The organism is [Bacteroides] pectinophilus (genome assembly GCA_025146925.1).
Lineage (GTDB): Bacteria > Bacillota > Clostridia > Lachnospirales > Lachnospiraceae > Bacteroides_F > Bacteroides_F pectinophilus.
The window spans coordinates 130,344-245,686 of record CP102260.1; the positions used below are offsets into that span (position 1 = coordinate 130,344).

General features: G+C 42.1%; 89 protein-coding genes and 3 pseudogenes (2 of these 92 cut by a window edge). 72 read left to right on the top strand and 20 right to left on the bottom strand.

Going from position 1 to position 115,343, the window contains the following annotated elements:
• The 36 genes from NQ488_00565 to NQ488_00740 all read left to right on the top strand — a co-directional run.
• Window positions 1-372 carry the 3' portion of a glycosyltransferase family 2 protein gene (locus NQ488_00565; protein ID UWN95838.1) on the top strand. Its footprint begins 495 nt before the window's first position, so only the last 372 of its 867 coding nucleotides appear in the window; its start codon lies off the left edge, out of view; its stop codon occupies window positions 370-372.
• Window positions 369-1,820, top strand: coding sequence for a flippase (locus tag NQ488_00570; protein UWN95839.1), 1,452 nt, complete (start codon window positions 369-371; stop codon window positions 1,818-1,820). Before NQ488_00565 ends, NQ488_00570 begins: the two co-directional genes overlap by 4 nt.
• 49 nt (window positions 1,821-1,869) lie before the next feature.
• Entirely contained in the window at window positions 1,870-2,910 is a 1,041-nt protein-coding gene (locus NQ488_00575; GenBank protein UWN97071.1) for a polysaccharide biosynthesis protein, read from the top strand.
• Window positions 2,911-2,923: 13 nt separating this feature from the next.
• Complete coding sequence (locus NQ488_00580; protein ID UWN95840.1) at window positions 2,924-4,051, top strand: EpsG family protein; 1,128 nt, start codon at window positions 2,924-2,926, stop codon at window positions 4,049-4,051.
• 12 nt (window positions 4,052-4,063) lie between these two features.
• Window positions 4,064-5,284, top strand: coding sequence for an NAD-dependent epimerase/dehydratase family protein (locus NQ488_00585; GenBank protein ID UWN95841.1), 1,221 nt, complete (start codon window positions 4,064-4,066; stop codon window positions 5,282-5,284).
• 16 nt (window positions 5,285-5,300) lie between these two features.
• Window positions 5,301-6,485 (top strand): UDP-N-acetylglucosamine 2-epimerase (non-hydrolyzing), encoded by a 1,185-nt coding sequence (wecB, locus tag NQ488_00590; protein UWN95842.1) that lies wholly within the window; start codon window positions 5,301-5,303, stop codon window positions 6,483-6,485.
• A 15-nt stretch (window positions 6,486-6,500) separates the two neighbouring features.
• Window positions 6,501-7,583: a DUF6077 domain-containing protein gene (locus tag NQ488_00595; GenBank protein UWN95843.1), complete on the top strand. Its 1,083-nt coding sequence runs from the start codon at window positions 6,501-6,503 to the stop codon at window positions 7,581-7,583.
• 29 nt (window positions 7,584-7,612) lie between these two features.
• Entirely contained in the window at window positions 7,613-8,443 is an 831-nt protein-coding gene (locus NQ488_00600; protein ID UWN95844.1) for a hypothetical protein, read from the top strand.
• Window positions 8,443-10,389, top strand: coding sequence for a DUF6077 domain-containing protein (locus NQ488_00605; protein UWN95845.1), 1,947 nt, complete (start codon window positions 8,443-8,445; stop codon window positions 10,387-10,389). Before NQ488_00600 ends, NQ488_00605 begins: the two co-directional genes overlap by 1 nt.
• A 51-nt stretch (window positions 10,390-10,440) precedes the next feature.
• The gene (locus NQ488_00610) at window positions 10,441-11,598 is read left to right on the top strand and encodes an acyltransferase (protein UWN95846.1); all 1,158 of its coding nucleotides are present in this window, start codon (window positions 10,441-10,443) and stop codon (window positions 11,596-11,598) included.
• Between the two features lie 84 nt (window positions 11,599-11,682).
• Window positions 11,683-12,879: a UDP-4-amino-4,6-dideoxy-N-acetyl-beta-L-altrosamine transaminase gene (gene pseC, locus NQ488_00615; GenBank protein UWN95847.1), complete on the top strand. Its 1,197-nt coding sequence runs from the start codon at window positions 11,683-11,685 to the stop codon at window positions 12,877-12,879.
• Between the two features lie 24 nt (window positions 12,880-12,903).
• The gene (locus tag NQ488_00620) at window positions 12,904-14,826 is read left to right on the top strand and encodes a hypothetical protein (protein UWN95848.1); all 1,923 of its coding nucleotides are present in this window, start codon (window positions 12,904-12,906) and stop codon (window positions 14,824-14,826) included.
• Entirely contained in the window at window positions 14,810-16,399 is a 1,590-nt protein-coding gene (locus tag NQ488_00625; GenBank protein ID UWN95849.1) for a hypothetical protein, read from the top strand. Before NQ488_00620 ends, NQ488_00625 begins: the two co-directional genes overlap by 17 nt.
• A 56-nt stretch (window positions 16,400-16,455) precedes the next feature.
• Complete coding sequence (locus NQ488_00630; protein UWN95850.1) at window positions 16,456-17,511, top strand: glycosyltransferase; 1,056 nt, start codon at window positions 16,456-16,458, stop codon at window positions 17,509-17,511.
• Between the two features lie 39 nt (window positions 17,512-17,550).
• Window positions 17,551-18,600 carry a glycosyltransferase gene (locus NQ488_00635; GenBank protein UWN95851.1) on the top strand — a complete coding sequence of 350 codons (1,050 nt, stop codon included), beginning with the start codon at window positions 17,551-17,553 and terminating at the stop codon, window positions 18,598-18,600.
• Window positions 18,601-18,603: 3 nt separating this feature from the next.
• The gene (locus NQ488_00640) at window positions 18,604-20,052 is read left to right on the top strand and encodes an MBOAT family protein (protein UWN95852.1); all 1,449 of its coding nucleotides are present in this window, start codon (window positions 18,604-18,606) and stop codon (window positions 20,050-20,052) included.
• A 48-nt stretch (window positions 20,053-20,100) separates the two neighbouring features.
• Window positions 20,101-21,165, top strand: a complete 1,065-nt coding sequence (locus NQ488_00645) for a hypothetical protein (protein UWN95853.1) — start codon at window positions 20,101-20,103, stop codon at window positions 21,163-21,165.
• Entirely contained in the window at window positions 21,158-22,714 is a 1,557-nt protein-coding gene (locus tag NQ488_00650; protein ID UWN95854.1) for a hypothetical protein, read from the top strand. Before NQ488_00645 ends, NQ488_00650 begins: the two co-directional genes overlap by 8 nt.
• Complete coding sequence (locus tag NQ488_00655) at window positions 22,707-22,949, top strand: hypothetical protein (protein ID UWN95855.1); 243 nt, start codon at window positions 22,707-22,709, stop codon at window positions 22,947-22,949. Before NQ488_00650 ends, NQ488_00655 begins: the two co-directional genes overlap by 8 nt.
• Window positions 22,950-22,954: 5 nt before the next feature.
• Window positions 22,955-23,815, top strand: a complete 861-nt coding sequence (locus tag NQ488_00660; protein ID UWN95856.1) for a hypothetical protein — start codon at window positions 22,955-22,957, stop codon at window positions 23,813-23,815.
• Window positions 23,799-26,000: a YfhO family protein gene (locus NQ488_00665; GenBank protein ID UWN95857.1), complete on the top strand. Its 2,202-nt coding sequence runs from the start codon at window positions 23,799-23,801 to the stop codon at window positions 25,998-26,000. The genes NQ488_00660 and NQ488_00665 overlap by 17 nt, the downstream gene beginning before the upstream one ends.
• The gene (locus NQ488_00670; GenBank protein UWN95858.1) at window positions 25,994-27,076 is read left to right on the top strand and encodes a DUF6077 domain-containing protein; all 1,083 of its coding nucleotides are present in this window, start codon (window positions 25,994-25,996) and stop codon (window positions 27,074-27,076) included. Before NQ488_00665 ends, NQ488_00670 begins: the two co-directional genes overlap by 7 nt.
• A 3-nt stretch (window positions 27,077-27,079) precedes the next feature.
• On the top strand, window positions 27,080-27,889 hold the full coding sequence (locus tag NQ488_00675; GenBank protein ID UWN95859.1) for a hypothetical protein: 810 nt from the start codon (window positions 27,080-27,082) through the stop codon (window positions 27,887-27,889).
• Between the two features lie 75 nt (window positions 27,890-27,964).
• The gene (locus NQ488_00680; GenBank protein ID UWN95860.1) at window positions 27,965-29,908 is read left to right on the top strand and encodes a DUF6077 domain-containing protein; all 1,944 of its coding nucleotides are present in this window, start codon (window positions 27,965-27,967) and stop codon (window positions 29,906-29,908) included.
• Window positions 29,909-30,061: 153 nt separating this feature from the next.
• A complete protein-coding gene (rfaE2, locus tag NQ488_00685) occupies window positions 30,062-31,516 on the top strand; it encodes a D-glycero-beta-D-manno-heptose 1-phosphate adenylyltransferase (GenBank protein ID UWN95861.1) in 1,455 nt (484 codons plus the stop codon).
• Window positions 31,517-31,590: 74 nt separating this feature from the next.
• Window positions 31,591-32,841, top strand: a complete 1,251-nt coding sequence (locus NQ488_00690; GenBank protein ID UWN95862.1) for a glycosyltransferase family 9 protein — start codon at window positions 31,591-31,593, stop codon at window positions 32,839-32,841.
• Window positions 32,842-32,891: 50 nt separating this feature from the next.
• The gene (gene rfaD, locus NQ488_00695; GenBank protein UWN95863.1) at window positions 32,892-33,869 is read left to right on the top strand and encodes an ADP-glyceromanno-heptose 6-epimerase; all 978 of its coding nucleotides are present in this window, start codon (window positions 32,892-32,894) and stop codon (window positions 33,867-33,869) included.
• A 2-nt stretch (window positions 33,870-33,871) separates the two neighbouring features.
• A complete protein-coding gene (locus NQ488_00700; GenBank protein UWN95864.1) occupies window positions 33,872-34,774 on the top strand; it encodes a hypothetical protein in 903 nt (300 codons plus the stop codon).
• An 88-nt stretch (window positions 34,775-34,862) separates the two neighbouring features.
• The gene (locus NQ488_00705) at window positions 34,863-35,969 is read left to right on the top strand and encodes a DegT/DnrJ/EryC1/StrS family aminotransferase (protein UWN95865.1); all 1,107 of its coding nucleotides are present in this window, start codon (window positions 34,863-34,865) and stop codon (window positions 35,967-35,969) included.
• 29 nt (window positions 35,970-35,998) lie between these two features.
• On the top strand, window positions 35,999-37,093 hold the full coding sequence (locus tag NQ488_00710; protein UWN95866.1) for a GDSL-type esterase/lipase family protein: 1,095 nt from the start codon (window positions 35,999-36,001) through the stop codon (window positions 37,091-37,093).
• 111 nt (window positions 37,094-37,204) lie between these two features.
• Window positions 37,205-38,065: a sporulation transcription factor Spo0A gene (spo0A, locus tag NQ488_00715; GenBank protein ID UWN95867.1), complete on the top strand. Its 861-nt coding sequence runs from the start codon at window positions 37,205-37,207 to the stop codon at window positions 38,063-38,065.
• Window positions 38,052-39,032, top strand: a complete 981-nt coding sequence (locus tag NQ488_00720) for an acyltransferase (protein ID UWN95868.1) — start codon at window positions 38,052-38,054, stop codon at window positions 39,030-39,032. The genes spo0A and NQ488_00720 overlap by 14 nt, the downstream gene beginning before the upstream one ends.
• Window positions 39,029-40,324 carry a hypothetical protein gene (locus tag NQ488_00725; protein UWN95869.1) on the top strand — a complete coding sequence of 432 codons (1,296 nt, stop codon included), beginning with the start codon at window positions 39,029-39,031 and terminating at the stop codon, window positions 40,322-40,324. Before NQ488_00720 ends, NQ488_00725 begins: the two co-directional genes overlap by 4 nt.
• Window positions 40,288-41,166, top strand: a complete 879-nt coding sequence (locus NQ488_00730; GenBank protein UWN95870.1) for a hypothetical protein — start codon at window positions 40,288-40,290, stop codon at window positions 41,164-41,166. Before NQ488_00725 ends, NQ488_00730 begins: the two co-directional genes overlap by 37 nt.
• 2 nt (window positions 41,167-41,168) lie before the next feature.
• Entirely contained in the window at window positions 41,169-41,996 is an 828-nt protein-coding gene (locus NQ488_00735; protein ID UWN95871.1) for a glycosyltransferase family 2 protein, read from the top strand.
• A gap of 17 nt (window positions 41,997-42,013) precedes the next feature.
• Entirely contained in the window at window positions 42,014-42,934 is a 921-nt protein-coding gene (locus NQ488_00740; protein ID UWN95872.1) for a glycosyltransferase family 2 protein, read from the top strand.
• A gap of 86 nt (window positions 42,935-43,020) precedes the next feature.
• Here NQ488_00740 and NQ488_00745 read toward each other — a convergent pair whose 3' ends face one another.
• Window positions 43,021-43,932 carry an MBL fold metallo-hydrolase gene (locus NQ488_00745; protein ID UWN95873.1) on the bottom strand — a complete coding sequence of 304 codons (912 nt, stop codon included), beginning with the start codon at window positions 43,930-43,932 and terminating at the stop codon, window positions 43,021-43,023.
• 125 nt (window positions 43,933-44,057) lie between these two features.
• On the opposite strand from NQ488_00745, the gene NQ488_00750 reads away from it, so the two are divergent.
• The 3 genes from NQ488_00750 to NQ488_00760 are packed head-to-tail and all read left to right on the top strand — an operon-like array spanning window position 44,058 to window position 47,200.
• Complete coding sequence (locus NQ488_00750; protein ID UWN95874.1) at window positions 44,058-45,017, top strand: hypothetical protein; 960 nt, start codon at window positions 44,058-44,060, stop codon at window positions 45,015-45,017.
• Window positions 45,018-45,044: 27 nt separating this feature from the next.
• Window positions 45,045-46,070, top strand: coding sequence for an ATP-grasp domain-containing protein (locus NQ488_00755; protein UWN95875.1), 1,026 nt, complete (start codon window positions 45,045-45,047; stop codon window positions 46,068-46,070).
• Window positions 46,070-47,200, top strand: a complete 1,131-nt coding sequence (locus NQ488_00760; protein UWN95876.1) for a diaminopimelate decarboxylase — start codon at window positions 46,070-46,072, stop codon at window positions 47,198-47,200. Before NQ488_00755 ends, NQ488_00760 begins: the two co-directional genes overlap by 1 nt.
• Here the strand turns inward: NQ488_00760 and NQ488_00765 are convergent.
• Window positions 47,169-48,074, bottom strand: a complete 906-nt coding sequence (locus NQ488_00765; protein ID UWN95877.1) for an AraC family transcriptional regulator — start codon at window positions 48,072-48,074, stop codon at window positions 47,169-47,171. The two genes, NQ488_00760 and NQ488_00765, sit on opposite strands and share 32 nt — an antisense overlap.
• 176 nt (window positions 48,075-48,250) lie before the next feature.
• Here NQ488_00765 and NQ488_00770 point away from each other — a divergent pair, with 176 nt between their 5' ends.
• Window positions 48,251-49,192, top strand: a complete 942-nt coding sequence (locus NQ488_00770; GenBank protein UWN95878.1) for a GDP-L-fucose synthase — start codon at window positions 48,251-48,253, stop codon at window positions 49,190-49,192.
• Window positions 49,193-49,295: 103 nt separating this feature from the next.
• On the opposite strand, the gene NQ488_00775 is transcribed toward NQ488_00770, so the two are convergent.
• Together NQ488_00775 and NQ488_00780 are read right to left on the bottom strand one after the other, a co-directional pair.
• Window positions 49,296-50,741 (bottom strand): hypothetical protein, encoded by a 1,446-nt coding sequence (locus NQ488_00775; GenBank protein ID UWN95879.1) that lies wholly within the window; start codon window positions 50,739-50,741, stop codon window positions 49,296-49,298.
• Window positions 50,738-51,580 (bottom strand): hypothetical protein, encoded by an 843-nt coding sequence (locus NQ488_00780; GenBank protein ID UWN95880.1) that lies wholly within the window; start codon window positions 51,578-51,580, stop codon window positions 50,738-50,740. The genes NQ488_00775 and NQ488_00780 overlap by 4 nt, the downstream gene beginning before the upstream one ends.
• A gap of 210 nt (window positions 51,581-51,790) precedes the next feature.
• Here NQ488_00780 and NQ488_00785 point away from each other — a divergent pair.
• From NQ488_00785 to NQ488_00850, 14 genes and pseudogenes are all read left to right on the top strand, one after another.
• Window positions 51,791-51,970 (top strand): annotated as a pseudogene (locus tag NQ488_00785) (NTP transferase domain-containing protein).
• Between the two features lie 81 nt (window positions 51,971-52,051).
• Window positions 52,052-52,225 (top strand): annotated as a pseudogene (locus NQ488_00790) (transposase).
• Between the two features lie 285 nt (window positions 52,226-52,510).
• Window positions 52,511-58,825 (top strand): carbohydrate-binding domain-containing protein, encoded by a 6,315-nt coding sequence (locus tag NQ488_00795; protein ID UWN95881.1) that lies wholly within the window; start codon window positions 52,511-52,513, stop codon window positions 58,823-58,825.
• Between the two features lie 302 nt (window positions 58,826-59,127).
• The gene (gene rfbF / locus NQ488_00800; GenBank protein ID UWN95882.1) at window positions 59,128-59,907 is read left to right on the top strand and encodes a glucose-1-phosphate cytidylyltransferase; all 780 of its coding nucleotides are present in this window, start codon (window positions 59,128-59,130) and stop codon (window positions 59,905-59,907) included.
• A gap of 53 nt (window positions 59,908-59,960) precedes the next feature.
• Entirely contained in the window at window positions 59,961-61,028 is a 1,068-nt protein-coding gene (gene rfbG, locus NQ488_00805) for a CDP-glucose 4,6-dehydratase (GenBank protein UWN97072.1), read from the top strand.
• Window positions 61,029-61,037: 9 nt separating this feature from the next.
• Complete coding sequence (rfbH, locus tag NQ488_00810; protein ID UWN95883.1) at window positions 61,038-62,384, top strand: lipopolysaccharide biosynthesis protein RfbH; 1,347 nt, start codon at window positions 61,038-61,040, stop codon at window positions 62,382-62,384.
• Complete coding sequence (locus NQ488_00815; GenBank protein ID UWN95884.1) at window positions 62,384-64,291, top strand: thiamine pyrophosphate-binding protein; 1,908 nt, start codon at window positions 62,384-62,386, stop codon at window positions 64,289-64,291. The genes rfbH and NQ488_00815 overlap by 1 nt, the downstream gene beginning before the upstream one ends.
• 52 nt (window positions 64,292-64,343) lie before the next feature.
• Window positions 64,344-65,321 carry an NAD(P)-dependent oxidoreductase gene (locus NQ488_00820; protein ID UWN95885.1) on the top strand — a complete coding sequence of 326 codons (978 nt, stop codon included), beginning with the start codon at window positions 64,344-64,346 and terminating at the stop codon, window positions 65,319-65,321.
• Window positions 65,308-66,300: a glycosyltransferase family 2 protein gene (locus NQ488_00825; GenBank protein UWN95886.1), complete on the top strand. Its 993-nt coding sequence runs from the start codon at window positions 65,308-65,310 to the stop codon at window positions 66,298-66,300. The genes NQ488_00820 and NQ488_00825 overlap by 14 nt, the downstream gene beginning before the upstream one ends.
• Window positions 66,284-67,126: a LicD family protein gene (locus NQ488_00830; GenBank protein ID UWN95887.1), complete on the top strand. Its 843-nt coding sequence runs from the start codon at window positions 66,284-66,286 to the stop codon at window positions 67,124-67,126. The genes NQ488_00825 and NQ488_00830 overlap by 17 nt, the downstream gene beginning before the upstream one ends.
• Window positions 67,127-67,133: 7 nt before the next feature.
• Entirely contained in the window at window positions 67,134-68,354 is a 1,221-nt protein-coding gene (locus NQ488_00835) for a hypothetical protein (protein ID UWN95888.1), read from the top strand.
• 61 nt (window positions 68,355-68,415) lie between these two features.
• A complete protein-coding gene (locus NQ488_00840; GenBank protein ID UWN95889.1) occupies window positions 68,416-70,254 on the top strand; it encodes an aminotransferase class I/II-fold pyridoxal phosphate-dependent enzyme in 1,839 nt (612 codons plus the stop codon).
• Window positions 70,254-72,596 carry a sugar phosphate nucleotidyltransferase gene (locus tag NQ488_00845; protein UWN95890.1) on the top strand — a complete coding sequence of 781 codons (2,343 nt, stop codon included), beginning with the start codon at window positions 70,254-70,256 and terminating at the stop codon, window positions 72,594-72,596. Before NQ488_00840 ends, NQ488_00845 begins: the two co-directional genes overlap by 1 nt.
• Complete coding sequence (locus tag NQ488_00850; protein ID UWN95891.1) at window positions 72,589-75,330, top strand: YfhO family protein; 2,742 nt, start codon at window positions 72,589-72,591, stop codon at window positions 75,328-75,330. Before NQ488_00845 ends, NQ488_00850 begins: the two co-directional genes overlap by 8 nt.
• 131 nt (window positions 75,331-75,461) lie before the next feature.
• Here NQ488_00850 and NQ488_00855 read toward each other — a convergent pair whose 3' ends face one another.
• The 4 genes from NQ488_00855 to murC all read right to left on the bottom strand — a co-directional run bounded on the left by NQ488_00855 (window position 75,462) and on the right by murC (window position 80,709).
• Window positions 75,462-76,643: a ribose-phosphate pyrophosphokinase gene (locus NQ488_00855; protein ID UWN95892.1), complete on the bottom strand. Its 1,182-nt coding sequence runs from the start codon at window positions 76,641-76,643 to the stop codon at window positions 75,462-75,464.
• 141 nt (window positions 76,644-76,784) lie between these two features.
• Window positions 76,785-77,780, bottom strand: coding sequence for an ATP-binding protein (locus tag NQ488_00860; GenBank protein ID UWN95893.1), 996 nt, complete (start codon window positions 77,778-77,780; stop codon window positions 76,785-76,787).
• Window positions 77,781-77,803: 23 nt separating this feature from the next.
• Entirely contained in the window at window positions 77,804-79,009 is a 1,206-nt protein-coding gene (locus NQ488_00865; GenBank protein UWN95894.1) for a DnaD domain protein, read from the bottom strand.
• Window positions 79,010-79,314: 305 nt separating this feature from the next.
• Window positions 79,315-80,709 carry a UDP-N-acetylmuramate--L-alanine ligase gene (gene murC / locus NQ488_00870; protein ID UWN95895.1) on the bottom strand — a complete coding sequence of 465 codons (1,395 nt, stop codon included), beginning with the start codon at window positions 80,707-80,709 and terminating at the stop codon, window positions 79,315-79,317.
• Window positions 80,710-81,103: 394 nt separating this feature from the next.
• On the opposite strand from murC, the gene NQ488_00875 reads away from it, so the two are divergent.
• The 7 genes from NQ488_00875 to mfd all read left to right on the top strand — a co-directional run bounded on the left by NQ488_00875 (window position 81,104) and on the right by mfd (window position 90,491).
• Window positions 81,104-82,378 (top strand): glucose-1-phosphate adenylyltransferase, encoded by a 1,275-nt coding sequence (locus tag NQ488_00875; GenBank protein UWN95896.1) that lies wholly within the window; start codon window positions 81,104-81,106, stop codon window positions 82,376-82,378.
• The gene (glgD, locus tag NQ488_00880; protein ID UWN95897.1) at window positions 82,375-83,496 is read left to right on the top strand and encodes a glucose-1-phosphate adenylyltransferase subunit GlgD; all 1,122 of its coding nucleotides are present in this window, start codon (window positions 82,375-82,377) and stop codon (window positions 83,494-83,496) included. The genes NQ488_00875 and glgD overlap by 4 nt, the downstream gene beginning before the upstream one ends.
• Window positions 83,497-83,517: 21 nt before the next feature.
• Entirely contained in the window at window positions 83,518-83,793 is a 276-nt protein-coding gene (gene spoVG / locus NQ488_00885) for a septation regulator SpoVG (protein ID UWN95898.1), read from the top strand.
• 376 nt (window positions 83,794-84,169) lie between these two features.
• Window positions 84,170-84,826 (top strand): HAD family hydrolase, encoded by a 657-nt coding sequence (locus NQ488_00890; protein ID UWN95899.1) that lies wholly within the window; start codon window positions 84,170-84,172, stop codon window positions 84,824-84,826.
• 25 nt (window positions 84,827-84,851) lie between these two features.
• Complete coding sequence (locus tag NQ488_00895; GenBank protein UWN95900.1) at window positions 84,852-86,396, top strand: PIG-L family deacetylase; 1,545 nt, start codon at window positions 84,852-84,854, stop codon at window positions 86,394-86,396.
• 8 nt (window positions 86,397-86,404) lie between these two features.
• Window positions 86,405-86,968, top strand: a complete 564-nt coding sequence (pth, locus tag NQ488_00900) for an aminoacyl-tRNA hydrolase (protein ID UWN95901.1) — start codon at window positions 86,405-86,407, stop codon at window positions 86,966-86,968.
• Entirely contained in the window at window positions 86,949-90,491 is a 3,543-nt protein-coding gene (gene mfd, locus NQ488_00905; protein UWN95902.1) for a transcription-repair coupling factor, read from the top strand. Before pth ends, mfd begins: the two co-directional genes overlap by 20 nt.
• A gap of 273 nt (window positions 90,492-90,764) precedes the next feature.
• Here the strand turns inward: mfd and NQ488_00910 are convergent, their stop codons facing one another.
• The 3 genes from NQ488_00910 to NQ488_00920 all read right to left on the bottom strand — a co-directional run bounded on the left by NQ488_00910 (window position 90,765) and on the right by NQ488_00920 (window position 93,310).
• Entirely contained in the window at window positions 90,765-91,550 is a 786-nt protein-coding gene (locus tag NQ488_00910) for a zinc ribbon domain-containing protein (protein ID UWN95903.1), read from the bottom strand.
• A 118-nt stretch (window positions 91,551-91,668) separates the two neighbouring features.
• Window positions 91,669-92,103 (bottom strand): N-acetyltransferase, encoded by a 435-nt coding sequence (locus tag NQ488_00915; protein ID UWN95904.1) that lies wholly within the window; start codon window positions 92,101-92,103, stop codon window positions 91,669-91,671.
• A 37-nt stretch (window positions 92,104-92,140) separates the two neighbouring features.
• Window positions 92,141-93,310 carry a glycerate kinase gene (locus NQ488_00920; GenBank protein ID UWN95905.1) on the bottom strand — a complete coding sequence of 390 codons (1,170 nt, stop codon included), beginning with the start codon at window positions 93,308-93,310 and terminating at the stop codon, window positions 92,141-92,143.
• A gap of 255 nt (window positions 93,311-93,565) precedes the next feature.
• Between NQ488_00920 and NQ488_00925 the strand changes: the two genes are divergently transcribed.
• On the top strand, window positions 93,566-94,039 hold the full coding sequence (locus tag NQ488_00925) for a YbaK/EbsC family protein (protein ID UWN95906.1): 474 nt from the start codon (window positions 93,566-93,568) through the stop codon (window positions 94,037-94,039).
• An 8-nt stretch (window positions 94,040-94,047) separates the two neighbouring features.
• Window positions 94,048-96,720, top strand: a complete 2,673-nt coding sequence (locus NQ488_00930) for a TetM/TetW/TetO/TetS family tetracycline resistance ribosomal protection protein (protein UWN95907.1) — start codon at window positions 94,048-94,050, stop codon at window positions 96,718-96,720.
• Here NQ488_00930 and NQ488_00935 read toward each other — a convergent pair.
• The 4 genes from NQ488_00935 to NQ488_00950 form a co-directional block, all read right to left on the bottom strand.
• Window positions 96,701-97,219 (bottom strand): GNAT family N-acetyltransferase, encoded by a 519-nt coding sequence (locus NQ488_00935; GenBank protein UWN95908.1) that lies wholly within the window; start codon window positions 97,217-97,219, stop codon window positions 96,701-96,703. The genes NQ488_00930 and NQ488_00935 overlap by 20 nt on opposite strands.
• 65 nt (window positions 97,220-97,284) lie before the next feature.
• Window positions 97,285-98,094 carry an AAC(3) family N-acetyltransferase gene (locus tag NQ488_00940; GenBank protein UWN95909.1) on the bottom strand — a complete coding sequence of 270 codons (810 nt, stop codon included), beginning with the start codon at window positions 98,092-98,094 and terminating at the stop codon, window positions 97,285-97,287.
• A 55-nt stretch (window positions 98,095-98,149) separates the two neighbouring features.
• On the bottom strand, window positions 98,150-98,917 hold the full coding sequence (locus tag NQ488_00945; protein UWN95910.1) for a sulfite exporter TauE/SafE family protein: 768 nt from the start codon (window positions 98,915-98,917) through the stop codon (window positions 98,150-98,152).
• Complete coding sequence (locus NQ488_00950; GenBank protein UWN97073.1) at window positions 98,910-99,311, bottom strand: MarR family transcriptional regulator; 402 nt, start codon at window positions 99,309-99,311, stop codon at window positions 98,910-98,912. Before NQ488_00950 ends, NQ488_00945 begins: the two co-directional genes overlap by 8 nt.
• Window positions 99,312-99,614: 303 nt before the next feature.
• Between NQ488_00950 and NQ488_00955 the strand changes: the two genes are divergently transcribed.
• The 8 genes from NQ488_00955 (at window position 99,615) to NQ488_00990 (ending at window position 110,200) form a co-directional block, all read left to right on the top strand.
• Window positions 99,615-103,220: a DUF4474 domain-containing protein gene (locus NQ488_00955; GenBank protein ID UWN95911.1), complete on the top strand. Its 3,606-nt coding sequence runs from the start codon at window positions 99,615-99,617 to the stop codon at window positions 103,218-103,220.
• Window positions 103,221-103,324: 104 nt separating this feature from the next.
• Window positions 103,325-104,206 (top strand): DUF5104 domain-containing protein, encoded by an 882-nt coding sequence (locus tag NQ488_00960; protein UWN95912.1) that lies wholly within the window; start codon window positions 103,325-103,327, stop codon window positions 104,204-104,206.
• Window positions 104,207-104,523: 317 nt separating this feature from the next.
• Window positions 104,524-105,411: a DUF5104 domain-containing protein gene (locus NQ488_00965; protein UWN95913.1), complete on the top strand. Its 888-nt coding sequence runs from the start codon at window positions 104,524-104,526 to the stop codon at window positions 105,409-105,411.
• 37 nt (window positions 105,412-105,448) lie between these two features.
• A complete protein-coding gene (locus NQ488_00970; GenBank protein ID UWN95914.1) occupies window positions 105,449-105,673 on the top strand; it encodes a hypothetical protein in 225 nt (74 codons plus the stop codon).
• 93 nt (window positions 105,674-105,766) lie between these two features.
• Window positions 105,767-106,648 carry a DUF5104 domain-containing protein gene (locus NQ488_00975; protein UWN95915.1) on the top strand — a complete coding sequence of 294 codons (882 nt, stop codon included), beginning with the start codon at window positions 105,767-105,769 and terminating at the stop codon, window positions 106,646-106,648.
• 397 nt (window positions 106,649-107,045) lie between these two features.
• On the top strand, window positions 107,046-107,921 hold the full coding sequence (locus NQ488_00980) for a DUF5104 domain-containing protein (protein UWN95916.1): 876 nt from the start codon (window positions 107,046-107,048) through the stop codon (window positions 107,919-107,921).
• Between the two features lie 307 nt (window positions 107,922-108,228).
• A complete protein-coding gene (locus NQ488_00985) occupies window positions 108,229-109,122 on the top strand; it encodes a DUF5104 domain-containing protein (protein ID UWN95917.1) in 894 nt (297 codons plus the stop codon).
• A gap of 181 nt (window positions 109,123-109,303) precedes the next feature.
• Window positions 109,304-110,200, top strand: coding sequence for a DUF5104 domain-containing protein (locus tag NQ488_00990; GenBank protein UWN95918.1), 897 nt, complete (start codon window positions 109,304-109,306; stop codon window positions 110,198-110,200).
• Window positions 110,201-110,415: 215 nt separating this feature from the next.
• Here NQ488_00990 and NQ488_00995 read toward each other — a convergent pair.
• The 4 genes and pseudogenes from NQ488_00995 to NQ488_01010 form a co-directional block, all read right to left on the bottom strand.
• A pseudogene (locus NQ488_00995) lies at window positions 110,416-110,652 on the bottom strand (transposase).
• Between the two features lie 164 nt (window positions 110,653-110,816).
• Complete coding sequence (locus tag NQ488_01000; GenBank protein ID UWN95919.1) at window positions 110,817-111,770, bottom strand: alpha/beta hydrolase; 954 nt, start codon at window positions 111,768-111,770, stop codon at window positions 110,817-110,819.
• A 2-nt stretch (window positions 111,771-111,772) separates the two neighbouring features.
• Window positions 111,773-112,168 (bottom strand): hypothetical protein, encoded by a 396-nt coding sequence (locus NQ488_01005; GenBank protein UWN95920.1) that lies wholly within the window; start codon window positions 112,166-112,168, stop codon window positions 111,773-111,775.
• Between the two features lie 346 nt (window positions 112,169-112,514).
• A complete protein-coding gene (locus NQ488_01010; protein ID UWN97074.1) occupies window positions 112,515-112,586 on the bottom strand; it encodes a hypothetical protein in 72 nt (23 codons plus the stop codon).
• A 474-nt stretch (window positions 112,587-113,060) separates the two neighbouring features.
• On the opposite strand from NQ488_01010, the gene NQ488_01015 reads away from it, so the two are divergent.
• Window positions 113,061-114,032, top strand: a complete 972-nt coding sequence (locus tag NQ488_01015) for a GTP-binding protein (protein UWN95921.1) — start codon at window positions 113,061-113,063, stop codon at window positions 114,030-114,032.
• Here NQ488_01015 and NQ488_01020 read toward each other — a convergent pair whose 3' ends face one another.
• A protein-coding gene (locus NQ488_01020) for an acyl-CoA dehydratase activase (GenBank protein UWN95922.1) crosses the window boundary here: on the bottom strand, window positions 114,033-115,343 show its 3' portion. The gene runs 2,700 nt beyond the window's last position; 1,311 of the gene's 4,011 nt are visible here — the last part of the coding sequence; its start codon lies off the right edge, out of view — the gene reads right to left on this strand; its stop codon occupies window positions 114,033-114,035. It lies immediately after the preceding gene.

Genomic DNA, 115,343 nt, shown 5'->3' on the forward strand with positions numbered 1-115,343 from the left:
TTCATAGACCACGTTGATAACGAGATATGCACTCACCTTATAAAGGAAGGTTATTCAGTAGTGCGTGTCAGAGGAGCTAAGCTTTACCAGAGAGCCGGAGAGATGAAGTATAAAAAGCTGCTTTCCGGCAAAAAGATACTTCTGCCATATTACTCCAAGTTTCGGAATTACTATATATGCAGAAATTCAGTATTTTACATAAGAAAATATAAAAAAGAGATAAATGTAAGACACGAGAGCTGCGTACTGATATACTCACAGTTGGTAAAGCTGCTTTTTGAACGCAAAAGATGGGATACTCTTACGAGTACGGTAAAAGGAATTGTAGATGGTTTTAGAGCTCCGATTGTGGATACAGAGGGTGAAAAATGACTGGAACAAGTACAATAAAGAAGTCGATGTATAATGTTGCTTATAAAGGTGTCAATATCCTGTATCCACTCATTACATCAGCATATATATCAAGAATTCTTATGGCAAAGGGTGTCGGTGATGTTGCCTTTGCCATTAATATCGTAAGTTATTTTATAATTGCGGCATCTCTTGGTATTCCTAATTATGCTATAAAGGCAATAGCGGGAATCAGGGATGACATGAATAAGAGGAACAGAGTATTCAGTGAACTTGCAAGTATAGTATCAGTTTCTTCAGTTGCTGCCACGATGCTGTATTTTATGGCGGTAACTAATGTAAGCAGTATAAAAAGCGACAACATCCTTATTAACATAATACTGGGATTTGCACTGATATCTAATGCGGTCAACTATGACTGGCTGTTTGAGGCTATGGAAGATTACAGATATATAGCTGTCAGGACAACAGTCATCAAACTGATTTCACTATTATTTCTTATTCTTTTTGTTAAAAAGACGGATGATATAATCATATATATTGCCATATATTCATTCACACTGACGGCAAGTAACATATGTAACGGAATAGCTTCAAGAAAATATGTCCGCTTCAGTCTTAAGAATCTGAATGTAAAGCAGCACCTTAAGGCAGTATTCATCCTGTTTGCGGCATCATGTGCAACAGACGTCTATACGCTGCTTGATTCAACAATGCTCGGGATTATGTGTCCATCAGAATATCTTGGCTATTATTCCAATTCAACAAAGATTGTAAGAGCTGTATATGGTATGATAATTGCAGCTACGACGATATATTTTCCAAGGCTCAGCAACTTATATGCCACAGGTAAGAAGCAGGAATATGACAGCTGTCTCAAAAGGTGCTACAATATATCCATGCTTCTTGCAATACCGACAGCAGTAGGAATGATAATGACGGCGGGCTGGTTCATACCGATTATATTCGGCAGTGATTTCAAGGCAGCAGCGTTTACAACACAGCTGTTGTCAGTTCTTGTTATAGTATTTTCGATAGCAACCGTATTTGGACATATATCACTGATAATATATGGAAAAGAAAAAAATATTCTTATAGCAACGATTGTGGGAGCTGTGATTAACTTTACATTGAATTACATTCTTATTCCGGTATGTGCGCAGAATGGCGCGGCAATAGCATCACTTATAGGGGAACTCGCGGTTACGGTAATACTTGTTGTCTCTAGTCTCAGGTCAGTCTATGTGAACCTTCTGAATAAAGACATACTGAAAGTAATATTTGCGGCAATGCTTATGCTGGGATTTTTATCTGCAGTAAAACTGCTTGCCGATAGCGGTAATATTATTACACTTATTATTGCTGTAGCAGGTGGAATTGCTGTATATGCGGCTGCTATACTTGCTGTAAAGAATAGTGAGGCAATGTTGTTGATTGATATTATCCGGAGACGGATAAAAAGGCAATAACCAATTATATACATTTTCTATGATGGAGGAAAGCATGAACACAACTGAATTGTTTAAAGGAAAGACATTGATGATTACCGGTGGAACGGGTTCGTTTGGTTCTACTGTGCTGAAGCATTTTCTTGATTCGGATCTGGAGGAAATCAGAATATTTTCAAGAGATGAGAAGAAGCAGGATGATATGCGACATGAACTGCAGGCCAAGCATCCTGAACATGCCGGCAAGGTTAAGTTCTACATTGGAGATGTCAGAAATATCAGGTCTGTTGAAGACGCTGTGCAGGGAGTTGATTATATATTCCATGCCGCAGCCCTTAAGCAGGTACCATCATGTGAATTCTTCCCTATGGAGGCTGTAAGAACTAATATTGAAGGTACTGACAATGTGCTTCATGCAGCTGTGGCAGCAGGAGTTAAGAAGATAGTATGCCTTTCTACAGATAAGGCTGCGTACCCTATTAATGCAATGGGCATATCCAAGGCAATGATGGAAAAGGTAATCGGTGCCAATGCAAGAGTGGCAGCAGGCAAGACTACAATATGCTGTACGAGATACGGCAATGTTATGTGCAGCAGAGGTTCGGTAATTCCGCTGTTTATTGACCAGATAAAGGCCGGTAATCCTATAACAATAACCAATCCTGATATGACAAGATTCCTTATGAATCTCGATGAGGCTGTGGATCTTGTAATGTTCGCATTTGCAAATGGAGAGCCGGGAGACCTGTTTGTACAGAAGTCGGATGCAAGTACTATAGGAGATCTTGCAAAGGCAGTGCAGGCATTGTTTGGAGATACGGGCACAAGAATTATAGGTACAAGACATGGCGAGAAGTTATACGAGACGCTGATGACTAACGAAGAGTGCGTAAGAAGTCAGGATATGGGTAACTATTACAGGGTTTTTGCTGACGGAAGAGACCTGAATTACGACAAGTTCTTTGTTGACGGCAAAGTACAGACAATGGCAAGTGAGGCATATACATCACATAATACAAAGAGACTTGATGTTCAGGGAACCATCGATAAGATACTTACAACAGATTATGTTCAGCAGGAACTTGAGAAATTAAAAAACGGGGACAGGTAATAGATATACACTTATGAATATTTACTTATTTGCGGCACTTTTTCTTACAGGTGCAGCCGGGACTATTTATGAATTCAGACATAAGAAGACTAATTACTGCATTGCCGGCATATTCTGCATATTGTTTGTTGCAACAGCAGTATCGAGGGTATATCGTGTTAATGAGCTGAGAGCTTACAGCGATATGGCATATTATCTTAAGTGCTACAGCGAGGGTAACAGCTCATATTTCGCATTGGGGTATAGAGCCCTGTCCAAGGCATTATATATGCTGCATTGCAACGAGTATGTCCTTATAGGTGTGATTGCTTCACTTAATATCCTGTGTATCTGGCTTGCATATGACAGGCTTGTACGCTACAGAAGGAAGCATGCCAAAGAGACAGGAGCATTTTTGTGTGCCGTGCTGTTTACATATTCAATGTATTGGGGATTTCTGTTTGCAACAGAGGGAATAAGACAGGGAATGGCTATAACGATATGCATATTATCAATAGCATTTATGCTTAACGAAGAAGTGGCTGCATCGCTTATAACATTTGTAATAGCATGTCTGTTTCATAAGTCAATATTACTTGCAGCAGCGATACTTATACTTATCAGATTCCGTAAGAAAAAGCTTGCCCGGAAAAATTATCTTATATGGATGATTTCGTTAATAGTAATTGATTTTATATTTGCGGTTATAAGAGTTAACGTTGGTGATCCTGTTACCAGCCTGATGTCCGTTATCGTTCAGGGGATATCATCATTGTATGCTCCTGCCAGCAGAATACTTGCATATTTTGCAAATCAGCAGACACAGAATACACTGTTTGGATATATGACAACACAGTATATTTTCTACAATATGGTTGCAATATGGCTTGTGTCAGGTGATATTGAGGACGAACTTCTGAACCGTTCAGTCCTTATATATTTTATCGGTCTGACTATAGGAACATTTTTCAGGGGCTTTATAGCTGTGATAAGGCTGCAGTGGGTATTCATGGGAATTACGACTATAGCAATATATGCATATCTGAGTGCAAAGGCAGTATCATGGTGGAACAATAAATACATAAAATATACATCTGTGATATTATATTGCGGATGGCAGTCGGTTATGATTTTGAGATATTTTGGAATGTATTTTATTTAAGGAGATATATAGATGAAGATTTTGGTTACGGGAGCTTCCGGATTTGTAGGGAGAAATCTTGTCTCAGCATTGGAAAATATCAGAGATAAAAAAGATACAACAAGAAATATTCAGGTTGAATGTGTGTACCAATATGACAGAAAGTCAACATCAGGGGAATTGATGGATTATTGTAAGGATGCTGATTTCGTATTTAATCTCGCAGGAGTTAACAGACCTAAGAAGCAGTCTGAATTCATGGAAGGTAATTATGAATTTGCAGATACATTGCTTGATGCACTCAGGAAGAATAATAACAGATGTCCTGTGATGCTGGCATCATCAATTCAGGCAGCCCTGACGGGAAGATTTGCAGGAAGTGATTACGGAAAAAGCAAGCTCGCCGGAGAAGAACTTTTCTTTAAGTATGGACGCAGTAATGGTGTAAATGTTCTTGTATACAGATTCCCTAACCTGTTCGGCAAATGGTGCAGGCCTAATTATAATTCTGCTGTTGCAACATTCTGTCATAACATAGCTAACGGTCTTCCGATTCAGGTTAATGACCGCAATACTGAACTGGAGCTTCTTTATATTGATGATCTGATAGATGAGATGATAGCAGCTCTTGAAGGAAGAGAGCACCGATGTGAATTTGAGGACACAACGGCTGTACCTGATGTTAACGGAAGATACTGCTACGCACCTGTCACGCATCATGTGACACTTGGAGAGATAGCTGATCTGCTTGATAGCTTTTCAGAGCAGAGCAGCACGCTTGTTATGCCTGAGATACCGCACGGTTCATTTGCAAAGAAGCTGTATTCAACGTATCTGTCATATCTTCCTGAAGACAGGATTATGTATCCGTTGACAATGAACAGCGATGAGAGGGGCAGCTTTACGGAGCTTCTTAAGACGCGGGCATGCGGACAGATATCTGTAAACATAAGCAAACCGGGAATTACCAAGGGACAGCACTGGCACAACAGCAAATGGGAGATATTCTACGTCGTATCAGGACACGGACTTATTCAGGAGAGAAAGATTGGACGAGATAAAGACGGCAATCTGTACCCTGTAAAAAATTATGAAGTCAGCGGGGACAAGATTGAAGCAATACAGATGCTTCCGGGGTATACGCATAATATTATAAATTTATCAGAGACAGAAGATCTTGTTACGGTTATGTGGGCTAACGAGTCATTCGACAGACTGCATCCCGATACATTTTATGAGAATGTTGATGATTAAGTGAGGAGACAGAATTATGGATATTAAGATTGATTACAGCGATGTGCATTTTAAAAATGACGGAAGAATAAAGCTTCTTATTCTTGTTGGTACAAGACCTGAGGTTATAAGGCTGAGCGCCGTGATAAAAAAGTGCAGGAAGTATTTTGATGTGCTGCTTGCACATACAGGACAGAATTACGACTATAATCTCAATGGAGTATTCTTTAAGGACCTTAAGCTTGATAATCCTGATGTATATCTGAATGCAGTCGGAGCTGACCTCGGTGAGACTGTTGGCAATATTATCAACTGTTCATACAAGCTTATGAATGAGACAAAGCCGGATGCAATACTTATCCTTGGTGATACTAACTCATGTCTGTCTGCGATAGCGGCAAAGAGATTGCATATTCCTATATTCCATATGGAAGCAGGAAACAGATGTAAAGATGAGTGCCTTCCGGAGGAGACAAACCGCAGAATTGTTGACATTATTTCAGATGTCAATCTTGCATATTCTGAGCATGCAAGAAAGTATCTTCATGAATGTGGTCTCCCAAAGGAGAGAGTATATGTTACAGGTTCACCTATGGCAGAAGTATTACATGAGAATCTTGAGCAGATAAAAAAGTCTGATATATTGGAGCGCCTTGGACTTGAGACAGGAAAGTATATATTGTTATCAGCTCACAGAGAAGAGAATATAGACACAGAGAAGAATTTTGAGTCGTTATTCAATGCAGTTAATAAGATGGCTGAGAAATATGATATGCCTATTCTGTACTCATGCCATCCACGTTCACGCAAGAGAATTGAGAATTCGGGATTCAAGCTGGATTCAAGGGTAATTCAGCATGAGCCGATGGGATTTCATGATTATAATAATCTTCAGATGAATGCATTTGCGGTTGTGTCTGATTCGGGAACATTGCCGGAGGAGAGCAGCTTCTTTACAAGCGTAGGACATCCGTTCCCTGCAATATGCATAAGAACATCAACAGAAAGACCGGAAGCATTGGACAAAGGCTGCTTTATTCTTGCCGGTATTGATGAAAAAGGTCTGCTGCAGGCAGTTGATACGGCGGTTAAGATGAATCAGAATGGTGATTATGGAATACCTGTTCCTGATTATATTGAAGAGAATGTAAGTACTAAGGTGGTTAAGATAATACAGAGCTATACGGGCGTTGTTGACAAGATGGTATGGCGCAAACAGTAAATTAAGGATAGTGATATGTGGCTTACAATACTCAAAATATTGATTGCTCTGTTAGCAATATCCGGCATCTGTATATTGTGCGGACAGGTTTTGTATACGCTGATGCCGGTTAAAAAGAGCACGCTTGTACAAAAGTTCATAGCAGGGCTTCTGTTTGAGATGGCTGTATATGAAGTACTTTATATATTTATGGTATTCAGGTATGTGAGTCTTGGCAAGCTCACTTTCTGCTGGATGCTGGTAACGGCGGTTACAGCGGCGGCAGGTCTGTGGATTAGCGTTAAGAAAAATATCCAAAGACCATATGCAGTCAAAAAGAAGTTCAAAAAGTATTTGTCTGATATTAATATATATACAATTGTAATGCTTATATTAATCTGTGCATATACGATTATGACATTATTATATCAGCAGGAATTTCAGGATGATGCATTTTTTGCGGGAATTGCGTCAACATCATATACTACTGACACTATTATAAGATACAGCCCATATACCGGTGGAGAGATTACGGTGCTCAGGTATGCAAAATATGTGTTCTCGGGATATCCTGTAATGATAGCTTCGCTTGCCAGGGTTACATTACTCAGACCAATTGTTGTTATGCACATAGTTATTCCGGTGCTTATGATTGGTGCTCACTATATATTGTGTTACATGTTTGCACAGATGGTATTCAGAAGCCGTCACAAATCAGAGATAGCAATGATTATATTATGCATTATTAATATGAATTCACTGTATGTGATAAATGAGATGTCAACATCGGCATGGATGTTTGTGGGTGCATGGTATGGCAAATCAATACTGTCAAATGTATGCATAATATCATTGTGGTACTATCTCATAAAGACTAATGATTCGTCAGTATCAGGTTATCTTGGCCCAAAAGGCTGGATTATTATATTTATAGCTGATATGGCGGCAGTACTGTCAAGTACATTTGCGTGTATCGCAGTACTGGCTGTATCATTTGTTATTACATTATTCTACTTTGTTAAGAAGAGAAGCTGGTTTAATATTTGTGGATGGGCAATAACCATAATGCCTATGATGATAATTATGCTTATGACATACTTACTGAGATATAAAGCATGATTTTAAAGTGAGTGGTTGGGATAGGAATAATGATTACAGAATTTGCTGAGGCCTTCAGAACGGCTTTTTATCAATATTTTTCAAGCATATATTTTTACCCTTTTACTGCGGTTGTATGCATGATGCTGACCTTAAGGACGGGTTCGTGGCTGCAAAAAAGGGTATTGGTATATATACCGGTTTGTATTTTTGCAATTACTTTGTGTAATCCGGTATACTGGAAGCTTGCGGGAGTGACGGCGGATTATACATATAGCAGGTCATATTGGCTTATTCCGATTTTTCCGGTAATTGCATGCGCACTTGCTTCATATATAAGTAGGTTTAATATAAGGAAAGTTGCTGCATTATTGGTTATATTTACGGTTGTATGTGTCGTGTGGGGCGGAAACATCAGGAGTCTTTGTACTAATAAAAATGCGCATACATCTGAAAATATATATAAACTTCCACAGGACGTTGTGGATATAGCAGATGCTGTTATTGCCAATTCTGATGGAAATATCAGAATGCTTGCTCCGAATGAGATAAACATGTATATAAGGCAATATGATGCAAGAATCGGGCTGGTATATCACGCATGGAATGAAGAAATAACCTTTGAGGAAAAATCTTTTGTTCTTAACGGAGAATCAAGACTGATTACATTTAAAAGTCTCACGGAAGAGATGAATCGGGATTGGGCTGATATTTATTATCTTATAGCCGCACAGCCATACACTGATTGGAATTATCTTGTACTTAAGAACAGTCAGTATGCGACAGAAGAAATTACAGACAGTGGTTTGAAGATAATATATAAAAACGGAAACTACACAGTTTTTGTAAAGAGCAATAGTATATTGGAGAGCGGCTTGTAATGACTTTAATTTTATTTATCGCTATATTAATAACAGTGCCTTATATATGCGGATGTGCTTTCAAATGTTTCTTAAGAGATATGGCAATAGACGTAATACATACATATACAGTCGGATTCGTATTTATGTGGCTGACGTTTTCAGTAATACAGGTCCCATTGGTCTTGAAAGATGCACCAATTACAGTGATTACAATTATGTATCCTGTGCTTATAGCCCTGTTTATCGTGGTTGCTGCAGCAAAGGAAGGAATTAAGAGATTCAGGCATGAATTAACAAGACATCTTAGCTTTAAAAGGCAGGATATATTAGTATATGTAATGACGGCGGTTATATTTATTGCAATAATTGCCCAGATATATGTTGCTGCAGGAATTCAGGAGAGTGGCGTATATAATAATGAGTACACCATAGCACGTGCAGTACAGATATATTCTGACGGAACGCTTGGCAGACGGGTTAATGCGTTCACAGGTGCAGATATATCAGGAATTTCGTTTGATATGATAATGTCATCTCAGGCTGTATTTATTGCAATGATATCTTATATATTCAGGCAGCCGCCTCTTATAGCTGCCAATCTTTATATTCCGGTGATTATCATTCCTATGATATACATGTCATATTATATGGCTGCAAGGGTGCTGTTCCGCAATAAAAACAACAGATGTATATTTCTTATTGTGATAGCTATGCTTTCTTTGTACAGTAACTATTCGCTGCATCCGGCAGAGTCAATATGGAATCTGCTCTTTATTAATTGTTGGAATCCCAATGTCATTGCATGTCATATATTAATCCCATTAGGAACTTATTACGCTTTGACAGCGATAAATGCGGAATTCCGATGGGACAGGGCAGCTGTACAGCTCAGGGATGAAAAATCAGACAAGCTGTACAGGTCGGTAATAAAAAACAGAAGAATATTTCTGTGTAAAAGAACATACCTGGTGATGACAGCAGCTGCATTATGTTTTACAACAGCTTATGGCATTATTATGGGAACTATATTATATGCCTGCATATTTATGTATTACTATGTTTCTAACTATGGTGGGGTAGATATTAACATAAAGCGATATGCTGCAGTAATCATGCCGGCTGTAATTTATCTGGTGCTGCTGATTATCACATCAGCCGTGTCGCATACTGCCGGGAGCATATCCGGATTCTGGCAGGATTATACAACATGCTATAAGGAGATATTCAGTAACGACTTTAAAAATAATATGTATCTGCTTATTTTTATATCAGCAGTGATGTACCAGTATCTAAAGAAAGAAAGTTCAGGAAAAGCGGCATGCGTGTATATTCCAATGCTTGTTTTTGGAATCGGGGTAATTAATCCGCTTATATATATGCTTTTCAGACTTTTTGCACCGTCATATTGTAAAGTTATCTTTTGGATTCTCCCTATTAATGCAATTATAGCATATACGGTGGTTGATATGATTAATGCAGTCTGTAATACGGATACAAATAGGAATATTAATATTGCAGGCGTATGTCTGATTACAGTTATAAGTATAATCAGTTTTATGCCAAGATACGGATATAACTTTGCATGGGAAGGGGCTGCTACACCTGATAAGATATCGGACGAGACAAGACAGATATGCGATATAATAGATAATGACGGGCAGGATAAGAATGTTATAGCACTTAACGAACTGTGTTCACAGATTAGGTTATGTGATACGGACATAAAGCTTTATTATTACACAGACAATCAGTATGCATGCAATGACGACAAAGACATGTATGCATATCTTAATCAGGATGAGCCATACCTTCAGGGAATCGTGCAGAATGCAAAACGTGAAGGATATAATTATATTATATTCAGGAAAGGGATTCTGGATCCGAACTGGTCATCAGTTCAGTATCATATATGGCCGGCAGGTTCTACAGAGAATTATGATGTATACAGTATAGGATATTTTTAATCATAACGTAAGGCTTATACCGGAATCAAGTTGCAAAATGAGGAATAGTTTATGAATAATAGTTCTAAGATTAGACAGTCTAATATCGAACTTCTCAGAATAGCTGCAATGCTGATGATAGTGGGACATCATATGGCAGTACATGGAATATATCATGTAATGGCAGGTGAGAATGCATACAGTGTATACAGTATGGGAACGCAGCTGAATAAAGCATTTACAAGCCTTTTTGCTCCCGGCGGAGAGATAGGTGTTGCGATATTCTTTATGATAACAGGGTATTTTCAGATAAAGAAAAATACATTTTCACTTAAGAAAATTATATTGCAGAGTTTCTTTTACGGAGCTTTTTGTACAATTGCATTTGGAATCATTGAGCTGTTGGGCGGGATGGCTCCGTTGTATGTGGTTAAAAATATTGGAAAATTTGCGATGAAGGCTGTATTTACGCCGATAACAGGTAATGTATGGTGGTTCGTGACATCATATATAATAATTATGCTGCTGTCGCCATTTATAAACAGATATCTTAATAAATTGAACAAAAAAGGCTATATAATTACGATTTTATTTATATGGATATTATGGTATTGCGCGCCATATCTCAATGGAGCGGCATACTATCCACTTCTCCGCGGAATGCTGTTTTACGTTTTGGGCGCATATTGCACATGTAATGCAGGAAAATTATCTGGTACAGCGGAAAAGACAGGCAGGGAAAGAGCATGGTATCTGATATTGTTTGTATTTACATGGGTTATCAGTGCAGCTTTGTTTTATAAAATTGCTGAATACAATATTATTGCAAAAGTATCGCCTGAGGTATCAATGTTATCTTCCATATATTCACTTATTAATACAATTGCAGTTGTCCCTGTATGTGCATATGCAATTTTCAGATTTTTTGAATCGCTTCGTCTGGGACAGGTTAACATGATTAACACAATTGCGCGTGCAACATTGGGAGTATACCTCATACATGATTCGGATGTTGGAAGGCAATGTATATGGAAGCTGCTTGCAAGGCCTGATATGTATTATCAGTCTGCTATATTCCCGGTGATGGCAGTCCTGACAGTGCTGGCAGTGTATATATCATGTACGGCTGTTGATCTGTTACGGATAAGGTATATAGAGCCAAAGCTTATGAACCTGCTGGATAAGCTGGAAGGTATATTCAGAAAAAAGTATTGCAGATCTGAAATGTAGAGATTTTAGAGTTAATCATATGTCTGATATTGCCGATAATTATAATATAGTGATATGTGTACATTTACAAGGAGGCAAATGCGCATGGAAAAGTTAGCGATTAATGGTGGAAGTCCTGTAAGGACTCAAAAGATATTTTATGGCAGACAGTGGGTAGATGAAAAGGATGTAGAAGCGGTCTCAAAGGTGCTGACAGGTGACCTGATTACGTGTGGACCTAAAGTAGAGGAGATGGAGAGAACGCTTGAAAAATATACAGGAGCTAAGCATGCAGTTGCGGTATCTAACGGAACTGCTGCATTACATTGTGCATGTATAGCTGCCGGAGTAGGTCCGGGGGATGAGGTTATAACTACGCCGATAACATTTGCTGCCAGTGCCAACTGCGCGTTATATTGTGGCGCAACACCGGTGTTTGCGGATATCAATCCTGAGACATATGCAATCGATCCTGATAGTATAAGGTCTCATATAACTGACAGGACGAAGGCCATTGTGGCAGTGGATTTTACCGGACAGGCTGTGCAGATTGATGAGATAAGGCAGATATGTGACGAATACAATCTTATATTTATAGAGGATGCCGCTCATTCAATAGCAACTAAGTATAAGGGGAAGCAGGTTGGCTCTCTTGCAGACATGACATGCTTCAGTTTCCATCCCGTTAAGACGGTTACAGGCGGAGAAGGAGGAGCAATACTTACGAATGATGATGAGCTTTATAAGAAGCTCGTTCTGGCACATACACACGGAATTACAAGAGATGAAGAGCTTATGGAGTATGCACCGCATGAGGGTCCATGGTGCTATGAACAGATATCCTTAGGATATAATTACAGACTTACGGATTTTCAGGCTGCGCTTATTATAAGCCAGATGTCAAAGCTGGATGCTTTCGCGGAACGCCGTAAGGAAATCGTAAAAAGGTATGATGAGGCATTTGCTGATATGCCGGAGATTATTGAACAGAAGGAGATTCCAGAATCAGATACATGCCGCCATTTATACATAATCAGGCTTAATCTTGAAAAGCTCTCATGTACAAGACGTGAATTCTTTGATGCAATGAGTGCTGAGAACGTACAGTGTCAGGTTCATTATGTCCCTGTATACTGGTTTCCGTATTATCAGCATCTTGGATATACGAAGGGTCTGTGTCCTAATGCTGAGAAGGTATATAGCGAGATTATGAGTATACCTCTTTATCCGAAGTTAAGTGATGCGGATGTTGAGGATGTAATACATGCAGTTAAGAAAGTTGTAGAGAATTACAGAAAGTAATTCTGTAGTGCAACAGAGGTGCCAATGACATACACGATAGACAGAATGAAGGATATATTTGCTGCTGCGGACGATATAATTGCAGAGCGTCCGCAGCTGTTAGAGAAGAAAACGGATGACATATTCAATATTCTTGATGACGGAACAGGGAATATGACAGTAACACGCTGGGCTGTTATGACACGCGCACTGATGAGAGGCTTAACGTCATACGCTATTGATGATATAATCAGCTTTCTGGCGGATATAAGTGACAATTCGCTTATCTGTGAGTTCACAGGGTATGTATTGCAGAATGAGAAGGATATAGATATGCTGGATTTGTTAATGACAGCATATGCCGGAGGCAGGGCTGAGAAAGTCCTGCCTTTTGTAATACCATGTGTCAGCAGTGGAAATGAATGCCATGCTGCGGAATATATTACTATGGTACGTCTGCTGAACGATATTAAGAATGTGGGTGACAGAAGCCGGCTTGTATGTGAATATGCGGCGCTTATAGAGAAGCATTGTCAGGAGGATGTGATTCTGTCAGGCTATACGGAGGAGTACTGCAGTAATACGGAGATGCAGCAGCTTGTATGGCAGCTTGGCTGTGCATTATACAAGAACAGGCATGATGACGCAATTAAGTGGACAGATATGTATGTGTATTCAGATGACCGCAGCCGGCAGCTTATGGGAGCTGATTTTATATACAGGGGTCTGATGTACAATACGGAATATTTTGAACATAATTTTCAATATATAGATGATATTGTAGTTAAAGACGAAGAGATGTGGGAAAAGCTTATTCCTGCATATACACAATACCTGCTGTATGATAAAGCACAATGCCGGCCGGAGATAAGAAGCTGTGTAAATATCCGGATTGTATCGCTTAAGGCAGCCGGAACCGCAAAAAGATTAATATGTCTTGAACAGCTTAATTACAGAGCGGAGAGCAGCGCAGAATGCATGGAAATCATGAGAAACCTTATATTTGACAGAACCTTGGATCCTGCCACAGATGCCGGTTATGCGGAAGATGAAGAAAAAAGACTGTTACATTGTGCTGATTATTATATGTCGGAGCTTGCGCAGGAAGCTGCTGTTACTGCTGGTAATTGTGTGTATGATCTGTATGCGGGTTGTCGATATACGGCACCGTATGAATTTATAAGAAATATTCCACGGACAAGACACGGTCTTGCTGATAAACAGAAAGAATTTGTGTCTGTGTGGTATGAAAGATTTATGTACGGAACAGATACGGATTTCCTGCTGTCGGCAGATTTATTTACACATCTTGTCAGGATTGACAGCCTTGTGGAATATATCAGTGACGTAAGACCTGATAAACAGACAATAAGTTCTTTGATGCAGGGTCTTGTGTTATATGCCGTCGATGTTCATAAGGGCATAATAAGGCTTGCAATTAAGCTTGCAGAATATATTGCCGATACGGATTATTGGACTAAGTTCTGCATTGACAATATATATTGCGATTATCCCGATACTCTTACCGGTGAGGCACAAAAGCAGCTTGTAAATGATAATGTTTATATTGCAGAGCTGGCAGACAGAATAACTGCTTATGATAAGGAGTACAGGGAGAAGGTAAACATATGCAGCAATGACGGAGATTTTGCCGCAGATAACGAAAGGCAGAGGGCTTATTGGATTGCATGGCGTGAAAGGCAGAGCGAATGGAACAAGGAATCGCAGAAGCAGTCATTTGCTTTTGCAATGTTTCCGGGCCGCAGTATGAAATACGGCAGGAGAATAGGATATATACAAAGTATGGGCAATGACATTACGTATCATGTCAGTAGTTACGCCGAACTGAATTATTCATCTGAACTGCCGAGGCGATATATTGAAATTCCTGTTGAATACATGTATATGAGAGAGGATTACATGAGACACAGAAGAGCGAGAGGTACGGATAATGAGGCTTATAGTTAAGGAATATATAGCACAGCTAAGGGAGAAGGACGAGCTGGATATACTTCTGAGCAGAATATATGAACAGAAGGGATTCGTTGCAGACAGCCAGCCAAAGACCGGAAATCGTCAGTTTGGTGTTGATATACAGATGCATAACTCAAAGGAACTTGTATTCTTTGTCGTAAAGCAGGGCAATATTGACCGGAAGGTATGGTCCTCAGACGCTAATGCTGTGCGTCAGAGTCTCGATGAGATTAAGGATGTTGCAATTAACCAGCTTACAGCTTCGGAGCGTAAAAAGAAAATAAAGATACGTGTTGCGAGCAACGGATATATCGAAGAAGCGGTAATGATGAACTGGAAAGGATATATACGGAGTAATACCATATGGAGCGGAATTTCTGTAGATATAGATTTTATCGGAATTGATGATATCGTGGATATGGTCATTACATATTTCTTCAATGAAAATCTGTTTGCTGACGAGCTTAAGAGTGATTTGAGAAAGGCAATGTATTTTGTTGGAGAGGGCAATTATAAACAAAAATATTATGAGCGGATTATAGATACACTGATTGAAGGTATAAAAGCAGGAGAAAGCTCTAAAAAGAAGTTTGACAAGGCGTGTGCTACGTTGTATCTTTCAAGCCAGATGATATGCAGCTATGCGCACGAAGAGAGGCATGACAAAACTGCTATTATGGTATCTGAATACGTAATAATAAGATATTGGAAATATCTGCTGGAGGCAAAGCATCTGGGGAAAGAGAGATATATTGACTGGCTGATAAAGTTCTGCAAATGCTATGAACGCTGGAATGAGTCATATTGCAGCAAACTGAAGAGCGTTGCAGACTCAGAGTCATCACTGCCGGCTTACAATATACTGGAAAACAGAGTGCAGATATATGAACATCTGGGCTTTCTTGCATCATATGCATGCTATCTGATGAATACAAAGCCTGAACATTCAAAGTGGGTGCAGAATATCATAATCGGAATAATTAACAGGTATCCGCAGTATGAGTATGCTCCGTACGATTCGGATGTGAGAGTGATTATAATGATATACAGATTACTTAAGCATAACGGCAATGTTAAAGATATCAGTGCTATTATGCAATGGCAGGCGAGGATTCTTGCAGAATATTACAGGCGTGAGGGCAAATATCCGGCACAATCTGACAGCTTTGAGGAGGCTGTTGCAATAGAAATGAAGCAGGCTAAGGAGCCGTATGTTACTTCTGCATTCTGGGGGTATTATCTGCTGCTTATATGTATAATGGATGACAGAAAGCTGTATGAGCTGCTTTTTGATTTCCTGAGAAATGACATTAAGGATGTTACCAAATGTGTATGGTTTATGAGAAGCAATGAAGAATTGCAGTTTTATGACAGATATGCAATGAATGCCGGAGGAGAGGGAGTTGAGGTTCAACTTGCGGAGAATTATGATACTTTCAGGGAGAGAACCCAATATATACTTCAGCAGTATGATAAAGAAAAGATGTCATTTGATGAATATTGCTTTGAGGGACTTGAGATGATTGTATGCCGGTATTATGGTTATATACCAAGAGTGAAGTTTTAGTTGTTGAGGCATTTCCAACATAATGTTATACTTCTGAATATAGATTGATAGATTTAATGGAAGAGGAAAACACAATGCTTGTCGAAGACAGATCAGTATCAATAGTAGTTCCGATATATAAGACACCGCAATATCTGCCGCAATGTATAGAATCTGTGCTGGCACAGACATATACACACTGGCAGCTTATTCTTGTTGATGACGGTTCGCCTGATGAATGTGGAGAGATAGCGGACAGATATGCACAGCAGCACAGTGCAATTCAGCACAGTGCAATTCAGCACGATGCAATTCGTGTTATACACAAGCCTAACGGAGGGCTCAGTTCGGCACGTAATGCGGGGCTTGAAGCGGCGGAAGGTGAATATGTGATGTTTCTTGACAGTGATGATTTCCTTGAGAAGGATTTCCTTGAGAAGACTATTGGGGCTGCAGTTAAGGATAACCTTGACATGGTTGTTACTCCTACAAGGAATGTATCTGCCAGAGGAGAATTTATCGAAGACCTTAAGCGGGATGAATATTGGAGAACCTTTGACGGAAAAGAGCAGCTTATCAGATATAATGTGACTCCAAGAATATACAGGACGGAGTTCCTACGGGAGAACGGATTGCGATTCAGCGAGGGAGAACTTATGGAGGATGTGGTATTCTGTCTTGCTGCCAATATGCTTACACACAGGTGGAGGCTGCTTGATTACAGCGGGTACTGTTACCGTCTTAATCCTGAGGGAATAGTTGGGAGTTTTAAAAAGAGTGGAATACCGGATAACAGGATACCGTACAGAGGATTACGTGAGGCAGTGCGTCTGGTTAAGGGTAAAAACGGGCGGAGAGATGACAGAATCCTTGAGTACTGCACGGTCCGTATCCTTGTGACGATTCTTTTTGTATTCTGCAGGAAGTCGGATATAAAGACAGTCAGACATATGTGCTCATATACAAGAAAGCTGCTTGAGGAGTATTTCCCTGATTTTGTGCATAATCCGTACTTTGATGTGCGTGGGGAAGAGAATGTGCCGCGATTCCAGAGCCTTGCCGTGTGGCTGTTTAAGATATTATACAGAACAAGGCTGCTTACGCCATTTGCAATTGTGTACACAAGATTGTAAATGCAGCCAAAATAAAGTATAATAAATTGTTTGGAGATAATGATGAAGTTTTCAGTGATTATGCCGGCATACAACGGAATGCATTACATAGACGCTGCGGTGGCGAGTGTATTAAGCCAGTCATATGCAGACTTTGAATATATAATAACGGATGATGGTTCCACAGACGGTACAAGGGATTATCTTGAGAAGCTCAGTAAAAATGATGCACGTGTTAAGGTAATATTTCTTGAGAAGAACGGCGGAATAGGCAATGCCCGTAATACTGCAATACGTGAGGCGGATGGAGAATATCTTTTATTCATAGATCAGGATGATTTTTTTGTGGACGGAGCATTTGACATGCTTGCAGCAAGACTGGGGGCTGAAGCTGACTGTGGGACGAATTTTGCTGATCCTGCGGAGGATGTGTATGGTGCCGCAAATTGTACGGATGTATTGTGCTTTGGCATGAACCGTGTCAGAGAAGACGGAAGCCTTATACAGGCGTTTCCACCGGAGCTTTCGGGAAGTGCATTGAGATGGGATCTGTGTACAGTGTGGACATATGCAGTAAGAAGAAGCATTATTGTGGATAACGGAATAGAATTTCCGGTAGATTCAATGAATGAGGATATGATATTCAGCCTGAGGCTTGCCAGATACACAGACAGAATAGAGCGCATGGATGAATGTCTGTACAGCCACAGGATTAATGAATTGAGTACATCTAATAATATGTCTGCTAAGTTTGACAGATATCCGGACAGCAGAAGACTTGTGTTCGAGGAGTGCAGGAATGCCTACGATGCATCAGGCAGTGCTTCAGACAGGAAGCTTATATTCCTGACGGCTCTTGCATACTACTACTCGATTCAGTTTGGAATATTCAGAAAAGACGCGCCGGACACAAAGCTTAAGGAGTACAGGCTTCACAGGCAGGCGCTGGAAGAATGCTTCGGAGATTATCTGCACGGACACAGCGTTACGCTATTCAGACCGAAGTGCAGAAGGTTTATATACAGGCTTGTTGTGTGGGTGTCATACAGAATGGAAAAGTACCTTGGACAGGCATTCTTTGAAAAGTTTATTTTACTAATGGGGAGATAACAGATGCTGTTTAATTCATATATATTTATTTTTCTGTTCCTGCCGCTGGCACTTATCGGATATTTTGTGCTTAACAGGCTCGGACGTAATATGTATGCAAAAGTATTTCTGCTTGTAATGTCTTTGTGGTTTTACGGATATTTCAACTATACTTATCTTGCGGTCATAATATCAAGCATTGCCGTGAATTATGCAGTGGTTTATCTTATGCGCAGATATCCCGGCAGGAAAAAGCTCTGCCTTGCAGCAGGACTTGTATTCGACATAGGGATGCTGTTCTATTTCAAATATTTTGATTTTTTCTTAACCAATGTAAATGCTGTATTCAATCTCAGCTTTACCATGCGTAACATAGTCCTTCCGCTTGGAATCAGTTTCTTTACGTTCCAGCAGATATCATATGTCGTTGATGCGTATCATGGTGAGACTGATGATGAGAGCTTTTTGGACTATGCGGTGTTTGTAACATTCTTTCCACAGCTTATTGCAGGACCGATTGTGACACATGATGAGCTCATTCCGCAGATTAAGGATGAAAATCGTCAGAGACCGGACTACGGGAATCTGTCAAAGGGACTTATGATATTTGCCGCAGGTATGTTTAAAAAAGTAATAATTGCGGATACATTCGGCGGAATTGCAGATTGGGGCTTTGAAGATATTGCGGCAATGTCATCAATAGATGCGTTTCTGGTAATGTTTTCATATACTATGCAGATTTATTTTGACTTCAGTGCGTATTCGGATATGGCTATAGGAATAGGAAGAATGTTCAACTTTGAGCTTCCGGTGAATTTTAATTCCCCGTACAAATCCTATTCAATAATAGAATTCTGGAGACGCTGGCACATGACGCTTACGCGCTTCCTCACAAAGTATATATATTTCCCGCTTGGTGGCAGCCGTAAGGGCAATATAAGAACATATGTGAATATAATGATTGTTTTCCTTGTGTCGGGTCTGTGGCACGGGGCTGCGTGGACATTCGTGATATGGGGAGCACTGCACGGAGCTGCGCAATGCATTAACCGTGCATTTAAGACACAGTATGAAAGACTTCACAAGGCGTTTCAGTGGGTGCTTACATTTGGATTTATAAATGTGACATGGATTATTTTCAGGGCATCATCAATAAGTGATGTGAAGCTGTTTATAAACCGCCTGCTGCGTGGCGGAATGAGCATATCATTAGAGATTGGAGGAGCATTCGGGCTTAAGGAGCTTAATCTCTTCGAGGATATGCTTCATATATCACAATATACGGATAAGATAAAGGGCTTTAATATGCTGTTGTTTTTTGCGGTGACTTTTTTTGCGGTGCTGAACTGCCGTAATGTTCAGGAGCAGGAGCATAAGCTTGGCATATTTAATGCAGTTATTACGGTTGTGGCACTTGTATGGTGTATATGTTCATTGAGCGGTGTTGCGACATTTTTGTATTTTAATTTTTAAATGGTGCTTAGAATTTGACTTTTAGAAAGGCTGTAACAGGTATCCGGAATGAAGGCGAAAAAATGGCTATTAATGACGCTTGGAATAACTATGGCAGTACTTGTGGCAATGACAGCGGTTATGGTATATATTGATCCGTATTTTCATTATCACGGACCGGTTGAAGGCAGGCCATATATGCTGTATGGCAGCGGGGCATATGAAAAATATTACAACGACGGAATCGGGAAGCATTTTAAGTATGACGCTATGATAACCGGAAGTTCGGTGACGGAGAACTTTATGGCATCGCAGGTTGAAAACTTATGGCAATGCAGGACTGTCAAGACGTGTTTTGCAGGCGGTACGCTGCGGGAGGTTGATGAGCATGTTAAGCGCTCGCTTGCCGCTAATGCCGGTGTCTCAATGATAATAAGGGGAATTGATGAAGATAAGCTGCTTAATGACAAAGATGCAATGCCGTCTGATCCTCCGGAATATCTTTATGATAATAATCTGTTTAATGATGTTAATTACATATTTAATAAGGATACATGGCTGATACCATTAAGATATAATCTGCAGTACATGAGAGAAAATCATGCATCGACAAGCTTTGACAATTACTCAAGCTGGTCCGTTAAAGCAACATTTTCAAAGAAAAGGACATTATCACAGTACGAACGTCCGCAAAAACAGGAAGAAGCTGCCTATACACAGGAAATTCACGACAGTATACAGGCGAATATAGACCAGAATATAGTGGCGACTGTAAGGGATAACCCTGATGTGGCATTTTATTATTTCCTGCCACCATCTTCGATATGTCAGTGGGATGAGTGGAATCAGAAGGGTGTACTTAAGATTCAGATAGAAGCGGAGAGGATGATGATTGAGTCACTGCTGGCATATTCCAATGTCAGGATATACGGATTCTCAGACAGATTTGACATGATAACCGATCTTGATAATTATATGGACAAAGAACATTTCAGTGATGAGATTAATGATAAGATTATAGACTGGATTCATCAGGATGCAGGAAGGCTTACTAAGGATAATTATATTCAATACATTAATGCAATATCGCAATTTTATACAAGCTATGATTACGAGGAAATATTTAATGGGTGACGGGTTTACTGGTAAAGTTGAACATGGCGTGAAGATGCTTATAATGGTTCTGTGGTCGGTGATAATGCTGGGGCTGTTCTTTGTATGCATAATAGAAACGGTAGACCTTGTTGGTGACATGGATGTATCATTCAATTCAGACTCTCCGGTTATTAATATATTATGTATACTGGTCTTTATGCTGATAGCAGCAGCGATAACATTAATGGTTAAAAGATTTATACCTGACAGAGTGATAAACAGTATTAGAAAAAACAGGAATATAATTGGAATTATTATAACAGCTGCAGTTGGAATATTCCTTGTATGGTGGATTTCGATAACGCATTATGAACCGGTATCAGACCAGATACTGTGCTTTGAGATGGCCAGGCAGTTCATTGATGGTAATTACAGTAACTGGAGTACAGGATATATGTCAGTATATCCATTCCAGAATGGAATAGTTATGTTTGATGTAATGCTTCTTGGAATGTTTGGGGACAGTGCATATATAGCTTTTCAGTATGTCAATGTCGCATTCTTTATAAATGCAGTAGTTTCAATGTATGTTATCAGCAGATATATTTTTAAAGAAAATTCAAGCATATGGACGTGGCTTGTAACAGTGACATTTTATCCGTTTGCAATGTATGTTGTATTCTGTTACGGAACAATGACAGGCTTTTCGCTTGCGATGACAGCAGCAATGTTTATGTTTATATATTTTGACAGGCGTAAGCTTGTGTATATGATTCCATGTGGAATTGCAATGACGCTGTCACTTATAATGAAATCTAACTATGCAATTGTCCTTGTAGGAATAGCACTGTATCTTCTTTTTGATTCGGTTATGACAAAGAAGCTTAAGAGTACAATTGGCCTGGTTATCGTACTTGCCATATATATAGCAGGGAGCAGGAGCTTTAATATTGCCGTGGAAAAGCTGACGGACACGCCGCTTGCGCAGGGAATCCCTAAGATTGCGTGGGTTGCAATGGGAATGAACGAATCAGTTAATACTCCGGGATGGTTTGATAATTATAACGGATATGTGTATGAAAAGAACAACAGGGATCAGGATGCCACGGTAGCGGAGGCAATAAGCCATATAAAGCAGCGTGGAAAAGCTATTCTTACAACTAATCCATTAAGATTTTACTATAAAAAGATAACAAGCCAGTGGAATAATCCCACATGGGAGTGTTTTGATATGCAGGAACGCGAGTCACATACGCCGGATTATGCGATAAAGGCAGCAGTCAGGGATGGCAATAATACAGTCTGGAAAGAGCTTATGAATATAGTACAGACTCTTATTAACTTTGGTGTGCTCATATATATTGCAGGGTGCTGGAAAAGATTTGACAGCCTGACGGTGTATGAATTGTTTAATGCAGTGCTCATGATAGGCGGCTTCGTATTCTTTACATTCTGGGAGGCAAAGAGCCAGTATGTGGCACCATATTATTTTGTTATTATTCCATATGCGGTCATAGGATGGAAAAGTATGATAAATAAGATATCTGATATGGCATCAGAATTGGCGGGTAGAAAGAAAAATGAATGACACATTTCCAATTAATATAGAAAATTTTTTAAAAGTTATAATAATGGCAGTATGGACTGCTATAATGTTTTTATACAGATATTTTACCGGGATAGAATTGGGCAGGGGCATGCCAAAGGTAACATGGGTTGCAAGGGGGCTTAATGATTATGGCAAAAGGCCGGTATACAGTCCCATACTACTATCTGCTCATTCCATATGCAGTTATGGGGTGGCAGCAGCTGATAAGAGGTAAGAATAATGGAAAAACATCATGACAGGGCAGTCTGCGTTATGAGCGTCGGAGGCGGTAAGTATCTGGAGCAGTACAGGATAGTCGAAAGGCAGATGCAGCAGTATGCTGCGAGATGCAATGCAGATTTTGTATTTATTAATGACTGGATAGATAAAAGCAGAAAAAGGGATATATATTCACAGAAGCTCCTTATAGCGGATTATCTGCGTCAGTATGAGCTTGCTGCATTCTTTGATCTGGATATAATTATAAATCCCGTCTGTCCGGACATATTTGCAGATATTCCTGATGAGTGCGGACTTGCGGCGGTTGTTAACCCGCGCGGTGAGGACAAGTTCAGGAAGATATATGCAGGTAATGAGCGTATACTTAATGAGACAGTGCAGGATTATTTTACGTCAAGAGGATTTGCACCGGATAACAGGCTTGTCGGTAATATTAATGGCGGTGTGCTTGTGTTCAGGCCATCACTGGTAGCGGATGCATTTAAGGAATATTATTATTCCGGGCATACACAGGGTGGCCATACGGCATATGAGGAAGCACCTATGGCATATTATGCGCAGACACACAACATGTTTTATGCACTTGATGACAGGTATAATAAGATGCTTCCGTTTGAATCGGGAAGAGAAGAATTCTCGTGGATTTATAATATACATCACAACAGATTGTATATGATTGCGGATAAACTTATCACAAAGATATTTCATAAGAGGAACGCGATTGTTACCGGAAAGCATGTCAGGTTTGTAACTGCACTCATCAGCGAAGGTGCATACATGGTTCATATGAGCGGCGGCTTCTACAGCATGGCGGCTGCCAAAAGACTTATGAAGGATTTGGGTTATGAAGGACAGAATTAAAAATATGAGCGACATTGCCAGAACAAGGATGATGCTTGTTATTGCGGTAACGGTAATGTTTGTCATTGTGTATTGGGGATATATATTCGGCGGAAGGTATCTGTTGTTCAAAGATGCAGGAATGGATACGATATGCCAGTTTTATCCAATGTATATACATGTGATAGATTCCATAAAAGAAGGAACATTGTCACTGTGGAACTTTGAGTGGGGGCTTGGATGTGACACTCTTACACGCCAGGAGTGGATAATGGATCCGTGCGCATGGGTAATCATAGGTACCGGTGTGGTATTTGGAGTTGAAACGGTAAAGAACATGCTTCTTGTGATGCAGTTTGTAAAGATTATGGCATGCGCTCTTATATGCTTTGAGTTCCTTAAATATTATGGAGCATCGGTAAGAGCACGTTTTATTGCATCATGCCTGTTTGCATTCAACGGCTGGATTATGCTGTGGGGGCAGCACTATTATTTCGGAATGGCATGCGTGTATCTCATTCTGCTGCTGTTATTGGTCGAGAAGCTGATAGCGGCGTATCAGGAGCAGCGTGCAATGAAGCGGTATTATCTTGCAGTCGGTATTACTGTTGCGCTTATATTTATATACAGTGTTTATTTTGGATACATGATTGCCATATTTACATCTGTATATACAATACTGAGAATGATATATGTTGATGGAGTTAAGACGCTGTGGCACAGGCTTTGGCCGGTTATTGTGACTGTAGTACTCGGAATGCTATGTGCTGCATGCATGATAGTGCCATATGCGGATATTGTACTTAATGTAAGTACAAGAGTTGAAGGAAGTCTGTGGCACCGACTTTCGCAGTATCTTTCGCTGACATACGGAATGAATTATTACAAGGTGCTCGCCGGGAGGATAATATCCGATAATACATTCGGAATACTCGGGATAGACCAGAAATATTACGAATTTCCACAGCTGTCATTCTCTGTGCTGGGAGCAATAGTTCTTCCGCAGGCTGTGTGGTATGGAATTATCAAAGACAGGAACAACGTGGAGCGCAGAAAATGGATACTCAGGATTGTCATGCTTATACTTATGGTGGCAGCTGTAACAGTTCCGATGGTTGGGGCAATATTCAATATAGGCTGTGAGTCACTTGTTGAAGGAATTCCCGCCATGAGATTCACATATGTGCTTATGCCGCTTATGGCTGTGATATATGCATTGTTTATTGACAGATGTGTTGAACGTAACGATATTAACAGATGGCTGGCATCAGCCGGCGTGCTTTTTGTTATCCTGATTAACTACTATGCATTCAGACATTACAGACTTCAGTACAAATGGATTAACATAGCTATAATAGTGCTGAATATTGCTGTCATAGGAATACATTACACAACAGGAAAAGTCAGGATTATGCTGGGGCTTCTTATAGCCGGGGCGTGCTTTGAAGGATATGTTACCAACAATGTAAGATATACATACGACCGCACAACGGAATGTATTAACAGTACAGATTTTCACGGCAGGGATACTACACATATTCTGGAATATCTGAAAGAACATGATGACAGTTTTTATCGTGTTGAAAAGACATACCATGATTTTTCGGCAACGGGAGATTCGCTTCTGCAGAATTATGCACCGGTAAGCATGTACTGTTCAACTATGAGCGGAAGCCTTAAGACATTTTATGAAAAAATGTATCCGACAGAAGAATACCGGTATATTAAACATGACCTGGACGGTGCGCTTTATGATGATGCATTTGCAATCACCAATACAAAATACATTCTTTCATGGACAAAGCTTGACTGGGATTATCTTGAAGAAATATATGAATATGACGGGACATATGTATATCGCAATCTGCATGCAGGCTCAATTGCAAGTCTGTATTATGATGGGAAAGAAGCTGACAGAACTTCGCATTTTGTCAGAAAGACGGATGCATGTGTTGAAGGAAGTGTAGATGCAAAAGAGGATGGTACGTTAATGCTGGCTATTCCATACAGAAAAGGATGGAATGTGTATGTTGACGGAGTCCGTCAGCAGATTCGGGAATATGATTATGCATTTATAGCAACTGATATAGAGGCAGGACAGCATACTGTAGTCGCAAAGTATGAGAACAGGCTTTATGTAATCGGAGCTTTACTCAGTCTTGCCGGAGTGGTTATGTTTGCAGGATGGGTAGTGAAGTTATGTTAATATTAAAGATGGTGTTATTAGTGCTGTGCAGTGTGCTTGCGGCAGTGCCTTTGGGCAATATGATATTCAGACTGGCCGGAATTAAGAATGAATCTGTGGCGTCAATGTATGTTGCGGGCATAATATCCAGCATGGCTATATATGAAGTAGTATACTTATTCCTTGTGTTCAGATACGAATCCCTTTCAAAGACAACTTTTATATGGGGAGCAGTAATGTTGCTTTTTATAGTAGCAGGAATAGTTACAGGGATTGCTTACGGAAAAAAGAATAAAAATCTGCATGACGGATTTACGGGTTATTTTACGGATATAAGAGTACACCATGTTATTGCTGTATGTGTATGTGTGGCATACATTATATTTACGCTGGTGTATCAGCGGGAATATACGGATGATTCGCTGTTCGTAGGAATGGCATCTACGGCATATTCAACAGACACACTTATAAGATTCAGTCCGTTTACAGGCAGACAGATAGAGCTTAGTTATGTAGCCAAATATATTTTGTCAGGATACCATGCATACATGGCGTCAGTAAGTGCAATATTCGGGATGCAGCCTGTAGTTATGATGCACAATGTGCTGCCCGTAATTATAATAGCTATGCATTATATAGTTTGTTACGGGCTTGCCAGTGTGATCCTTAAAGATAAAAAATCGGCAGACTATGCAATTATTTTTCTTACAATAATTGATTTATTTTCTATGTACAACAGATTTGAACTTACAACCTCTGCATGGCTTTTTACAGGTCCCTGGTATGGCAAGTCAATTATAGGCAATGTTATCATACCGGTATTGTGGTATTATCTTATACGCATTATGGATGAAGATGGCAATGCAAAGTCAACTAAGAGAATGTGGGGGCTTGTTGCGGTTGTGCACACTGCAGCAGCACTCATAAGCACGTATGGCAGTATAGCTTCAGCAACGGTAACTCTTTGTATAACAGTTTATTATATGATAAAGAACAGGCGTCTGTCGTATGCATTGGGGTTTGTAATTTCCTCAGTACCATCAATCGCGCTTATGTCGTTCATGTTATATATGCAGTATATGGGGGTTAAATGGTAATAAATGATGCATGAATTTTTCAGCCAGCTGGGAATAACTTACGGATATTATTTTGGATACGGATTCCTCGCACTGCTTCTGGTGGCCGGTGCTATGTGGATAATATATGCGGGAACAGATGTACAGAAAAGAATACTGGTGGCACTGCCTGTATGCGTTATAGTGCTTACGCTGCTGAATCCGGTATACTATAAGCTTGCAGGTCTGACAGCTGATTATACATATGCAAGATCGTACTGGAATGTACCGTTTTTTTTGATACTTGCATGTATGTGGGCTGCACTTGTAAGAAAGACCGGTAAGAGTAAGGGAATAGGGATTTCAGCTGTAATGGTGCTTATGATTCTCTTATGGGGATATGGGTTAGGCTCTGTTAACAGAGAACATAATCTGTTTTATGTAAGAGATAATATTTACAGAGTGCCGCAGAACACTGTAGATATTGCAGATATGATAACAAATGATTGTGACGGTGAACCGGTTGTATATGCTCCTGCGGATATATGCAGATTTATGAGAACATACGATGCGGATATAAAACTTGTATACCATGACTGGTGGAAGGAACTGTCAATAGATTACGGAACATATTCGGTAGATGATGAAGAATTAATTATAAATTACCAGACGGTATATGATTTTATAAACTCTGACGAGATTAACTACAAGGCAATAATGCAGCTTCAGAAGCTTACAGGCTGGAATTACGTTGTACTTAAAGAAGATGGCAGCCGGTCTGTTATGCAGACGGAATACGGGCTTGTCAGACTTGGGACGGTTGATGGTTACAATATATACAAAAATGCTTACTAGCTGGTTTACATGCAGGATTTGTGCCTGCGCACAAACCTGGGATGCCCTGAAAAACGGGCAGGAATGGAGATTAGTATGATATCGGTGTGTGTATTTATATTAGTTGCGGCAATATTGCCATATTTTTGCGGCTGTATGCTGAAGTGTCTTATTAAAGACAAAAGTATTGGTCTGATACATACTTATATGGTCGGATTTGTCGGACTGTGGATGCTGTTTGCAATTGTGCAGATACCATTAAAGATATTTAATGCAGGACTGAATATAATGGCTGTAGCATACCTGTTTGTGCTTGCTGTATTAATAGCAGCCGGTTGTGTCTTTGCGGATAAAAAGCGCCTGAGACATCTGCTTGAAAAAAATATACGGTTTGAACGACAGAATGCTGGTACATATGCGCTTATGGCGGTTATGATTGCCGGAATAGCGGCGCAGATAGCTGTGGCGGTAATAATCCATGAAAATGTCGTATATGAGAATGACTATGTAACAGCGCGTGCCATGCAGATATATACGGATGGCAGATATAATGGAGGGATTAATCCATTTACCGGACAGAATACGGACGGAATGCCGTTTGGAATGATTATGTCATGTTCAGCGGAATTTGTAGCCGTGATATCATATATTTTCCGCACAACACCTTTGACAGTGGCTAATCTGTATATTCCGCTGGTTATTATTCCGGTGGTATACATGTCATATTATATTATGTCATTTGTGCTTTTTAAAAATAAAAATCACAGGTATATGTTTCTGACAGCGCTGTCACTTCTGTCAGTATTCAGTAATTATTCACTCAGACCGAAGGAGTCTCTGTGGAACCTGATGCTTATAAACAGCTGGAACCCTGATGTTATGGCTTGCAGCATACTTGCGGTACTTGCATTGTATTACGCTATTACAACAATACGTGCAGAGATAAAGTGGCATGATGCAGAGCTTGAAGCCGGTTCTGAAAAAGCAGATGCCGCATACAGGAATGTTGTTAGAAACAAAAGTATCTTCAGATCAAAAAGAGTATATCTTACAGCAACATTATGCGCACTCTGTTTTACGTCTGTATATGGAATCATAATAAGTACGATTATGTGTGCGGGAGTATTCGGATGCTATTACGTTGCTAATTACGGCAGGAATGGGATGCATATCAGAAGTTATGCGGCATCATTTGTTCCGTGTATTGTATACATTGCTGCATGTGTTATATACAGTGCGGCTACGCATAATATGAGCTCAGCTGCCGGTTTCTGGAATAAGTATGCCGGATACATAAGCGGAATGTTTGTTAATGATTTCATGACAAATATGTATCTTGTGATAACCATCCTTGCTATTGTATATATTGCAATGAAGAAGAATAATTCCGGAAAAATTCTGTTTGTCTATATAACTGCAATTACTTTTTTAATAGTGGTGCTTAATCCGTTAACGTATTTAATATTGGGAGTTATTGCACCTGAATATTGCAGCGTAACATTTTGGATCATACCGTTTAATGCAGCGGTAGCTTATGCGGCTGTGGATATAATATGCGGCATTTCCGGGAACAGGCCGCGGATTACCGTATGCTGCATATGTGCGCTGATGGTTGTGATGATAGTGGTGTTTATGCCGGTATACGGAAATAATTTTGCATGGCAGAGGACAAGAAAACCTGATAAGATATCTGATGAGACAAAACAGATATGCAGGATAATCGGGGATGACGGTCAGGATAAGAATGTTATAGCACTCAATGAGCTGTGCTCATCACTTAGAATGTCTGACCAGGGTATAAAACTTTATTATTACACAGATAACAGATATGCTGTCGATGATGACAGGGATATGTATGTATATCTTAATCAGGACGAGCCATATCTTCAGGGAATAGTGCAGAATGCAAAACGTGCCGGATATAATTATGTTATATTCAGAAAGGGAGTGTTAGACCCTAACTGGTCGTCTGTGCAGTATCATATATGGCCTGTGGGTTCCACGGATAATTATGATGTTTACAGTATAGGATATTTTTAGAAGTTAGCTTTATCAGTATGCTTAAGGTATGCTGATAAAGCTATTTGTGTAATTATATGTTATATGGTAAAATAAAAAGATAATATGTACGCGGCAATCTGTCTGAGTGCAGCCCGCGTAGTGCGATTAACTTTGTGCAGGAACGGAGAATATATGGAGAATCTGATAAAGCAGTTAAAACTTTGCAATAAAAAATTCCTCGTGGTTGGAGATGCAATGCTTGATGTGTATCTTCACGGTCAGGTCTCAAGAATATCACCGGAGGCACCGGTCCCGGTATTCAAATATGAGAGCAGGGAGAATGTGCTTGGTGGTGCAGCCAATGTGGCAGCCAATGTGGCGGCAATGGAAGTGGATGTGGCACTTCTTGCGGTTACGGGCAATGATGATGCCGGACGGCAGATAATAGAACTCCTTGGGAACAAAGGCGTGAAGACAGATCTTGTGCTTGCATGTGATAACAGAATTACAACTATGAAAGCAAGACTTGTATCATCAGGCCAGCAGATAACAAGAATTGATAACGAGGATACCTCTGATATAGATGACACATGTGAGAATAAGCTTGCAGACATGCTTGAGGCAGCAATCGACAGTTATGATATCGTGCTTATGTCAGATTACCAGAAAGGCTTGCTGTCAGACTCATTTGCGGCAAGGGTTATAGATATTGCGCGTAAGCATGGGCGTAAGGTCATAGTTGATGTCAAGTCCAGGAATCCTGCCAAGTATGCAGGTGCATATCTTCTTAAGCCTAACCGCAGAGAGCTTGCATATATGACAGATATGCCGGTCGGGACGCATGATGAGGTAGTAGCTGCTATGAAAAAGCTTCGCGAACTTGCGGGATGCGAAGCTGTTATAGCAACCTTAAGCGGTGACGGAATGATGTATCTTGACAGGGATGGCAGTGTATACGAGTCTAATGTTGAGGCAAGGCAGGTTCGTGATGTTGTAGGTGCCGGAGACACTGCATTTTCATATATAGGACTTGGAATTGCCGAGAACTTAAGACCGCAGACAGTAATCACACTTGCTAATGCAGCATCATCGATCAAGGTTACTAAATTCGGTACATCGGTGGTTACGCTTGATGAACTTGAGGATATGTTTGGCAGCAGGCCGGCTAAGATCCAGACACTTGACGGACTGCTTGAGCAGCTTGCCAGATTCCGTGAAAGAAAGCCGGGGGCTAAGATTGTATTTACAAACGGATGCTTTGATATTCTTCATCTTGGACATGCAAGGTATCTCAAGGAAGCAAGAAAGCTTGGAGATATGCTTATTGTCGGGGTTAATTCCGATGCTTCGGTTAAGAGACTTAAGGGCGAGGACAGACCGATTAACCATGAGGATGTAAGAATGGCAATGCTTGCAGAGCTTGATTTTATAGATTATGTTGTAAAGTTTGAGGATGACACGCCATATGACCTGATAAAGGCTGTACAGCCGGATATTCTTGTCAAGGGCGGGGACTATAAGATTGAAGATATAGTGGGACATGACATAGTTGAAGCTAAGGGTGGACTTGTCACAACAATACAGCTTGTTGACGGTATGTCCACAACTAACATTATCAATGCCGTTAACGCGGCTCACCACGAATAGCCGGACGGTAGTGCAAAGCTGTAGAGACAGCTGTAGAGGGATACCGTATAATAAGTATTGCAGGATGTGGAACAATGGGAAGTATCTTAAGAAAAGCAGTCATAAGAATGACACCTGTGCTGTGTAAAGCAGATATATGGCAGCTCAGACACAATAATAACAGAATAGAGACAGATGAACAGAGAGCCGCAGCTAAGGGCAGGGTGGCACTTGTAAGGCTTGATGCAATCGGTGACTTTGTAATATGGCTGGACAGTGCGGCAGAATTCAGAAGACAGTTTGCAGGAAGGCATATAATACTTATATGTAACAAGGCATGTAAGGGGATAGCCGAGGCAAGCGGACTGTTTGATGAGATAGTTCCGGTAGATACAGGCAGACTTAATTACGCCGGCAATTTCCGCTTCAGAAAGGAACTTTCGCATGAACTGGAACGTATTAATGTTGAGCTGCTGATACAGACTGCATTTTCGAGGCGGGTGTATACTGATGTGGTATCTGCGGCAGTAAGGGCAGAGAAAAAGCTGACAATACGTGACAGGTCATTTGATAATGCCTCACAGGGTGCGCTTAAAGCAACAGATACGATATATGACAGTGTTATAGATGCCGGAGACGGACATGTTATGGAGCTGGTGCGCAATGCCGAATTCGTGCGTAAGGTGACAGGAAGCACATTCCGTGCATCCGTTCCGGTGCTCAGGGCTACAGAAGTTCCTGACGGCATGATTCCAGAGGGAGATTATTTTGTTGTATTTCCGGGAGGAAGCTTCAGGGCAAAGATGTGGCCGATAGAAAGATTTGCGCAGGCAGCGCAGTTTATACATGATACTACAGGCTGGAAATGCTGTGTCTGCGGTTCACCTGATGAGAAATATCTTGCCAATGGTCTTACATCGCATTACAATGGTGATGTCATTGACATGACGGGTAAGACAACGCTTCTGCAGTCGATAGAGGTAATAAGGCATGCAAAGCTGCTCATAGGCAATGATACGAGCGGAATACATTTTGCTGCGGCAACAGGAACCAAAGCAGTCTGTGTATTCGGCGGATGGCATTACGGGAGATTCCTTCCGTATAAGATTGAGAACGGGCAGTTATCCGGTGGAAATGACAATGACATCAATAACAATGATATCAATAAATGCATGCCGGCAGTCTGTGTTCATGACATGGAATGCTTTAACTGCAGAATAGTTGACAGAACTTCCCAATGTCAAAAACATATGAAAGATACAGGGCTGTTTACATGTGTCGACATGGTGAGTGTGAAGGATGTAACAGATGTTCTTAAGAATGTGCTAAGAGAGCTGCAGATATAGAACGTGGTTATAAATGCAGCTTTTAACAGTATAATATTGGAGGTACAGACATGATAATAGTAACAGGTGGAGCAGGATTTATAGGAAGCTGTGTAGTGAGAAGCCTTAATGACAGGGGAATTGACGACATTATTATAGTTGATAATATTGCCGAGACTGATAAATGGCGCAACATGGCCAACAAAAGATACATAAAGTATTACAACAGGGATGAGTTCCTTGAGCATCTTCCTGAGTATGCAGGCAGGGTTACCAATGTATTTCATCTTGGTGCGTGCAGCGCAACAACAGAGCGTAACTTTGATTACCTTTACAAGAATAATCTTGAGTACACCAAGACATTGTGGAAGTTCTGCGCAGACAATAATGCAAGCTTCGTATACGCAAGCAGCGCTGCAACATATGGTGACGGTTCACAGGGATTTGACGATAAGGCAGATATAGATAACTATCTTCCGCTTAACGGATATGGATATTCAAAGCAGCTGTTTGATATATGGGTAAAGAAGGAGCTTGCGGCAGGTAATAAAGCACCACGCCAGCATGCGGGACTTAAGTTCTTCAATGTATATGGTCCTAACGAATATTTCAAGGGCAGCATGGCGAGCGTTATCATGCATGGCTTTAACCAGATTAAGGAAAGAGGATATATAGGGCTATTCAAGTCTTATAAGGAAGGCTATGAGGATGGCGGACAGTTAAGGGATTTTGTCTATGTAAAGGATGTATGCAATGTCATGATGTTCCTTATGGATAATCCTGACGTAAGCGGGCTTTTCAATGTCGGAACAGGTAAGGCAAGATCATTCTATGACCTCGCAGCTTCTGTATTTGCGGCACTCGGAATTGATAAGGATATAAGGTTTATAGATATGCCTGAGACTCTTCGCCCAAAATATCAGTATTTTACAGAGGCTAAGATGGACAAGCTCAGAGAGGCAGGATATGATAAGCCGTTCTACTCACTTGAGGAGGGCGCAAAGGACTATGTTCAGAATTATCTGGACAAGGATATGCGTATCTGGTAATTATGAAGAATAAAAATGCAGCTAATGCAATAGCCGTGCTGATACCGTATTTAAGGGCGGCAGCATTTATAGTGCTTGTTATTATGCTTGAGATAGTGCATGCAAAGGCATGGAGCTATGATGAAAACGGACTTGCAGAAGACCAGTTCAGACTTATAGAGCAGTCTAAGCAGACACGCAGTGAGGAGAAGCTTATAATAGGCGACAGTGTGGCATCACAGCTATTCGGCAATGATAAAAGGTTTCAGAATGCATATACAATGACAGGCAACTGCTCGGCGACAATGGGAGGCTATTATCTGCTTCTGCGTAATTACATAGAGGCTAATCCACAGACCAAAAGGATAATTATGGTAATATCTCCGGATCTGATGGCTAATGCGGCAGACAAGGATTACTCATACCAGTATTATGTTGTTCCGTATTATACGCAGGAGAATATGCAGTATATAACGGAGGATGTCCAGGAGTATATTGATTATAAGTATGGAGCTGCCGCAACCAGGTGTGAGCCTCTCAAAAAGATAATATACAATGATATGTTTGTGTTGTCACAATACAGGGATTACATAACAGCAACGCGTCCGAAAGAGCGTGAAAATATGCGTATAAGCGCATTGTCTGCCACATATCTGAGGCAGATAAAGCAGCTTTGTGATGATAACTCAATTAATCTTAAGGTAATGTGCTGTCCATTGCAGAGCAACAGAATAATGCGTACATGGAAGGGCTTTGAGGAAGATATAGAAAGATACGGTTTGCAGGATATCCTCAACGGTTACAGTAAGAATGCTACTTATTATGACGAAAAGAATTTTCAGGATGAATATCATTTTAAGGACAGTTTCCTGAAAAAGGGACGGCCGGTTATTCTGAAGAATCTTCTTGAAAGGAATGGAGAATAGTGTGAAAAATAAGATTTTTCACACGCAAGATTTGTGCTTGCGCACAAACTTGATATGCGCAAAAGGCAGCGCAGGAATGGAGAATAGTATGGAAAAAATTCTTGTTACAAGGTCATCTATGCCGCCAATGGAAGAATATATAGAGGAAATAGCTTCGATATGGGACAATCACTGGCTGACCAATATGGGAGAGAAGCATGTAAGGCTTGAAAAGGAACTTAAGGAGTATCTGGGAGTTGATGACATCACGCTTTTCTCTAACGGGCATATGGCACTTGAACTTACGCTTCAGGCGATGCATCTTAAAGGGGAAGTAATTACCACTCCGTACACATTTGCGTCAACAACACATGCTATAGTAAGAAACGGACTTAAGCCGGTGTTCTGTGATATTAATCCGGATGACTATACTATAGATGCTGATAAGATTGAGCGGCTTATAACAAAGGATACATGTGCTATTGTTCCTGTACATGTATACGGCAATATATGTGATGTCGACAGGATTCAGGAGATAGCTGACAGACACGGACTTAAGGTTATATATGATGCAGCACATGCATTTGGGGAGACATACAACGGACGGGGTGCCGGAAGCTTTGGCGATGCATCAATGTTCAGCTTCCATGCCACCAAGGTATATAATACAATCGAGGGCGGCGCTGTATGTTATTCGGATGAAGAGCTGGGAAGGAGACTGTACCGCCTTAAGAATTTTGGCATTATGGATGAGGAGACGGTTGATTATGTCGGAGCCAATGCCAAGATGAATGAATTTCAGGCTGCAATGGGGCTTTGCAATCTTAAGCATGTTGATGGTGAGATTGCCAGGAGAAAGGCTGTTGTAGACAGATACAGAGCCAATCTCGATGGTGTCAGAGGTGTGCAGCTTTCAAAGGTTCAGGATGGCGTAAAGTACAATTATGCCTATTTCCCTGTAGTATTCAATGAAGAAGAATTTGGTGTGACAAGGGATGTGGTATTTGAGAAGCTTGCAGAGAATGATATATTTGCAAGGAAGTACTTTTATCCGATTACGAATACATTTGAATGTTACAATGGAATGTTTGATCCGAATGATACGCCGGTTGCACTTAAGATTTCAAAAAGAGTGCTTACACTTCCGTTATTTGCTGACCTGCCATTATCAGATGTTGACAGGATATGTGATATAATAAAAGACTGTGCAGAGTAATGAATGGAACGAAATGGAGATTGGAATTAATGAGGAATTGGAATTATTACATTAAAAAAACGACAGCAATTATGATTGCCTTAGGAATGGTTGTCATGACAGGATGTGCAGATAAGGGGCAGGGCGCTGATGCAGATGCATCAGGTCAGGCAGAAACTGTAGTGCAGGCCAATTCCCAAGGTCAGGATAACAGGCAGAGTCAGGATGTTTCTTCTGCACCGGATCAGACAGAGACAGAAGCCCGGACAGAGTCAGATAAAACAGAAAAAGCTGTTGAAGAGAAGTCTGAAGCAAAACAGGCAGAGACTGAAGCTGCAGAACAAAATACAGAGAAGGAAACAGATTCTGAAACAGAGACCGAGGCAGCAAAGGCTCCGGTTGAAGTGAAACCTGTATACAGAGTGACACCTGAGACGGAAGCCGATACAGAGGCACCTGCCCGGACGGAGGCTGTCACGGTGGCAGCACCTGTACAGACAGAAGCCCAGACTGAAGCTGCTTTTGTATCAGCAGGTAAGCTTACAGCACCTTTTGGAATAGCATTCCTTGGAGACAGCATAACGGTAGGATATAAGAGTGGTTACAGCTATGCGGATGTTGTCTGCGAAGATCTTGGATGTGTACAGTTCAACTATGGAATATCGGGTAATACGCTTGCAAGCAATGGCGGAGAAGGCTTTGTTGAGAGATATAAGTCTATTAATCCTGACTGCAGGGTTATAGTTGTATATGGCGGTTCTAACGATTACTACAATAATGTTGCACTTGGAAGTCCGGATTCAACCAGAAAAGACGAATTCTACGGCGGACTTAAGAAGCTGTGTTCAGGCCTTAAAGAGAGTTATCCGGATGCCAATATAGTATTTCTTACGCCGCTTCCGGGTGAATTTGGCGGTATGCATAATTCGAGCAACAATGAGACAGGAAGTTCGATGTGGGATTATGTAGATGCAATGCAGAAGGTATGCGCAAAGTATGATATTCCGGTCATAGATTTGTATCACAATTTCAACATCAATGCGGATAATTATGATTCATACACATCAGACGGCCTTCATCCTAACGAAGAAGGACACAGCCTGATTGCAAAGGCAGTTGAGAAGTATATAAAAAGTCTGATGTAATTAAGCATCGGTAAAATATGTGTCGAATAATGCGACAGCATACTATAGTTTTGTTTTTTGAAAAATGAGATTATTATAGTAGGCACATATATAACAGGAGGGATGCAAAGTATGGATGACGATAAGATAAGGGTTGCATGTGCAGATGACAATATGGCGGTACGCAGGGTATTCAGGGATATAATTAACGATGAACCTGATATGGAACTTGTCGGAGAGGCGATAAATGGCTCAGAGCTCATATCTGTTATAAAGAATTACAAGCCGCATGCGGTTGTACTTGACCTTATTATGCCTAAGCTTGATGGGCTTGAGGTGATAAGAAAGATAAAGGCTGATGACACTATTAAGAATAAGCCGGTATTTATAGTTGTCAGCGCAATAGGGGAAGACAGGATAATAAGAGAGGCATTTGAGTCAGGCGTTGAGTATTATATTATGAAGCCGGTGGATGGCCCACTGCTTACAGACAGGATACGGTGGGCACTGAATAACGAAGAGCAGCGCCGCAGAAGTGAGGAGCTTAAGAGACGCAATTCATATACTGATATAGAGATAAAAGTTGCAGACATGCTTCTTAAGCTCGGAATGCCGGTTCATATAATCGGTCAGCGTTTTATGAGGGAAGCACTTATAATGACGATGAATGACAGAGAATGTGTAAGTTCAATTACGAAGCTGCTCTATCCTGATATTGCAAGAAAGAATAAGACCACGCCCACAAGGGTTGAGAGAGCTATGAGACACGCGATTGAAGTAGTATGGACCAAGGGCGATATGAAGTGGCTTGAAGAGATATTTTGCAGACCGGCAGGCAATATAGAGGACAGGCCTACTAATTCAGAATTTATAGCAAGAATGGCAGAATATATTTCAATAAGACTTTCTGTTGCGGATAACAGGAATATGGTTATTGAAAGTATTGAAGATGTTAGAGAATTAGAGAGAATGAAGCAGAATGAAATATTTTAAAAATCTCAGTTATCTGAGGGTAATTGCATGTATTGCAATTGTGTGTACACACATAAGCCAGAGGCTTATGCTTGAGGGCAGGATTTATGAGCTCACGCATTACATGCAGCATGGTGTTTATCTTTTTTTTATAATAAGCGGTTTCCTGGCGTTGTATACATATTCGGAGAATAACTACAGCCCTGTAAGATACTGGATTAAAAGGCTGGCAAGAATATTGCCGGTATATTATGCGGTAGTTATATATGATATAATAGTACACGGTTTGATATTAAAAGATATGCCGCATGATTGGGCGGGACTTGGCTGGCTGAGATATATATTTATAATCGGACAGTACATACCCGGAGAGAATCAGTGGCGTAATCTGAGCTTTACATGGACGATTGGCATATTTGTCTTATTTTATATAATGACACCGATTCTTGCCAGAATAATGAAGACATACCGGTCATCACTTGTTGGACTTGCGGTTACATACCTGTGCATGATAGGCCTTGATATCCTGTATGCACGTCTTGAGATTACAAGAGACTGGTTCACACCGCTGTTTTATGTGTTATATTTTATGTTCGGAGCGGTTGCATGCAGGGCAGTTCAGGAGCACAAAGCTGACAGGGCATCACTTTTATTGGCATGTATAATGCTGTATTTTTTTGCAATGTCCAAGTTCAACAGTCCATACACATTGTCATGCCTGTTTACTATAATTGTCCTTGCGTCAATGAATGTGGAATTTAAGAATTCATATGTAAATAAAATGTTTGACGTGCTTGACAGATTTTCCTATGAAATATATCTTGGACATGCGGTGGTAATGGAGATAATAGACATGCTTATGGCATCATACATATTGCCTGAGGCTGCGATAACCGGCATTGCTGTTGTTGGTACGACGATAGTAAGTGTTGTGCTGTACTATGGGGTTGACAGACCTGTCAATGCATTTATCAGAAGGAGAACATGATGTTAAAGAAACTGTTTGGAGAACAGAATATGGGAAGCAAGCAGAAGAATATCTGGCTGAGGATTATCTCGATATTCTGTATTATGATTATAGCCTTTGTGCTGATGCTTACGCTGGTTATGTGCATTCCCAATTCTGCAATAAAGCAGAATTATGACCGCTCAATGGAGGTGTTCGAGCAGGAGGGAGACGGCTGGAACAGAGTATATACATATGCATCGGGAAGCATGATTGATAATCTGACTGACAGCATAATTATAAGCGGGACAATGGTTAATGATAACTGCAGCCCGTTGAGTAATGCCTTAAGCGGCAACGGATACAGCAGATACTGGCACGGATATCTTGTCTGGGTAAGACCGCTCCTCGTATTATTCTCATATCTTGATATAAGGTATATCCTTATGGTTGTATTAATGTTCCTTCTTACAGCATGTACACTTGGGCTTAATGACAGGCTTGGACGCGGTACGGCATGGATATTCACACTCTGCATGGTACTTGCATATTTTATAATGGTGCCATGGAGCCTTCAGTTCTGTGAGGTATTTCTCGTAACGATGACGGCCCTTGTATATATAACAAAGCGTTACAGTGCGTCGAAGACTGTGGCATTCACGGGCGAGATGTTTCTTATAATCGGAATGGTTACGCAGTATCTCGATTTTCTCACGGCACCGCTTGTGACACTTGGACTTCCGCTTTGTGCAGTGCTTCTGATAAATGCGAAGGAGCTTGGCAGGGATTCAATAATAAAAAACTGGGCTGTACTTATTCATTCATGCATAACATGGGCAGTCGGATGGGCAGCAGGCTGGGCAGCCAAGTGGATTGTCGGAACGGCAATTCTCAGACGCAATATAATTGAAGATGCGCTGAATCAGGCATCATTCAGGGTAAGCGGCAATGATACAAGCAAGGTAAGCAGAATTACGGCACTTGCCAAGAATATCTATTCCGCAATGCCATTTTCGAATGTAATCGGCAAAGGAGAAAAGGGCGCTATGATTCTTGTCGCAGTGTTGTATATTGCAGTGTTTGTGCTTATGGCTGTGCTTTGGATTAAGTACCGTAAAAAGACTGAATCAGCGGTATATCTGCCAATAGCAGCAACGGCGTTGCTGCCTGTAGCCTGGGTTATTGTAATGGGTCAGCATTCGCAGATACATTTCTTCTATACATACAGAATGTTTATTATTTCGTGGTTTGCACTTCTGACAGCATATGCAGGGTGCATTGACTGGAGGGCATTAAAATGTTCAATATCTGGAATGAAGAAGAACCGCTCATAAAGGAGCAGTATTCGAGAGATAATTACATTATTGCGGACTACAACGGTGAGGATGCCAAGCCATACTGTGTTATATACTTTTCAAGCAATGGGCTCTATTATCCTAATACAGAAGAGAATTTTGCAAAGTTCATGGCGGATGACAGATTTGAATGGCGCAGATATCATTTTCACAAAGCAAGACGTGAGATATATGTAAGGGATATATACAAACAGTGGTATATAAAGGGGATTAATTCGGAGATTTCATCGATAGATAAGCTGATTGCATGGATTTCACAGAATGTTCCCAAAGGCTGTGATATAATAACGGTCGGTAATTCTGCCGGAGGTTATATGGCGGTTCTTGCGGCGTGTCTTCTCGGTGCAAGATATGCATATGATTTTTCGGGACAGTTCAATATAGAGGATGCGCTCGAAGGCGGTGAAGATAAGAATTCACTTTTTAAAAGAGAATTCCGGACATCAGACATATCTGCCGGAAGAGTATTCAATAACAGGGATTATCTTGATTTGAAAAAATATATCTATGCTTCTCCCGATCTGGATATTTTTTACTTCTATCCGGCTCTTTGTGAAGACGATAAAAAGCAGGCAGAACACATAGCTGACTGTGGTAATATACATCCATTTTTATTCAGGGATGACAAACACGGCGAAACAATGTATAATTTCAACCTGGACGATGTGTTTGCCATGGAACCGGAACAGATAATGGAGCTTTCGCGCAGGATACAAGGGAAGATTATCGGACGGACTGCTTTTTCATTGTATGTCAGAGGTGCAGCAGGAACATTTGCGGCACTTTTTACCCAATTTCAAAAGAAGCTCTTTAAGAGGTAGTAATGAAGAAACTTACTGTTATAATGACATGTTTTAATAGAAAAGATTATACACTGCGCTGCATTAATTCGCTTAATGAGACTGCCGGGCTTTTGGCAGACTGGCGGTTTAATTATGTGGTGGTTGATGATAACAGCACGGACGGAACAGAAGATGCGCTTGTGGAATTATCCGCGGCTGCGGGGACGGATATCTGCGTCCTCAAAGGAAACGGTAATCTGTTTTACACCGGAGGAATGCGCAAGGGAATAGAATATGCCAAGGTACATTGTGCAGACTCAGACGGGTATCTCCTTGCCAATGATGATGTAAGGTTTGACAGCGCCGGTGTCAGCCATATGATTGCAGATATGGATGCTGCGGTACTTGTAGGTGCAACAAAAGATGACGATGGCAGATTCAGTTACGGTGGAATACGTTATGTAAAAGGGATAAAATATATTCCGGTAAAGCCGGAGGATGATGACAGGACATGTGATACTTTTAATGCTAACTGTGTCCTTGTGCCGGGAGATATCTTCAGGGCTTCACCTAATATGGATGAGGCATATAATCACAGCCTTGGAGATTTTGATTATGGTCTTCAGATAAAGAGGCTCGGTTACAGAGCAGAAGTCTACAGGATATATGCAGGTGTATGTAACAAGAACGATGTCAGAGGCACATGGAATGATACCACACTGCCGAGAAAGCTAAGACTTGCGAAAAAGGAAGGAATCAAAGGGCTTCCGCGAAGGGAATGGTATCATTTTCTTAGGAAGAACTTTGGGGTTGCAACGGCATTTACAAGATCGTTGACACCATATATCAGAATATTACTCGGCAGATAAGCCGTATGGAGGAAATAATGTCAGAACAACGTATTGCAGTTTTAATACCATGTTACAATGAAAGCGTAACTATTAAGAAAGTAGTAGAAGATTACAAAAAGGTGCTTCCGGAGGCAGTTATCTATGTGTACGATAATAACTCAACAGATAACACGGCTGAACTTGCGAAAGAGGCAGGCGCTGAAGTAAGATATGAGCGCAGGCAGGGCAAGGGTAATGTAATAAGAACAATGTTCAGGGATATAGATGCAGACTGCTATGTTATGATAGACGGTGACGATACTTATCCGGCTGATAACGCAAGAGAGCTTGTGGATGCCGTACTTAACGGTGAGGCGGATATGGTAATCGGTGACAGACTGTCATCAACATACTTTACAGAGAATAAGAGACCTTTCCACAATTCAGGCAATAAGATTGTAAGATGGTCGATTAATAAGCTTTTCCACAGCGATGTAACAGATATCATGACAGGCTACAGAGCATTCAGCAGGCAGTTCGTTAAGAGCTATCCTGTATTGTCAAAGGGATTTGAGATTGAGACGGAGATGACTATACATTGTCTTGATAAGAACTTTAAGATTGTTGAGATACCTGTTTCATACCGTGACAGGCCTGAGGGAAGTGTATCAAAGCTTAACACTTTCAGTGATGGTGCAAAAGTGCTTAAGACAATCGGTACCTTGTTCAGAGATTACAAACCGCTTACATTCTTTTCAATAATAGCGCTTATATTTGCAGTTATCGGAATGATATTCTTTGTGCCGGTTCTCATTGATTATGCACAGACAGGAATGGTAGACAGATTTCCTACACTTTTTGTTGCCTGCATGTTGTTTATCGTTGCAGTCCTTATGTACGTTACGGGGCTTCTTCTTCATGTTATTAACAAGAAGCACAGACAGCTTTATGAGCTTTACCTGAATACTATAAAGTAAGATAATAAAGATATGTTGCCCGAAAGTAATAAAGTCATAAGCAGTGCAAGCGTGCCTGCGTTGATTTGTTACTTTCGGGCAAATGTTTAATATAACTGATATACATTAGGTGTGGTTGTGAAGTCTTTCACGGTCACACCTTTTTCTTTGAGATGTTCTGCAAGTTCATAGGCAGGATATTCGGAATCCTGCATTATCCATGCAGGAGAATCAATGAATACGGTCGAAGCGCCTGTGTTATCATAGAATTCATCTGAGAATGACCAGTTGCCGTGATGCCCGGCCTGAATACAGCCGCATCTGAGCTCACTGCCATACAGTTCTGTAAGAATATCTTCCATCTGGTATTTGATGTCTCCGCAGAATATCATGCTGCTGCTGCCATAGCTTGCTTTGAATACGAGAGAGCTGTCATTGGTTATGTCGTTGGAGTTATCAAGAACATAACGGTCATATGCGTTGTATACCTTAATATGAAGACCGTACAGGTCAAGCTCCTCTCCACGGTTCAGGTGAGTTACATTGTCTGCATCCTTAGTGAGCTTTCGGTATTCCTCAAATACCGCCAGATCGTCCCATTTTTCACCGCGGTCTTTAACAACATCATAATCAACAGGGGAGTCATATATGCGGTCTATGGTGATACCATCAGGATTAGCATAAATGGCATTGAAAGCCCCGATGTGGTCCTGATGAGGATGTGTGAGAATCCATGCATCAACGTGGTTATTGTGCATCTTTATGGCATCACGGACGCGCGCCTCGTTGCCTGCCCATCCGCCGTCAACTATGAGAAAATGTCCGGCACCGTCTTCAAGAGTATAGAAGCCTGCCTGGCCGCCCGTAAGGTCAGAGTACTGTGTGACCGTCCATCCGCTGTCCTTAGCTGCATTATGCATGACATATGCTGCGACACATGCAAAAATAATCATCATTACAAATATTGGCACTAAAAATATAATTCGTATTGCATTAATACTGAGCTTTTTTTCTTTCATAAACTTGACCTCTTTTCCATTGAATAGTATCATAAATAGATAGCGCGAAACAAGTAGCAATAACTTAAATTATAATAAAATATTGTCCGGCAATATAAGCCGGATCCGGATATATGGAGGTCCTGATGGGGAAGACACAATGGCTTGCTGACTTTGCAAGGTCAAGCTGGCAGACTAAGGTTATGAGAAAAATGCTGGATGCAGAAAAGTACGATGCACTCAGGCACAGCTTCTATGAGAAATCATACGGAAAGTCGATTCTCGACAGCGCAACGGTGAACAGACAGCTTCGTGAAAAGCTTAAGAATGGTGAACCGTTTGCAGTTACACGCAATGGCATGTGGGAGACGGGGATACTTGCCAAGATACAGCGGGATATTATGTGGAATAAGGACACGGCAGCAGGGATGGATGATGTATTCACTGACAGGCGGGAGAGAGTGCGTTATTATAACATGACCTGTGAGCTGATGCAGTATGCAGACTATGTAGTTAACTGGTTCAGTATTAACATGGAGTCATATTTTAACAAGCAGTTTCTGAAGAAGAATCCCGGCATGCAGTTCTGTGAAGATAACGGAGTTTCCAACTTCCTTCTTAAAGATCCGGATTCATGGATATATGGCATTGAGGGTAAGAAAGTGCTTGTTGTCAGCCCGTTTGTCGAGTATATGGCGAAGCAGTATGAGAAGAGAAACCTGCTCTGGAATGGTATAAGAATACCCGAATTCGAGCTTCACACTGTTAAGGCATTATTCTGGTATGACGGCTATAAAGATCCAAGCTTCAAAAGCTGGTTTGAGGCGTTTGACTATCTGTATCTGGAATCCATGAAGCAGGATTTTGATATTGCACTTCTTGGATGTTCGACATTCTCGACACCGCTGGCACTTAAGTTCAGAGCGAGGGGAAAGCAGGCAGTACATGTCGGCGGGCCTTTGCAGCTTATGTTTGGAATTAAAGGTAAGCGCTGGGATGCATATTTTACGGATACTTATAATGAACATTGGATAGATCTGCCCGATGAGACCAAGGTTGGTAATGTCGACTCACTTGATATGACAGGCGGAAGCTACTGGTCGTAGCAGAATGCCTGCGGAATGGAGATTAGTATGAATATATTGCTTACATCAGCCGGAAGGCGAGGATATCTTGTTGAATTTTTTAAAAAGGCACTCGGTGGAAACGGGCTTGTGCATGCCGGCAACAGCTCACCGGTATCGCCTGCATTTTACTATGCGGACAGACATGTGGTTACGCCGCTGATATATGATGATGATTACATACCGTTTCTTAAGAGATACTGCAAAGAGAATGATATAAAGCTTATTGTTTCATTGTTTGATGTTGATCTTATGGTGCTTGCAAAGCATCGTGAAGAGTTTGCAGCGCAGGGCGTTACTGTTGTTGTGTCTGCACCTGAGGTAATAGACATATGCAATGACAAGTGGAATACATATGTATTCTGCAGGGATAACGGATTTAACGTGCCTGCTACATACAGGTCGCTTGAAGATGTTAAGAAAGCTCTTGCTGACGGTACAATCAATTATCCGGTAATGATAAAGCCCAGATGGGGCATGGGCTCTATTGCAGTGTTTGAGGCGGATAATGAGCAGGAGCTTGATGTATTTGCAGAGAAGGTGCGCAGGGATATTTTTAATTCGTATTTAAAATATGAGTCGGCAGTTGATGAAGCTTCATGCGTGCTTTTTCAGGAGAAGCTCTGCGGACAGGAATACGGGCTTGATGTAATACATGACCTTAATGGAACACAGAAGCTTACGGTTGTGCGTAAGAAGCTTGCAATGCGTTCGGGAGAGACGGACTGCGCATCAGTTGTAAGATATCCGGAGGTTGAAGAGACAGGAACAAGGCTTGGAGAAGCACTTGGACATATCGGTAATCTTGACATGGATGTATTTGTGGTTGACAAAGTACCATATGTGCTTGAACTTAATGCGAGATTTGGCGGCGGTTATCCGTTCAGCCATTTTGCGGGAGTTGACCTTCCTAAGGCAATCGTAAAGTGGATAGATGGCGAAGATGCCTCAGAAGAGCTTACAATTAAGCAGTATGACAGGATTGCACAGAAAGATATAAGACTTATTGATATAACATTTGACGGGAGAGACTGATGAACACACCTTGCTATACGATTCACCTTGACATATTTGAGAAGAACTGCCGTGAGGTCATGGATGCATTTGAAGAGGCCTGGGGCGGCAGGGTCGAGTATGGGTATTCTGTTAAGACTAACCATGATGCCGGACTTATGAAGTATGCACATGCCAAGCTGGGGTGGTTTATTGAGACAGTATCGCCGGATGAGCTTGAACTGGCATTTAATCTTGGCTTTGATGCGGAGAATATTATATTTAACGGTCCATGCAAATGCAGCAGGCAGGATGCACTTATTAATGCAATCCGTGGTGGGGCGTATGTCAATCTTGACAACCTTGATGATGTGAGCTTTGTCTGCAGACATGTGTCGGATGTAAGAGATGCATCAAGAATCGGAATACGTGTGAATTATAACCTTGAGGCGGAATGTCCGGGAGAGACAACGGCTGGAGAGAGTGTAAGCCGTTTTGGAATAGATGTGGAGAACAAAGACTTTGCGAGGGCTGTGGACATGCTCCGCAGTGCGGGTATAGAGCCTGCCGGACTTCATATGCATACAAGCACAAGGAGCCGCAGTGCAGCTGTATTTACTTCACTTGCACGCAAGGCTGCGCAGCTTGTTAATGATTACGGACTTAAGCTTCATTTTGTAGATATGGGCGGCGGATATTTTGGCGGACAGAAGGTTGAAGGTAAGCCGTCAATGGAGCAGTACGCTCAGGTCATAACGCGGGAACTTAAAAAGGCACTGAACCCGGAGATGACAACGCTTATTCTGGAGCCGGGTGCTTCGGTCATTGCAACCTCCGTAACATATGAGACATCAGTGCTTTCTGTGCGTGATATACGCGGAACAAAGATAGTTACGATGGACGGTACACTGCTTCACGTTAATCCGTTTATGGCACACCGTAACCAGCCTTACAGTACATCGCTTATTGCGGATTATGATGCAAGACCTGTAGACGAGCATCAGATAATATGCGGCTGCACATGTATGGAGAATGACAGGTTCGCAGATGAGCACAGTGTGCGCAGATTAGAGCCGGGGGATGTGCTTTCGTTCAGATTTGCCGGAGCATATACGATGGCATTTAACAGTAATTTTATAGTTAATCCTGCTGAGGTAAATTACGAGTTTTGATGCCGCCTTTCCACATACTTCTGTACTGTGAAGCGGTCATACCCTCAATTCTGCGGAATACTTTGTTGAAATAGCTGGCATCGGCAATTCCACATTCTGAGGCAATCTCTTCAATGGAGCTGTCGGAGAATCTCAGTTTTTCTTTGGCGGCGGATATGCGCCGTGTAAGAATATACTGGACTATAGTCATCTTGTATTCCTTTTTGAATGCATGTGACAGATAATATTTACTTATAAAGAACATAGAGGCAAGGTCATCAAGTGACAGCTTTTCGGTGTAATGATTGTCAATGTAGCTGATAACGGCGGCTAATTTGGCAGCAACGAAGGAGCTGTCATTTTCTTTTGCACTTATTCCCAGGGTTATGGAGTCGGTGAGCAGATCGGTTATAATACGTGCAATCATTATAGCGGAATCGGCGGTGTGTGTCTCACCAAGCTCAATCAGGCGAAGTATGCGGTCAGTTACGGCTGTGGTGTCATTAAGGCGGAACACACAGCTTTTGCGTTCAGCAAAATATCTGTAATAGTAACTGGCAAGAGGCCCGTTATAGTGAATCCACATAAGCTCCCACGGGTCGCTGTCACTGCTCATGTGTGAGTACTCGCCGTGACAGTCTATAAGTATGCAGTCACCCGAATGGACATCGTGCGTCTCTCCGTTATATCGTATGACACCGCTTCCTGACAATATTATCATAAAAAGGTAGGAGTCAAGTCCGCGGCGTCTGCTCTCATGCGGCTTAAGGCTCTGAAGATAGCCTGCCTCCTGTGCATAGAACATGTTGCGCTTGGCAAAATCGTCGGGTGTTGTTATGACACGCCGCGTATTGGTTACTTCTGATTTGGTATATTTTTCAAAAAATGTTGCCATAATGCCCTCCGTATGGTGGCGTAATTATATGGAATACGTGTTGTATGTGCATAGCAAGATAATACTATTTTGCGGCAATATAGTCAATTGATTTTAGAGATATAATGGTCTATTCTAATACACGGCGCAGCAAAATGTGGCTATAATAATGAATCTGATTAATTATGGAGGATATAATGGAAAAGGATGCTAAGATATACGTTGCAGGACATCACGGAATGGTAGGTTCTGCTATATTAAGAACACTTAAGGCACAGGGATATACTAATTTTGTATTAAGAACATCTAAGGAGCTTGACCTTAGAAGACAGGCCGATGTTGAGGAATTCTTCAGAACAGAGAAGCCTGATTATGTATTTTTTGCAGCATCAAAGGTAGGCGGAATTATGGCTAACAGCCTTTATCCTGCTGACTTCATGTATGACAATATGATCATGGAGATGAACATGATTAAGAATGCATACGATAATGGTGTTAAGAAGCTTCTTTTCCTTGGAAGCTCATGCATATATCCAAGAATGGCACCACAGCCTATGAAGGAGGACTGCCTGCTTACAAGTGCGCTTGAGCAGACTAATGAGGCATATGCACTTGCCAAGATTTCGGGACTCCGTTACTGCCAGTACATGAACCGCCAGTACGGAACACATTACATCAGCGTAATGCCTACTAACCTCTATGGACCTAATGACAATTATCATCCACAGAATTCACATGTGCTTCCTGCAATGATCCGCCGCTTCCATGAAGCAAAGGAGAACAATGCGCCTACAGTTACAATCTGGGGAACAGGTAAGCCTCTTCGTGAGTTCCTTTATGTAGATGACCTTGCAGAGGCGTGTGTATATCTTATGAATACATATGACGGAGATGAGACAGTCAACCTTGGTACAGGCAAGGAGATCTCAATCGGAGAGCTTGCAGAGCTTGTTAAGAAGGTTGTAGGCTATGAGGGTAAGATTGAGTACGATACGTCAAAGCCTGACGGAACACCAAGAAAGCTTCTTGATGTAAGCAAGCTTGAGTCGCTCGGCTGGAAGTATCATACGGAGCTTGAAGAAGGTATTGCTCTTGCATACCATGACTTCCTTACAAGTGATGTGAGAGTGGAGAGATAAAAGTAAAATAACATATAACGACCGGCAGCAGCCGCGTTATAATAACAGAAAAGCCATACTGTGAGTGTAAGTTGTACATTCACAATATGGCTTTTTTGTATCTTTACGGCTGCATATTTTTAAGAACTCCTGATGTGACACCTATGTAATAGATGTCAGGAATTAACAGAATCAGAAGGGATATTGCAAGCCTTATGCGCATGAGGACAGGATTCTGTGTATATGTCAGTGCGCTGTCACCGGAATCGCCGGCTTCTTTTGGACGGTTGAGCAGTATCAGTGCAAACCCGGCTGCAGTGAATACAGTTGACAGCATAACAGGAATGTGCCATGTCGGGAACTTCTCTATCCAGTAGTTTATATATCTGCCAATGTCAGGCGCTCCGACAGCTTTGTTAGGGCAGAGCTTATACAGAAGCATGTTGCCGTATGTAACACGGCTGTAACACCATGGATACCATGTGTAGTGCTTTATTAAAAGCGCAGACTCAAACATTATCGTAAGCCATGTGTTAAGTCCATAGAGACTTCCGCTTGTGTGAAGCATGATTGTCATGAAAGGAATAAGCAGCACTACCCAGTACGGATAGGCCGGGGTTGCAGTATATAGCAGCATATAAGTTACAAAGCCTGCAAATATAACTTCATGGTAATGCCTTGCCTGTGACATGTCTTTGCGCTTATAGCAGTGGATTACAAGCGCAAGATAAGATACCCAGAATATGGAAACACCGCTGAATACCTGATAATCGGTCAGCATGCTTATAAGACCATCATTGTTGGACAGTACGGCGGTTCCGTATGTGCCGAGTGAGAAAAATATTTTCCAGAACACGCTGAGTGACATGCTCAGGGCAAGCTTCCCGGCAAGCTTAAGCGGATTCTTTTCTTTAAGGCAAAGAAGCGGAAGCAGGTACAGTAGCCCGAAATATTTCATACTGTTGGCGATTATAAAGCATATGAAAAAATATTTCTGGCTGTCATTAACATAAAAATATACACCGGCAAGAATAAATATAAGAGCAAGTACGTCATACTGCCCGATGATAAGCAGGCTTGCAAGCAGAGTACAGGACGAAAGGTATGAAAGAACAAGCCCCGGAGTACTCTGTGTGTTACCAGTGATTTTTGCGCTTATCATAATGATAAGACGGCCCGTCACTGCAACAGCAGCCAGAAGCATTGACTTGGCATACAGCATGGCGATAAAGGAATTCTGTATATTGCCGCCGCCAAAATGTTCAATAAGCCACAAAGGAAAGTTCCATATTGCAAATATCACATAGATAGTAAAGTCATATCTTGCATCCATATATGTGCCGAGCGTGTCGCTTCCGCAGTAGATGCCGCCATTATTACCGCCGCAGTATGCATAAAAATCAATAAGCTTTCCGTCAAAAAGCGCATCCCACACAGTGAGACCGTGCCGCATTGTCTCGCAGAAATCCTGATAGGCGTGTGAAGAGAATATAAAGATGCCTATTGCACCAAGGATTATGAATTCAATTAAAAATGCATGGCTTATTTTTTTATCTGTAATTTTACTCATTGTAAAATGTTCTCCTTTATTGAAGAGGTATCGTTTTTCAGTATCCCGGATATAGAATAGATTATTGAGATAAAAGTAGCTGCGCCGATAATTGAACCGATTCCCAGCTTAGCAAACATATTAAGAACTTTTGTCACAACAACGCTCAGTATTCCGAAATTATAATCGGACGAGTACAGGCACATAAGCACCGGCCCCGCTATCAATATAATTTTGAGCACGGTATCGGCTGTATCTGAAGCTGCAGTTCCACAATTACCGGTTCTTATCATAAGAAATGCAAACGGCAGAAACATAAGTACAAAATCAGGCGTGATGCTTGAGGAAAATATCATTATTCCGTAAACAGCCGTCCCACATACCGCCGCGGTTTTTGACCGCGTCATGCCGGGGTAACCGCTGATCAGCGGGCATACGGCAATGAAAAGTATATATGCGAGCCAGAACCAGTAGAAGCCGTCAAGGCAATGCTTTTCAAAAAGCAGGTTCCAGTATTGGAAATCAGGGAGCCAGAAGCACACCGGCTGTCCTGCGAATATATAATGTTCCGTGACATATACTATATTCACCGGAATCAGGCCCGCGATAATCATCAGCAGCCTGCGCAATAATAATCTGACAGATATCCAGGAAAGTATGGGACTGCCGGCAGAATCTGAGGCGACGGCATTATCTGCCACAATAAGCGCCAGCATTGCAAATGCCGCAAAGTAATTGATCGCAGCCGCAATTCCGAACATCACAACATATAAAGGCCTCTGCCGTGAATTCTCCATTCCATAAAAATACAGTCCCGCACATATAAAAGGAACTGCAAAGACAGCATAAGTAAAAGTCATTGTAATCTCCGTTCCTGCCCGTGTCTTGGGCATTATAAGGGCAAATGAACCCTTTATCTAGTATTTTAAACATATAGGCATATTATGGCAATAGGCAAGACTGCATATTTTGTCTGAATATGGTATATATAACCTTTATAATTAGTCTTAATATGGGTTAACCAGATTCAATCTAATAAAAAGCGCCCAGTGTGCGGAAATGAGGAAAGTATGAAAGTCGTAATTCTTGCCGGAGGATTCGGAACGAGAATAAGTGAAGAAAGTCATCTTAAACCAAAGCCAATGATAGAGATTGGCGGTAAGCCTATTTTGTGGCATATTATGAAGGAGTATGCACATTACGGATTTGATGAATTTATCATATGCTGTGGATATAAGCAGTACGTGATGTAGATATAAACAAGCTTCTTGAGTTCCACAGAAGCCACGGGAAGATTGCCACAATGACGGCAGTATCAGTAGGACAGAGATATAGATACATTTTATGCCAGCAGTCAGTTATGTTCTGTTTGTGGGTATCAGAATTCAGATACAAAAGATTTGTCAGTGAGGACATGGATATGTCCGAAATGCGGAGCAGGACATGATAGGGATATCAATGCTGCAAAAAATATACTTGCAGAAGGACTAAGACAAATAGCATAAGAAAAAATAATAAATAGGGCAGGGACTGCCCGAATTAACGCCTGTGGAGATATTAGGTTACGAGGTCGATTGAAGCAGGAAGCCCATTGGCTTAAGACAATGGGTAGTTCACAGTTGTTTATAGCAGAGCCTGTGAAAGCGGGGGAGTGTGGATAAAAGTACGAAAACTCAAAGGGAATTGCTATTGACAAAACAAGCCGTTACATGGCAAGATTAAATTGGTAATTAATATATAAATTCCGCACTAAAACTGCGGCAAAAGAGAAAAAATAGGGGGGTAACAAAATGAAACAAAAGCATGGTAGAAAATCCAAGATTGCGGCATTGCTCGCAGCTTGCGCCCTTACTGTTTCGGCAATGATAGCAGGCGGAACCCTGTCCGTCAGCGCAGACGCTGGAGAAGCTAAAGAAAATGTAGGTGGCATATTTCTTATAAGCGGAGGAACCGCTGCGAACGGAGATTACAGCTATGACGAAAATAATAGCTTGCTGACCATTCTGAAAAGCACACCAATAACAATAAAGAGCGTAAACAATCAATTTGTCAACGCAAAAATCTTTATTAAAAACGGCGTTGATGCGAATATTACGCTTGACACTCTGCGCATCAGACCGACCGACGGCGCCGCTATATCTATGGGCGACAGCTCTGCGAGCGTAACCATAACCATTAAAGGTGGGACTTCCAACTATCTGAACGGCGTGAACGCGGCAGGCATTGAAAAGCTGTCCGAAAACGGAAGGCTTACAATCACCTGCGAACACGCAGACGAAGAAAACCATCAGTGCGACATGAACTGCGGTATGCTTGACGCAAGGTGCAGCGCGGGACACGGCGCGGGCATAGGCGCTTCAGGATGTAATTATGGAACCGAAACCGGCGGCATATACATAAAAGGCGGCGTGATCTTAGCTGTAGGCCATGACGGCGCAGGCATCGGCGGCAGCAATTTAGCCGATGTATCCGACATCAATATTTCGGGCGGCATAATCGAAGCATGGGGAGATAATGGCGCCGCAGGCATCGGCAGCGCCACTAACGGCGGCATTGGCTCTATAAACATAAGCGGCGGCATAATTTCGGCATACGGCAGTGCATTCAGAAATTCCAGCGGCAGCCACTTTTACGGCGCGGCAATAGGCGCTGCTTACTGCAGCAGATTTGACAGCATAAACATAAGCGGCGGCACTATCTACGCAAATACCGCTTATGACAGCAATGGCACAGGCGGAGTCGCTGTCGGCGCAGGAAACAACTGCAACTCGGACAGGACAGGTATAATCAGAATTTCCGACGGCGTTGTTTACGCAGTTGGCAGCGGCAGCACTGACGCAATCGGCGTTACCGACAGCGTGGCAGACCCTGCCGACATCGTAATAGACGGCGGCTCGGTATATCCGAAGTGCGGCGACGACTGTACCGTACATTCCGACAAAATAGGTATGTCCTCCCTGCCGAAGGACTCAAGCGGCAGAGAGCTGATTTTACTGGAAATAGACAATTCGGGCAATGAAAGCATTACCGTAAACGGAAAAGCATATCCGTCAAACAGCACATACAACACCGATTTTGATAATTCGACAGAGGTTAAAAAGTCCTACGTTTTCATGCCGAAAACCGGCAGAAACAGCGTAACGGTAGGCAATACAACCACCGACTATATTTACACCGAAAACGGTCTGGTAAACGCTGAAGATATGAAGCTTGACTTCTACGCAACAGACAGCAATAAACCACTTGTCTACGGAACAGACTATAAAATTGACGGCTCCACGCTGAAAATTTTATCGGACAAGGGCATTACCGTAAAAAATGTTGACCCGACGCAGCCGTGCAGCAACGACATTTACATTGAGAGCGGCGTTTCCGCAAACATTACTTTTGCGGGAATAAATATCCAAAGAGGTCTGAATGAACTCAGCGCTGTTGAAATTGCCGAAAACAGCAGCGGAAATGTAAACATAATCCTTGCCGACAACACGGACAATATTATTTCTACAACCTATAATTACGCCGCACTGTCCAAGAACTCAGACAGTGCCGAATGCGGAACGCTCACCATATCCTGCCAACACAGCGGAGAAGCCGGCCATATCTGCGGCAGCAGCTGCGGCGGACTTAATGCGGCAAGCTCTAACTACCCTGCGGCTATCGGCGGCGATGATAACAGATCCGCAAGCAACATTGTCATAAACGGCGGCAGAATCAATGCAAAAGGCAGCAAGGGCGCAGGCATCGGCGGCGGTTATAACGCTAAGGCAAACAATATTACTGTCAACGGCGGTATAATCAACGCAGAAAGCGTCTTTGGCGCAGCCATCGGCGGCGGGCAGGGCGGCAGCGCTGACGGCATTTACATTAACGGCGGTATTGTCAACGCTGTTATAACCTACTTTAACAATAATAACGCTTACGGCTGCGCGATCGGTTCAGGCGCAACCGGTCAGGCAGACAACATTATTATAAACGACGGTATCGTAACCGCCCAGGGCGGCTACAACAGCTACGCGCTCGGCGGCTGGTCAAATTCCGAAAACACCCGTAACTACCAAATAAACGGCGGTATGGTTTATCTGGTAAATGACAAGACTAAGAACCTGAAGCCGTTCAGCAGCGACGCTAAACTCAAAAACAATAACGGCGAGTACGTCTATCTTGCCGCAATCAGCAACCCGAACGGCGAGGAAATCACTATAAACGGCGACCCTCAGCAGTACAGATTCCTCAGCAGCTCCGATATGACCTTTTATGCTTACGTTCCCAAGGATATAGCAGGCACTGCAAGCGTAAAGGTAGGCGACAAGCAGTATTCCTACGGTCTTAACGAAGGAATATTCGAGGAAATGGGATCCGACCTTGTTATTAGAGGCGACAACGAAATCCTTGAATACGGATTAGAATACACTTACCCTGCCAAAACGGGCATACTTACAGTAAACAACTGCGCCGGCAGCGTAACCATAAAGAACGCCGATGAAAGCGTTCCCACAAACAACCGTATCTATATCGGCAGCGATGAAGCGCCGTCAACCGTCAACGTTACCCTTAACGGCGTAAACATTTACGCCCCTTGCGACAGCGACAGCGGTACGTACCACCCTGCAATCGAGTGCAATGAATATGTAGCCTGCAATCTTATAATCGACGGCGGCAGCACAAACAAGCTGGTAGCAATAGACAGCGAAACAACAATCTCAGTAGGACGCAGCCTGACTGTAAGCTGCTATGCAGGCTCTGCCGAATACGGTCACATCTGCGATGAAACCTGCGGCACTCTTTATGTCGAGCAGGAAGACATAGCTCCCGCTATCGGCATACTTGATTCCGAGCCGGATAAGTTCATCGAATTCAAAAGCGGCAGGATAACCGTTATTTCCGGCGATGAAAACGCAATAGACGGCTATCAGGAGGGAAAAATAATCCTCTCAGGCGGATTTATCTACGCAAAGAGCGAGGGTGCCTCCGCTCTCGGAAACGCAAAATATTTCTCCCTTTCAAAGGGCGTTTACACCCTTGAAAGCAATCAGAGATATTACGCTTTAGCTACAACAAACAACACTGACGGCGAGGTTCATATAGACAGCTCCGCTTCCGTATATATCCGCGGCAAAAACGGGGCATACGGCGAACAGACCTACGGCATAAACGCAATCAGCAAAGCTCCCGTTTCCTGTAGCGAAAATGCGGATGGCAGCTATCCTGAGGTTGCTCTTATTACAATAGCCAACCCACAGAATGAGGACGTTTACTTTAACGGAAAGCTTCTGCCATTCAAAACCCACAGCGATTCCGACACTAACCTCTACATTTACGCCGACCGCTCGGCAAAGCATACCGTTAAGGTCGGCGGCAGCGAAAAAACATACGAATACATTGCTGCCATGCGCGCCTTTGCAGCCATAGGAAGCGACCTTGTTATCACTGCGGCTGACGGCTCGGCGCTTACCCCGGGCGTTGATTACGACTATTATATCTCCTCTGTAACGAACCCGGTTACGCAGGTATCCGCCGATATAGGAACGCTGAACGTTTACACAAATACTCCTGTTGTAATCAAGAACGCAGACGGCGTTTCCTCAACACAGGACATAATCGTAATCAATGCGTCCTATGCGGACGTTACCCTTGCGGGAGTAAATATCAGCTACCCGTCAATGTGGACCGACAGCTCAGCGCTCTGCATAGCCAATGACAACACCGCGTCAATCACGCTTGCAGACGGAACTACCAACACTCTTATCTCTGACAGTATGTACGGCTGCGGCATTGCAAAAGACGGAACAGGCACATTGACAATAACTTGCGAAAAGGCTAAAAACGATTTTTCTCACAAGTGTGACGAAAACTGCGGCACGCTCAGCGCAAAGGCGAATATGTACGGCTCCGCAATCGGCTCAACCAGCGGTCAGTACAACGGAAAAACTGCTCAAAAGATTACGATATTGGGCGGCAATATCACCGCGGCTTCTAAGCACGGCGCAGCAATCGGCGGCGGTATTTACACAGGCGCAGAGAATATCACTGTTTCAGGCGGCAATATCAACGCCACCGGCGGCGGCTCTTCAGCGGCAATCGGAAGCGGCGAAAAAAATTCAAGCTCCTCCGAAGCTGTAACCGCTGAAAATATAAAGATTTTAGGCGGCAACATCAACGCAGTCGGCGGCTTCGGCGCGGCGGCAATCGGCGGCGGTAAGGAAAGCAGCGCCTCGGACATTACAATTGCGAACGCCAATGTAAAAGCCGTAACAGACGATTACAGCGCAGCAATCGGCGGCGGTCAGAACGCAAACGGCAAAAACATCAGAATAGAAAACTCGACCCTTTACGCAGCAAGCCAATCCGGCGCAGCGATTATCGGCGGCGGCGTCGACGGAACAGGCGACAAAATCTATATCGAAAACAGCGTTGTTTCGCTGGTTCAGAAAGGCTCCTGCGGACCTGATATGATAGGAAACGGCGTTGACGGCGTTGCAAGCGAAATTTATATCGACAACAGCTCGGTAGCTATGTACTCGACAAACACATTCAGCCCCGATATTTCTCAGAACAGCCAGATAAAGAACAGCGCAGGCGAACCTGTTTACCTGCTGACAGTTGACAATCCTAACGGCGATGATGTCATCGTTGACGGCGTTATGGCAATTGCCGCCAACAATATTGCCGCCGACCCGAGCGACACAGGACTTCACTTATGGCTTGCAGACCGCGACCATTCGTTAGTATTCACAGACGCAGACGGCGCGACAACCCAGATTGATTACCACTTCAACGACTTATTTAAAGTGTTCAAGCTTTGCGAGGCGGATATTGACGACGGCTATCGCTACAACGAAACCGCGCACTGGTATGTCTGCAAAAACAGCGACCTCTGCACCGTAAAGTTTAACTATCAAAAACACCTTGGCGGTAATGCGACCTGCACGGATAAGGCTGTTTGCGAAGCCTGCGGCTACGAATACGGAGAACCTCTCGGTCACAATATGCAGTATTTCGATTATGTCCCTGAAACCTGCACAACCGACGGAAACATTGAATACTACAAATGCGGTAACTGCAGCAAGCTGTTCACAGACGCTGACGGCAAAAACGAAATAACTTACGCCGATACGGTGATTGCGGCAAAGGGACACCGCTACCTCACGTCATGGACATTCGACAGCGACTCGCATTGGCATAAATGTGATGTCTGTGGCTCTGTGGATAAAATAGAGCCGCACGTTTCAAGCGGTCATGCAACCGAAACTGCCGCTGAAACCTGCACAATCTGCGGATACGAAATCGCTCCGGTGCTGGGACACATTCATGCCAACAACCTTATGCCGGTTTATGCTGTTAAGCCTACCTGCACAAAGGGCGGCAATATTGGCTACTATGTATGCTCCTGCGGCAAGATGTTTGCCGACAGCAACGCTGCAACGGCGCTGACAGAAGCTGACATTGTTATTCCTGCGGCAGGACACGGAGCAACCGAAATCAGAAACAGAGTTGAGCCGACCGAAACAGCCAACGGCTACACAGGCGATGAATACTGCACGGTATGCAATGAACTTGTCAAGCGAGGCACGGTTATTCCTGCAACAGCTTCGTCGGGAACAACAACAACTCCGTCCGAACCTACTTCGGCTCCGTCGGGAACAACAACAACTCCGTCCGAACCTACTTCGGCTCCGTCGGGAACAACAACAACTCCGTCCGAACCTACTTCGGCTCCGTCGGGAACAACCACAACTCCGTCCGAACCTACTTCGGCTCTGACGGGAACAACAACTCTGTCCGAACCTACTTCGGCTCTGACGGGAACAACCACAACTCCGTCCGAAACCACTTCGGCTCAGTCGGGAACAACTACAACTCCGTCCGAAACCTCAGCCACAACCACGCTTCCGCCTGAGGACGCTGAGCTTCCGTTCATCAAGGACGAGTGCGGCAGGGTAATAGTTGACGAAAACGACCACGCCGCAGACAACGAAAGCGGTGATGCTGAAAAGTCCGAAAACGACGAAACCAACCCCGTCACAGGCGCTGCGGTAGCCGGACTAATAGCATTAATAATTCTGGCTGCGGCAGTAGCAGTTGTTTTAAGTAGAAAGAAAAAGTAAAAGAACAATAATCAGGCTCCCCAACTTATGTTGGAGAGCCTTTTTTCAGCTTTGAAACCATCAGGCTTTACAATGCCGCTGTCATCGGTGTGTATGACAGCTTCTTGCGTAGTCCGTTACGGATGGCCGTAAGATAAGATTTAAGTGCGGGGGAGTGTGGATAAAAGTACGAAAACTCAAAGAATAGGCAAGATTGCATATTTTGTCTGAATATGGTATATTAATTTTTATAATTAGTCTTAATATGGGTTAACCAGATTTAATCTAATAAAAAGCGCCCAGTGTGCGGAAATGAGGAAAGTATGAAAGTCGTAATTCTTGCCGGAGGATTCGGAACGAGAATAAGTGAAGAAAGTCATCTTAAACCAAAGCCAATGATAGAGATTGGCGGTAAGCCTATTTTGTGGCATATTATGAAGGAGTATGCACATTACGGATTTGATGAATTTATCATATGCTGTGGATATAAGCAGTACGTGATAAAGGAGTGGTTTGCAGACTACTATCTTCATAACAGCGACATTACATTTGACTTTACAAAGGGCGGCGAGATGACCGTGCATAATAATAAGACGGAACCCTGGAAGGTTACGCTTATTGACACAGGCCTGAACACCATGACAGGCGGACGTGTAAAGAGAATACAGCAGTATGTCGGTGATGAGACATTTATGCTGACATATGGTGACGGAGTATGTGATGTAGATATAAACAAGCTTCTTGAGTTCCACAGAAGCCACGGGAAGATTGCCACAATGACGGCAGTATCAGTAGGACAGAGATTCGGTGTGCTTGATATAGATTCATCCAATACCATTAATTCCTTCAGAGAGAAGGATGATGTTGACGGCAGCAGAATTAATGCAGGTTATATGGTACTCGAGCCGGCAATATTTGATTATATAGCAGGAGATGACACCGTATTTGAGCAGGAGCCTCTCCGCAGGATGGCACAGATGGGTGAACTTAAGGCATATATGCATAACGGTTTCTGGCAGTGCATGGATACAAAGCGCGAGATGGAGAAGCTTGAAGAGTTATGGCAGAGCGGTAAGGCACCATGGAAGTCATGGAATGATTAATGGCTGCACACAGACCTGATATGCCATGAAAAACGCGCAGAAATGGAGTAATGATGAATCGCACAGATTTAAGCTTTTATAGAGGAAAAAGAGTTCTTATAACGGGACATACAGGTTTTAAGGGCTCATGGCTTTGCAGAATCCTTGTGAATGCAGGGGCTGTTGTTACAGGATATTCCCTTGAACCGCCAACGAATCCGGCACTTTTTGATATGTGCGGACTTGAAGGTAAGATGAATTCTGTCATAGGAGACATAAGAGATTCTGAACACCTTAAGGAGGCATTTGCAAAGGCGCAGCCTGAGATAGTACTGCATCTGGCAGCACAGCCGATAGTAAGGGATTCATATAAGAATCCTGTATACACATATGAGACGAATGTAATGGGAACGGTTAACATATGTGAATGTGTAAGGCAGAATGCCTGCGTAAAGTCATTTCTTAACGTGACGACTGATAAGGTGTATGAGAATAAGGAATGGGTATGGGGCTACAGAGAGGACGAGCCGCTTGACGGATATGACCCATACTCTAACAGCAAGTCATGTTCGGAGCTTGTTACACACAGCTACAAGAACTCATTTTTTAATGATATGGATGTTGCCGTATCAACAGCAAGGGCAGGTAATGTCATAGGCGGCGGAGATTTTGCCAATGACAGAATAGTACCTGACTGCGCAAGGGCGTCATTTGCGGGAACGCCTATTGTTGTGCGTAATCCTCATTCAACAAGACCTTACCAGCATGTGCTTGAGCCGCTTGCAGCATATCTTATGATTGCAAAGGCACAGTATGAAGATAAGAAGTATCAGGGATACTATAATGTAGGACCGGATGAATCTGACTGTGTTACAACTGGAAGACTTGTTGATACGTTCTGTGAGGCATGGAATAAGGTTTCAGACAAGAAGGCATCATGGATCAACAAGTATGACGGAGGCCCTCACGAAGCGAATTTCCTTAAGCTCGACTGTTCAAAGCTTAAGAGCACATTTGGCTGGAAGCCGCGCTGGAACTTTGATGAGGCGATAAACAGAAGTGTTGAATGGTACAATGTATATGACAACAACGGTGATGTTGCAGCATGCATGGACAGACAGATTAATGAATTTTTTGGATAGGAGACAGATATGTTTGAGAATAAGACTGAGAAGGAAGCAAGAGAAGATATACTTGGCTTAGTTAAGGAGTACTGTGATAAGTACCATGCTAAGAAGCCATATGAGGAAGGCGACAGAATTTCATATGCATCAAGAGTATATGACAGCGCAGAGATGGTCAATCTGGTAGACAGTTCACTTGAGTTCTGGCTTACATCAGGAAGATATACTAACGAATTTGAGAAGAAGTTTGCAGAGTACCTCGGAGTACGTTACTGCTCACTCGTTAATTCAGGTTCATCAGCCAACCTTGTTGCGTTTATGACACTTACATCACCTCTTCTTGGTGACAAGAGGATTAAGAGAGGCGATGAAGTAATTACGGTTGCATGCGGATTCCCTACAACTGTAACACCGATGATCCAGTATGGTGCAGTCCCTGTATTTGTTGATGTTACGATACCTCAGTACAATATTGATGTTAATATGCTTGAGGAGGCACTTTCAGATAAGACTAAAGCGGTCATGATTGCACATACACTCGGTAATCCATTTGACCTTGCAGCAGTTAAGGCATTCTGTGAGAAACATGAGCTGTGGCTTGTGGAAGATAACTGTGATGCGCTCGGTTCAGTGTATACAATAGACGGGGAGGACAAGCTTACAGGTACTGTAGGTGATATAGGTACATCAAGCTTCTATCCGCCACACCATATGACAATGGGAGAGGGTGGTGCAGTATATACAGATAATCCGCTCCTTAACAGAATAATCCGTTCAATGCGCGACTGGGGACGTGACTGTGTATGCCCTTCAGGTCATGACAATGTATGCGGACACCGTTTTGACAGACAGTATGGTGAACTTCCTCTGGGATTTGACCATAAGTATGTATATTCACATTTTGGATATAACCTTAAGGCAACAGACATGCAGGCAGCAATCGGATGTGCGCAGCTTGAGAAGTTCCCTTCATTTGTTGAGAGAAGAAGACATAACTTTGACAGACTTAAGGCTGCACTTGAAGATGTATCTGATAAGCTTATTCTTCCTGAGGCATGTCCTAATTCTAATCCGAGCTGGTTCGGTTTCCTTATGACATGCCGCGAAGGAATTGACAGAAGAGCAGTTGTTGAATATATAGAGAATCATAAGGTTCAGACAAGAGCACTCTTTGCGGGTAATCTTACAAAGCATCCGTGCTTTGATATTATGAGAATGTCAGGAGAAGGCTTCCGCGTAGTGGGTGACCTTTCTGTTACAGACAGAATTATGAATGACACGTTCTGGGTAGGCGTATATCCGGGAATGACTGATGAGATGATTGATTATATGGCAAAGACAATTAAGGAAGCAGTAAACGGAGGCGCTAATTAATGAAGATAAGGCTTGCTGATTATGTATCGCAGTTTCTTGTTGACAATGGAATAACTCATGGCTTTACTGTAACAGGTGGAGGAGCCATGCACCTTAATGATGCTCTCGGACATCAGGCAGGGCTTACTATGGTGTACAACCACCATGAGCAGGCGTGTGCAATAGCAGCGGAGAGCTATGCAAGAATCAATAATAAGATTGCGGTTCTCTGTGTTACAACCGGACCGGGTGGAACTAATGCACTTACGGGAGTTGTCGGAGGCTGGCTTGATTCAATCCCTATGCTTGTTATATCAGGACAGGTACGTTACGATACAACGGCAAGAAGCACAGGGCTTAATATACGTGCAATGGGAGATCAGGAATTCGATATCACCAGAGCAGTTGCTTCAATGACTAAGTATTGTGAGATGATTGAGGATCCAAGGCGTATTGCATATGCCCTTGAGAAGTCGATGTATCTTGCCAATACAGGGCGTCCGGGTCCATGCTGGATAGATATTCCGGTTAATTATCAGGGAACTATAATAGATACGGACGAGCTGATACATTTTGATGTAACTGAATATGAGCGCGAGAATGCATATACTATTGCACCGAAGGTTACTGATGAGACAGCAGATGCGATTCTTGACAGAATAGCAGCAGCCAGAAGACCTGTATTCTATGCCGGCAACGGTATAAGGATATCAGGCGGATATGAGGAATTCAAAAAGCTTACAGACAGGCTTAACATACCTGTTGTCACATGCTGGGACAGCATAGATGCAATATATGATGAACACCCTCTGTATGTCGGCCGCGGCGGAATCATGGGAGACCGTGCCGGCAACTTTGCGGTGCAGAACAGTGATCTTGTGTTTGCATCCGGCAACAGGCTGAGCATCCGTCAGGTAGGATATACATGGAAGACATGGGCAAGAGAAGCTTATGTAATAGTTAACGATGTTGACCGTGATGAGATGAGAAAGCCTACGCTTCATGTTGATATGCCTGTATGGGCAGACGCAAAGGATCTTCTTGCCAAGCTTAACGAGAGACTTGATGCAAGAGGAATAACACAGGGAAAGACATTCTGGAACGGAGAAGAGTGGCTTTCAAGATGTGCAGACTGGAAGAAGAGATATCCGGTAGTGCTTCCTAAGCATTATGAGGATACCAACCACACTAATGTGTATGCATTTATTAAGGAATTAAGCTCAAGGCTTGAACCAGGACAGGTTACGGTAGTAGGCAACGGTTCTGCATGCGTTGTGGGAAGTCATGCATATGTGATAAAGAAGGATCAGAGATTTATAATTAATTCCGCAATCGCTTCAATGGGATATGACCTTCCGGCAGCAATCGGCGCATGCGTTGCACACCACGGCAATGCCGCACTTCACGGAAGAAGTCTGGCAAGACAGAATCAGGAGCCGGCAGGAGAGGATACGAAGAAGGATATTATCTGCATAAGCGGTGACGGAAGCATACAGATGAATATTCAGGAGCTTCAGACTATAATCCATCACAGAATGCCGATTAAGATATTCATGATTAATAATGAGGGATATCATTCCATAAGACAGACACAGACAAATCTTTTCCATAAGAACTTTGTCGGAATAGGCCCGCAGAGTGAGGATCTGAGCTTTCCTGATATGTCAAAGCTTGCACCGGCTTACGGATATCCGTATTTTTCATGCGACTCCAATACAGATCTTGGCAGAGTGCTTGATGAGGCGCTTGCGGTTGACGGACCTGTATTTGTAGAGATATTTGTTTCAAAGGAACAGAACTTTGAACCGAAGTCGGCGACAAAGAGACTTGAAGACGGAACACTTGTGTCACCTCCGCTGGAGGATCTGGCACCATTCCTTGACAGGGATGAATTCCATAAGAATATGATAATAGAACCTTTATCATGATGTTATCTTAACTTTATCTTGACATTATCGTGATACGGCAGGAGCACAGAATATGCAGGGGATGCAAAGCGCCATAGTTACCGGACCTACGGGTGCGGTGGGAATGGCATTGATTAATAATTTAATATCTCACGGAATACGTGTGGCAGCAGTTGTAAGACCGGGGTCGGCAAGGGCAGCAAGAATAAAGGATAATCCGCTGCTTACGAAGGTGGAATGCGGGCTTGATGAGCTTGATAAGCTAAAAGACCGCCTTGCACGGGCCGGATTTAGGACTGGAAGTGCGGATGAACGCATGGGAGGACTTGTATTCTATCACCTCGGCTGGGATGGAACATTCGGTAACAGCCGTAATAATATGCACGGGCAGAATCTTAATGTGAAGTATTCGCTTGATGCGGTGGATGCCGCCAATGAATGCGGATGTGAGGGCTGGATAGGAACAGGTTCGCAGGCAGAATACGGAAGGTTTGAGGGAAAGCTTAATGCACAGGTGCCGGCATTCCCGGAGAATGGTTACGGAATAGCCAAGTTATGCGCAGGCCAGATGACAAGGATTGCATGTTCACAGTACGGAATGCGCCATGTGTGGACAAGAATATTAAGCATATACGGACCATATGACGGCGAGAAGACCATGGTAATGAGCACCATAGCTGCGTTGCTTGACGGAAGGATACCTGATTGTACGAAGGGTGAGCAGGAATGGGACTATCTCTATTCGGATGATGCAGGACGTGCACTGATGCTTCTCGGTCAGAGCGGTCATGATGGTAAGATATACTGTATAGGAAGCGGAAGAACAAGACCGCTGAGAGAATACATTGAAGATATCAGGGATGCGGTTAATCCGGATGCACAGATTAATTTTGGAGCTGTGGATTATGCACCAAAGCAGGTATTTTACCTGTGTGCGGACATAAGTGACCTGCATGATGATACTGGATTTGAACCGTCAACTGCGTTTGCAGACGGAATAAAAGATACCATAAACTATTTAAAAAGTGAGAAATTCAATGAAAAAAATTAGCATAATGGTTCCTTGCTATAACGAGGAAGAGAATGTAGAGCCGCTTTCTAAGGCAATTATTGAGATGTTTGCAAAAGACCTTCCGCAGTATGACTATGAGATAGTATTTATTGATAATGATTCTTCGGATACAACAAGAGTGAGACTTAGAAGACTCTGTGAGGGTAATCTAAGGATTAAGGCAATATTTAATGCCAAGAATTTTGGACAGTTTAACTCACCATATTATGGAATCCTTCAGACAACGGGAGATTGTACGATACCTGTATGTGCCGACTTCCAGGATCCTATAGAGATGATACCTGAGCTTGTGCATAAGTGGGAGGAAGGCTATAAGATTGTATGTGCGGTCAAGACGAGAAGTAAGGAGAATCCCGTTATGTACTGGCTGCGCTCAGTATATTACAGAACAATCAAGAAAATGTCTTCGACAGAGCAGATTGAGCAGTTTACCGGCTTCGGACTGTATGACAGGTCATTTGTACAGGTGCTTCGCGACTTAAAGGATCCGATTCCGTTTATCAGGGGAATCGTAGGAGAGCTTGGTTACAAACGCACAGAGATAGAGTACGAGCAGCCGCAGAGACGTGCCGGCAAGACACATAATAATTTTTATACACTGTATGATGCAGCGATGCTTAGCTTTACGTCATATACCAAGATAGGACTGAGACTTGCAACATTTATCGGGGCGGTAACAGCGGTGATAAGTGTTATTATTGCGATTGTATATCTTGTACTTAAGCTCCTGTACTGGAACAGATTCTCGGCAGGAATGGCACCGCTTGTAATTCTTGTGTGCATATTCGGTTCACTGATACTCATATTCCTCGGGCTTATGGGAGAATATATACTCAGTATCAACCAGCGTGTAATGAACAGACCGCTTGTAATAGAAGAAGAGAGACTTAATTTTGACATTGGAACACCTCAGGAAGAGGAAATGGCGAAGGAGAATACAGATGTACACAATAGATGATGTTCACCACTATAATGACCTGCTGCTTGCTGAGGTTGACAGAATCTGCAAAAAGCATGACATAGCATATTATATGGACAGCGGCACTCTTATCGGTGCCGTAAGGCATAATGGTAATATTCCGTGGGATGACGATGTTGATATAACAATGAAACGCGCGGATTACGAGAAGTTCATAGATGTATGTAAGGCAGGAGAGCTTGCTGACGGATATGAGCTCGTGCTCCCTAAAGATTATGGTGAGAATCATTTCTTTGATTTTATTCCGCATGTGGCTTTTACTAAGAGTACAATTAAGCCGGATAATGATGAGATGAAGTTCTATAACGGTAAGCAGAACCATATGCTTCTTGATATATTTGTGCTTGATGAGATAAGTCCGTCACCGCTTGCACAGAAGTGGAAGGTGTTAAGGCTTCAGTTTTTATATATGCTTTCATGGGCTCACAGATATAAGATTGATTACAGTGAGTATTCGGCAGCGCAGCGCGTAATTGTTGCGATTATGTCACATGTCGGAAAGCTTTTTAAGCAGAGCTCAATAGAGAAGCGTTTTACAAAGATTGCGATGAATGATAACGGCAAAGGTTATGATAAGCTTTTCTCAGCATATTATCCGTTTGACCAGATACATTTTATATATGACAGATCATGGTTTGACAATGCGGTAAGGCTTCCGTTTGACGAATATGAATTCGATGCACCGCAGGGCTATGACAATGTGCTCAGGACAATGTTCGGCAGCTATATGGAGCTTCCGCCTGAGGATAAGAGGGTTGCGGAGCATTATGACGTGACGAGTGAATATTTTACTATAATGGAATGATTGTATTATGAAAAAGAATATTCTAAAAGCATTTGCAGGGGATATGATGTACAGTATCATCGCACTGGTTGCCCTTAACGGAACAATCCAGCTTCTTGTTAATCCCCTTCTTACAAAGCAGATGGGTGCGGCAGCATTCGGCGTTATACTGTCAATTGAATCGGTTGTATCAATAATGGCTTCATCATTCGGCTCTGGAGCCAACTATTCAAGGCTCGTAATGAGTGCGAGAAAGGAAGAACCTAAGGGAGATTATAATCTGTTTCTTGCGATTATTGCGGCAATATCGCTTATTGTGACGCTTGTGATGCTGATAGTATTCAGGGCGCTCAATCCTGTTATGTATGTGAGCTCGGCTGTGCTTATGATAGCAAGTGTGCTCAGATATTACGGTGATGTCCAATATAAGCTTGCAATTAATTATAAAGGCTTCATGAAGTACTATATCGTAATTGCAATAGGATATGCGGCAGGCACGCTCCTGTATCCGGTCACCCATTCGTGGGGGATTGCTATTGCGCTGGGTGAAGTGCTTGCAACGGTATATGTGTGCCTTACGGGGAATCTTTACAAAAGACCGTTGTTTGAAGCATCGGAGTATCGTGCCGGTGTTATGAGGTCGGTATGGCAGCTTTCATTGGCATATCTGATTTCCAGTATGATAATGAATGCGGACAGAATACTTATTATGCTTTTTGTGGGTTCTGCGGAGGTTACGATATTCTACACGGCAACGCTCGTAGGCAAGATTGTTGCGATGATTACAAGTCCGCTGAATGGCGTGCTTATGGGGCATCTGTCCAAGTATGAGGGTGGACTTACAAAGAAGATGATGTCAGCAATATCAGGAGCTCTGTTCGCAGTAGGGCTGTTTGTGCTGGCGGCGAGTGTGATTGCATCCAATATATTTGTAATGATTATGTATCCGGATGTGTACGGGCAGGCAAAGCCGCTGTTCCTGCTTGCTAATGCAGGACAGATATTCTACTTTATATCTGAATCGCTGATGGTAATAGTATTGAGATTTACCGGAGAGAAGCTTCAGATAATACTTAATGCGGGATACGCAGTCATATTCTTTGCAGCAGCCATACCGGCAGTGTTGTTCGGAGGGCTTAACGGTCTTGCAGCTGCGATTTTTGCAGTTAATATAGTGAGATATCTGGCTGTAACACTTGCAGGAATGTTCTGCAGGCAGCAGTCACAGAACAATGCGGAAGCTCAATAAGAAGTGATAAAGAGTAGTTGATTATATTTAAAAGCCGGTTGCGGCGGAATGAGAGGGATTTATGCAGGCTATAATATTAGCAGCGGGAATGGGAAAGCGTCTTAAGGAGCTTACTAATGATTCAACCAAATGCATGGTTAAGGTAGACGGTGTTACGATGGCAGAGCGTACGCTCAGAAGCCTTGATTCACTCGGACTTGACAGAATAGTAATGGTTGTCGGGTATAAGGGTGAAAAGCTTGTAGAATACGCAGAGAGCCTTAATCTTAATACAAAGCTCGAATTTGTCAATAATGAAGTATATGACAAGACAAATAACATATATTCACTGTATCTTGCCAAGGATTATCTGCTTAAGGACGATACACTGCTTCTTGAATCAGATATAGTATTTGATGATTCGGTTCTGCGTAAGCTTGTGGATAATCCATATCCAAGCCTTACACTTGTGGCAAAGTTTGAGAGCTGGATGGACGGAACTGTTGTCACACTTGACGAGGACAACAATATATGCAGTTTCTTGGGTAAGAAGGATTTTGATTTTACTAAGATTGATTCCTATTATAAGACCGTTAACCTGTATAAGTTCAGCAGGGATTTCTCGGTAACACATTATGTACCATTCCTTGAAGCTTATTGCAAGGCTCTCGGCAATAATGAGTATTACGAGCAGGTCCTTAAGGTAATTACGCTTCTTGACAAGCCTGATATCAAGGCAGTGTGCCTTGACGATGAGGTATGGTATGAGATAGATGATGAGCAGGATCTGAGCATTGCGGAGATTCTTTTTGCAACACGCGCAGAGAAGCTTGAGAAGATGCAGCACTGCTTCGGCGGTTACTGGAGATTCCCTAAACTGCTTGATTTCTGTTATCTTGTTAATCCGTTTTATCCTAATAATAAGCTTATAAGTGAGATGAAGGCTAACTTCACAAGCCTTCTTACACAATATCCGTCAGGAATGGCTGTCAACAGTCTGACGGCTGCTAAGAACTTCGGCCTTAAGGATTACGAGATGGTTGTTGGTAACGGAGCTGCCGAATTGATAAAGTCTCTCATGGAGAAACTCCCGGGCAGGCTTGGTATTGCATTTCCGACATTTCAGGAGTATCCTAACAGAAAGAACACAGAAGATGTAGTTCCGTACTTTGTACAGAATGACAATTATTCATATACCGCAGATGACCTGATGAATTTCTATGATGATAAGGATATTGATATTCTGACACTTATCAATCCGGATAATCCGTCCGGTAATTACATCAGAAGAGACGATGTTCTTCGTATCGCACAGTGGTGTGAACAGAAGAATATAAGGTTTATTGTGGACGAGTCATTTGTTGATTTTGCTGATGCGGAAGAAGAGACAACATATCTTGACAGGGATATTATAAGAAAGTACCCTAAGATGATTGTTGTAAAGAGTATCTCTAAGTCATATGGTGTTCCGGGAATAAGACTTGGTGTTGCTGCAAGTGCTGATGAAGAACTCATTGCAGCAATGAAAAAGGACGTTTCTATATGGAATATCAACTCATTTGGAGAGTTCTTCCTTCAGATACAGGAGAAGTATAAAAAGGATTATAAGGCGGCTCTTGAGAAGTTCTATACTGTAAGAAAGAAATATATTGAAGACCTTTCGGAGATAGACAATCTGAGGGTAATCCCGTCACAGGCAAATTATCTCCTCTGCGAGGTGCTCGGAGGAATGGGCAGCACAGAGCTTACTGAGATATTGCTTAATGATTACAATATCCTGATAAAGGATCTTTCAACTAAGAAAGGCTTTAACGGTCAAAATTATATCCGTCTTGCAGTTAGGACAGGCAGTGACAATGACAGACTTGTAGCGGCACTTAACAGTATTCTGCCGCGCAATATTGAAGAGGACAGCGAGTAATGAAATGTTTGATTCTTGCCGGAGGTACAGGTGATACACTCTGGCCGTTATCAAGAAAGAACTACCCTAAGCAGTTCATGAACATCAAGGAGGGACGTTCCCTTCTTCAGGAGACGATTGTGCGTAACATGACCTTCTGTGATGAATTTATTATAATAACCAATGAGAATTATCTGAATATAGTTGAGGGCCAGATGAAGGCGTTTCAGGGTCTCAGATACAGAGTAATTCTTGAAGGAAAGCCACGTGGTACAGCTCCGGCAATTGCACTGGGATGTATGTTCTGCAACCAGTCAGAGCTTATATTTGTAGTATCAGCAGATAACCTTATCGAGGGTAAGGAATACCAGACAGCAATACTTGAAGCCAAAGAGATGGTTAAAAAGGATGGTGTTATCGTATCATTTGGTGTAAAGCCATATAAGCCGTCGTCATCATATGGATATATTAAGCATAAAGATAATACAATACAGGAATTTGTAGAACGCGCACCTATAGAGGAGGCTGCAGAATACACATATGACAAAGGATATCTGTGGAACAGCGGTCTGTTCGTATTCCGTGCGGGAGACTATCTTAATATGCTTGCTAACTGCAACAGACAGATGTATGACTGCTGCGTTGATGCAAGAAGAAAAGTAGTAGCTATAAGAGGCGTTGTAACATTTCCTGAGTTCATTATGGAGAAGTTCCCGGCAGGAAGCATAGAGGGGACAGTGTTTGCACATCCGGACTGCACACGCGTGATTGAGATAGCATTCAAGTGGCAGGATGTAGGTAATGTTACAGATCTTACGGTAATTGACGGTGTTGCAGATATCGGCAACCGGTATGTAATTGAGAACAAATGCAGCAACGTAGACATAATTAATAAGGCACAGAAGAATCTTGTAGTTGCCAATGACCTCGAGGATATCGTGGTTGTCAATACAGACGATGCCGTATATGTATCTAAGAAGGAATCTGTGGAAGATATCAAAGATATCATACGCGACAATCATGACAGATATGAACAGTATTTTGATTACAACCGCCTTTCGTACAGAGAGTGGGGAATACATGAACTCCTGACATCAGCTAACGGATATAAGGTTAAGAAGGTAACCGTATTCCCGGGAATGAGCATGAATCTTCACCAGCATGAGTTCAGAAGCGAGCACTGGTCTGTAGTTGAGGGCGTTGCGACTATTACACTCGGAACGCAGGAGAGAGATTACCATAAGTTTGAGAGTGTATTCGTTCCAATAGGAATGCAGCACAAGGTTGCCAACCATACAGATAAGAATGTTGTAATAATTGAGGTAGGCATAGGTGATATGCTTACAGATAACGATATGGTCAAGATATACGGACAGGACAATAATAACAGTGGTCCCGTATCGGATATAGTAAAGCTTGACCCGGCATTCAAGGATAATCTGTGGGGCGGAACCAAGCTACGTACTGTATTCGGCAAAAAATGTGACTATGATATCATTGCGGAAAGCTGGGAGTTATCGGCACATCCTGACGGACAGAGCAGAATAGCTGAAGGAAGATACAGAGGAATGCTCTTCAATGACTATCTGAGAAGAATAGGCAAGGAGGCACTCGGATGGAAGTGTCAGGCGCTTGACAGATTTCCGATTCTTATAAAGTTTATAGATGCAAAGCAGCCGCTGTCCGTACAGATTCACCCGGATGATGAATATGCACTTGAGGTTGAGGGTGAGTATGGTAAAAATGAAGTATGGTATATACTTGACTGCGAGCCCGGAGCAAGCCTGTATTGCGGACTTAAGAGAAAGACAACCAAGGAAGAGATACGTGACAGAATTGCCAATAATACAATCACCGAGATTCTTAATGAAGTTAAGGTCAAGAAAGGTGATGTAGTATTTATCAAGGCAGGAACTATCCATGCAATAGGTGCCGGAATACTCATCTGTGAGATACAGCAGAATTCCAACAGCACATATCGTCTGTATGATTATGACAGGCGTGACAAATATGGCAATCTTAGGGAGCTTCATCTTGAGAAGGCACTTGATGTAGTTGATGTTGAACCATATGTGCGCAATAACAACAAGCAGGAGATTCTCGTACAGAATGATAATTACGAGATGGAAAGGCTTGTACAGTGCAAATACTTTGAGTGCTTTAAGTATGCGGTCAAAGATGAGGCAAAGATAATGGTTGATGACGCTTCATTTATCTCAGTAATATTCGTAAGCGGAAGAGGCAGCATAACTGTGGATTCAAGGACTCTTGAATTCAAAGCCGGGGAGAGTTTTTTCGTTACTGCAGGTAAGAAGAACATAATCATTCATGGAGAAAGTGAGTGCATAGTTACACATGTTTAATGGTAATCGTAAAAATGCCAGGATTTATTCATACCTGATACCACCGGTTGTTACAAGTCTTGGCATGATTCTGATTATGATAATCAAGCAGATTTATCCGTTCGGACAGATGGGCTTTGGTTATAATGACAATATGCATCAGGTTGTACCGATGTACAGCCTTATTTGGGATGTCCTGCATGGCAGGGCATCTTCTGTTTATAGTCTTCAGATGGGAATGGGAACTGATCTGTCGGCAATGAAATCGGTATTTTCAATGTCAAGCCCATTCAATCTGCTGTTATATCTTGTGCCGAGAAGCCATATACTGGGATTTATTCCGGTAATGACAATAATAAAGATGGCGTGCATGTCGGTTGCAATGTACTTCTTTCTGAATCATGACAAGAGATTCTCGGGAACGCCATATTCATTCAAGGCATTATTTTCAATAATGTATTCCTTCAGCGGATATGTTCTTTTGTATGCTTCATGTTTCTCACCATGGATGGACGTTGCAGCAGTATTTCCGCTCTTTATGCTTGCATATAATAAGATGCAGGAGGGCGGAGGCAGGCTGTTTTACATAATAATGACGGCAGTCATGCTGATTATGAATAGCGGACTTGGAATGATGGCATTGTTATATGCCGGCATAATTACGGGAATATATGCAATCGTTGTAATCGGAATGCGCAGAGACCTTAGGCTTAATGAAAAGGCTTATGCCGCAGGCAGGCTTGTTGGCGGAATAACAGTGTCAACACTTGCCGGTGCCGGGCTCGCGGCGTTTGCAGTACTGCCTTGTGCGATAAAGATGTGGGAAGGCAGTCAGGCAGCAGGACGGAGCATATGGACGAAGTATTACGAGACGATAACATCGGAGCTGTATGTCTCACAGCTTGGAATATTCCAGCACTTTATGATTCTGTATGGGATGTCATTTGCATTTGCAATGATTATTATAGGAGTTATTAAGTACAAGAAGGAAGTACGCATAACAAGATATATGCTTATCTCGCTTTTGATAACGCTGATTCCTCTTATTATTGATAAGACGGAAAGAATATGGAATCTTAAGGAGTACTCGGGATACAGCGTCCATTTTGGATTTATAACTGCATTTGCTGTTATAAGTACCGGTGCATATTTTGCCGGCAAGCCGCTCAATATAGAGAAAACCGGAAAAAAGAATACGGAGTACAATGTTGAAGCAGTGTTTGAACCGCTTGAGAGGCTTGTTTATCTGCTTGCAGGAATGGTGCAGTGTGCAATATGGGCATATATATATAATAAGCTTGAGCTTAATGAGACATTTCACGCGCTTTTGTATTTTGTCTTTGTATTCATGGTGATGCTGGTGTTTAATATAGCGGTCTGCCTGATTAACAAAAGGGTATTCTGCGCAAAATGCTGTTATGTAACTGTTGCAATAGAGATTTTTGCCGGTGCATATGCAATGATAGGAACGCCGCGATTCTATGATTTCAGTTCGGAGCAGAGTGCCAACTATGCGATTCAGGCGGTCAGTGCAGCTAACGGTCTGGATGTAAGCTCATCATCCACAGATGGAATCAGGAGTCCGGATATGAGCCTTGGAACGAATTATTCAACGGTATTTCAGAGACCTACGGTTTCAAGCGATTTTGACTCATATTGCAGGAATGGAATGGCGGAGAAGCTGGGATACGGAGTGTATAATAAGACAAATGCAGATGTCGGCGGAACTGTATTCTCAGATGCGGTTCTTCACATAACACAGATTGTAAGCAGGGCAGATGAAGACACGGCTTTGTATAAGAATCTGAATGAATATGACGGATTCAGATTATATGATTCCATATATACACTGCCATATGCCATGACGGTGGTTCCGGATATTGAAGGTTATGAGATATCACATTCATATGACAGCTGGATAGACAGTAATAATGTTATCTATCGTGCGATAACCGGAAGAGACGAGGACATAGTATCAGAAGCGCATATTACAGAATCAGATTCCGGCAGTTACACAGTCAGTATTGACGGAAGGAAGGCATTGTATATAAGACTGGATACGGATATTCCCGTAAATGTATCCGCAAACGGTAATGTTACGGCAGTCCCAAAGGCGGGAGCGCTTAATAATACGCTGTACGGACCTGACGACAGCCCGCGGCTTCTTTATCTTGGCATATTTGAGAATGAAGAAGTTGCAATAGCGGTTAATGATATGGCAGGTAATGATGCAATTCCGGATATTGCCGGTATTGATGCAGGCGTGCTTGATATGGGACGCCTTTCAGTAGTATGTAATATGATGAAAAGCAATAAAGGACTTAGTGCATCATTATACAGAGTCAAGCACGGCAATGAGATTAAGATTATTGCCAATGCACAGGATGGAAGGAGCATGCTTTTGCTGCCGGTCAGATATGATGATAACTGGGATGCAGAGACTAACGGAAACAGTACTTCAATCGTACCGGTTGCCGGAGGAATGATGATGGGGGTAATGCTTGAGAATGGCAATAATACCATTGAGATGACATTTACTCCGGCTGGAACACAGACCGGAATGGCAGTAAGTGTATTTACATTCCTGATTCTTGTAGCAGCATGTTCATTTGCATCGCAGAGAGAGATTAGCATAAGCCATGAGCTGAGCAGGACATTTGCGGTTGTGTTTATCATTATGTGGGTACTGTTTGTGATTGCAATGTTTGTGGTGCCTTTTGTGGCAACAGTGGTGAAGCTGATAGCAGAAGTGTAATGAATGTAGTATAAATATGAAGTAATATAAATATGAAAACTGCCGTAATACAGTGGCGATAATAACGCACTTGTATAACGGCAGTTTTATTCATCTGATATAATTATTAATATTTGTTGACAGAAAGAATATTAATGCTTGTGAGCTTCGTTATACTCATTAACTCTCTTCTGGATTCTCTCAACAGGGTTAAGAATATCGCTGATAGAAGCATCGTGGTTAAGTGTATCGATAAGAAGAGCGATATACTTACTCATATCAACATTGATATACCAAGGCTTTGTAAGAAGCTGCTCCGGCTGGTATACAAGGTTAGTTGTGAGAATGTGGTCAATAATACCATTCTCATAAGCTTCATCAATCTTCTTGAATCCGTTAGTGAACAGACCGAATGTAGCACATGCGAATACACGTCTTGCCTTGCGGCGCTTAAGCTCTGTTGCAACGTCAAGAATACTGTCACCTGATGAAATCATATCATCAATGATGATAACATCCTTGCCCTCAACATCTGAGCCAAGGAACTCATGAGCAACGATAGGATTACGTCCGTTAACGATTCTTGTGTAGTCACGTCTCTTATAGAACATACCCATATCAATTCCAAGTACGTTGGCAAAATATACTGCGCGGCTCATACCACCCTCATCAGGGCTGATAATCATCATGTGATCAGAATCAATCTGAAGGTCATCAATTCCGAGAAGCAGGTACTTAATGAATTGGTAAGTAGCCTGTACTGATTCGAAACCGTTAAGAGGAATAGCATTCTGTACACGTGGGTCATGTGCATCAAATGTAATTATGTTATCAACACCCATGCTCGTAAGCTCCTGAAGTGCAAGTGCACAGTCAAGAGACTCACGGCTTGAACGTCTGTGCTGACGGCTCTCATAAAGGAAAGGCATGATTACGTTAATTCTCTTAGCCTTACCGCCGCAGGCAGCAATAATTCTCTTAACATCCTGATAGTGGTCATCAGGAGACATATGATTAATGTTGCCGCTGAGTGAATATGTGAGGCTGTAGTTGCAGACATCAACCATGATATAGATATCGTAACCTCTTACAGTCTCGTTAATCTCGCCCTTGCCTTCACCTGAACCAAAACGTGGAGTCTTGGCATCTATGATGTAGGAGTCCCTTCTGTAACCTGTGAAAGCGAGAGTACCTGTGTGCTCATTCTCGCGCTGCTCTCTCCACTGTACGAGATAGTTGTTAACCTTCTCGCCAAGTGACTGGCAGCTGACTGTTGGGATTATACCCAGAGCACCAACAGGGATAGTTTCTGTGTGACGTTCGTCGCGTGGCATGTGTTTGTCCTCCATGTGAAATGTAAATATTAGTGTTATTATAATTTAAAGATGCAAAAAAGCATACATCATTAATATTATCATATTGGCAGTATAAGTCAATAGCAGTATAAATAAGCAGTATAAATCAATATCAGGCTATTAGCGGCCTGTGTTAAGCTGCCTGCTGCGCTTCTGGAGACGTATATCCTTTCCGAATACCTTAAGGATTGTGTATGTACTTGTTATTCTCGACATAAGGCGTTCAGAATATACACTGCTAAGCTCTCCAAGGCTCAGGTTGGTAGATATTATCGTGGCCCTGCGCTTGAGCATGCGTTCGTTAATACAGTAGAACAGCTTCGAGTTGGTAAATGAATTGGAAAGCTCAGTTCCAAGGTCATCTATTATAAGAAGGTCACAGTCGAGAATATACTCAACGGCAGTACCTTCGTCATCATCCTCATCATTAAAATTGCCAAATGCATCAAACAGTTCAACGGCAGTGAGATAGATTACGCTGTGTGATGAATCAAGAAGCTCCTTGGCAATACAGTTGGAGAGAAATGTCTTGCCGACACCAGGGGCTCCGTATATAAGAAGATTATGGAAGCCCTTGTCAAAATCATTAATAAACTGGCGGCATATCGACATTACATTCTTCATATTATCATAAGAAGAAAGTCCGGTAGTCTTATCAATATCGGTCTTAGAATACCAGTCAAATGAAAAGGTTCCGAAATTCTCGGAAGCAACAATGTTCTTGAGGTTTGAACGCATGTAAAACATGTCCACAACCTTTTTCTTAAAACATGCGCACTGTCTGCCATCTGCAAGCCCGGTATCGTGGCAGACAGGACAGTCATATATCGGAGCAAGATAATCCTTAGGAAAGCCTGATACTGCAAGCAGACGCTCATGTTCATTATTAAGCCTCGCAAGCTCGCGCCTGTATTCTTCCATTGCACCTTCGTCACCGCGTATTATAATAGGTGCACTTCTTGCGGAGAGGTCTATTATCTCGTTCTCAATCTCAGGTATACGCGGGCATGCCGCATAGACTTCTTCAACGCGTTCATCATGAATGCGACGGTTGCGCGTCTGTATATTGCCATATATTCTCATTATTGCGTCATGCTGCGAATTGGTAAGTGACATATGTCCTCCTGCTTATATCCTGTTTAAACAAGCTCGCGGCTTACAAACTGTGTCTCAAGCTCATCGTAATTATAATCTCTTTGTGAGAAATTGTTAAATCTGTTATTGCCGGCAGACTTGCTTCTTGAGGCCTGTCCCGTGGAATTACCGGCAGATGCAGCAGAGGCCTTACGTGTCTTGTCATACTCGGCGTCAAGAGCCTTAATGTCATCAACGGACTTTATGCGGCGTTCATTCCACTGTGTGAGAATAGAATCGGCATATTCAAAGCTTGGCTGATGTGTAGACTTAATTGTACGGCTGCATGCTTCTACAATTATATCAGTGTTAAAGCCGTATGTTTCACGCCACTTGCGGATATAATCGCGCTCAACTTTGGCGGCGCTGCGTCCTGTTATTCCGAATGCATTCATAACGGCAAACATGTCCTCGGACTTACTGTCAGAATATTCCCTCGCCTCTTTAAGAGATGATATACCATGTTCAGCCCAGTCAATCGCAACCTTCTCTATATAGCGCATACTTCTGTGTTCCTTGGAAATGCAGTATTCAAGAAGATATTCTATTACATCGGCAGACATCTTCAAAGTATCGTAGAAGAAAATCATCGAATTAGTCTCAGTTGCTGTAAGCGTCTTGCCAAGATACATCTGGGCAATATAGAGAAGCTGGCTTAACTCTTCATTGGCAGCAAATTCCTTAAGCTGTGCTGCCGTATATGAAGGCTTCTCAGGAACAGATGCTTCAGGAACAGACACTTCGGGAGCTGATATCATTGCAGCCGGAGCAGTTGTCTGGCTGGTCACCGCTGTCTCATTGGCAGCAGTGCCGAAAGTGTCTTCAACGGACATTGTAATATCTGCAAGTGTGATGCCTGTCAGTTCACCGTCGGATGCTCCGCTGCCTGATGAAGCATTAGCATATGTAAGAATCAGAAGACCTTCATTCTCCCAGTACTTAAGTGCACGCATAACATCGTTCTCAGTAAGATTAAGCCTGTCTGCAAGAAAAGAGACGCAGAAGCAGTCATCACTGCCTGAGTATGAAGCACAGCCATTCTTAAGAACATCACATGCAGCGGCTGGTGTGCCTGAGCCAAGACATCTCAATATATATAAGTATATCTTAACGAATTCACCACTTGCCTTAGGCATGTAATTATCTAAAAAATAGTCAGGTACAAGTGTGTAATTAAGCGTAATTCTGGATTGTAAAGTAAGTGGTCTCATGATGTAAATTCCTCAATGCTATATTTGATGAACGTATAATAGCACACTGTGGAAAAAAAGAAAATAGGGGCACTTATCCACCATTAACAGCAGAAAAATTGTGGATAATGTGGATAACTCCGTGGAAAGTTTGCAAAAATGCCAAAATACTTGATAAAAATGATAAAAAAGTAATGCACATTTTGTGTGCAAAAAAAATGCATCAAATGTGTAAATATATTGTAAAAAATTGTGGAAGTTGTGGATAAGTACGTGGATGAAAAAGCATAAAAAAATACCAAGCCCCGCAAGGCTTGGTATTATGGCTATTTCACGAGATCTTCACCAACTTTGTAAATGTCTCCTGCACCCATTGTTATCAACAAATCACCGTTGATACAATTTTTTTGTAAAAATTTTTCTATTTCATCGAAAGTGTGGAAATAATAGCATTCGGTTCCGAGAGCCTTAATCTTATTCATAAGGTCTTCCGAGCTTATTCCGTAAGTATTGGTCTCTCTTGCAGCGTAAATATCCGCAAGAATCACCTTGTCGGCAGCGGAAAGCTCAGCAGCAAAGCGGTCAAGAAGCAGCTTGGTTCTTGAATAAAGGTGCGGCTGGAATGCAACCCACAATGTCTTGTGCGGATAATGGCCTGCCGCAGCGAGGGTAGCTTTTATCTCATCAGGGTGATGTGCGTAATCGTCGACAACAGTTACGCCGTTGAAGACGCCTTTGCGCTCAAATCTGCGGTTAGTTCCGTAGAATTCAGCAAGCCCTTTCTTAATTGCGGCAATAGGAATATCAAGTTCAAGAGCTGCAGCAATCGCAGCAAGTGAATTGTATACATTGTGTATTCCCGGAACCATCAGGTCAATTGAAGATTCCTCACCGATTCCATAAGGCTCCCCGTTCTTAAGGAGTGTGTAATGACAGCGACCAAGGTCATCATATGCTATTCCGCGGGCACTGTAGGTACTCTTGTCAGGATCGGAACCTACTGTGATAACCTTCACATTGAGCCCTTTACAGAAATACTCATAATCCTCGATATCACTGTTGATGATAAGTGTTCCGCCTTCAGGAAGCCTCTCAACAAAGCGTCTGAAAGATGCACGTATGTCAGCAAGATCCTTGAAGAAATCAAGATGATCCTCCTTAACATTAAGAATAATGTTCATTGTTGGATTAAATGAAAGGAAACTGTTGGTATATTCGCATGCTTCGGTAACAAAAAGGTCTGATCGGCCAATTCTTATATTGCCGCCTATATCTTTGAGAATTCCGCCGACAGATATTGTAGGGTCAGCATCGGCGGCGAGAAGAATCTCTGAAAGCATGGAAGTTGTAGTCGTCTTGCCATGTGTACCGGCAATGTTAACAGCGGTCTTATAGTTAGCCATTATCTGACCGAGAAGCTCAGCCCTTGCCATCATTGGAATACCGGCCCTGACTGCCTGGGCGTATTCAGGGTTATCCGGATGGATTGCAGCCGTATATACTACAAGATCAATATCCGGTGTTATGTTGTCTGCGCTCTGTGGATAAGCAATGTGGCATCCGAGTGACTCAAGATGCGTTGTAAGAGGACTGCGTGCTGAGTCTGATCCCGATACGGTGAAATTCTTATTGCAGAGAATCATTGCAAGACCGCTCATACTGATCCCGCCTATTCCTATAAAATGAACATGTATGGGATTATCAAAATTAATTTTGTACATAAAATCTCCATTCCTGTGCATAGCGCACATATATCAATTCTGTATGCATCTGAATAAAATAACTTATAAAATAATTATAAAACAAAAAGCTGCATTAATAAATAAGTAAATGTAAATAAGCATACATCTTATAAACTGAGTATATTATATATATGTAAAAGAAATTTGTCCAATATGTATTAATGCATTGTATACACATTACACGATTAATGCTGAATTGTATTTAAAGTATACACATTATAGCGCAAAATGTTGATAAAAATTATTAAAAATTTTGGAAAAATTACAAAATTTCTTTTTACTTAAAATGTAGTATGTGATATAATTAACACATATTAAAAGTGCGGTGCAAATATAAGTTTTGGGCGGCATAAAAGTTGGGAGGTTATGCGGCATGATTAAGAAAGAAATGATTGCCATGCTTTTGGCAGGTGGACAAGGCAGCAGACTTGGAGTGCTTACAGCCAAGGTTGCAAAGCCTGCGGTTACTTTTGGGGGAAAGTACAGGATTATTGATTTTCCATTAAGCAACTGTATTAATTCAGGGATAGATACAGTAGGTGTTCTTACACAGTATCAGCCGCTCCGCCTCAACACGCACATCGGAATCGGTATCCCTTGGGATCTCGACAGGAACGTCGGAGGTGTGTCAGTACTTCCACCATATGAGAGAAGTACTAATAGTGAGTGGTATACAGGAACGGCTAATGCCATTTATCAGAATCTTGAGTATATGGAGACATATAATCCGGATTATGTGCTGATCCTGTCAGGTGATCACATTTACAAGATGGATTACAAGATAATGCTTGATTACCATAAAGCTAACAATGCAGACATTACGATAGCGGCAATGCCTGTTCCTATGGAAGAAGCAAGCAGGTTCGGTGTGGTTGTTACCGATAAGGACAGCAGAATCACAGAATTTGAAGAGAAGCCGGAACATCCAAAGAGCAATCTTGCTTCAATGGGCATCTACATATTCAGCTGGAAGGTCCTTAAGGAAGCGCTTATTAAGCTTAAGAACCAGCAGGGATGTGATTTTGGCAAGCATGTAATTCCATACTGCTTTGAGAATAATAAGAGAATATTTGCATTTGAATATAACGGATATTGGAAGGATGTCGGTACACTCAGTTCTTACTGGGAGGCTAACATGGAGCTTATTGACATAATTCCCGTATTTAATCTGTATGAGGAATTCTGGAAGATATATACTAAGACGGATGCACTTCCTCCACAGTATGTATCTAAGGATGCATATATTGAGAAGAGTATAATCGGAGAAGGCTCAGAGATATACGGACAGGTGTATAACAGTGTAATCGGTACGAGCGTAACGATTGAAGAGGGGGCTGTTGTGCGTGATTCCATTATTATGCAGGGATCTGTTGTTAAGAAAGGCAGCGTAATCAATAAGGCAATTATTGCTGAGAATGTAGATATTGGCGAGAATACCCAGCTCGGTGTCGGAGAAGAAGTGCCGAATGTGGAGAAACCGAAGATTTACAATTCAGGGCTTGTTACTATAGGTGAGAATTCAGTCATACCTGACGGAATTAAGATTGGTAAGAATACCGCGATATCAGGTGTTACGGTGCCTGAGGATTATACGGATGGAATGCTTCCGGGAGGCGGAATAATTATTAAGGCAGGTGAGGATGAATGAGAGCTATAGGAATTATTTTGGCAGGCGGCAATAATAAGATGATGAAAGAGCTTTCTAATAAGAGAGCTATAGCGGCAATGCCCATTGCAGGCAGCTACCGCAGCATTGATTTTGCATTAAGTAATATGTCTAATTCACACATAAGCAAAGTTGCTGTAATAACACAGTACAATGCACGTTCACTGAATGAGCATCTGAGTTCATCAAAGTGGTGGGATTTTGGACGTAAGCAGGGCGGATTGTTTGTATTTACTCCGACAATAACGGCAGACAGCAGCTACTGGTACAGAGGAACGGCAGATTCACTGTATCAGAATCTGCATTTTCTTAAGACAAGTCATGAACCATATGTAGTTATAGCATCAGGCGATGGTGTCTATAAGCTGGATTATGGTAAGGTACTTGAATATCATATCGAGAAGAAAGCAGACATTACTATGGTTGTCAAGAAGCTCGATGATAAGGAGGACCTTAAGAGATTCGGACTTGTAAGCATGTCTCCGGAAGGCAGAATCACAGAGATAGATGAGAAGCCTATAGAGACTAATCTTACAACTGCATCTATCGGAGTATATGTAATAAGAAGACGTCTTCTTATTGAACTGATTGAGAAAGCAGCTGAGGAAGACAGACATGACTTTGTAAAAGATATTCTTATCAGATATAAGAATCTGAAGAGAATATACGGATATAAGCTTGATACATACTGGAGCAATATATCAACGGTTAATTCGTATTATAAGACGAATATGGATTTCCTTGATAAGGATATCCGCAATTATTTCTTTAAGGAATATCCGGATATATATTCCAAGGTAGATGACCTGCCTCCGGCTAAGTATAATTATGGTGCTAATGTCAAGAACAGTCTGGTAGCAAGCGGCTGTATAATAAACGGTATGGTCGAGAATTCAGTACTGTTTAAGAAAGTCTATATTGGCAATAACAGTGTAATTAAGAATTCGATTATACTTAATAATACATATATCGGCGACAATGCATACATTGAGAACTGTATCGTTGAGAGTAACGGCACGATAAAGGCCAACACAAGGCATGTAGGGGAAGAGAGTGAACCAAAGATAGTTATTGAGAATGGTATTTCATACTTTTCTTAATCAATAATAAAGGGGGATACAATGAATATCACAGACATAAGAGTACGCAGGATTGCCAACGAGGGCAAGATGAAGGCAGTTGTATCGGTAACAATTGATGGAGAATTTGTGGTACATGACATCAAGGTTATTGATGGTGACAAGGGGTTATTTGTAGCTATGCCAAGCCGTAAGGCATCAGATGGCGAGTATAAGGATATTGCGCATCCTATTACTTCAGCAACAAGACAGTTACTCCAGAATGCTATTATAGAGGCTTATAATAGCACTCCTGATGAAGAATTATCACGAGCATAACCTCCTAAATATGCTAACAGAAAGCAGCACCGGCTGATTAATCGCCGGTGCTGCTTTCTGTTTGTTGTCTCTGATTTTGAAATTTATCGTCCGGGAGTCTTATAGCTGAGCAGCCCTATATTAATTAATCCAGTAGTGGATTCGTTCTGGATGATCATATGTATGATTACGGCTCATCTGTTGCGGAGATATGAGGAAATATGTGTAACGGGATACGACACCATATCCGCGGTCAGGAACGGGATCATCCCATGTAACTTATAAGAGTGCATATTTATCATGTAAATGGCTTGAGTTTTTATACTGCGTTTGCTAAAATTTATCGTATTGGATAATGGCATTAAAATGGGATTGAATGTTGAAAAAGGAGTGTCTTGTGAGCATAAAATTAGCAATATTTGATTTTGACGGTACGATTGCGGATACGAGAAAAGCCATTGTTGCGGCAAAGCAGAAGACGATGCGTCAGATGGGACTTGAGGTAGCGGATGAAAGAACGTGTGCATCTACGATAGGCTTCTCTGCAAAGACAGGATTTGAGATGATATATCCGCAATTGGAAGAGCAAAAGATTGATAAATGTGTTACTATATACAGGCAGGAATTCGAGCAGATAAGAAAGCTTATGCCGCCGGAGATATTTCCTGATGTGAAGGACGTGTTAGAGAGACTGAATCAAACACAGGTCGTGACCACGATTGCATCATCAAGGAATACGCCGTCGCTGAAGGGATTCCTTGATGACATGGGAATTGCGGAATATTTTCCATATATTCTTGGCGGCAATGATACCGGGAAACTTAAGCCTGACCCTGAGCCGGTTCTAAAGACACTGGAAGAGCTTGGATACAATGCATGTGAGGCATTGGTTATCGGAGACATGCCGATGGATGTTGCAATGGGAAAGAATGCGGGAACGCACACATGCGGCGTTACATACGGCAATGCTTCAAGGCAGCAGCTGGAGGATGCCGGGGCCGGGTATATAATTGACAGCATGAGAGAGCTTATAGAGGTAATAGACAGAATATAATCAGAAGATTGGAAGGATATATATAATGATGGATATTCGTAATATCAAAAGAAAAATAATGCAGGCAGTGACAGCGGCAGCGATGACAGCAGCAGTGACGGCCGGCATATGTATGACCGGAGCTGTGACAGCACAGGCAGCAGAGCAGACAGCACAGACGGCAGAGCAGAAGACCGGAGCGGACTCTTCGGTTCAGGCGTCAAAGGTCAATATAAATATAGTACCTGCCAATAAGGAGTCAACGGCAAAGATAAAGGATGGTTCATATTCAACGTCGATAACATTTACGGCAGATAATACATTGACGATTACGCCGGCCGATGCAAATGACAGAATATACGGACTGTACATAACATGGGCGGCAAGACCGGGAGAATGGACACTTACATATGACGGCGGTACTAAGAAATGCGGCCGGAATGCATTTCTGCATGAATATGTGGAGATACCTGAGGGAACTACATCAGCGGTTATAGAATTATCACAGAAGGAAAAGATATGTAATATTGATGCATATTCAGCGGGAACACTGCCTGATGACGTACAGGTGTGGGAGCCTGAGTGTGCAAGGGCGGATATGCTTGTGCTCTCAACACATGCGGATGATGAGATACTTTTTCTTGGAGGAGTTCTTGCACAGTATGCGGGTGAGGATAAGCTTGATGTACAGGTTGTATATTTCTCTAATTATTTTGGCGGGACGGTAATTCGTGAGCATGAGAAGCTTGACGGACTGTGGGAACTTGGAGTAAGGCATTATCCGGTTAACGGTGATTTCCCCGACCAATATGCGGATGACCTTGCGGCGGCAGAAAAGCTGTATGGACATGATGAAGCAGCAGCATTTGTTGTGGAGCAGATAAGAAGATTCAAGCCGCAGGTCTGTGTGGCACAGGATACGGATGGTGAGTACGGACACGGCACACATAAGCTTACCTCTGCTGCGATGCAGGAGGCGGTTACTGTCAGCATGGATTCGGATAAATATCCTGAATCTGCGGCAGAATACGGAGTGTGGAATGTTGCCAAGACATATATACATCTGTATGGAGAGAATAAGATTAAGCTTGACTGCAGACAGCCGCTTGACAACCTTGGAGGAAGGACGGCGCTTGAGGCTGCAACGGCGGCATATAAAAAGCATGTGTCACAGCAGTGGTGCTGGTTCTATGTATCTGATACCTATGAGTACAGTATTTCGGATTTTGGACTTTACAGGACTACTGTGGGAGAAGATACCGGCAATGATATGATGGAGCATATTACATCATATGAGGAGCAGGAAAAGCAGGCAAGGCAGCAGGCGGAGGAGCGCAGGGCAAAGAAGCAGGCTGAAGAGGAGTCAAAGGCAAAGGCTGAATATGAATTGCAGTACGGAGTACCTGTTGGAGAATCATCACCTGACAAGGTTCCGCAGTTCCTTGAAAAAGTCGGAATAACAATTATTTTAATGATAGCGGTAATGCTTGTGATAGCACTGGCTGCAGCATTTGTAAGCTCAATGGTATATAGGCAGAAGAACATGAAAAAGTCACGCAGACAGAAGCGTGGGACAAAGAAGCGCAGATAGGAGCAGATATGTATATAATAGCAGGACTTGGTAATCCCGGAAAACAGTATGAGGGAACAAGGCATAATATTGGATTTGCAGTAATAGACGAGCTTGCGGACGCATATAACATTAATATGGATATGGCAAAGCACAAGGGAATATGCGGTAAAGGAATGATCGGAAGCAATAAAGTTCTTCTGGTGAAGCCACAGACATTTATGAATAACAGCGGAGAGTGCTTAAGAGAGGTGCTCGATTATTATAAGGAAGATGTTGATAATGTTCTGGTGATATATGATGATATATGCCTGGATGTCGGCAGGCTGCGCCTGAGACCGAAGGGAAGTGCCGGCGGACATAACGGAATCAAGAGTATAATAGCACATCTTGGTACAGAGGAGTTCTCAAGAATAAGAGTGGGCGTGGGTGACAAGCCTAAGAATTATGATCTTGCTGACTGGGTGCTTGGTCATTTTCCGAAGGAGCAGCTCGATGATGTCAGGGCAGGAATCGACAAAGCAGTTAAGGCTGTGCCGGTAGTACTTGACCGTGGTATTGAGGAAGGCATGAATGAGTTCAATGCAAAGTAAGAATAAAAGTAAAGTATTTAATGAGCCGATACATGAACTGGCGGGATATGAGAGCATAACAAAGGGGCTGTCGGTACAGGGCAGCGCCATGATGCTCAGCGGGTGCATTGACTCCGGTAAAGCGCATATGATACAGGCGCTCGGAGCCGATGCTTTTTGTCGTGTAATTATAACGTATGATGAGGCAAAGGCAAGGGAGATTGTGGATGACAGCCGCTTCTTCAACAGAAATACGGTGTTCTATCCGGCAAAGGATCTTATATTCTACAGTGCCGATATCAGAAGCAACGAGCTTACATCACAGAGAATGAAGGCCATAAGGGCAATCATTGAAAATGAAGGCGACCTCACGGTTGTCACAACGATAGACGGCTGTGCCGATATGCTCATGACAAGGGAAAAGCTTGAGTCGGGAATTCTGACATTTGAAGAGGGAGGAATTGTTGACCTCGCACAGCTTAAGAAGCAGCTTGTGCTGCTCGGATATGAGAATATGGGACAGGTGCAGGCACCGGGAGAGTTCGGAGTACGTGGCGGAATCATTGACATCTTCCCGCTTACCGACGAGACACCGGTAAGAATTGAATTGTGGGATGATGAGATAGATTCAATTCGTTCATTTGATGTGGAGAGCCAGCGTTCAATCGAGAGGCTTCAGAAGGTGACAATATATCCGGCAACGGAGTATGTCCTTACACAGGTGGAGATAGATGACGGTGTTGCTGCCATTAATGATGAAGTCGCAAAGCAGGCGGACATTTTCAAAAAAGCTGACAAATATGAGGAATTGTCGAGGCTTAAGGCAATTCCCGATAATTTCAATGAGACAACTGATATAGACAAATTTGTGCATTCATTTGTAAAGGATACAGTGTCGCTTATTGAGTATTTTGACAGGGAGACAACGCTGTTTGTGCTTGATGAGCCTAACAGAATTGCGGAGCGCATGGAGCTTGTCGAGTTTGAATTCACCGACAGCACGAAGAACAGGCTTGAGAAGGGCTATATAATTCCAAGTCAGGCAGATATGATATTTACATGCCGCGAGATATATGCGAAGGTGAACTGCCGCAGGCTGCTTGTGGTGTCAACTCTTGAATATAAACCGAATGGGCTTGATATTGCCGAACATTTTAAGGTGGATTCAAAGAGTATAAGTTCATACAATAACCGTTTTGAGTATCTTGTTGCAGACCTCAAAAAATATAAAAAATCCGGCTACAGGATTGTGCTCATATCGAACTCAAGAACACGTGCGATGCGCATGGTTGATGATCTGCGTGATAACGGGATAGATTCATATTTCAGCGAGGATTATGACAAAGCTCTTGTTGAAGGCGAGATTATGGTAACTTACGGCAACATACACAAAGGTTTTGAATATCCGATAGTTAAGTTTGTTGTCATTGCCGAAAGTGATATATTCGGACAGGAAAAGAAAGATAAGAAGCGCAGAAAGAAGCAGTACAACGGTAAGGCGATTGCTGACTTTAACGAGCTTGCCATAGGTGACTATGTTGTACATGAAAATTACGGTCTTGGAATATACCGCGGTATCGAGAAGATTGAAGTAGAGGGAATAGAGAGAGATTATATAAAGATTGAATACAGCGGAACGGATACGCTTTACATTCTTGCAACACAGCTTGATGTATTGCAGAAGTACGCAGGGGCTGATGCGAGAAAGCCAAAGCTTAACAAGCTTAACAGTCAGGAATGGGGCAAGACAAAATCCAAGGTTAAGACTGCTGTTGAGCAGGTCGCAAAGGATCTTGTGGAGCTGTATGCAAAACGCCAGAATGAGCAGGGCTTCCAGTTTGGCGAGGATACGGTGTGGCAGCGTGAGTTTGAGGAGATGTTCCCTTACGAGGAGACCTCTGACCAGCTTGCGGCAATTGAAGATACAAAGCATGATATGCAGAGTACAAAAATTATGGACAGACTTATATGTGGTGATGTCGGCTACGGTAAGACGGAGGTCGCCATAAGAGCGGCATTCAAAGCTGTCCAGGACGGTAAGCAGGTTGCGTACCTTGTACCGACAACGATACTTGCGCAGCAGCATTTTAACACATTTGAACAGAGAATGAAGGACTTCCCTGTTAAGGTGGCGATGCTGTCAAGATTCAGGACACCGAAGGAGATTAAGCAGACGATAGCTGATCTCAGGAAGGGTATGGTTGATATTGTAATCGGAACTCACAGGCTGTTATCTAAGGATGTTGAGTATAAGGATCTGGGGCTGCTTATTATTGACGAGGAACAGAGATTTGGCGTGTCACACAAGGAGAAGATTAAGAAGCTTAAGGAAAATGTTGATGTCCTTACGCTCAGTGCAACACCTATTCCGCGTACGCTTCACATGAGCCTTGTCGGAATAAGGGATATGAGTGTGCTTGAGGAGCCTCCGGTTGACAGAATGCCTATACAGACATTTGTAACTGAGCAGAATGATGAGATGGTGCGTGAAGCAATCAACAGAGAGCTGGCAAGAGGCGGACAGGTATATTATGTGTATAACAGGGTGCGTAATATTGATGAGGCTGCAAGCCGTATACAGCAGCTTGTTCCGGATGCCAATGTCGCGTATGCGCACGGACAGATGGACGAGAAGACGCTGGAAGCTATTATGTATGATTTTATAAATGGTGACATAGACGTTCTTGTATCAACGACAATCATTGAGACGGGTCTGGACATTTCCAATGTTAATACAATGATTATCGAGGATGCAGAAAATCTCGGACTGTCGCAGCTATATCAGCTCCGCGGGCGTGTGGGACGTTCTAACAGGACTGCTTATGCATTCCTTCTGTACCGCAGGGGGAAGATGCTGAAGGAGGTTGCGGAGAAGAGGCTTCATGCAATCAGGGAATTCACTGAGCTTGGTTCAGGCTTTAAGATTGCAATGAAGGATCTTGAGATACGTGGTGCCGGTAATGTACTTGGAGAAGCGCAGCACGGCCACATGGCAGCGGTAGGATATGACCTGTACTGCAAAATGCTTAACGAGGCTGTCAATGAACTTAAGGGAATCTCTAATGGTGCGGATTTTGAGACGGTTGTAGACCTTAATGTGGATGCATTTATACCTTCCACTTATATCCGCTCAGAAGCTCAGAAACTTGAGATATATAAGCGTATTGCGGCTATTGAGACAAGTGATGAGCAGATGGATATGCAGGATGAACTTACTGACCGATTCGGTGACCTTCCGCATTCGGCGAACAATCTTCTGACGATTGCCCTTATAAAATCAGTGGCGCACAAGGCAGATGTTCGTAAGATAAAGGGTGGCGTGGTTAATAAGGAAGACTGGCGTGTGGAGATTTTCTTCAAACAGGATGCGGCGATAGATGTGGCACAAATACCGGATTTTCTTGAAAGACATGAGCCGTTCCTTACATTCAGACCGGGCAATGATCCGTATTTTGTGTATGAAGCAAGACATAAGGACTTCCCGACAGATTCGGCATTTCTGGCGGCGTTGGAGACTCTTTTGGAGGGGATTCCCAAGTGCTGATTAAGACACGCTCTCGCTTGGATGAAAGGCGCAGCGGTACTAAGCTCGCCTGCCGCTATTGCGGCGGCTCGCTAAGTGCCGGCGCTTTCATACAGTCTTAATCAGCACATGGGAATCCCTGTGGATAGGGGGGCGATGCGCTTCGCTGTCGCCCCAGCCTCGGCGATGCGCTTCGCTGTCGCCCCATGCCCCGGCGATGCGCTTCGCTGTCGCCCAGGTCCCGCAGTGTGATATTGTGATATAGATAAGCAAATACCAATCAATTAAAGTGAATTACCTCTTCTTATAAAGAATCAGTTCGGGATTCGTCACGTTGGTTCCATTGACGTTATTTTTATCATATGTGCAGACCAGAATAAAGTCCATATCCGCGACAATGCCGAAGTACCTTTCACCACCGAATTCACATTCAAGCTGATTACCAAGATAAGTCTTCTGGTCATTGAGAAATTTTACTTTTGAATTATTCGGAAGTGTGTATTCGGGATTGACGTATTTTCCGATGAGAGCATTCAGCTTATCAAGCTTAGGCATTCCTTCTATATGAAGCTCATTGATTTCGTTAACCAACTGATGCTTGAATTCATCAAACTGTCCATTGTCACTGAGTTCTTCATATCTTTTCCAATAATCCAGTTGTGGAAGCAGATTTTTCAGGTAAGAGCGTGCCTGCTCCTCTGAAATATTTTCATTTACCATATTTTTTACACAGACATCAATCAATTCGTCCATATTGCTGTATGTGTAAGTTCCGTCGGCATAACACCATTTGCAATAGTCCTCATTCAATGAGCCGTCGCGGTCGCGGCCTATAATGGAATCGTCTTCAAGAGGCATTCCGCAGCACTGGCAGATGAGCCTGCGGGGTGCGCCCAGAAGTGTATTGATTGAAACATTGAACTCTTTGGATAAAAGCTTTAGGGTCTCTGTATTCGGAATTGTCTCTCCGTTCTCCCAGCGTGATACTGCCTGCCGTGTCACCATGATTTTCTCTGCAAGTTCATCCTGTGACATTCCTCTTTCGGTACGAAGCTGTAAAATGATATTTTTTGTTTCCATAGCTGTCACCTCCATAAACATATCATACAGACAAATCCATGTTATGAAAAGCAACCTGCTGTTGCCATACCATGTCTATATGATTTGATCATCACTCTTTGGTCATGACTTTCTTGCATCACCTTAGTTTACTCCAGACCATAAGAAAATCTTTTTCATTTGTAGCGCTGTCAAGACTTTCTGACCGGATTACAAAATGTTCCCTTTGGTAAAAAGCAACTGCCCTGCTGTTTTTTTGGTATACATTTAAACTCATAGCAGGCTTTATTGCCTTTACATAATCCAGAAGCTGCCTGCCGATACCCTTTGAGCGCATAGATCTTTCCACGAAAATTCCTTCTATGTAATCTTCGTTTAATCCTATAAAACCGCTTATATGTTTTGAAGCGTTATCTTCATATACATATATTTCAGCCTGTGGCAGCACGTCCTTAACCATATCGGCATTATCCAGCCAGTATTGTGCAGGAATAAAGCTATGTGCATCTATATTTGAATCCAGCCATATCTGCATAATTGGTAATAAATCATTTTCATTAAATTCACGAATCATAGTAAGCCTTTCAAAATTGAGGTTGTCTGGTAATTAATTAGCTTAACGCCTTTATCAGCCTGAAGACCTGCTTCGCGGTGACAGAAGCGTTAAGGCGTGCGGTGTCAGGTGACATTGCTTCCTCAAGTGTAGTTATGCCGGTAAGTATTGGGAAAAATGCGTCGATTCCGTTATCGTTGCATACACCGGCATCATCTGAGGCGCATCCGCAGAATGCAATAACAGGTATTCCGTATTCCTTTGCAATTGCGGCAACGCCGGCAGGTGCCTTACCCATAACGGTCTGGCTGTCAAGACGGCCTTCTCCTGTTACTACGATATCGGCAGTCCTGATATATTCGCGCAGATTGATTGCCTCAAGAATTATGTGTGTGCCTGATTCAAGTGATGCGTTAAGAAATGTATGAAATGCGAATCCCAGTCCTCCTGCCGCACCTGAACCGGGGAAGCATGCATCAGCATTGCCGGATGTCATTCCGGCAATGTCTCCGGCGATATCCGCATAATGTGTCAGCCATGTGTCCATATCGGCAATCATTTGGGGAGTTGCACCTTTTTGCGGGCCGAACACAGCACTGCAGCCACTGGCACCACAGAGAGGGTTGGTTACGTCACAGGCAATACGGAAGGTGCATTCCGAAAGCTCAGGCAGTGCATTATCTGTTGTGATGTTTTTAAGATTTTTAAGACCTATGGCACCAAAAGGAACCTGACGCCCATTATCGTCAAGCATACCGAAGCCAAGAGCCTGCAGCATACCGATGCCGCCGTCATTGGTTGCGCTTCCGCCAATACCGATTATAAAATCGCGGCAGCCCTCGTTAATGGCATCCTTTATAAGCTCACCCACGCCATATGTAGTTGTATAAAGCGGATTGCGCATATCAGCAGGAAAATCCGCGGGAACCAGAGTGATTCCGGCTGCCTTGGCCATCTCGATTACGGCAGTGGAAGAGCCGTTGCTGTTTAGTATTCCGTACATGCTCTTTACAGGCCTGCCGACAGGTCCGGTTACGGTAATATTTTTAATGATGCCGTTATTGCCGGCTGTAAGTGCGGCAACTGTGCCTTCGCCGCCATCAGCAAGCGGTCTTATTGTAATATTGGCATCAGGCATGGCACTGCGTATACCGTCAGCAATACTGTTGCCGGCTTCGTATGATGTAAGACTTCCTTTAAATGAATCAATCGCAATAACTATTCTCATAGCTGGTCTCCATTCCTGCCCGGTTTCCGGGACATCTCAAGTCTGCTCAGGCACAAAAAGCTGTGGCTGCATGCAGCATTTATAAGATAAGTATATCAGTATATTTTAAAATGTCAGTAAAAATGTTACGGACTGACATATCCGGATTGCCGCATAAAGATTCCGGGTCATGTCAAGGGTTGCATGAACCGTAATAAGCAAATATAATAAATAAGTATGTATAAGCTATTTGTGCCTGCGGAATGGAGGATTGTTATGTCATTAGAGAGAGCAAAGAAATATCTTAAGGATAAAGGATTTGGAGACAATATTATAGAGCTGGAGGATTCAAGTGCCACGGTTGAGCTTGCGGCACAGGCACTGGGCGTTGAGCCGGGAATGATTGCAAAGACGATGTCATTCATGCAGGGTGACAAGCCGGTGCTCATTCTTATGGAAGGAACGGCTAAGATAGATAACAGAAAATATAAGGACACATTTCATGTTAAGGCGAAGATGATACCATTTGATGAGGTTGAAGGAATCGTGGGACATGCTCCGGGCGGTGTGTGTCCGTTTGGAATCAATGACGGGATTGAGGTCTATCTTGACGAGAGCCTTAAGAGATTTGATACGGTATATCCTGCGGCCGGCAATGACCACAGTGCGGTACGGCTTACGATTGACGAGCTTTCGGATGCGGCCGGTGCGGTATCATGGGTCGATGTGTGTAAGGAACAGCAGGAATAAGGAGTTGTATGAAGAAGATTGTACTTGGAATACTGGCACATGTTGATGCCGGTAAGACAACGCTTGCGGAAGGGATTCTGCATGCATGCGGGACGATAAGAAAAGCAGGACGTGTGGACCATAAGGACGCATTTCTTGATAACGGAGAGATGGAGAGGGCGCGCGGAATTACGATTTTTTCCAAGCAGGCGAGAGTTACGTGGAAGGACTGTGACATAACAATCCTTGATACGCCGGGACATGTTGATTTTTCGGCTGAGATGGAGAGAACTCTGCAGGTGCTTGACTATGCGCTTCTTGTGATAGACGGCAAAGACGGTGTGCAGGGGGATGTCCATACTTTATGGCAGCTCCTTGGCAGATACCGCGTGCCTGTGTTTATATTTGTAAATAAGATGGACCAGCCGGGAACGGACCGGGAAGCTGTTCTGACAGAGCTTAGGCATAAGCTTGATAATAATATCATGGAGATTCCGTCAGACATAGCATCTGAGCCTGAGGCAGCAGAAGAGCTTGCAATGTGCAGCGAACAGCTTATGGAGGAATATCTTGAGAATGGCAGTATAGAGGTTGACTCTGTTAATGACGCAATCTGCGAAAGAAAGCTCTTTCCGTGCTTCTTCGGTTCGGCGCTTAAGGAGGAAGGAATTACAGAACTTCTTGACGGAATTAATTCCATGACTGAGAACATGGAATATCCTGAGGAATTCGGCGCAAGGGTATATAAGATAGGACGCGATGCGTCAGGTGTCAGACTTACGTATATGAAGGTTACAGGCGGTACACTCAGGGTTAAGATGATGGTTGGCAACAGCTGCAGTGCTGATGGAGACAATGTATGGGAGGAAAAGGCTGACCAGCTTCGTCTGTATAACGGTGCGGGCTATCAGATGGCGGAAAAGGTTGAGGCAGGCGATATATGTGCGGTAACCGGACTCCTGAAAACATTTGCGGGACAGGGACTTGGAATTGAGAGTGAGAACTCGGCGCCGGTGCTTGAACCGGTAATTACCTACCGCCTTATTCTTAATGATGAAACTGACCCGGTTGTTGCGCTTGGCAAGGTGAGGCAGCTTGAGGAGGAAGAGCCGGAGCTTCATGTCACATGGCAGGAGGAGAGCCGTGAGATTCATATTCAGGTCATGGGGCAGGTGCAGATGGAGATTCTTAAGAGCACGCTTGCGGAAAGATTTGGCATCGAAGCTGAATTTGATGCGGGAAGCATTGTCTACAAGGAAACACTTGCAGAGCCTGTTGTGGGAATAGGACATTTTGAGCCATTAAGACATTATGCGGAGGTACATCTGCTGATGGAGCCAGGGGAGCGCGGAAGCGGCGTACAGATTGCTTCGTTATGCAGTTCGGATGAGCTTGATAAGAACTGGCAGAGACTTATTCTGACACATCTTGAGGAGAGAATACATCCCGGCGTGCTTACCGGCTCAGAGCTTACGGATGTGAGAATCATTCTGATTGCGGGAAGGGCGCATGATAAGCACACCGAGGGCGGCGATTTCCGTCAGGCAACATACCGCGCCGTGCGTCAGGGGTTGAGAAGCGGGCGTAATATCCTGCTTGAGCCGTGGTTTGATTTCAGGCTTGAGGTCCCTGCTGACAACATAGGAAAAGCGATGTCGGACGTGACAAGGATGCATGGGGAATTCCAGCCGCCGGTAACTGAGGGAGATAAATGCATTCTCACCGGAAGCGCCCCTGCGGCAGCTATGCGTGATTACAGCAGGGAAGTAACAGCATACACAAGGGGGCATGGCAGGCTTACATGTACCCTTAAGGGATATGAGCCGTGCCATAATGCTGAGGAAGTAATTGCCGGATGCGGTTATGACCCGGAAGCAGATACCGCCAATCCCACAGGTTCGGTGTTCTGTGCGCATGGTGCAGGTTTTGTTGTGCCGTGGTATGAGGTAAGGGACTATGCACATGTTGAAGATGGCTGGAAGCCGGATGACGGCAACGGCACATATACAGCTAATGCTGTGAATAATGAAAATGATATAGGCGGAATCGCAGTTCCTCTCAAAAACGCATCATACAGAAGCAGTGAGCAGTACATAACACAGGAGGAGATTGAAGAGATATTCCGTCAGACGTACCGCAAGAAGCCGGAGGAATTGAGCCTTTTCAAGAAACATAACGGAAGAAAATATTCCAATACGGGAAGCCAGGACCGGACAGGTAGTGTATCGGAAAAACGCCATATACCTAAGCAGGAGCCGCTTGATGAATATCTGCTCGTTGACGGATATAATATTATATTTGCATGGCCGGAACTTAATGAGCTGTCGAAGGACAATCTGGACAGCGCAAGAAGAAAGCTTATGGACATACTCTGTAATTATCAGGGATATAAGGGCTGTAATCTGATTCTTGTATTTGATGCATATAAGGTTAAGGGGAATCCGGGTTCGGTTGAAAAATATCATAACATTTATGTTGTGTATACAAAGGAAGCGGAGACGGCAGACCAGTATATCGAGAAGACAGTTCATGACATGCACCAGACGCCGCCTAACAAGGGAAGATACCGTGTGACAGTGGCAACGTCCGATGCGCTTGAACAGATGATAGTGTGGGGCAACGGAGCCCAGAGAATATCAGCACTTGGTTTCAAGGCTGATGTTGAAAATGCATCACAGGGCATTAAGATGGAGAATCTGTAGTATTACCCACAGTGCCGCATGCGTTGCAGACAGCATCCATGGCAGCTTTATCAAAATCAAAATGCACACGTCCGCTTTCAGTTGCGGCACCAAGCTTATTATAGAATTCTATCGAGGGTTTATTCCAGTCAAGGCAGCTCCACTCCATGCCGGAATAGCCCTCTTTTGCTGCAATCTCTGCAACCTGCATGAACAGCGTTCTGCCAAAACCGTTCCCGCGGTATTCATCCTTTACAAAGAGGTCTTCAAGATAGATTCTGCCTGCTGCTGCAAATGACCCGAATATCGGGTAATAAAGAGCGTATCCGACAGCGCTTCCGTCTATCTCAGCAATCAGAACCCCGGCTGCCATGCGCTCAAAAAGCCAGTGACGAAGCTGCTCAACGGTTGCCGTCATATCCTGTGGGCGTTTCTCATATTCGGCCAGCCCGCGGATAAGTCCGTGTATTACGGGAGTGTCCTGTGGTGTGGCTCTGCGTATTGTGAGATTAGTGGTCATGGGAGTACTCCTTTTATAACTCTTTATAACTTTTTACAATAAAGAAAATGTATTCTTCGGAGAACTCATTCCTGGGAGAACTCATTCCCAGGAAAATCAGCCCACCGCTCAGAAGAGATAACGTCTTCCGTGATGAAGCATTCCGGAGCAGGGGCAAGCACATGCCTTGTCACATTGAATATGCCACGGGCATTGCAAAGGACCGATGGTGCATCACCAAACATTACATTGCGGGCAGCGCCGCAGTCAATATATGCCTGTGCAAGCTTTACAAAATCCTCAGATATGTGCGGCTGGGATGCATTATAATGCTTACGCATATAGACGGTATGGCTGTTGCCGGAATTGTCGATAACCGACAGCTTCATAGGCTTGTCTGAAAGGCGGTTAGGAACATTAAGAACTTCCTCGACACTATGTATATATGTGTTGCGGGCGTGTGTGACACCTATCAGAAGAATCTTTCCGTCAACGTCCTTAAGGCGGTCATAGCAGCCGCCCGGAGTGCATGGGGTGTTGCATGAGAGTTCGCCCGCTATATAGCTTTCGGCATTGCGCCCAAAGGCAGCAATGCTGTGTGTAGGATGCAGCGAACGGACTACACCCGGACGCTTGCGGAAAAGCTCCGTAAGAATGCCGACACAGCTCTCACTGTTGCTGACATCAAATACGGGATTGGATTCGTTCACAGTCTTCCATGTATGCGTAGGAAGCAGCAGCAGACCGTCTGCAAAGAATTCCATGAGCGCGTCAAGCACGGTGTCGGCACCGCCTTCAACATTGCCGACTGCTTTCATGGATGAATGTATAAGAATTGTCTCAGAACCTGTAAGTCCCATGGATTTCAGGTCATTAATAATGGATGATTTTGTCATGGCTGTCACCTTTTGACCCTTGGTATCATTTTAGTATATATATTTTAACATTTATTTAAAATAAAAGCACTACAATACCAAGTATAACAAGGATTATTCCGGTTGCACGGTTGAGTGTTGCAGGCGTTGCTTTGTTGGCAAATACGGCGGCAATACGCGCCCATATAAGTGTAAACACTATGCAGAGCAGGCATACCGTAATGTCAGGCATACCGCCGATTGCAAAATGTGAGACAGCGCCGGTGAAAGCCGTGAAGGCCATGATAAATACGCTTGTGCCTACGGCAGTCTTCAGCTCATAGCCAAGAACCGATGTGAGGATAAGAAGCATCATCATGCCGCCGCCTGCACCGACAAAGCCGCAGATAAAGCCGATTATCATGCCGCATATAACAGACTGTATTGCGCGCTTCTTTGCGGATACGCCCTGCATTGCTTCCTTTGTAGTCATGACAGGACGTACAATGAACTTAATACCGAGAAGAAGTGTCATAAATACAGAAAAATTACCCATTGCTGCTGAAGGAACAAGGCTTGATATATAGCTTCCGACAACAGTAAACGCAAGTACCGTAACCATCATGATAAGTCCATTGCGGATATCAAGATTCTTGTTCTTACCATAGGTGTACGCTGATACGGCGCTGGCAAGCACGTCTGATGACAGTGCAATTCCGACTGCGATATACGGATCCATTCCAAGAAATGTAATAAGAATAGGACTGATGACCGCTGCGGCACTCATACCGGCAAAGCCTGTGCCAAGCCCGGCTCCCATACCGGCAAAAAATGTTACTATAACTGTTAATAAAAATTTACTCATGCTGACCTCCTGTATGTTGAGAATTAAGAATATTGTCAATGTTATCTTCCATTACATGTACAACATTGTTGAGAATACTGCGTGTATTGGCATCCATTCCGGCAAGAAGCTGATCCATAAAGCTGCGCTGGAGCTGCTGCCCGCGGCTGATGACATCGGATGCCCTGTCTGTGCAGATAAGCTCAACCTTGCGGCGGTCACCGTCAACAGTCTGCCGTGTCAGGTAACCTTCACGGACAAGCCTGTCCACATTCACAGACACAAGATTAGCCTTAAGCTTACGCACCTCAACTATGTCGCTTGCAGTACGGTACGCCGGATTATTGGCAAGAAACATAAGTATGTCAAATGCGGTCTGCGGCAGATTAAGCTCCTGACAAAGTGGTCTGCACATGGCATTGTAGGCAAGAGAGAGCTTTCTTGCAAATTCGATATTTATGAAGCTGGTATTGGATTTCAAGGTGTCACATCCTTTCTAAACATTCATATTTGAATAGTTCAAATTTGAAATAATTATATTATATGCAGCGAAAATGTCAACCGTCATTTTTACTCGAAATGTGGGTAATATATACTATTTATGCAAAAATATATTGTAAAGCATATAAAAGAATGGTATGGTTATGGCGTAGATAATTATAGGGTGTAATTATCAATTGGGTGAGGAGTATAATATATTTTATAAGGGAGAAAAGGGATGAAAAACAACTTCAAAAAATGTGCCACAAGATTAGTGGCAGTGATGCTTGCGGCTGCAATATCGGTGGGCGTGCTTCCGTGTACATTGGTATATGCACAGGATAAGGAGAATCCGGTATATCCGTATACGATATTTGCCGGTTCCGGTGATGATGGTGCTATCACAATTAAGGCAGACAGCTTCAATGTTAATGGTGATATCGCAACGAATGGAACAATTATTGCATCGGGTAATCTGAATATAAACGGTAAAAAGACAGAAAAAGCCGGTGAGCAGATGATATCAGCGGTAAAAAGGCTTGAAGCCGCATATTACAGTGGCAATAACGTAAAAGACATTTCAGGGGATTTTCAGAAAAAGGATAATAATATAAACATCAACAATCCAATGCGTGTATCAGGCACGCTCGGTCTTCAGGGCAATGTGAGCCTTAATGCGGCAGTGATTGCGGACGGAGACATAACAATATCAGATGGAGTACTCAACTGCAATTCACCGTTAATCTGCTCCAGAACGGGCAGCATAACAATAGAGGCCGGCAGTGCGGGGCTTGGTGGTCTTATATATGCACCGGAGGGTGCAGTCACATTAAAATCAGACAATCTCAACCTTAACAATATAGTAATAATAGCGGACAATGTAATTATCAGCGGACGCAATATCAATGCCGGATATGGAAGAAGCGCGGCGGCAGCGATAGGAACCGAATCGGATGAGCCTGAGCAAAAGCCGGACACGCTTGATGCATTTATCCTGCTTTTCGGAGAATATGATACCAGAACAGGAAATATAGAGCTTGGCTGGATAACAGACTGTGAGGCAGCAGACTGTGAGATACAGGAGTCGGATGACGGAAGCTCATATTCAAAGACAGCCGCTGTCAAGGGCACATCCGAATATACATATGCCGTAAAAGAAGCATTTTCTTTAAAATACATACGCATAGTATTAACAGACTCAGAAGGAAGGCGCAAGACAAGCGAACCACTCATAATACGCAGCAATGGTGTCGGCTACGAGGCAAAGATGGCGGACAGCGACAATGACGGACTTCCTGATGCTTATGAAAAGATGCTCGGAACCAATCCAGATAATGCAGATACGGATTCAGACGGTCTGACAGATTATCAGGAGATAGTGCTTACAGACACAGATCCATTAAAATACGATTCGGCAACTCCGGGAATATCAGATGCCGATGCCGATGGTGATAACGATGGCTTAAGCAATATAAGGGAGATACAGCTAGGAACAGATGCGGCAAGAACGGATACTGACGGAGATGGGCTGACGGATTATGAAGAGACAGAGATATATGGTACAGATCCGCTTAATCCTGATACAGACAATGACACCATATCGGACAGGGATGAGATATTGGCAGGACTTAATCCGCTTAATCCATCAACAAACGGTGTGCCTGATGCGGAATGTACATTTGCCCAGACAATAAGCAAAGACAGCAATGTATTAAAAGAAATCAATACAGATGATAACCCATATGAATTATCAATAGACATTACGGCGGCAGGATATGCGGAGGGCAGCATTGAAGTGGAAGAAAGCGGCTATTCCGCTGCGATTGCCAATGACATTATTCTTGGAAAGGCAGCTGAAATCATATATTCAAACAGAATCGATAAAATTACCGTGAAATTTTCCAATGTTTCATATGAAAGCAGCAAAGCGGAGAATGACAGCGGGGCATTTGCGGGAATAAAAAGATTCAACATATTCAGATATTTCGAGGAAGTAAACATGCTGCTTCCTGTCGAGACATATTATGACGAGGCTTCAGGCACGATATATACAGATACGGACATGACAGGAACCTACTGCCTCGTTGATATGGAAGAATGGCTTGATGCAATAATGCCGGAAAACAGCGGCTCAGAGACAGCAGGCACAGATATCGGTGTGATGAGCTTACAGGCGGATACAGAGGTTATGGCTTTGAACGGAAGTCCCACAGAAGCAGCTCAGCATGCAGTAACGGTACCTGCCGGGGATATTGAGATATCTCAGTACAACGGACATGGATATGCAATATTTGACATGGACATGACATGGGAAGAGGCAAGGGATTATTGTCAGTCACTTGACGGACACCTTGTTACAATAGGCAGTCTTGAGGAGAATATGTTCATACAGTCATTGGTATCTAATGCAGGAATAAAGTATGCTGCAATAGGAATGAGTGATGAGGAAGAGGAAGGCACATGGGTATGGGTGACCGGAGAGCCTATGGACTTTACATTCTGGAATTATCGCGAGCCTAATAATGCCGGTAATGAGGGACAGGATCATGGGTATATGTATGACAATGGACGATGGGATGACGGATTTTATAATGTGAGATATCCGTTTATATGCGAATGGGATAATGGCTATACAAGTGATAATCAGTATATGTCATTTACCCCTACCGGCTGGAAATGGATAAAACTTAAGGACAAGCTGTCACCGAGAAATAAGGTCGATACTGATGAAGATGGACTTGTAGATTGGCAGGAAGTAAAATCGAATCTGCTAAAAACAGACGAAAATGATAATGTAATATTACCTACTTTCGAAGAAATATTAGAGCAGCTTGGCCCTGAACAATCAGTTATAGACAGTGCCTTAAAAATGTCTATAGCTAATAATGGAGATTTTGTAAGAGAAAAAATTGATAAACTTCGGTCAAAAAGAGTGCTTCCGTTGAATTCAGACCCAACCAAAGAGGATTCAGATGATGATGGACTTATGGATGGAAGAAATGTAGTATACAATAATAAGGTATTGGTTCCTACAGATTCTGCACCTTTTTATGCTAATGGAGATAAGAAAATATGGGATGCACAAAGAAAACAGATAGACGCAGGAAATATACAAACACAATATGCAGATGATGATATTCCATATAATAAGCCAATGAATATAGCAGCTAAATATGCAGATTTAATTGTGGATGGTTTTTTAAAAATTGATTCAGAAGATTATAAACAGATTGCTACTTATTGTAGAAAACATGTTAAAGAGTATTTTAATTCTGAAAAAGATGCAAAATATGGTGCGGAATTCCTGAACTTTATTTATGATAGGGAAAGAGTTGCATACCATTCAAGACCTGAAACATGGCAAAAAGCATTTGGGTATAATGATAATTATGATATTATATTTGATAATGGTACTTATATGAAAGCAAATAAGATAAAATTTGAACATAATGGTAAAGAACATATATTATGGTCATGGAAAGGTGATTATTGGAATTTACAGAGTGGGGCAGAAACCGGCGTTTATGTGTATGATAGATCAATTAAAAATATTTCACAGTATAATGCAATAGATGTAAATATGCCAATGACTCTCTCATTATATTATATTAGAGATGATGGGGAAATAGACAGCATATTCAATTGGGTACCGGATGAATATCAATGGTGGATAACTGGATTTAATGCAAATTATAATAAAAAGAATCCAGACAATATGAAAAGTATATGCTCTGTAGATTTCTCATATAATCCGGATATGTATAAAAGTATAAGAATTATAAGCTATGACAGAGATAAACTTATATTTGATGATAAAAATTGTACTGTATGGATAATATTTTAGATGTTGCATAAAATCATGCGGTAAGTTATTTGTACATGTTTGGATTGGCGTGTACAAACCTATTTAATCTGATGAAGAACTACAACTATAGACAGGAGGCCGAAATGAAGAAATATATATTATCATTGTTGGTAATTGCGATTGTATGCGTTGCGGGCTGTGGATTAAAAGCACATAATAATGACTCACATTATATAAATGCAGAACAGGAAGGAAATGACAGCGAAAAAATGCTGTATGAAATCCTTCAGTGTTTTAATGACAAGGATGCGGACAGATTAAAGGGGATGTTTGCTCCTGACATAAAAGATAAATATGACATTGATGGTCAGATAAACTACGCATTCAAAATGTACAACGGAGAATCTGTGTATGATGGAGAAGTACGAAACGGAGGTATAGCGAGCAGCACCATAAAAGACGGGATATATATTGAAAAAACAGTTGATGCGGTACTGAACGGAATTAAGACAAATCAGGAGGAAACATTCAGGATAACAATTATCAGAAGAGTTGTAGATGATGCTGTCCCACAGGCAGTCGGATTGGAAAAAATATATCTACAGGATGGAGATTATAAAGCCAAAGCTGTAATAGGAAAAACTTATAGAGGAGAAGAAACAGATATCAGGCAGCAGAACCAGACATTTAGTGATGATGTGGATGAAACGGCATCAATAATAGTTACGAACGGGCAGACAGATAAAGATAAAGTATTGCAGAATGGAAATGAAAACATAATCTATGTGGAAAATTTACTACAGAGTATGAACATGACACCATATGAAGGTAATGAAGAAGAGTATTCCCAATATGATTATAAATTTACTGTTCTTAATCGTAAGAATCAGCTTAAAAGTATGTATACAATGACTAATAACCATTGCTGTATAACCGATAAGGACTACAAGGATACATATTACACAATTGATGACACTTCCACCTACAACGAACTAATAGAATTTGCAAAATCGCTGGTGGATTAAGCATTGCAATACGTATCTGTGACAGATGGGCTGTGCCGACCTGTTTGTCACAGGTGCTTAGCTGCTAAGAAACAACTATGATAGCATGCATAAAATTGGGCACCGGATGAACCTCAATGGTGGATAACCGGATTTAGCAGGAAGGATATGTTTTTTATTAATCATGATAAACTCAGAATGATCTGTTCGGTGGATATGTCATCAAAAAAAGAGATTTATATGGAAATGAGTAAAAAATTCAGAACAAATAAAGATATCATTTTTGATGATGATATCTATACATTATGGGTGACATTTTAGATAAGATAGGAGAGTATATGAATAAAAAAGTAAAATATGGCATAGCAGGTGCATGCCTGATGCTGATTATCTTCATTGTATATATGATATGTACATATAACCCGGACAGATATTATAAATCATATGAAGAAGAAAACTATGCTATCGTAATGGAAATAATAAGATGCTTTGACGAAAGAGATTCGGCAGCCTTGGAAAAAATGTTTTCAAATAATGTGCGTAGTCATAATTCAGTGCGTGCACAGATACAGTCAGCGTTTGCAATATATAACAGTAAATCGTCTTCCTGTGAGGAATTTTTTGATCAGGGTGTGTATGAAAGCAACGCAAGTTATGGCCGGTATTTGTATAAAAGTGTTGGTGCAGATATGAAAAAAGTGGTACTTGAAGATGGAAAGGAGTTTGATATTGGGTTTATCAGATGTGTAATAAATGAAAAAGATTCTGATGAAGTAGGAATGAGAAAGATATATCTTACAGATCCTGAATATGGACATCTTGCGATAATAGGTGATGTTGATCATTACACTGAAAAGATAGTCAGACGTAATATAGATGCGTCTAACGGAATTACAGAAGAGTATATAGATGAAACGGCATCAATAGTAATAAGAAATGGCAAAACAAATGAAGCACATGTTATCCAAAATGATGAGGAATCAATAGGCAAAATAGAGCAAATGCTTCAAGGTATGTCAATGATACCATGTTCAGAAGAATCATATGATGAATGGGATTATAAGTATACGCTGAGCAATCGGAAGAATCAATTCAAGGTTATGTATATATTTAGAGATGGACATTGTTGTGTAAACGATAAAGATAACAATAATACATATTACACAATTGATGACACCTCCACCTACAACGAACTAATAGAATTTGCAAAATCGCTGGTGGATTAAGCGTTGCAAAGAGTACCAAGGCAGACAGGAGGCTGAAATGAAGAAGTATATATTATCCTTGTTGATAATTGCGATTGTATGCGCTGTGGGCTGTGGATTAAAAGCACATAAAAATGACTCACATTATATAAATGCAGAACAGGAAGGAAATGACAGCGAAAAAATGCTGTATGAAATCCTTCAGTGTTTTAATGACAAGGATGCGGACAGATTAAAGGGGATGTTTGCTCCTGACATGGATAATATTTTAGATGTTGCATAAAATCATGCGGTAAGTTATTTGTACATGTTTGGATTGGCGTGTGCAAACCTATTTAATCTGATGAAGAACTACAACTATAGACAGGAGGCCGAAATGAAGAAATATATATTATCATTGTTGGTAATTGCGATTGTATGCGTTGCGGGCTGTGGATTAAAAGCACATAATAATGACTCACATTATATAAATGCAGAACAGGAAGGAAATGACAGCGAAAAAATGCTGTATGAAATCCTTCAGTGTTTTAATGACAAGGATGCGGACAGATTAAAGGGGATGTTTGCTCCTGACATAAAAGATAAATATGACATTGATGGTCAGATAAACTACGCATTCAAAATGTACAACGGAGAATCTGTGTATGATGGAGAAGTACGAAACGGAGGTATAGCGAGCAGCACCATAAAAGACGGGATATATATTGAAAAAACAGTTGATGCGGTACTGAACGGAATTAAGACAAATCAGGAGGAAACATTCAGGATAACAATTATCAGAAGAGTTGTAGATGATGCTGTCCCACAGGCAGTCGGATTGGAAAAAATATATCTACAGGATGGAGATTATAAAGCCAAAGCTGTAATAGGAAAAACTTATAGAGGAGAAGAAACAGATATCAGGCAGCAGAACCAGACATTTAGTGATGATGTGGATGAAACGGCATCAATAATAGTTACGAACGGGCAGACAGATAAAGATAAAGTATTGCAGAATGGAAATGAAAACATAATCTATGTGGAAAATTTACTACAGAGTATGAACATGACACCATATGAAGGTAATGAAGAAGAGTATTCCCAATATGATTATAAATTTACTGTTCTTAATCGTAAGAATCAGATTAAAGCATGGTATACATTTAAGGATGAAAAATGCAGAGTGAGGGATAAAGACAGTAAAATTACATATTACACAATTGATGACACTTCCACCTACAACGAACTAATAGAATTTGCAAAATCGCTGGTGGATTAAGCATTGCAATACGCATCTGTGACAGACAGGCTGTGCCTGCTTGTTACAGGTGCTTAGCTGCTAAGAAACAACTATGATAGCATGCATAAAACTCGGCACCGGATGAACCTCAATGGTGGATAACTGGATTTAATGCAAATTATAATAAAAAGAATCCAGACAATATGAAAAGTATATGCTCTGTCGATTTCTCATATAATCCGGATATGTATAAAAGTATAAGAATTATAAGCCATGACAGAGATAAACTTATATTTGATGATAAAAATTGCACTGTATGGATAATATTTTAGATGTTGCATAAAATCATGCAGTAAGTTATTTGTACATGTTTGGATTGGCGTGTGCAAACCTATTTAATCTGATGAAGAACTACAACTATAGATAGGAGGCTGAAATGAAGAAGTATATATTATCATTGTTGATAATTGCAATTGTATGCGCTGCGGGCTGTGGATTAAAAGCACATAAGAATGACTCACATTATATAAATGCAGAACAGGAAGGAAATGACAGCGAAAAAATGCTGCATGAAATCCTTCAGTGTTTTAATGACAAGGATGCGGACAGATTAAAGGGGATGTTTGCTCCTGACATAAAAGATAAATATGACATTGATGGTCAGATAAACTACGCATTCAAAATGTACAACGGAGAATCTGTGTATGATGGAGAAGTACGAAACGGAGGTATAGCGAGCAGCACCATAAAAGACGGGATATATATTGAAAAAACAGTTGATGCGGTACTGAACGGAATTAAGACAAATCAGGAGGAAACATTCAGGATAACAATTATCAGAAGGGTTGTAGATGATGCTAATCCACAGGCGGTCGGATTGGAAAAAATATATCTACAGGATGGAGATTATAAAGCCAAAGCTGTAATAGGAAAAACTTATAGAGGAGAAGAAACAGATATCAGGCAGCAGAACCAGACAGTTAGTGATGATGTGGATGACACGGCATCAATAGTAATAAGAAATGGCAAAACAAATAGAGCACATGTTATCCAAAATGATGAGGAATCAATAGGCAAAATAGAGCAAATGCTTCAAGGTATGTCAATGATACCATGTTCAGAAGAATCATATGATGAATGGAATTATAAGTATACGCTGAGCAATCGGAAGAATCAATTCAAGGTTATGTATATATTTAGAGATGGACATTGTTGTGTAAACGATAAAGATAACAATAATACATATTACACAATTGACGACACCTCCACCTACAACGAACTAATAGAATTCGCAAAATCGCTGGTGGATTAAGCATTGCAATACGCATCTGTGACAGACAGGCTGTGCCGGCTTGTTTGTTACAGGTGCTTAGCTGCTAAGAAACAACTATAATAGCATGCATAAAATTGGGCACCGGATGAACCTCAATGGTGGATAACCGGATTTAGCAGGAAGGATATGTTTTTTATTAATCCTGATAAGCTCAGGATTATTTGTTCGGTGGATATGTCAGAGCATAGGGGCTTTTTAATGAGCTTAAAACATCATATGAAAATAAAGACAAAAATATTATATTCGATAACAACATGGTATGGGTTACTTTTTAGGAGCTAATCTTATGAAGAAAAGATTTTTATTTATAATTATTGCTATAGCGGTTGCTGTATACGGATACAGGACATGGCATTTTATTATGGAAATAAGAAGTGATTATTATGTGGCTAAAGAGCAAAAATGTAATGAAGAATTTGCTGAAGAGATACTAAGATGTTTTGACGAAAAAGACTCAGAACAATTAAAGAAACTGTTTAATAAAAATTTAATGGGAAACAGTTCACTGAATTCTCAGATAAAGGAGGCTTTTGCAATTTATGAAGGGAAGTCATCAGGTTATGAAAAATTAGATAACAAAGGTGTTTTTTCATCAAATGCAGATAATGGTATATATATAGAACGTAGTGTCGGTGAATCAATAGAAGGAATAAAGGTTGGCGATAATAAATTTACGATTATGTTTATCAGATGTTCTTTAGATGCTAAAGATTCCAATAATGTCGGATTGGTAAGGGTATATTTAGAAGATGATAAACATATGAACCTCTCAATAATTGGAGATATTAGCACATGGGAAGTACAACAACTCAAAAAAAACTTAGATGAGCGTAATGGAATTACAGAAGAGTATATAGATGAAACGGCATCAATAATAGTTACGAACGGGCAAACAGATAAAGATAAAGTATTGCAGAATGGAAATGAAAACATAATCTATGTGGAAAATTTACTACAGAGTATGAACATGACACCATATGAAGGCAACGAAGAAGAGTATTCCCAATATGATTATAAATTCACCGTTCTTAATCGTAAGAATCAGCTTAAAAGTATGTATACAATGACTAATAACCATTGCTGTATAACAGATAAGGACTACAAGGATACATATTACACAATTGATGACACCTCCACCTACAACGAACTTATAGAATTTGCAAAATCACTGGTGGATTAAGCGCTGCAATACGCATCTGTGACAGATAGGCTGTGCCGGCTTGTTTGTCACAGGTGCTTAGCTGCTAAGAAACAACTATGATAGCATGCATAAAACTCGCCACCGGTTGAGCCTCAATAATGTTATTTTAGACAAAGAGAACCATACAGTCTGGATTGTGTTTTAGGAGAATGGAAAGCTGATGAAAAAAATGTATCATAAAAAATATGCGATTGTGATAATAGCAGTACTTGCTATTATCATGTCTGCCTGCAGTAAAAGTGCAGAATACAATCAGGATAAAAATGCTGATTGGGATGAACAGGAATATAATGTTAAGACATTAAATGAAATAATAAGATGTCTGGATGAAAAGGACGAGCAGGCATTGATAAACATGATGTCAAAAAACATCAGGAAAGAATTTAACGTATCCGCACAGATTGAACAGGCTTTTTCGGTATATGGGAAAACAGAAGATTATGGGGAATTTAATGACCATGGAATAATGTCGAGTGATGTAAGGCATGGGAAATATACGAGAAAAGTAATAGGTGCAGAGATGAAGGGAGTAAAAACAGATTCGGGGAGAATATTTGACATAATGTTTGGACGGTGCGTAATAGATAAGGAGAATCCGGGTGATGTGGGAGTATATAAAATATATTTAAAAGACAGAGAGTATGGGCATCTGGCAATAATAGGGCCGATAAGTAATTCAGAACGTGATACTTTAAAGCGTAATATAGATGCGTCTAACGGAATTACAGAAGAGTATATAGATGAAACGGCATCAATAATAATAAGAAATGGCAAAACAAATGAAGCACATGTTATCCAAAATGATGAGGAATCAATAGGCAAAATAGAGCAAATGCTTCAAAGTATGTCAATGATACCATGTTCAGAAGAATCATATGATGAATGGGATTATAAGTATACGCTGAGCAATCGGAAGAACCAATTCAAGGTTATGTATATATTTAGAGATGGACATTGTTGTGTAAACGATAAGGATAACAATAATACATATTACACAATTGATGACACCTCCACCTACAACGAACTTATAGAATTTGCAAAATCACTGGTGGATTAAGCGCTGCAATACGCATCTGTGACAGACAGGCTGTGTCGGCTTGTTTGTTACAGGTGCTTAGCTGCTAAGAAACAACTATGATAGCATGCATAAAACTCGCCACCGGTTGAGCCTCAATGGTGGATAACAGGATTTAGCAGGAAGGATATGTTTTTTATTAATCCTGATAAGCTCAGGATAACCATGCTGCCATAGCTGCTGTTTACACGCTTTCATTTATATCCATTGCGGTAATCATCGCTATCAGATCGTTCGGATTTTTGGTAACCAAGATGATCATCCATTTCTGCTTCCATCATCTCTTTGATGGTGCCGCCAAGCAGATCCTTAAGCGCATCCTGGATATCTTCAGCGGTTTCAATATCATACTACTGAAGAAGCTGCTGAATGATGTTTCGCTTTCCCTCTGTCATTACTACTTTGTGTACAGGTTTCTTTTCTCTTCTTGCCATAATAAAAGGCCTCCTATGATTTATATTTTATCATAGAAGACCTTGCTGTTATTAGCTATTTACAGAAAAAGTTTCACACACTCCGACTTTTTCCGCTCTGCGACAGTTGTCCCGCCGGCTTGTTTAATATAATCTTATCTTTATCCTCGTATACTATATCCATCTTAACTAATAATTCCAATACTCTTAATCCACTTTGTAAAAAGTACTTTCCACTCACCAGTCTGTGCAAAATCATCACCACAGCCATAACCATGGCCACCTGTTCTGAATATATGAAGTTCAGCACTTACCCCGGCTTTTCTTGCTGCCATATAAAAGCCCACACTGTTCTCAGACAATGTTGTTCTGTCATCATCCGTTTCACATATAAATACTGGCGGCATATCCGGTCTTACAAGCTTATCCGGATTATACTTATGCAGTATCTTTGCCTTACTGCCACTGATTCTCTCAAGCACCTGTTCCTCAGACATATATCTTTTGCCTGCTTCAATACAATCGTCAATACTTATAACCGGATATGAACAAACAGCAAAATCTGGTCTTGCTGATAGTTTATCATATTCATCCTTATACTTATAATCCGCATACACATCACTTTCATACGCTGTTGATAATAACGCTGCCATAAAGCCTCCTGCTGAAAAGCCCATAACGCCTATCTTAGCTTCATCTATACCGAATTCCTGCGCCCTTCCTCTTATAACTCTCATTGCGCGCATAGCATCTATAAGTGGGACATCCTCTGCATTATCATGTTCATCTGATGGAAGTCTGCATTCAAGAACAAATGCAGCTATTCCCATACTATTAAGCCACTTTGCAACATCTTCACCTTCAAAGTTGTATACAAGGCGTCTGAACGCACCTCCTGGAATAATCAATACTGCCGGAATCCTTTGTCTGTCTGTACTGTTACCAATACCATCAGGTATATAAGGAACAATATCCGGATCTGTAATGTTCTGCACTATATGCTTTACTCTTCCATCAGGCATATCTTCAGTGTAATATTTTCTTGTAAGCTTAAGGTCCTGCGAACCCGGAGCCCCATGCTCAAACAGCCTTATCTTGTTTACTGGTGTCTTAAACACCTCATTCTGCGTATCTGTCATATCTACTCATCCCTGCTCTCAAGAAACAAAAGCTTATTAGCCTGTATGCTCAGCTCATCATAATGCATAAGCATATCACTCTCATCATATTCTTCCGGAATCACTTTATAGCCTTCAAACCTTATAAGATTCTTGAAATATTCTTCCACATCTGCTGTCTGCTTAACAACAACCTCACTGAATGCCACTCCCTCTTCTGACTCCTGAAAATCTGGTCTGTAAAGAAGCTCACCGGTAATTATATTTTCTTTATCGGCTACAAATACAGCTTTGGCATAATATTTGTTACTGTCCGTTGTCGCAAGACGTATTCTTCTTGGTGGTGCCATCGTCTTATCATTCATGGCATTCGCTTTCCTGACTTCTTCTGCATCAAAATATTCCTTTTCAATTATCATATTTAACCTTCTTTCTGTCATATAAATCACTCATAGTTTTACAATATCCAAAACAGGACGATATATTTAAGGTTCTTATGGATATATGTTCTAAACAGGCTTTTGTATAAGGGGAAACTATTTTTCCATTTTTTAGCCCCAAAAATGGAATTTATTTTTTTACTTTCTTTTCCCCGGTTTTGCATTAAATAAATTCATCTTCTTCTTTTCACCTTGCTTCTTTTTGAAAAATTATATTTCCTTTTTTATGAAGAATTTCGGAAAATTAGATTTGCGTGATACAAAGAAGTAATTATCTACCACTATGCTAACTCACATAGTGCTAAACGTCAATTATTTCTTACCATTATATTTTATCTGGTCTGACTTCTGTTGAATTAACTTCACGCACCATCTGCATCATATAATTTTTATTCATATCACCATTATCAGGAACTAATATAAGTTCGTGTATGCTGCTTGGTAAAACATATAGCCCTTTACAATTATTACAAGTTTAATCCTTCACCTTATTTAAACAATCCTTTAAAATGTCTGTGTTATCGTAAAGCAATACAGATACCCCGAATGTTCTGTCTTTGTTAGATAGCACATAAAGGCTTGTATTAAAATCATCTTTATCCATTTTATAGCAGATATTATTCTTAACATTGGAAAACCATGACACCCCCACCTACAACAAACTTATAGAATTCGTAAAATCACTGGTGGATTAAAATTAATGCAATAACAATCACATATGAATAAAATTCTACAAGAAAACAGTTGTAATTGCCCCCGATATGAAGATAATATTAGAATACAGAGCTTGATTATAGGAGAGACTTGAAGTGAATATAAGAAAAGCAGACATAGCATTTGACTACGTTATAAAACAAATGAAAGGACAACCATGATAAAAATTGACCTCATAACCGGATTCTTAGGTTCCGGCAAGACAACATTTATAAAAAAATATGCAAAGCATCTTATGGATAAAGGGCATCATATAGGGATTCTGGAGAATGATTTTGGCGCAATTAATGTAGATATGATGCTTCTTCAGGAGCTTATGGGAGATTACTGTGACCTTGAGATGATATCAGGCGGCTGTGATAAGGAGACACACAGACGCAGATTCAGGACAAAGCTTATCGCAATGGCAATGAGCGGGTATGACAGGATAATTGTTGAACCGTCAGGAATATATGATATAGATGAATTCTTTGATGTGCTGCATGACGAGCCGCTCGACCAATGGTATGAGGTTGGCAGTGTTATAGCGATAGTTGATGCGCAGATACCTGATAAGCTGTCTAAGGAGGCGGATTATCTGCTTGCTTCTGAGGCTGCGGATGCGGGCAGGATAATTCTCAGCCATACTGACGAGGCATCACCCGAACAGGCAAAGGCAGCGGTAAAGCACATAAACAGAGCGCTTAAGCAGATACAGTGCCGCAGGCATTTTGATGAAAATAATGCCGGTGAGGTACTTATGAAAAGCACAATGCAGCTTACAAAAGAGGACATGGACGCGCTGATGACATGCGGATACGTGTCAGAGGATTTTCAAAAGATGGATATAGGCGATGACGAGGGCTTTAAATCGCTGTTTTTCATGAATATGGATATAAGCAGGGAGCAGCTCGCCAGAGCCGCTGCCGTGCTTATGAATGATAAGGAAATAGAGAAGAAATGCGGACATATATACCGCATTAAGGGCTTCATTCAGGAAGCGGACGGCAGCTGGCTTCAGATTAACGCAATCCACGGACAGACAACAGTTGAGCCTGCTGCGTCAGGACAGAGCGTTATTATTGTGATAGGCGAGCATCTTGATGAAGAGAGCATCCGCCGGGAGCTTAACGGTAGTAACCGGCAATAACTAACAGTAGTACAAAAATGACTTGAGCTTTGACCATGCGCTTTCGTCCCAGTCATTGTCAAGCTCTATGTTATATAACGGTGCAGGACAGTTTTTGCCAAGCTCACGCATATCGAGAATGATTGCAGTATTTTCGTAGCGCGGAGCCATTGCAAGAACAGCGTCTGCACCGTTTTTTGTACCATCTGATGTCATATTGCGGGATGCTATATCTATGGCTTTGGCGTATCTGTATCTTCCGTTGCCGCCGGCAAAATGAGGAAGATGTCTGTCGGCAATATTTTTAAGCATATCAATATCACTGGCAAATGCATTGTGGCTTCCAAGTTCATCAGCTATTGTATTCATATGGCGGCTCAGATTATCAAGCTGCTTTTTGCAGCCGTCACACTCAGAATCCATCCATAAAAAGTACAGATATTCAGTCAGGGGTGCGCGCAGAATTATATTTCCTTCATTATCAAGTGTATCGAGGATTCCTTCATCAAGTACTGTCAGGCAGAGTGGTGTGCCGACAGCGGCGATACGTTTTGAACCGTATGACGTTATGTCAGCCGTGGAAACAGCAGAAGCGGCATGGGCTATTGTACCCCAGTCAGGAATCTCATGCGCTTCACGGATTGTTAAATCCCGGTCAGTAACCTCAGTGTCATTGTTCCCATTATTAAGTATTGCTGCTATCTTCTTTCTTGCACCGGCAGGTGCGGCATATATAATATCACCGCACATTATGGCGCGTGTAAGCATGTCAAAATCATATGCAGTCTCAGGAATAGTCTCAATTACAGGCGAGACAATCTGGATAGACTTATTGTCTGCATTTTCATTTAATATTCCGTATATTACACGCGCATATTCACCGTCAGCATCAGCACCCTGATTCTGTGGAAGAAGATACCGGCAACCGTCAGGTGTGCCAGGTGAAGCTGCACGTTGCATGACACTCATGACACTTCCGAGCAGGGCTGCGAACGGAAGATATTCCTTGCTTCTTGTGTGAGAGCGTCCAAGTGTAATAGTGCTGTTGTCCGTAGCCGGGGCGGCAATGGCTTCAATACCAGCAGCTTTAAAGTAACGCACAAGATATTCCGTGTAATATCCCATATCGGGTATATACAGAGGTGAAGCTGTGTCAGCCTTAGAAGCAATATCGGCATGACGGATATTTACATTGGCAATATCAAAGCCCTCAGGCAGCTTTACGGCAGGGTGGGATGAAAGGCTGTTAAGAAATGCTTCAATTCTTGTTATTACGCCAACCTTGCTAAAATGCTCATCAACCTCTATCTGAAGATATGGCTTATCGCCCAT

What these genes read in the sequence shown, in the direction of transcription:
- NQ488_00985 (UWN95917.1), top strand. Translation starts at nt 108,229, where the DNA reads ATGAAGAAAAGATTTTTATTTATAATTATTGCTATAGCGGTTGCTGTA.
- NQ488_00630 (UWN95850.1), top strand. Translation starts at nt 16,456, where the DNA reads ATGGAAGAGGAAAACACAATGCTTGTCGAAGACAGATCAGTATCAATA.
- NQ488_00925 (UWN95906.1), top strand. Translation starts at nt 93,566, where the DNA reads ATGTCATTAGAGAGAGCAAAGAAATATCTTAAGGATAAAGGATTTGGA.
- NQ488_00975 (UWN95915.1), top strand. Translation starts at nt 105,767, where the DNA reads ATGAAGAAATATATATTATCATTGTTGGTAATTGCGATTGTATGCGTT.
- NQ488_01005 (UWN95920.1), bottom strand. Translation starts at nt 112,168, where the DNA reads ATGATAATTGAAAAGGAATATTTTGATGCAGAAGAAGTCAGGAAAGCG.
- NQ488_00950 (UWN97073.1), bottom strand. Translation starts at nt 99,311, where the DNA reads ATGTGCAGACCACTTTGTCAGGAGCTTAATCTGCCGCAGACCGCATTT.
- NQ488_00845 (UWN95890.1), top strand. Translation starts at nt 70,254, where the DNA reads ATGAAATGTTTGATTCTTGCCGGAGGTACAGGTGATACACTCTGGCCG.
- NQ488_00915 (UWN95904.1), bottom strand. Translation starts at nt 92,103, where the DNA reads ATGATTCGTGAATTTAATGAAAATGATTTATTACCAATTATGCAGATA.
- NQ488_00910 (UWN95903.1), bottom strand. Translation starts at nt 91,550, where the DNA reads ATGGAAACAAAAAATATCATTTTACAGCTTCGTACCGAAAGAGGAATG.
- NQ488_00945 (UWN95910.1), bottom strand. Translation starts at nt 98,917, where the DNA reads ATGAGTAAATTTTTATTAACAGTTATAGTAACATTTTTTGCCGGTATG.
- NQ488_00720 (UWN95868.1), top strand. Translation starts at nt 38,052, where the DNA reads ATGAAATATTTTAAAAATCTCAGTTATCTGAGGGTAATTGCATGTATT.
- NQ488_00705 (UWN95865.1), top strand. Translation starts at nt 34,863, where the DNA reads ATGGAAAAAATTCTTGTTACAAGGTCATCTATGCCGCCAATGGAAGAA.
- NQ488_00980 (UWN95916.1), top strand. Translation starts at nt 107,046, where the DNA reads ATGAAGAAGTATATATTATCATTGTTGATAATTGCAATTGTATGCGCT.
- glgD (UWN95897.1), top strand. Translation starts at nt 82,375, where the DNA reads ATGAGAGCTATAGGAATTATTTTGGCAGGCGGCAATAATAAGATGATG.
- NQ488_00660 (UWN95856.1), top strand. Translation starts at nt 22,955, where the DNA reads ATGGAAAAACATCATGACAGGGCAGTCTGCGTTATGAGCGTCGGAGGC.
- rfbF (UWN95882.1), top strand. Translation starts at nt 59,128, where the DNA reads ATGAAAGTCGTAATTCTTGCCGGAGGATTCGGAACGAGAATAAGTGAA.
- NQ488_00620 (UWN95848.1), top strand. Translation starts at nt 12,904, where the DNA reads ATGACATACACGATAGACAGAATGAAGGATATATTTGCTGCTGCGGAC.
- NQ488_00735 (UWN95871.1), top strand. Translation starts at nt 41,169, where the DNA reads ATGAAGAAACTTACTGTTATAATGACATGTTTTAATAGAAAAGATTAT.
- NQ488_00690 (UWN95862.1), top strand. Translation starts at nt 31,591, where the DNA reads ATGGGAAGTATCTTAAGAAAAGCAGTCATAAGAATGACACCTGTGCTG.
- NQ488_00665 (UWN95857.1), top strand. Translation starts at nt 23,799, where the DNA reads ATGAAGGACAGAATTAAAAATATGAGCGACATTGCCAGAACAAGGATG.
- NQ488_00655 (UWN95855.1), top strand. Translation starts at nt 22,707, where the DNA reads ATGAATGACACATTTCCAATTAATATAGAAAATTTTTTAAAAGTTATA.
- NQ488_00760 (UWN95876.1), top strand. Translation starts at nt 46,070, where the DNA reads ATGAACACACCTTGCTATACGATTCACCTTGACATATTTGAGAAGAAC.
- NQ488_00610 (UWN95846.1), top strand. Translation starts at nt 10,441, where the DNA reads ATGAATAATAGTTCTAAGATTAGACAGTCTAATATCGAACTTCTCAGA.
- NQ488_01000 (UWN95919.1), bottom strand. Translation starts at nt 111,770, where the DNA reads ATGACAGATACGCAGAATGAGGTGTTTAAGACACCAGTAAACAAGATA.
- NQ488_00960 (UWN95912.1), top strand. Translation starts at nt 103,325, where the DNA reads ATGAAGAAATATATATTATCATTGTTGGTAATTGCGATTGTATGCGTT.
- NQ488_00835 (UWN95888.1), top strand. Translation starts at nt 67,134, where the DNA reads ATGAAAAAGAATATTCTAAAAGCATTTGCAGGGGATATGATGTACAGT.
- NQ488_00970 (UWN95914.1), top strand. Translation starts at nt 105,449, where the DNA reads ATGAAGAAGTATATATTATCCTTGTTGATAATTGCGATTGTATGCGCT.
- NQ488_00795 (UWN95881.1), top strand. Translation starts at nt 52,511, where the DNA reads ATGAAACAAAAGCATGGTAGAAAATCCAAGATTGCGGCATTGCTCGCA.
- NQ488_00700 (UWN95864.1), top strand. Translation starts at nt 33,872, where the DNA reads ATGAAGAATAAAAATGCAGCTAATGCAATAGCCGTGCTGATACCGTAT.
- NQ488_00580 (UWN95840.1), top strand. Translation starts at nt 2,924, where the DNA reads ATGAATATTTACTTATTTGCGGCACTTTTTCTTACAGGTGCAGCCGGG.
- NQ488_00850 (UWN95891.1), top strand. Translation starts at nt 72,589, where the DNA reads ATGTTTAATGGTAATCGTAAAAATGCCAGGATTTATTCATACCTGATA.
- mfd (UWN95902.1), top strand. Translation starts at nt 86,949, where the DNA reads ATGAGTTCAATGCAAAGTAAGAATAAAAGTAAAGTATTTAATGAGCCG.
- NQ488_00710 (UWN95866.1), top strand. Translation starts at nt 35,999, where the DNA reads ATGAGGAATTGGAATTATTACATTAAAAAAACGACAGCAATTATGATT.
- NQ488_00820 (UWN95885.1), top strand. Translation starts at nt 64,344, where the DNA reads ATGCAGGGGATGCAAAGCGCCATAGTTACCGGACCTACGGGTGCGGTG.
- NQ488_00775 (UWN95879.1), bottom strand. Translation starts at nt 50,741, where the DNA reads ATGAGTAAAATTACAGATAAAAAAATAAGCCATGCATTTTTAATTGAA.
- NQ488_00965 (UWN95913.1), top strand. Translation starts at nt 104,524, where the DNA reads ATGAATAAAAAAGTAAAATATGGCATAGCAGGTGCATGCCTGATGCTG.
- NQ488_00570 (UWN95839.1), top strand. Translation starts at nt 369, where the DNA reads ATGACTGGAACAAGTACAATAAAGAAGTCGATGTATAATGTTGCTTAT.
- rfaD (UWN95863.1), top strand. Translation starts at nt 32,892, where the DNA reads ATGATAATAGTAACAGGTGGAGCAGGATTTATAGGAAGCTGTGTAGTG.
- NQ488_00990 (UWN95918.1), top strand. Translation starts at nt 109,304, where the DNA reads ATGAAAAAAATGTATCATAAAAAATATGCGATTGTGATAATAGCAGTA.
- NQ488_00625 (UWN95849.1), top strand. Translation starts at nt 14,810, where the DNA reads ATGAGGCTTATAGTTAAGGAATATATAGCACAGCTAAGGGAGAAGGAC.
- NQ488_00825 (UWN95886.1), top strand. Translation starts at nt 65,308, where the DNA reads ATGAAAAAAATTAGCATAATGGTTCCTTGCTATAACGAGGAAGAGAAT.
- NQ488_00675 (UWN95859.1), top strand. Translation starts at nt 27,080, where the DNA reads ATGATGCATGAATTTTTCAGCCAGCTGGGAATAACTTACGGATATTAT.
- NQ488_00755 (UWN95875.1), top strand. Translation starts at nt 45,045, where the DNA reads ATGAATATATTGCTTACATCAGCCGGAAGGCGAGGATATCTTGTTGAA.
- NQ488_00780 (UWN95880.1), bottom strand. Translation starts at nt 51,580, where the DNA reads ATGACTTTTACTTATGCTGTCTTTGCAGTTCCTTTTATATGTGCGGGA.
- pth (UWN95901.1), top strand. Translation starts at nt 86,405, where the DNA reads ATGTATATAATAGCAGGACTTGGTAATCCCGGAAAACAGTATGAGGGA.
- rfbG (UWN97072.1), top strand. Translation starts at nt 59,961, where the DNA reads ATGAATCGCACAGATTTAAGCTTTTATAGAGGAAAAAGAGTTCTTATA.
- NQ488_00930 (UWN95907.1), top strand. Translation starts at nt 94,048, where the DNA reads ATGAAGAAGATTGTACTTGGAATACTGGCACATGTTGATGCCGGTAAG.
- NQ488_00955 (UWN95911.1), top strand. Translation starts at nt 99,615, where the DNA reads ATGAAAAACAACTTCAAAAAATGTGCCACAAGATTAGTGGCAGTGATG.
- NQ488_00855 (UWN95892.1), bottom strand. Translation starts at nt 76,643, where the DNA reads ATGCCACGCGACGAACGTCACACAGAAACTATCCCTGTTGGTGCTCTG.
- NQ488_00920 (UWN95905.1), bottom strand. Translation starts at nt 93,310, where the DNA reads ATGAGAATAGTTATTGCGATTGATTCATTTAAAGGAAGTCTTACATCA.
- NQ488_00605 (UWN95845.1), top strand. Translation starts at nt 8,443, where the DNA reads ATGACTTTAATTTTATTTATCGCTATATTAATAACAGTGCCTTATATA.
- NQ488_00645 (UWN95853.1), top strand. Translation starts at nt 20,101, where the DNA reads ATGAAGGCGAAAAAATGGCTATTAATGACGCTTGGAATAACTATGGCA.
- NQ488_00815 (UWN95884.1), top strand. Translation starts at nt 62,384, where the DNA reads ATGAAGATAAGGCTTGCTGATTATGTATCGCAGTTTCTTGTTGACAAT.
- NQ488_01015 (UWN95921.1), top strand. Translation starts at nt 113,061, where the DNA reads ATGATAAAAATTGACCTCATAACCGGATTCTTAGGTTCCGGCAAGACA.
- NQ488_00650 (UWN95854.1), top strand. Translation starts at nt 21,158, where the DNA reads ATGGGTGACGGGTTTACTGGTAAAGTTGAACATGGCGTGAAGATGCTT.
- NQ488_00600 (UWN95844.1), top strand. Translation starts at nt 7,613, where the DNA reads ATGATTACAGAATTTGCTGAGGCCTTCAGAACGGCTTTTTATCAATAT.
- NQ488_00770 (UWN95878.1), top strand. Translation starts at nt 48,251, where the DNA reads ATGGAAAAGGATGCTAAGATATACGTTGCAGGACATCACGGAATGGTA.
- NQ488_00765 (UWN95877.1), bottom strand. Translation starts at nt 48,074, where the DNA reads ATGGCAACATTTTTTGAAAAATATACCAAATCAGAAGTAACCAATACG.
- NQ488_00935 (UWN95908.1), bottom strand. Translation starts at nt 97,219, where the DNA reads ATGACCACTAATCTCACAATACGCAGAGCCACACCACAGGACACTCCC.
- spoVG (UWN95898.1), top strand. Translation starts at nt 83,518, where the DNA reads ATGAATATCACAGACATAAGAGTACGCAGGATTGCCAACGAGGGCAAG.
- NQ488_00725 (UWN95869.1), top strand. Translation starts at nt 39,029, where the DNA reads ATGATGTTAAAGAAACTGTTTGGAGAACAGAATATGGGAAGCAAGCAG.
- NQ488_00595 (UWN95843.1), top strand. Translation starts at nt 6,501, where the DNA reads ATGTGGCTTACAATACTCAAAATATTGATTGCTCTGTTAGCAATATCC.
- NQ488_00895 (UWN95900.1), top strand. Translation starts at nt 84,852, where the DNA reads ATGATGGATATTCGTAATATCAAAAGAAAAATAATGCAGGCAGTGACA.
- spo0A (UWN95867.1), top strand. Translation starts at nt 37,205, where the DNA reads ATGGATGACGATAAGATAAGGGTTGCATGTGCAGATGACAATATGGCG.
- rfbH (UWN95883.1), top strand. Translation starts at nt 61,038, where the DNA reads ATGTTTGAGAATAAGACTGAGAAGGAAGCAAGAGAAGATATACTTGGC.
- murC (UWN95895.1), bottom strand. Translation starts at nt 80,709, where the DNA reads ATGTACAAAATTAATTTTGATAATCCCATACATGTTCATTTTATAGGA.
- rfaE2 (UWN95861.1), top strand. Translation starts at nt 30,062, where the DNA reads ATGGAGAATCTGATAAAGCAGTTAAAACTTTGCAATAAAAAATTCCTC.
- NQ488_00640 (UWN95852.1), top strand. Translation starts at nt 18,604, where the DNA reads ATGCTGTTTAATTCATATATATTTATTTTTCTGTTCCTGCCGCTGGCA.
- NQ488_00585 (UWN95841.1), top strand. Translation starts at nt 4,064, where the DNA reads ATGAAGATTTTGGTTACGGGAGCTTCCGGATTTGTAGGGAGAAATCTT.
- NQ488_00940 (UWN95909.1), bottom strand. Translation starts at nt 98,094, where the DNA reads ATGACAAAATCATCCATTATTAATGACCTGAAATCCATGGGACTTACA.
- NQ488_00830 (UWN95887.1), top strand. Translation starts at nt 66,284, where the DNA reads ATGTACACAATAGATGATGTTCACCACTATAATGACCTGCTGCTTGCT.
- wecB (UWN95842.1), top strand. Translation starts at nt 5,301, where the DNA reads ATGGATATTAAGATTGATTACAGCGATGTGCATTTTAAAAATGACGGA.
- NQ488_00865 (UWN95894.1), bottom strand. Translation starts at nt 79,009, where the DNA reads ATGAGACCACTTACTTTACAATCCAGAATTACGCTTAATTACACACTT.
- NQ488_00730 (UWN95870.1), top strand. Translation starts at nt 40,288, where the DNA reads ATGTTCAATATCTGGAATGAAGAAGAACCGCTCATAAAGGAGCAGTAT.
- NQ488_00750 (UWN95874.1), top strand. Translation starts at nt 44,058, where the DNA reads ATGGGGAAGACACAATGGCTTGCTGACTTTGCAAGGTCAAGCTGGCAG.
- NQ488_00670 (UWN95858.1), top strand. Translation starts at nt 25,994, where the DNA reads ATGTTAATATTAAAGATGGTGTTATTAGTGCTGTGCAGTGTGCTTGCG.
- NQ488_00745 (UWN95873.1), bottom strand. Translation starts at nt 43,932, where the DNA reads ATGAAAGAAAAAAAGCTCAGTATTAATGCAATACGAATTATATTTTTA.
- pseC (UWN95847.1), top strand. Translation starts at nt 11,683, where the DNA reads ATGGAAAAGTTAGCGATTAATGGTGGAAGTCCTGTAAGGACTCAAAAG.
- NQ488_00680 (UWN95860.1), top strand. Translation starts at nt 27,965, where the DNA reads ATGATATCGGTGTGTGTATTTATATTAGTTGCGGCAATATTGCCATAT.
- NQ488_00875 (UWN95896.1), top strand. Translation starts at nt 81,104, where the DNA reads ATGATTAAGAAAGAAATGATTGCCATGCTTTTGGCAGGTGGACAAGGC.
- NQ488_00635 (UWN95851.1), top strand. Translation starts at nt 17,551, where the DNA reads ATGATGAAGTTTTCAGTGATTATGCCGGCATACAACGGAATGCATTAC.
- NQ488_00840 (UWN95889.1), top strand. Translation starts at nt 68,416, where the DNA reads ATGCAGGCTATAATATTAGCAGCGGGAATGGGAAAGCGTCTTAAGGAG.
- NQ488_00740 (UWN95872.1), top strand. Translation starts at nt 42,014, where the DNA reads ATGTCAGAACAACGTATTGCAGTTTTAATACCATGTTACAATGAAAGC.
- NQ488_00860 (UWN95893.1), bottom strand. Translation starts at nt 77,780, where the DNA reads ATGTCACTTACCAATTCGCAGCATGACGCAATAATGAGAATATATGGC.